Origin of the sequence: uncultured Tateyamaria sp. (assembly GCF_947503385.1) — a bacterium.
Classification (GTDB): domain Bacteria; phylum Pseudomonadota; class Alphaproteobacteria; order Rhodobacterales; family Rhodobacteraceae; genus Tateyamaria.
In genome coordinates this window covers 223,354-334,845 of sequence record NZ_CANNDO010000004.1, presented here as the reverse complement: position 1 = coordinate 334,845, position 111,492 = coordinate 223,354, and the positions used below count along the sequence as shown (strand labels likewise).

The following is a 111,492-nucleotide window of genomic DNA, read 5'->3' as shown; positions in this document are numbered from 1 at the left end:
CAAATCCATTACGTCCAGCAGAGCATTAAATGCGCGGTTTAAGCTTGCAATGTTGGCTACGTCGCCAAGCCGCGTCGTAAACACAAACTCGTCGCTGCGTGCTGCGATCAACTCGTCAAATGTCCCGTCTTGTAGCTTTGGGTTCAACTTGCGCTGCCGATCCAAATACCCTTCAACAGTGTCCCTCGCCACAGCGCTGCGTTTGCGCGTTTTGCCATCAACGTTCACCACCAAGTAGCGTTCGTCGCCTTTGTCCTGCCACTCAACGTTACGCCATCGCAGCCCAAGCGCTTCCGTGCCGTGCCGCACGCCCGTGTTCGCCAAAAACAAGACGTAGTTGCGCAGCACTTCCCGTGTCGCCGCCGCCTTGGTGTTCTTTGACTTTTTGTGCCAGGTGCGCAGTGCGGTGTAGATCTTCTTGTATTCTGCGTCTGTAAAGCTGCCCCTGCTTTCGCTTTTGACGCCCTTGTTTAGCAGAGTGGGGCGCATTGCTTTAACGAGCCAGCTTTGTAGCTCAGCTTCATCTAGCACCCTGTTCAGCGCAGCATTGTGGTTGTTGATGCCGCTTTGTGAAAATGGCTTTTTGTTCTGCTGCGTGCGCCAAGCGTCAAATTCGACCAAGCCCTTGTAGTCAATTTTGTCTACGTCCGTGTCACCAAAAAACGGTATCAGCCAGAGACGCAGCGCTGAGATGTAGTCCTTGTACGCCTGCTTACCTGTGCCGCTCTCCAAAGCGTCCTGCATCCGCTTGATCGCGTATTCTGCAACATGCTTGAACTTGCGTGTTTGGGCGGGGAGGTTATTTTTGATGCGGGCTTGTGTGTCGTAGTAAAGCTCAAGCGCACGTTCTCGCGCTTCTTCCAAGTCGACCGTCTTTGTGCTTTTCACGATGCGCTTGCCGTTATCCAACGTCAGCCGCGCATACCAGTTTTCGCTGTTCGCTCGCTTATCCAGCTTCAGTTTCTTGTGCACATTTATCGTCGTTGTGCCGTAGCTCATTTTGCCGTTCTGCTCGTATCTGTCTGTTAAACATACAGTATATGAAAACGAGCGGAATTTGTAGCAGAAAACTGGGCGCGGACTGTGTACGATTTGTGTACAGACGTGAAAAGCAAAAAAACCGGCTTAATATGCCGGTTATTATATGCTTAACCACTAAATGTTGTGGAAAATTTGGAGGCGAGTACCGGAATCGAACCGGTGTACACGGATTTGCAATCCGCTGCGTCACCACTCCGCCAACTCGCCCCGCGTGGTGTGGGCTAGGCGATAGCTGATCCATCTGGCGCGCGCAAGGCCATGCCGTATCCGTTTTGCCGCGTTGCCCCCATTCGCAATGTATGGCACACCTGCCCCAGAAGAGTCTGAACGGATAAGTTTAGTTGAGATGACCGACTTCACCGCCCGACGTACCATGATGGTCGACACGCAGGTGCGACCCTCTGACGTTACCAAATTTCCTATCATCGACGCGATGTTGACCGTGCAACGCGAGGACTTCGTTCCGACCGCGCTGCGCGAGGCCGCCTATATGGGCGAAAACCTTGATCTGGGGGCAGGGCGTGTCATGCTGGAGCCGCGCACGCTGGCCAAGATGCTGGATGCGCTCGACATCAACACAGATGAGCTCGTTCTGGATGTGGGGGCGGGCTATGGCTATTCGTCGGCAGTGATCGCGCGGATGGCAGAGGCCGTTGTGGCGCTTGAGGAAGACGAGAGCATGGCCACGGATGCTCAGGACGCGCTGATGCAGGCGGGGGCGGACAATGTGGTGACACATACCGGACCGCTGGCCCAAGGCGCGCCGGATCACGGCCCCTATGACGTGATTGTCGTGCAGGGCGGTGTCAGCGAGGTGCCGCAGGCGCTGCTCGACCAGCTCAAGGATGGCGGACGCATTGCGGCCCTGTTCGTGGAGGGCGCGTTGGGTGAGGTCTGTATCGGGTACAAGTCGGACAACCATGTCACATGGCGGCGCGCGTTCAACGCAGGCGCGCCGGTGATGAACGGATTTGAACGTCACAGCACATTCCAGCTGTAGACCATGAAACGGGGATAGGGCACATGCGGCTGAAACAGGATTGGCATGAGGCGCGTCATTGGGTGTCTGGTCTGGCCGTTGCGGCGGCGCTGGTCGCCAACAGCGCGCAGGCGACGTCATTGGCGGACGCGTTGATCGGTGCATATGGCCACAGTGGTCTGATCGATCAGAACCGCGCCCTGCTGCGCGCCGCAGACGAAGATGTTGCGATCGCGGCGGCCCGCCTCAAGACCATCGTCAACTGGAGCGGTGATATCACCCGCCAGCTGGGGTCCAGCGCGTCCTCATCGACCAATGGATTGTCGACCAGCATTGCGCAAACCACGGTATCGCTGGGTATCACGGCGTCCTTGCAGTTGTTTGACGGCGGCGCAGACCGGTCGCGGATCGAAGCGACCAAGGAAACCGTGCTGGCCACCCGCGCCGCTCTTCAGAATGTGGAACAGTTGGTGCTGCTGCGGGCAGCCAGCGCCTATTTCAACGTGATCCGGCAGCAGGAGTTCGTGTCGCTCAGCCAGAACAACCTGCGCCTGCTGCAACAGGAATTCCGGGCCGCACAGGACCGGTTCGATGTGGGCGAAGTGACGCGCACGGATGTGTCCCTGGCCGAGGCTGCGGTGGCACAGGCCCGCAGCAACCTTGCCGGAGCCGAGCGGAACCTGATCCAAGCGCAGGCCGAATTTACCAATGTCGTGGGTCGCGCGCCGGGTCGGCTGGCCCGTCTGCCACGCTTGCCGCAGGTCGAAACATCTGTGCCACGTGCGCAATCAGTTGCGGTGCGCACCCATCCGGAAATGGCGCAAGCGCAACATCAGGTGGCGGCTGCGGATTTGCTTGCCATTGCCGCAGGGCAGGACATGAACCCGACAGTCTCGCTGGAGGGGCGCGCGGCGGTCACCGAAGAATTCAGCAGCTCCGATTCTCAGACTGTCGGCACGGTTGGGCTGAACGTTACCGGCCCGATCTATCGCGGCGGCGCTCTTTTTGCCACGGAACGCCGGGCCTTTGCGAACCGGGATGCGGCACGGGGCAGCCTGCACACCGTGCGGCACGATGTGCAGCAGGATGTGGTGGATGCGATTTCGAACTTGCAGGCGGCGCGTGCCAGCCTTGCGGCCTCGGAACGGCAGATTCGTGCCGCTCGCGTCGCCTTCCAAGGGGTCCGCGAAGAAGCGACACTGGGCGCGCGGACAACGCTTGACGTGCTGGATGCGGAACAGGACCTGCTGGATGCGGAGACAAACCGCATCTCTGCGCAGGCCGATCAGTACATCGCTGCTTATTCCGTGCTGGAATCGATGGGTCTGCTGACGGCGTCGCGCTTGCGTTTGCCGGTGCAACAATATGATCCGACGGAATATTACAATCTGGTCAAGGACAGCCCGGCCAAACTGTCGCGTCAGGGCAGGCAGCTGGATCAGATCATCCGAAATTTGACACCAGACGATTAAGCTTTTCAGCACCCTGTTGTGCGACTCTCATCCACCATGTAGACTTTGACCCGAGGTGAGAGTGGTAGTTACATGTCCGACCCCATGACAAATGCGGAGGTGGAAGACGTTCTGTCGTCAATCCGCCGTTTGGTATCCGATGACAAACCGGCAGAAGAAACCCGGGACGCAAATGCAACGCCAGACCGATTGGTTCTGACGCCGTCGCTGCGCGTAACCGAGCCGGTCGAACCCGAGGAAGAGACCGATCAGGCCGAGGATTTGCCTGATCCGGACCCCACGGCGCTGACAGAGTTCATAACCGAGCGCCATGGCGTGCAGGACGAGGCTGCGCCGTTGGAAGAAGACGTGCAGCGCGACAAGGCGGCCGGGTTGTGGGTCGATCCGGACACATTGCCCACATATGTGATGCGCGGCGACAGCTTTGGGGTCGGCGACGAGATTGACGAAGGCTTTGCCGACGAAGTTGTCTTTGCCGAAGCCGAAGCCGAAGCCGAAGCCGAAGCCGAAGCCGAAGCCGAAGCCGAAGCCGAAGCCGAAGCCGAAGCCGAAGCGGACGTTTGGGAACAATCCCATGATAATGTCGAGGCCGAAGACGCGCCTGCCGCAGAAACGTCCCAAGAGATGTCTGATGAGCCTGACGTGCACGCGGAAACGATGCCCGAAGACCTCGCGCCCGAAGCAGCGCGCGGTGCCGATGCCGCATCATCCGACCGGTCGCTGAGCGAAAAGATTGCCGCGCTGGAAACGCTGGTGGCTGACCGTGTGGATGAATGGGAGCCGGACGATCCCGGCGCGGACGCCTATGCGGGGACCGAAGCGCCCACAATGGCATGGGAAGACGCCGAAACCGGTGCCGCGCCGACCTTTTCGCATCACGCGACCCGCGCGATGGCCGACGAGGATGCGGATGATGACGTCGATGCGCAGGTCTTTTCCAGTGACGAAGATGTGCTGGACGAGGAAGCGCTGCGCGATCTTGTTGCGGATATCGTCCGCGAAGAGTTGCAGGGCGCGCTGGGCGAACGGATCACGCGCAATGTGCGCAAGCTGGTGCGGCGGGAAATTCACCGCGCTTTGGCCGCGCAAGAGCTGGAATAGCGATGCCTTCTGCGTCTGACGGTCCGGACGCTTGAACACACCTGCACATCTGTTGCTGGGCGCCGCCGTGTTCGGACGCCCCGGAACATCAAGGATCGTCGGCGCCGCATTGTTGGGCGGATTGGCCCCCGATCTGTCGCTTTATGTACTGGCGGGCGGTGCGCTGTTCCTGCTGGGCATTCCGGCGCAGCGCGTCTTTGACGAGTTGTACTTTTCCGATGTTTGGCAAACCGTGTTTGCCATCGACAACTCGTTTCTGGTGTGGGGCGCGTTTTGCGCTGTGGCACTGTGGCGGCAGGCCCCGTGGGCCGTGGCGCTGACCGGCGCGGCGCTGTTGCATTTGGCGCTGGACATGCCGCTACACCATGACGATGGACGCCCACACTTTTGGCCGGTCACGGGGTGGGTGTTCGAAAGCCCGGTCAGCTATTGGGACCGCCGCCACGGTGCGATGTGGATTGCCCCGGCAGAGGCCGCTGCCGCCTTGACCGCGACAGCGGTTCTGTGGTGGCGTGCCGTGCCGATCTGGGCTTGCCTGATCAGCCTGATCCTGATCGCGATGGAGATTTGGGTGGTGCGCCAATGGCTGTTTTTCTTTGTGGACGGCTGAGCAGCGGTGTCGCCACGGTCCTGAAACGAAAAACGCGCCCGGCGGGGCGCGCTTTCCAAATCATCGAAGCGGCAGGGTTTATGCAGCTTCGGCTTGCTGTGCGGCGTTGCGACGCTCGGATTCTTCGCGGCTCAGCGCCACGGATGTCCGGACGCCCTTGCCCACGAATTCCATCAGACCTTCGACAACCCGTTCGTTGGGGTCGATGCCTGCGCAGCTCAGCACCTCGCGCCCGTCGCGCGAACGGGCCCAGCGGGCGATCTGCTCGGGACCATTGCCGTATTTCTTGTCATCAGCAATGGCATCATCGAGCGCAGCCAACACAACGGCTGCAAAAAGTTTACGTGCACGGTTGCCTTGTTCGTTGTTAAAGGCTGTGCCGTCAACGAAGTCTTTCATTCGTCGTCCTTCCTTTATTCTTGCTCTTGTGATTTCGGCGTGGCGTTCCTTATGGCGCATCCACACCGATTCGGATACCCCGAAATTGCATGGCTCCCTTGCGCTGCCTGCATAGCTTGCTGCAGGTGCAACACAGTATATCGTTGTCTTGCCGGGCCTTCATCCCCGAGATATAGGGGGCGTCAACTTATGATCAACCTTTTGCCATGGTTTTGCCACATGCCTAAAATCAACGGAAACGAGATCCGCCCCGGTAACGTGCTGGAGCATAATGACGGTCTGTGGGCCGCTGTGAAGGTCGACCACGTAAAGCCCGGAAAAGGCGGGGCATTTGCCCAGGTCGAGCTGCGCAACCTGCGCAACGGGTCCAAACTGAACGAACGATTCCGCAGCGCGGACAAGGTCGAGCGGGTGCGTCTGGAACAGAAAGATCAGCAATTCCTTTACGAAGATGACGGGATGCTGATGTTTATGGATGCCGAGACCTACGAACAGATCAGCCTGCCTGCGGAGCTCTTGGGTGACCGGCGTCCGTTTTTGCAGGACGGCATGACAATTGTTGTCGAATTTTACGAAGACGAAGCGCTGAACGCGACGGTCCCGCAAAAGGTCGTCTGCAAGATCGTTGAGACCGAGCCGGTGGTCAAAGGTCAGACGGCGGCGAATTCGTTCAAACCGGCGATCCTCGACAATGGCGTCAAGGTGATGGTGCCGCCCTTTGTAGGCCCGGACGAAGACATCGTGGTGAACACCGAGACGATGGAATATTCCGAACGGGCGTAATCAGCCCGTGGCCGCATCCCATGTCACGCGCGCCGTGCCCGCCTGCATATTCGGCGTTGCCCGGTCAAACCGCAGGTGCGCAATCGCATGGCTGCCCGATTGGGAATAGAGCGTTCCGACGGTTTTGCCGTTCGCGGTGATATCCGTGCCCGGTGCCGCCACGCCATCGACGCGCACCTGTGTCAGCCCTTTGCGCAACGTGGTCTTGTGCTTCATGCGCGCCGTGACCTCTTGGCCGACATAGCAACCTTTGCGGAAATCCACGCCGTCCAAGGCCTCGAACCCCGCTTCGAGGATGTAGCTGTCCGGGGTCAGTTCGATCCCGGTTTCCGGCACCACATGCGCAACCCGCAGGGCGGTCCAGTCGACATCGGTGTCGGGCGCGGGGTCCGCGCGATATGCGCGCCACCCCAGCGCGGTGTGGCGCGGATCGGCATAGCCGTCCTGCGGGACATCGCCCAGCCCGCGATGCACGTGCAGCCCGCTGTCGGCGATTGCCACGTCCGCGCGCAATTTGTACATGCCCAGCCGCTGCGCCAGACCCGGTGCCAGCGGCGCGGCCACATCCAGCAGCACATCCGCCCCATCCGCAGCCAGAAAGAAGTCAGCAAGGTATTTGCCCTGCGGCGTCAGCAGCGCCGCATACACCAATCCGGCGTCAACTTTGTCCACATCATTGGTGACAAGCCCTTGCAAAAACGGGCGGATATCGGCACCCGAGAGGCGAAACACATGGCGGTCTGACATCGCGGAATTCCTTTTTCGGCCCTGTTGGTGATATAGCAGGCCCCGCCCAAAGCAAAAGAGGCTGACTGTGCCTGCACCGATTTCGGTTGTGATCCCCACCCTGAATGCTGCGACAACGCTGTCCGACACGCTTGAGGCGCTGGTCGAAGGCCTTGATGCGGGCCTTGTGACCGAGCTGATCGTGAGTGACGGCGGGTCGGAGGACGCGACCAAAGCGCTGGCGGATGCGTGGGGGGGGACGGTGATCGACGGGGCACCGTCACGCGGGGGGCAACTGCGCCGGGGCTGTGCGGCGGCCCGCGCGCCGTGGATTTTGGTGCTGCACGCCGACACGGTGCTGGAGCCGGGATGGACCGATGCGGTGCGCGCGCATCTGACCGGCGGGCAGGCGGGGTATTTTCAGTTGCGCTTTGACCGGGGCGGGCGCTGGGTTGCCGGTTGGGCCAACCGGCGCGCCCGGTGGTTTGGCCTGCCTTACGGTGATCAGGGGCTGTTGCTGCCGCGGACGCTTTATGATCGGGTTGGGGGCTACCGGGACATTCCGTTGATGGAAGATGTTGCCATGGCGCGCGCGCTCAAAGGACAGATGCAGCCTTTGGAAGCGGTGGCGCGGACCAGTGCGGCGCGCTACCGGGCGCAGGGCTGGGTGCGCCGAGGGGCGCGCAATCTGTGGCTGCTGGCGCAATTCCTGATGGGGGCCGACGCGGACCGGTTGGCCGCGCGCTATCGTCGCTAGACGTTGCCAAACAGGCGTGCGCGGATGCGGGCGATCAGCCCCGGCGTCATTTCGCGGCCAAAATCGCCACTGGATCCCAGCGCCTGCGCCACTTTGCTGTCGACAACGGTTTTGCCATCGCGGAACTGCAACCGATAGAGGTCGGCATAGATGCCGCCGCGTTCCAGCAAATCTTCGTGCGTGCCTGCATCCGTGACTTCGCCCCGGTCCATGACCACGATCTTGTCGGCCTCGCGGATGGTGGACAGCCGGTGCGCGATCACAAGCGTTGTGCGCCCGGCTGACAGGCGGTCAAGGGCGTTTTGCACCACCTTCTCGGACTGGGCATCAAGCGCGGATGTCGCCTCGTCCAGCAGCAGGATGGGCGTGTCGCGCAACAGTGCGCGGGCGATCACAACGCGCTGGCGCTGACCTCCGGACAGGGCAGAACCGCGCGGTCCCACGCGCGTGTCCAACCCGTCGGGCAAGCCGTCGACAAAATCGGACACATGGGCGGCATCCATCACTTCGCGCAGGCGGTCATCAGAGACGTCCTTGCGGCCCAGCAGGATGTTTTCGCGCAATGTTTCGTCGAAAAGCAGCGCCTCCTGCGTCACCACGGAATACAGGCTGCGCAGATCGGCCAGATCCATGTCCGTCGTTTCGACCCCGCCCACGCGCACCGACCCCTGCTGCGGGTCCACCAGCCGGGTGAGCAGGTTAAAGATGGTCGATTTGCCCGCCCCTGACGCGCCGACAAGTGCGGTGGTCTTGCCCGCCTCGGCCACGACGCTGAGGCCACGCAGCACCTGAGTTTCGCCATAGGTCAGCGATACGTCCTCAAGCACGATGTCGAGGTCGTCCCGTGGCGGCGTGGCGGGTGCGTCGGGCGATGTGAGCATCAAAGGCGCATCCAGCAGCTCTTTGACCCGCTCGATGGCCGCTGCCGCCGTTTGCCACAGTCCCACGATGCCACCCAAGCGGCGCAGCGGGTCAAAGGCAAAGCCCATGGCGGTGAAAAAGGTCATGAACTCGCCAATGGTCTTTTCACCGGAGATGATCTCGGACCCGCCATACAGAATAACGGCCATGAACCCGACACCCGAAATGATGTCGATCATCGCAGGGATCGCAGCCCCGCCAAAGGCGGCGCGGGTTTCGGTGCGGATGAATCGGCGGGTAAGGGTGCGGTACTGGTCGGATTGGTAGTCTTCCAGCGCGTTCAGCTTGATCTGCACGATGCCGTGGAACACTTCGTCCAGACGGGTGGACAGGTAGGCCCCAAGGTCCCGCGCCGTGCGCGCATAGCGACGCACATAGCGTTGCGCGGCAGAGGCGGGCAGAACCAGCACAGGGATGCCCACGCAGGCCAGCAAAGCCCACACAGGGTCCACGCTGATGGCCACGCCAAAAAGGACAAAAAGGCCAATCAGGTCGCGCCCGGCCCCGGTGATGATCGCGCGCCAGACCTCGCCCACAGCCCCAACATCGGCCTGCACCCGCTGGATCAGAAAGCCGGGCGGGTGTTGCTGGTGAAACGCGCCGTCCTGCAACATCATCCGGTCCAACAGGTCAAAGCGCAGCGCGGCAGAGGTGCGCAGGGCGACTTGGGTCAGGATGACCTTTTGCACCACCGATGAAAATGCGCGGACGATAAAGATCGTGATGACCATCAGGCCAACCCAGATCAGCATCTGCCCGTCGCCCGCAACAAACACGTCGTCGAACATGGGCTGCATCAGATAGCTGAGCGCGCCCAGCATCGACCCTTCGAGCACCATGAAACACATGGCAAGGCCCATCAGGCCTGTGTGCTTTTTGAGATAGCCGTTCCACAGCCAGCGCAGCAACGGGCCGGAGGCCGCCATGGGGGTATCAGGGGTGTTGGGAGTGCTCACGTTTTGGGACAAGGGCGCAGGGGCCATGCTCCGATAAATGATATGAGCACCACCACTACCTGTTGTGATCGGCTGGGGCAAGCAGCCGCCGCACTGATTGACCCTGCGCCGCGGCGCGCTAGGGTGCCGCACATCAAATCAAACCGGATTCTCCCGCATGTCCCAATCTTCCATTGCCCGGCACGGCCGTGACTACCTCGCAATTCCCGGCCCGTCGGTGATGCCCGACGCGGTGCTGCGTGCGATGCACCGGGCGGCACCCAACATCTACGAAGGCGCGCTGGTCGAGATGGCCGCGGGCATCGTGCCGGATTTGCGCGCCGTGGCGCGCACGGACGGGCATGTGGCGATGTATATCGGCAACGGGCACGCCGCGTGGGAGGCTGCGCTTGCCAACACGGTGGCCCCCGGTGATCTGGTTCTGGTGCCCGCGACGGGCCGGTTTGGACATGGCTGGGCGGAAATGGCCGAAGGTCTTGGCGCCGACACGCAGGTCATAGATTTTGGCAAATCCGCCCCGGTTGATCCTGCACGTGTGGCCGACGCGTTGCGCGCCGATACCGGGCATCGGATCAAGGCCGTGCTTGCGGTTCATGTGGACACGTCAACGTCGATCCGGAACGATATCAAGGCATTGCGCGACGTTTTGGATGAAGCAGATCACCCCGCGCTGCTGATGGCCGACTGCATCGCCTCGCTTGGCTGTGACCGGTTCGAGATGGACGGCTGGGGTGTCGATGTGATGGTGACGGGCAGCCAGAAGGGGCTGATGGTGCCGCCGGGCATGGCGTTTGTGTTCTTTAACGACAAGGCCGCTCGGGTGCGTGCCGCGATGCCGCGGGTGAGTCGCTATTGGGACTGGACGCCCCGGGCCAATCCGCAAGAGTTCTACCAGTATTGGAACGGCACCGCGCCGACGCACCATCTGTATGGCTTGCGCGTGGCGTTGGACATGATCCACGCCGAAGGGATCGAGGCGGTGTGGCAACGTCATGACGTGCTGGCGCGCGCCATCTGGGCCGCGTGCGACAGGTGGGCGGAAGGCGGCGCGCTGGCAATGAATGTCGCGGACCCGGCTTGCCGCAGCACGGCGGTGACCGCATTGCGCTTGCCCAGCCCGCAGGGCACGGCCCTGCGCCGCTGGGTGGAAACGCATCTCGGGCTCACTTTGGGCATTGGTCTCGGCATGGCAGAACCGGGTGACCCGGCGGCGGGTGCCTTTTTCCGGCTGGGGCATATGGGGCACGTCAATGGCCAGATGGTGCTGGGCCTGCTGGGCGGGATCGAGGCTGGCCTGACTGCGCTTGAGGTGCCCAAGGGCGCAGGCGCGGTCGAGGCCGCCGCCGCAGTGATCGCAGCGGGTTAGGCTAGACCTCTTTGCCGCGCCGGATCGAGGCGGCCTGCCGCGCGGCGGCCCAGTGGCGCAGGCGGTCCATCAGGTGGTTGAGGCCAAGGGCCAGCAGCACTGCGGCGATCAGCCCCCAAATCGCCCATATGGCGACAAGAATCCATGTGATGTTGACGCCAAACATGACGATGCAGGCGTTGGTGTAATTGGGCGCAGTGCCTTGTGTCCGGTCGTCCATGGTGACCTCACGCGATGGTCCTGACACCAGACTATAATGTGACGGAATGCCCTGTCATCACGATTTCGCGTGATCAGATGCGTCCGAGAGGGCGCCGGGCAGTGCCTCTGCGAGACGGGCAAGATCGGCGCTTGTCCCGCAACTGATGCGGATGCATCGGTTTTGCGGCGCAACAAAGGGCATCCGCACAAAAATGTCGCGGGACATCAGTCCGTCGAGCACGGCCTTGGCAAAGGCACCGTCCCGGCCACAATCGACGGCAATGAAATTGGCGGCAGAGGGCAGTGCGGTCAGGCCGTTATCCGCTGCGATCTGGCCGATACGTGTGCGGGCTGACGCAATCTTGTGCAGGACGTCGGCGAGATAGGCCTGATCTTCGAGCGCGGCCAGCGCGCCGGCCTGCGACGCGCGGTTCATGCCGAAGTGATTGCGCACCTTGTTGAAGGCGTCGATCAACGCCGCTGCGCCCATTGCGTAGCCGACCCGCGCCCCGGCCAGCCCGTACGCCTTGGAGAAGGTGCGCAGCCGGATCACGCGGGGGTCATCGATTGCGATGTCCGGGATGGCGTCGGTTGGGCCGCATTGGGCGTATGCCTCGTCGAGGACCAGAACCGTCCCATTGGGCACAGTGTCGAGCGCCGCCACTATGTCCGCGCCGCTGTGCCAGCTGCCCATCGGATTGTCGGGATTGGCAAGGTAGATCAGCTTGGCATCGACCTGCGCTGCCTTGGCGCACAGGGCGGCCATATCCTCGTGATCGTTGGCATAGGGGACTTTGTGCAATTGCCCGCCAAAGCCCGCGACGTGGTAGTTGAATGTCGGGTAGGCACCATCGGACGTGACAACTGCATCGCCGGGACCCACAAACAGGCGCACGAGATGGCCCAGCAGGCCGTCGATCCCTTCGCCCACCATAATGTTTTCGGGGTGTATGCCGTGATGCGCGGCAAGGGCCGCACGCAGGTCGTGATTTTCCGGGTCGCCGTAGTATTGATGATCTGCCGCGGCCATTGCGGCGATGGCCTTGGGCGACGGGCCAAAGACGCTTTCATTGGCACCGATCCGCGCCTGAAAGGGGCGACCGCGCGCGCGTTCCTGTGCTTCGGGGCCGACAAAGGGCACGGTTGAGGGCAGGCGGGCGGCAAGCGGGGTCAGGCGGAATGTCGTCATGTGCGCAGGGGTAACGCGGGTGGCGCGCCACAGCAAGAACGCCTGCCGTCACGTTTTGCTGGCGCGTCTTCGCGCTTTGGGTTTGTCTGGACCCAAAGAGGAGTGACCCATGACCGAAGCGCGCGTTGCGATCACCTATAACAACCACATCGCCCATGTGCAGTTGACCCGTCCTGACAAGATGAATGCCGTGGATCAGGCAATGATCGACGCGGTGATTGCGGCGGGGCAGGAGGTCGCCGCGTCGGATGCGCGGGTCTGCGTGCTGTCGGGGGCGGGCAAGGGTTTTTGCGCGGGCATCGACATCGGCGGGCTGGGGGCAATGATCGGCAAGGATCCCGAAACTCTGTTGATGCCACGGACCCATGGCGACGGAACCACGAACCAGTGGCAGGAGGTCGCGATGGTGTGGGCCCGGCTGCCGCAGCCGGTGATCGCCGCGGTGCATGGGGTGTGTTATGGCGCGGGGATGCAACTGGCGCTGGGTGCGGACATCAGGATCGCGGCGCCGGAGGCCCGCTTTGCAGTGATGGAGATGAAATGGGGCATCGTGCCGGACATGGGGGGCATGGTGTTGTTGCCGCGGCTGGTGCGGTCGGATGTGCTGCGCCGGTTGACCTATACGGCGGAACCGGTATCGGCCGAGACGGCGGCCGCGTGGGGGTTGGTGACGGAACTGGCGGACAACCCGTTGGCCGCAGCAATGACGCTGGCAGAAGAGTTGACGTTGAAGTCGCCAGCCGCGCTGCGCGCGGCGAAGGCGTTGATTGGCTATGCGGAGACGCAGGACGCGGATGCGGTTTTGCTGGAAGAGAGCCAGGTGCAGGCCGGGTTGATGGGCACGCCAGAGCAGATGGAGGTCGTGGCCGCCACATTTGCCAAGCGTGCGCCTGTGTTCAAGTGATCCAAAGGACGCTTTGCGACGCGATTCATTTTTGTGAATGAGGGGCTCTGCCCCTCAAACTCCCCGTGGTATTTCCGGTCAGAAGAAGGGGTTATAATTCCTTGAGGCGGGTGAGGGCCTCTTGGAGTTTGCCTTGTTCTTCTTCGCGCGCGGCGAGGTTTGCCTTGGTTTCCTCGACCACTTCGGCGGGCGCGCTTTGTGCGAATTTGGGGTTTTTGAGCCGTCCGCGCAGCCCGCCCAGTTCCTTGGCCAGTTTGCCGAGGGTTTTTTCGAGCCGGGCGATTTCTTCGGCGACGTCAATGACATCTGCGAGGGGCAGACCGAATGTGCCGCCGGAGACGGCGAGGGCCACCGTGCCTTTGGGGAAGTCGGTGGTTTCGCTCAGGCTTTCGAGGCGGGCGAAGCGGTTGATCAGCGCTTCGTTGCGTTGGTAGGCGGCCTTGGCCTGCGGTTCGAAATTCCTGACGACGCACGGAATGTAGGCCCCGGCGGGGACGTGCATTTGAGCACGGGCGGAGCGGATGGCTTCGATCAGTTTGATCACCCAGCCTGTTTCTGCATCGGCCTCGGCGTCCACCAGATCGGTTGTGTAGCTGGGCCAATCGGCGTGGATCAGGCGCTTGGGGCGGGGTTTCTGCTGCCATAGCTCTTCGGTGATGAAGGGCATGATCGGATGCAGCAGGATCAGGCATTGGTCGAGCGCCCAGGCGTAGGTGGCCTTGGTTTCTGCGATGTCTTCCGGCGTGCCTTCGTCGAAGATGGGTTTGGTGAATTCGAGATACCAATCGCAGAACGTGTTCCAGGTGAAGGCATAGAGCGCGCTGGCCGCGTCGTTGAAACGGTAGTCTGTGAGGGCTTGGTCCACCGTTTGCCGCGTCTTGGCGATCTCGCCTTTGATCCAGCGGTTGAGCGGGTGTTTGGTGTCGGGTACGGCGTCTGTGTGGGGCACGTCGAAGGTGCCGCGCATTTCGCCATAGCTGGCGGCGTTCCAGAGCTTGGTGCCGAAGTTGCGGTAGCCTGCGATGCGCTGGGTGTCGAGTTTGAGAGTCCCGCCGAGTGAGGCCATGGCGGCGGAGGAAAAGCGCAGGGCGTCGGCCCCGTATTCCTCGATCAGGTCGAGCGGGTCCATGACGTTGCCGGTGGATTTCGACATCTTCTTGCCCTTGGCGTCGCGGACGAGGCCGTGGAGATAGACGGTGTCGAAGGGCACTTTGTTCGTGACGGCCAGTTGCATCATCATCATGCGGGCGACCCAGAAGAACAGAATGTCCTGGCCGGTGATGAGGTCGGAGGTGGGGAAGTATTTTTTCAGTTCTGGCGTGTCCTCGGGCCAGCCGAGGGTGCCGATGGGCCAGAGGCCGGAGGAGAACCATGTGTCGAGGACGTCTTCGTCCCGTTTGATTACAATGTCTGTAATTCGCCCGTCATCGAGAAAACCCCATTGTGCGTCTGCTGTTGCGACGTGTTTTCCGGCAGCTTTAATGCTGTCCGCCCAGTCGCCGTCGATCATTCTGAAATCGTCTATTTCGACTTCATAGCCGAGCAAACTTGTGTATTTGGTCTTGGCGACGGCAACGGCAGCGTCAAAGTTGGGTGCGCAAAACTCAAGTTGGTTTTGAGCTGACAAAGTACCGTCTGCGTTTACTGAAGGTCCAAACCAAACCGGGATCTGGTGGCCCCACCACAGCTGGCGCGAGATGCACCAGGGTTCGATGTTTTCGAGCCAGTGGTAATAGACCTTTTCCCCGCTCTCGGGCAGGATTTTGACGTCGCCGTTTTTGACCGCATCCAGCGCTGGGCCGACGATTTTGGCGGTGTCGACGAACCATTGGTCGGTGAGCAGGGGTTCGATGACCACGCGTGAACGGTCACCAAAGGGCTGCATGATGGGTTTGTTTTCGACGTAGGCGACCTCTTCGGTGCCCTCATCGGTTTCAATGGTGTGCGTGACCGCGTTGCCTTCGGCGGTGATGTCGGCCACCACCTGTGCGCGCGCCTCTTCGCGGGTCAGGCCGCGATATGCGTCCGGGACGAGGTTCATGGCGGCGACCATGGCTTCGTCGAACTCCTGTTCGCCGTTGGCGATGGCTTGGGCCACGGCGGCCTCTTCGGCGTAGGGTTTGCCGTCGGCGCGCATGTTCGCCTTGGTGTCCATCAGGTTATACATCGGGATGCCGCCGCGTTTGGCCACCTGATAGTCGTTGAAATCGTGCGCGCCTGTGATCTTAACCGCGCCTGAGCCGAAGTCAGGGTCCGGGTATTCGTCGGTGATGATCGGTATCAGACGGCGGTGTTCTTTTGGCCCCACCGGGATTTCGCAGAGTTTTCCAATGATTGGCGCGTAACGCTCGTCCGATGGATGCACCGCAACGGCCCCATCGCCCAGCATGGTTTCGGGCCGTGTGGTGGCGATGGAGATGTAGTTGCGATCTTCGGTCAGCGTGACGTTTCCGTCGGCGTCCTTTTCGACATAGGTGTAGGTCTCGCCCCCTGCGAGCGGATACTTGAAATGCCACATGTGGCCCGGCACTTCGATGTTTTCGACCTCAAGATCGGAAATGGCGGTTTCGAAATGCGGGTCCCAATTGACCAGCCGCTTGCCGCGGTAGATCAGGCCTTGCCGATACATCTCCACAAAAACCTTGATGACGGCATCGTGGAAGTTGCCTTCTTCGCCATCGGGCGCTCCGGGCGCGCCGGACATGGTGAAGGCCTCGCGGCTCCAGTCGCAGGACGCGCCAAGCCGTTTCAGTTGATCGCGGATGGTGCCGCCGCTTTCCGCCTTCCACTCCCAGACTTTTTTGGTGAACGCCTCGCGCCCAAGCTCCGTCCGCGACGGCTGCTGCGTTTCGGCCAGACGGCGTTCGACAACCATCTGGGTCGCAATGCCCGCATGGTCTGTGCCGGGCTGCCAGAGCGTGTCAAAGCCGCGCATCCGGTGCCAGCGGACCAAAATATCCTGAAGCGTGTTGTTGAACGCATGGCCCATGTGCAGCACGCCCGTGACATTGGGCGGCGGGATCATCACGCAATAGCTGTCGTCGCGCGACGCGTTTGCACCCGCCTCGAAACAACCCGCCGCTTCCCAGTCCGCGTAAATCCGCGCCTCGGCCTCTTTTGCGTTGAATTTTCCCAGAGCCATCGGCCTGATCCCTTTCGTTTGTTGAGCCGTGAGATAGCGAAGGGGCGGGGGCGGGGCAATAAGGCGTTTGCGCGCCCTCAGGAGTGGATAAGCGGTCTGGACACGCAAGGCACAGCCGCTAGGTTCGCAGCAAGCACAAGCGCCCGCCGCGCCCAAGGAGCCCCCCATGGAAAAATTCGGAAAAAGCCAGCCCGTCACCCGCCGCGAAGACATCCGCTTTCTGACCGGAGAGGGACGGTATGTGGACGATATCGCACCGGCCAATGCCTACCAGACCTTTGTGTTCCGGTCGCCGGTGGCCCATGCGGTGATCACGACGCTGGACGTCAGTGATGCGCGCGACGCCGATGGGGTGCGGGCGGTCTACACGCTGGCCGACCTTGAGGCCGCAGGGGTGAACTCGATGATCTCTGCGACGCTGGTCAAGAATCAGGACGGCAGTGACGGGGCCAAAACGGATCGTCACGTGCTGGCGAAGGACCGGGTGCGATTTGTGGGCGAGCCTGTGGCGCTGGTGGTGGCGGACACGCTGGCGCAGGCGCGGGATGCGGCCGAGTTGATCGAATTCGACTATGACGAGTTGCCCGCCAAGATGGATCTGGCCGCAGGCGGTGAAACGCTGCATGGCACGGCACCTGACAATGTGGCCTATGACTGGGGGCTGGGCGATGCGGATGCGACAGATGCGGCCTTTGATGCGGCCGCGCATGTGGTCCGCCTTGAGGTTGGGGACAACCGCGTGATCGTGAACGCGATGGAGCCGCGCGGGTGCTATGCCCAGATGGAAGGCGACCGGCTGCATGTGGCTGTGAACGGGCAGGGCGTCTGGGGTCCCAAGGGCATCATCTCGGCCGCGTTGGGCATGGATGCGGGCGATGTGCGTGTGACCAACCCAGACACCGGTGGCGGGTTTGGGATGAAGGCGTTTATCTACCCGGAAAACATCCTTGTGCCCTTTGCTGCCCGCGCGCTGCGGCATCCGGTGCGTTGGATGTCGGAACGCACAGAGGCGATGCTGTCGGACAATGCCGGGCGCGATCTGACGACGCTCGCCGAACTCGCCTTTGACGCCGACGGGCGCATCACCGCCTATCGCAGCCACATCAAGGCGAATATGGGGGCCTATAACTCGCAATTTGCGCAGGCGATCCAGACGCAGCTATATTCCCGCGTGCTGACAGGGGTCTATGACATCCAGACGATCTTCATGCGCTCCGAAGGGTTCTTTACCAACACCACACAGGTCGATGCCTATCGGGGGGCCGGGCGGCCCGAGGCGATTTACGTGCTGGAGCGGGTGATGGACCGGGCCGCGCGCGAATTGGACATGGATCCGTTGGCGCTGCGTCGGCGCAATTTCATCAGGCCGGACCAGTTCCCTTATGACACGCCCGTGGGCGAGACTTATGACGTTGGTGATTTCGACAAGGTGCTGCGGCGCGCGGAAAGTGAAGCGGACCTCGCAGGATTTGCGGCGCGCAAGGCGGCGGACGCTGAAGCGGGGCGGATGCGGGGCCTTGGCCTGTGCTACTACATCGAAAGCATCTTGGGCGACCCGGCGGAGACGACCAAGGTCGAGTTTGCCGACGACGGGCGCGTGCTGATCTACGTGGGCACGCAGTCGAACGGGCAGGGGCACGAGACGGTCTATGCCCAGTTCCTGAGCGATCAGACCGGTGTGCCTGTGGATATGATCGACGTCATCCAAGGCGACAGCGACAAGATCAAACAGGGTGGCGGTACGGGCGGGTCCCGGTCCGTGACGGTGCAGAACAATGCCACGCTGGCCACGGTCGGCGCGATGATCGAAGGGTTTGCCGCATTTCTGAGCGATGAGACGGGTGTGCCGGCCTCCGAGATCAGCTTTGACGACGAGCGGTTCCGGGTCGAAGGGACAAACCTGACCCCCACGATGATCGAGGTGGCCGAGATGGCGCGTGAGGCGGGACGTGATGATCTGATGGTGCATGAACGCCGCGTCACACTGGAGGCGCGCAGCTTTCCCAATGGGTGCCACGTTGCCGAGGTCGTGATCGACCCGGACACGGGCGTGGTAACAACGGACCGGTACACGGTCGTTGACGATTTTGGGAACCTTATCAACCCGATGCTGGCCGAAGGTCAGGTGCATGGCGGCGTAGTGCAGGGCATTGGTCAGGCACTGACCGAACATGTACAATTTGACGAAGACGGGCAGTTGCTCACGGCAACGTTCATGGATTACGCCTTGCCGCGTGCGGGCGACGTTCCCATGATTGGGTTCACGTCCGAACCGGTTCCGTCCACAGCCAACATCATGGGGATGAAAGGCTGCGGCGAAGCGGGTACGGTGGGCGCGTTGGCCGCGGTGTCCAACGCGGTGCAGGACGCGCTTTGGGAGCGTGGCGTGCGTCAGGCGGATATGCCGTTCACACCGCGACGTGTTTGGGAATTGCTGCAGCATGGTGCTATCGCGGCTGAATAAACGCATTGCCCACTGGTTACAGGGGCGCTTTGGCAAGGGACTGCCGGAGGTGGACCCGCCTGTGCGGGGCCAGACCACCCATGTGATCATCATTGACGGTACCATGTCGACGCTGGAGCCGGGCGAAGAGACCAATGCCGGGTTGGCGGCCAAGCTGCTGCACGAGACCGACAATTCGGTGTCTGTGTATTACGAACCGGGTCTGCAATGGTCGCATTGGCGGCGGGCGGGCGACGTTGTTTTTGGCCGCGGGATCAATCGTCAGATCAGGCGAGCCTACGGATATCTCGCCTCGCGCTACCGGCCCGGCGACCAGATTTACCTGCTGGGGTATTCGCGCGGGGCCTATGCAATCCGGTCGCTTGCCGGAGTGATTGATCGCGTGGGGCTTCTCAAGGCGCAACATGCGACCGAGCGCAACATCCGGACGATCTACCGGCATTATGAATGCACGCCGGACAGTGCTGCGGCGCAGACATTTGCGCGCAATACATGCCACGAGACGGTCGAGATCGAGATGATCGGCGTCTGGGATACGGTCAAATCGCTGGGGCTGAACATGCCGGTGCTCTGGCGGATGAGCGCGCCACGCCATGCGTTCCACAACCATCATCTGGGCAAGTCGGTCAAGCGCGGGTTCCACGCCCTTGCGCGCAACGAGACACGGGTGGCCTATGCGCCGGTGATGTGGGACACGACCGATGATTGGGACGGGCATCTGGTGCAGATGTGGTTTCGCGGCACCCATGGTGACGTTGGCGGCCAGCTTGCCCATCGCAACTGGGCGCGCCCCTTGTCGAATATTCCGCTGGTCTGGATGATGGAGCAGGCCGAAACCTGTGGGCTGCCGCTGCCCGAAGGGTGGGCCGGGCGGTATGCGCAAGACCCCATGGCCGCCTCGATCGGAACCTTTGCCGGCTATGGCCGGTGGTTCATCACCCGCCGCGCGCGCAGGATCGGTCTCGACCCGTCCGAGCGGGTGCACCCGTCCGTTGCGCAGGGTCCGCCGCCGCCCACTTGGGCAGACAGGCTGGCCAGTTGGCGAGGCGGCGCGGACGTCGCCTGAGCCTAGTAGATGTAGCGTATCTGATCAGTCCAGTAGCGTTCGACCCGCTTCAGCGATCCGGTGATGTCGGTGATCCCTTCGGGACCCAGCACACCGCGGGCTTGCAGACCCTCTGCGTGACGTTCGAACAGTTCCGAGACCACGACACGGATATGCCGGCCCTTTTCCGTCAGGCGCACACGGACCGACCGGCGGTCAATCTCGCAGCGTTGATGGTGCATATAGCCCATCTCAACCAGTTTCTTGAGGTTGTAGCTGACGTTGGAGCCCTGATAGTAACCGCGGCTTTTCAATTCGCCTGCGGTCACTTCGTTGTCGCCGATGTTGAACAACAGCAGCGCCTGCACGGCATTGATCTCAAGAACGCCAACGCGTTCGAACTCATCTTTGATGACGTCCAGCAACAGGCGGTGCAGCCGTTCTACAAGCGAAAGCGCTTCCAGATAGGCCACCATGAAACCACGGTCAGTGCCAGCATCATTGGTGCCAGGAATAGTCTGTATCGGGTCTTGAACGCTCATCCGACGTCTCCGAGTAAATCTGCTCGGAAGTCAAAATGGGGGGGATTCGGAAATTTTCGGTTAAAGACGTAAGGCTTTGAATCTATTTCTGAAACACCATCGAGATTTCAGATATCATCTCGGCGAACTGGTCCGGTGCGGCGGACTGACCGGTGACCCACTGGTACAAATCCTGGTCATTCTCGCTCAGCAGCGAATCATAAAGCGCCATGCGCGCATCCGACATCTGCGCCAGTTCGGCCTGTGCATAGGCTGACAGGATCAGGTCCATCTCCTTGATCCCGCGCCGCATTGACCGCATGTGCAGCCGCTTGATCTTATGGTCGCGCGGTTCCTCAGCCATCTGGCGTCTCGTTCATGGCCGCGCGCAGGCGTTTTTCCAGCCGTCCAACCTGTTCGGCACGTTTGAGAAGATCGGCGCGCAGGTCACGCATCTCGATCATCAGATCGCGCACGGTGTCGTTGACCGGGGTTACATCCGTTGGGGCATCGACGCCTTCGCCCTCGCCAGTGATCAGCCACATCATCGAGACATTCAGAATGCCCGCCATGATCGACAGGCGGTTGGCGCGCGGCTCGCTCAGATCGTCTTCCCATGCGCGGACGGTGGACAGACGCACGCCCAGCCGCTTGGCCAGCTGTTTCTGGGTCATGCCCGCCTGTTCGCGCGCGCCTGCAACCCGGTCACCAAAGGTTGCTGCGTCGTCGCTGTACCAATCTTGCTGATCTTCCATGGGCCGTCTCCTTGGCGGATTGTGCGGTTGATCGGCTGCCGCAGGGTGCGTATCACGCAACCACCTACACCCGTAATCCTCCGAGGCCCAGCATGACATTCCTTTCCGCGACACTCGACCGCGTCAAACCGTCTCCGACCGTTGCCCTGACGGGCAAGGTGGCCGCGCTGAAGGCCGAAGGGCGCGACATCATCGGCCTTGGTGCCGGCGAGCCCGACTTTGATACGCCGCAAAACATCAAGGACGCCGCCGTGGCGGCCATTGCGGCGGGCAAAACGAAATACACCGCCGTCGACGGCATCGCCGAACTGAAAGCGGCCATCGTGGCCAAGTTCAAGCGGGACAACGGGCTGGACTACACGCCAGCGCAGGTGACCGTGGGCACGGGCGGCAAGCAGATTCTGTACAACGCGCTGATGGCGACCCTGAACGAAGGGGACGAAGTGGTTATTCCCGCACCCTACTGGGTCAGCTACCCCGACATGGTGCTGCTGGCGGGCGGCACGCCGGTGATTGCCGAGGCGTCGTTGCAGACCGGGTTCAAGCTGACGGCGGACCAGCTTGAAAGCTGCATCACCGACAAGACCAAGTGGCTGATTTTCAACTCGCCCTCGAACCCCACCGGCGCGGGCTACACCCGCGATGAACTCAAGCAGATCACCGACGTGCTGATGCGCCACCCGCATGTGTGGGTGATGACCGACGACATGTACGAACACCTCGTCTACGGGGATTTCGAATTCTGCACCCCCGTCGAGGTCGAGCCGCGTCTCTACGACCGGACGCTGACGGTCAACGGGGTCAGCAAAGCCTATGCCATGACCGGCTGGCGGATTGGCTACGCTGCGGGGCCTGAGCCGTTGATCAAGGCCATGCGCAAGGTGCAGTCGCAGTCCACATCGAACCCCTGTTCGATCAGCCAGTGGGCCGCAGTCGAAGCGTTGAACGGCACGCAGGATTTCATCACACCCAACAACGCCATTTTCAAACGGCGCCGTGACATGGTGGTTGAGATGCTGAATGCCGCCGAGGGTGTCCGCTGCCCCGTTCCGGATGGTGCGTTCTATGTTTATCCGTCGATTGCGGGCTGCATCGGCAAGACGTCCAAAGGTGGCACCAAGATCGTCGACGATGCCGCGTTCTCTTCTGCGCTGCTGGAGGAAACCGGCGTGGCGGTCGTTTTCGGGGCTGCATTCGGGGTATCGCCGAACTTTCGCGTCAGCTACGCTACGTCGGACGAAGCCCTGAAAGAGGCTTGCACCCGCATCCAGACCTTTTGTGCGGGACTGACGTAACGAGGAACGAGATGGGCGCCGAGCTGCCAGATTACTATTTCCGGGTCCGCGAGAACGGCGCGGCGGTTTTTCGTGTGGACACGGAAAACCGCCAGCGCCGGATCGAGATGGATCAGATTGCGGTGATCAATATCCGCAATGGTGAGGTCAAACCTCATGGCGACCGTGCCCTGACCGAAGAAGACATGGCCCGGATCGAGACGTGGATGGCAGAGCGCGCGCAGGTGCTGGCCCATCGCGATATCGACGACATCCACCGGGCGGTCGACTACCTGAACCTCACGACCCACTGGGCACAGTCACGCGCAACCGACGAACAGCTTGAGGACGTCACCGACGCGCTGTTGCTGGCCATGCACGATCTGCGATCTGTGCTGGTGCGCAAAAAGGCGGACAGGTTGATCAAATCCGACTGAGGCCGTTTGCGTCCCGGTCGGTGCCGTATCGGCGGACCTGTACCGAGATTATGTCAACGGTGACTGTCCATTGTGAGGCTTTCCGCCCAAGGCTCGGCGAAGCGTTGCCAGCGCTTGGTCGCGTGTCCCTGACCTGTCAACGGGATGGCGCATTGCCAGCCAGGAGACAGTTCCATGCCAGAGCCAACAGCCAACATCAGCCTTGAGACCATCGCAACCCTGACCGAGATGGATCCCGGTCTGCGCGCCAACATCTCTGACGCGGATATTCAGGGCGGTGCAGATGCTGCACGCCAGATGAACGAGGTGATCGAGGCGGCGATGGCCGCCACGGGCGTAAACGCGGATGGCAAGCTGTCTGTGGCGGATCTGCGGACGCTGTCGGCTTACATCCGTGGGAACGCGGACCTTTTTGAGACGTTCCTGATTGGGCACGGTGACGACGAAGGCAACGCGGAAACCGGCTTTCACCTTGTGCAGGGCGATGGCGGCACGTTTCAGTTTCAGGGCCGCGGTTTCATCAACACGGTGGCAGATGCGATCTACCATGTGGGGTTCCGCATTGTGGACGGGCGGTTCCAGAACGAGGACGGCAATCAGAACGAAACCGTCGCGGATGTCGCGGGTTGGATGAATTACTTTGTGAACGGTGAGAACCGCGTTTACGGCACCAACGCGGGCGAGACGCTGTTTTCCGGCACCTACAGTGATGCTGTGATTGATGCCGCTGACGAGATTTTCGAGGCCGAAGGCGGCAATGACAAGATCTGGGCCGGGATCGGTGACGACATTGTCTATGGCGGGACGGGCCACGACGTGACGGGCGGAGGTGACGGTGACGACCACCTCATGGGCGAAGGCGGCCACGACAAGTTGTGGGGCGAAGCGGGCGATGACACGCTTGAGGGCGGACGCGGCGACGACACGCTGGGCGGTGGGGACGGTGATGACAGCGCGTCCGGTGGAGCGGGACGCGATCAGGTGTGGGGGCAGGGCGGCGACGACATGCTCTGGGGCGGCACTCACGCGGACACGCTGGGTGGCGGGACGGGCGACGACAGCCTGTGGGGCGGCGGTGGCCGTGACAAGATCTGGGGCGAAGAGGGTGATGACGTGATCGACGCGGGCGCTGGCCGGGACACGGTTGGCGGTGGCAACGGTGATGACCGCATCACCTTGGGCGATGGCAACGACGTCGGTTACGGCGAAGGGGGCGACGATGATATCGCCGCCGGGGCTGGGCGGGACACGGTCTGGGCCCATACGGGCGACGACACGGTGACGGGTGGTGCGGGCAACGACAAGATCGGCGGTGGTGACGGTGCGGACGCTCTGTCCGGGGACGCGGGCGACGACACGCTTTTTGGTGAAAACGATGCCGATACGCTCGACGGTGGCGACGGGCGCGACGATCTGGTCGGCGGCAATGGGGCCGATGTGTTTATCGGCGGCGCGGGCGGCGATATCCTCAAGGATTGGGAAGCAGGCGACAGCCGCGATGTCTTTGTCTTTGCCCAAGGTGACAGCGGTCTGGATCGAAAGTCGACGGATGTGATCCTTGGCTTTGATTCCGGGGTCGACCGTATCGACCTGAGCGCATTTGGCGGCTTGGATTATGTCGGAGAGGCCGATTTCAGCGGCTCAGGTGCCGAGGTCCGGTTTGACGGCGACTATGTCCAGATCGACCATGACGGCGACGGGCAGGCAGACGAGCGGATCGAACTGCGCTGGGTCCAAGAGGTGGTCGCAGGCGACTTTATCCTCTGACCGGGCGCGGCGCGGGCCGGGCGGATCACCCGGCGCGCGCGGCTTCGGTCTGGACAAGGCGGGGGATCGATGTGCCCCAAAACCGCAGCATCAGGGCGACGCCTGCGGCAGCAAGGCCCACCACCAATCCCATCCAGACGCCGACACCGCCCCATTCCAGCACAAAGCCAAAGATGTAAGAGAACGGCATTCCGATCGCCCAATAGGACACAGCGGCGAGGATCATAGGCACCTTGGTGTCCTGCACGCCCCGCAGTAGCCCAAGCGCAATGACCTGCGCCCCGTCCACCAACTGGAACACCGCCGCCATGGCCAGCAGCACGATGCCAATGGCCATGATCTCGTCCCGGCCCGCCACGTCGCGCCCCAGAAACAGGCTGACCAGCGGTTCGGGCATTGCCACGAACAGCACGATGGTGGCCAGCGCTGTCGCCACGCTGAGCGCAAAGACGGTATGCGCCCCGCGCACCATATGCGGAATGTCGTGCCGACCCAGCGCGTTGCCCGCGCGGATCGTCGCCACATTGCTCAGCCCCAGATGAACCATAAAAGTGATCGAGGCCAATTGCAGTGCGATGCCATGTGCCGCCTGCGGCACCTCGCCCAGCCATCCCATCATAAAGGCCGACGCGGCAAACAGGCCGACCTCGCTGAGGCTGGTCAGGCCAATCGGCCAGCCCAGTCGAAACACCTGTCCGAACATGTCCCAATCGGGGCGCCACAAGCGGGCAAAGATCGTATGTTCTGGCATTCGGAACAGGACATAGATGACCACCCCCACCAGCATCGCGATCTGCGTAAAAAGCGAGGCGAGCGCTGCACCGGTGATGCCCAGTTCGGGCGCACCCCAGTTTCCAAAGATGAACGCGTAGTTTGCAAGCCCGTTGACGAGCGCGGCCAGTGCAGTGATCCAGAACACGATCTGGGTACGTTCAAGCGCGGCCAGATAGCTTTTGAGGGTCATCACGATCAGCGCGGGGAAAATGCCCCAACCGGCGACCATCAGGTACTCCGCCCCCAGCCGGGCCACATCGTCGGTCTGGCCCAAGGCCAGCAGAATGGGCTCTGACCATATCATCAGCGGCATCGACAGCGCGGCAAAGGCAAGGCTCAGCCACAGGCCCATGCGGGTTGCGCGGCGGATGGCTGTGTCGTCATCCTCGGCATGGGACGCGGCAACCATCGGCATCACGGCCCAGGCAAAGCCCGATCCCATCAAGAACAGCACAAAAAACCATGACCCTGCGGCGGTCAGCGCGGCAAGCTCGGTCACGCCATACCAGCCCAGCATCATGGTGTCCGTCACCCCAATGGCGACCTGACCCAGATGCCCGCCAATCAGGGGCAGCCCCAGCACCATAATGGCGCGCGCGTGGGTGGGATACGACATGCGTTGCATGTCTCGGCCTTACGCCTGTTGCTGCGACAAGAAAAGAGGGTCTTCGGGAAGATGGGCACGGGGCCGCTGAAAACTCCAACGGGAAAGGGTGGTGTTTGTGGACAGGCGGGTGGGCGTCTCATCGCGAGGATTTTGCGCGGGCATATTGGCCTACAAGACAGGCTGGCACAGGGCGCGCCGCGCATAGGTGCGGCGCGTTGGCCAAAGCAGGGTGCGCAGAGCTGTGTGTCCGCCGCTGGCATCCCGGCGCAACTGTGCCGCAGCCGTCCTTGGGGAGGCGCAAATCACATCTGCTGACTGTTCGAGCGCCGCAATGTGCCCCAACCCTATGGCGACGGATCGGTCATCTTCATAATGATGCAGGTGGTGGATCCGGTGGCATAGAGTTTGCCATCCTCGACGCCGCGGATTTCACCGGTGGCCACACCGGTGGACCGGCCCGCGTGATCGGTCGTTCCAATGCAGTCGATTGTCATGCCCAGTGGGATTGGGCGGATGATGTTGATCTTGTATTCCAGCGTTGTGTACACGCTGCCGCGCGGAACGCGGGTCATCACTGCGCAGGCCATGGCACTGTCCAGAAGGGTGCCGTACCAGCCGCCATGCACTGTGCTCATTGGATTGGTGACGTTGAATTCGGGCGTGCCGCGAAAGGTCACCGTGCCCGCGCTGACGCTGTGCAACGTATAGCCCAGCGTGTTGCCGATGGGCGGGCCGGGTACGGTTCCGTCAAGAATCCCCTGCATGAATTCGAGGCCCGACATCGACAATAGTTCCTGCGGGGTGGGCAGGTCTGCGGGAGAGGTGGCGATACGGGGCATGAGGGGCCTCGGGCTGTTGCGTCTTTGCAGACGCTAGGCGCATTGGACCGATCAGTCTAGTGCCTATGCTCAGGCGACATGCAGCGCACTGGTTTGCGGGACAAGGCCAAGCGCACGGCAGACTTTAAGCGTCAGGTCAGGGCGGTTGAGCGTGTAAAAGTGCAGCGCGTCGACGCCTTCGGCCAGCAATGTGTCGCAGAGTTCGGCACATTGGGTGAGCGCAAAGAGTTCCGCCCGGTCTTCGCGTTCGGCCCGGTCAAAGGCGGTGGCGATATGTGCAGCGATGGGTGTGCCGCAGGTCTGGGCAAATTTTTTGGTGCGGGACCAATTGGCGACGGGCAGGATGCCGGGCGTGACAGGTGCGGTGATGCCCGCATCTGCACAGGCGTCGCGGAACCGCAGAAAACTGTCGGCCTCAAAGAAGAACTGAGTGATCGCCTCGCAGGCGCCCGCGTCGATCTTGGCTTTGAGCCAGTCGATGTTTTGCGCTGCGGAGGCCGCATCGGGGTGTCCGTCCGGATAGGCACCAACGCGGATTTTGAACGGACCGCTGCGCGACAGCGCCGTAACCAGTTCGATGGAGTTCGCAAAGCCTCCTGACACGGGGGCAAAGTGACCACCGTCGGTGCCGTCGCCGCGCAGCGCAACCAGATCGGTGATGCCTGCGGCCAGATACCGCTTGGCGGTGCGCAGCACCTCGTCCCGCGTCTGGCCGGTGCAGGTCAGGTGTGCTGCCACCGGCAGGCCAGAGGTCTTGCACAGGGTCTGTGCCGCCTCTTGCGTCAGCTTCTGGGTAGAGCCGCCCGCGCCATAGGTCACAGACACAAATCGCGGCCCCAACGGTGTCAGCGCGCGCACGGTGTCCCAGAGGTGAAAGGAGGCATCAAGTGACTTGGGCGGGAAGGTTTCGAATGACAGGGCGGGCATGGGTGTCTCCTCGTGGGTTGCATCGGTTATGGCGCGCCGTCTATCATGAAGCAAATTCATAACTCTCAAGATGAACATGAGGCGCGTATGCATATCGAGTTTCGCCACCTGCGGTCGATCAAGGCCATCCACGATGCTGGCGGGCTGGCGCGGGCGGCAGATCAGTTGCACATCACCCAGTCCGCACTGAGCCATCAGATCAAGGGGCTGGAGGATCAGGCGGGGGTCGAACTTTTTGTGCGCCGCTCGAAACCGCTGCGGCTGTCGGCGGCGGGGTTCCGGTTGCTGCGGCTGGCCGAACAGGTGCTGCCGCAGATCGAGGCGTTGCAGTCCGAATTCAGCGCGTTGCGGGATGGATCGTCGGGGCGTCTGCATATCGCGATCGAATGCCACGCCTGTTTCGAGTGGCTGTTCCCGGTGCTGGAGGTGTTTCGGCGCACGTGGCCGGATGTGGACGTGGACATACGCCCGGGCCTCGCCTTTGACGCGCTGCCTGCGTTGATGAAAGAGGATGTTGATTTGGTCGTGTCCTCGGATCCGGAGGACCTGCCGGGGATTGAGTTCATCGAACTCTTTGATTACGCGCCGGTCTTTGTGGCCGCCAGCACGCATCCGCTGGCGCAGAAACCATTTGTGGAGGCTGCGGATTTCCGGGACCAGACCCTGATCACCTACCCGGTGGAGCGCACGCGTCTGGATGTGTTCAGCCAGTTGTTGATCCCGGCCAAGGTCGAGCCTGCATCCGTGCGGCAGGCAGAGTTGACGGCCGTGATCCTGTTGCTGGTCGCGTCGAACCGGGGGGTATCGGTGCTGCCCGATTGGGTGGTGCGTGAGGTCAAGTATTCAAGTGACTACGTGACCCGCCCGCTGACGCGGGACGGACTGACTCGGCGGCTTTATGCGGCGGTGCGCAGTGGTGATCGGGATAAACCGTATATGCAGAAACTGATCGAACTGGCGCGGATCGAAGCGCGGAAACTGCAGGCGGCGTGAGGGTCGGCGGGCGGGACTGTTTGCCCGCTGGCGCGGACAAATGCGCCCACCCACCGACCCACGCACCGCTGTGCCTTTGCGGGATGTCTGTGCTGGTCGGTCATGCGGCGCTTGCGGAGGTCGGCGCGGGGGCGTATAGCGCGCCTCTGATCCCCAACCCGCACGGAGCCTGAGCCATGCAAGGCAGCGCCAATCTCAACATCATGCTCAAGGCGGCGCGCAAGGCGGGCCGGTCGTTGTCCAAGGATTTTCGCGAGGTCGAAAACCTTCAGGTGTCAATGAAAGGCGCGGGTGATTTCGTATCCAAGGCGGATCTTGCAGCGGAAGAGATCCTGCGCGAAGAGCTGCGCACGGCGCGGCCGACCTATGGGTGGCTGGCCGAAGAAAGCGATGCGGAAGACGGCGAAGATCCCACGCGGCGCTGGATTGTCGACCCGCTCGATGGGACCACCAATTTCCTGCACGGGTTGCCGCATTGGGCCGTATCCATTGCCCTTGAACACAAGGGGCAGATCGTGGCTGGCGTGATCTACGACCCCACCAAGGACGAAATGTTCTTTGCCGAAAAAGGCGCGGGCGCATGGATGAACGACAGCCGCTTGCGGGTGTCCGGGCGCAGCAAGATGATCGAGGCGTTGTTTGCAACTGGCTTACCCTTTGGCGGTCGCGCTGACCTGCCGGACACGTTGCAAGAATTGGCGCGAGTTTTGCCAGCCTGTGCCGGTGTGCGGCGGTTTGGGGCGGCGGCGCTTGATCTCGCTTACGTGGCCGCGGGCCGGTATGATGGATATTGGGAACGGCGCGTGAACGCTTGGGATGTTGCTGCGGGTCTTTTGATCGTCCGCGAGGCCGGCGGTTTGGTTGAACCGATCACCGGCGGGGCAAACCCGCTCGAAGATGGTGAGATGATCTGCGCCAACGAAGGATTGTTTGCACCACTGGCCAAAGCGGTCCGCGGCTGACGCCTGCATTGCTCAAGACGCAGAACGCGAAACGCGTCCCCGTCTCTGTCCCCCAAAAATCCCCCCCGGAGGGTCGGTTAGCAACGCAGTCGGCCGTCCGGCTCAGCGCCGCACCCGTGGGATACGTGATCTGGTGTACACCGCTTCGGGGTGCGGGGGATGGCCGTCGGTGCGCTGCCAGAAGGCGGGCCCGCCCCGTTTCAGCCAAAGCGGCAGGGTCAGCACGACACCTGCGATAAACCCGCCCGCATGGGCCCAGTACGCCACACCGCCTTCATCCGGGTTCGCGCCAATCCCACCAAAGAACTGCATGGCAAACCAGACGCCCAGCATGATCCATGCCGGGATCGGGAAGATGCGGAAGATGACGATCAGGATCAGCAGGATGTCCACGCGCGCCTTTGGATACAGCAGCAGATAGCCGCCCATGACGCCCGCGATCGCACCGGATGCGCCCACCGTGGGCACGGTCGAGTAGGGCGCCGAGGCGACATGGATCAATCCCGCAACCACGCCAGCGCCGAGGTAAAAGCCCAGATAATTCACATGCCCCATCTCATCCTCAACATTGTCGCCAAAGATAAACAGAAACAGCATGTTACCGATCAGGTGCATCCAGCCGCCATGCAGGAACATCGACGTCAGCAACGTCTCCAGCCCGTCACCATATGAGATGCGGGCCGGGATCGCGGCATATTCAAAGAAAAAGCCATTGAGCGCACGCGGATCGCTGAACAGGCCCACATAGCTCAGAAAGACAGCGATGTTGATCGCCATGAGCGTCCAGGTGACATAGGGGGTTCTGCCGGACGGATTGTGGTCGCGTATTGGAAACATGTCCGCACAGTTGAAGCTCTGCCGCGCTCAGGTCAAGGGCGGGCGGGAAAACGAGGCAGGTTCTGGATCACCCTCCCACCGCGCAAAGCGCCGCGTTCAGCCGAATTGGCCCAAGAGGGCGGCATTGCCGCCCGCTGCGGTCGTATCCACGCACAGATGCCATTCTACAAGCACATCCGCGTGGGTCGGAGCCCCGGTGATCAACGGCACAATGGGCCCTGTGCGCGCGGCGAGGGCACGGTCGATTTTTTGCGCTGTTGGTGCGTCGCCCCACCACAAAACACCGCCCAGGTCCGGGCCGCTGCGCAATGTATCCGGGTCGAAGCTGTCTTTGGCCCGGATCGCGGCCCCGCCCAAGCCGTGCACGCTGGCCATCTGTTCCGCAATCGCGTCCGAGCCCGGTCCCGCACAGAGGAGGGCGGGTTTGGGTCGATGGTGCAGCGTGTTTGCCTCACCTGTCGGGCCGGGCAGGTGCACCGGTCCCGGTGCGTTGCGGGATGCTCCGCGCGCATAGAAACGCGGCACGTAATCTGGCCCGCCCGCCTTTGGTCCCGTTCCCGACAGCCCCATGCCGCCAAAGGGCTGGCTGCCGACCACAGCGCCGATCTGGTTGCGGTTGACATAGATGTTGCCGGCCCGGATGCGCTGGGTCACCGCCTCGACCCGGTCATCAATGCGGGTGTGCAGGCCAAAGGTCAGGCCATAGCCCGTGGCGTTGATGGCGTCGACCACGGCGTCGATCTCGGCGGCGGCAAAACGGGCAATGTGCAGGACCGGGCCAAAGATTTCCGTCTCCAAGTCGGCAATTCCGCGCACGCGGATCAGTGTCGGCGGCACGAACGTGCCCTGCGCCGGACTAGGCAACTGGTGCAGCACGCGCGCTTCGGCGCGGGCGGTGGCGATATGCGCCATGATCCGATCCTGCGCGGCTGCGTCGATCACGGGGCCCACATCGGTGGACAGCGCCCATGGGGCATCGACGACAAGCGCATCCATCGCGCCGGTCAGCATTTCGATAAAAGCAGGTTCTATATCCTGCTGAACATAGAGACAGCGCAGCGCAGAGCAGCGCTGGCCCGCAGATTGAAAAGCGCTTTCGATGACGCTGCGCACGGCCTGTTCGGGCAGGGCGGTGCTGTCAACGATCATGGCGTTAATACCGCCGGTTTCTGCAATGAGCGGTGTACCGGGCGTGCCGTGCAGCGCAAGGCTGGTGCGAATGCGCAAGGCGGTGGCGGTCGAGCCGGTAAAGGCCACGCCAGCGGGTGCGGCGGCTGTCAGCGCCGCCCCCAGCGTGCCGCCGCCGGGCAGCAATTGCAGGGCAGCAACTGGCACGCCCGCCTTGTGCAACAGACCTACGGCTAGGGATGCGATCAGAGGTGTCTGTTCCGCAGGTTTTGCAACCACCGCATTGCCCGCAGCGAGGGCCGCAGCAATCTGGCCGGTAAAGATGGCAAGCGGGAAGTTCCACGGCGAAATACAAAGCACTGTGCCCAAAGCAGGGCGATCTTCGGCGGCGCGGGCGTAGTATCGCAGGAAATCCACCGCTTCGCGCAACTCGGCCACGGCGTCGGGCAGTGATTTGCCCGCCTCGCGCGCCAACAGGGCAAAGATTTCGCCAAATCCCGCCTCGTATAGATCGGCGGCTGCGTTGAGGATGTGTGTTCGATGCGCAGCGGAGGGCGTCCAGGGGCTGGCTTCGGCATAGGCGCGTGCGGCGGCCTCTGGTGATGCTTCTGTCACTGTGCCGACGTGATCGGCGTGGTCGGCGGGGTTGTGGATGTCGCGGGCGGTGCCGCGCTCCGGCTGAACGGTCAACGGCGCCGCACTCCAACGATGATGTGCATAGGGCGCGCGCGCCGCCTCGATACGTTCCAGCGTTGGTGTGTGGCTCAGGTCGAAACCGGTGGCGTTGCGCCGGTCGGGCAGGAACAGGGCCGGGCCATCAGGCAGGTGCGGTTGTGGGTCATCAAGGGCGTCAAACGGGTCGGCGACAACTTCGGCGGCGGGCACGTCCGTGTCCACGATCTGGTTCACAAAGCTGGAATTGGCACCGTTTTCCAGCAAGCGCCGGACGAGGTAGGCCAGCAAGTCCTTGTGCGCGCCGACGGGCGCATAAATGCGGCAGCGCGCGTTATGGCCCTCGCGGACGATGTCATGCAGCGCCTCACCCATACCGTGCAGGCGCTGAAATTCGAACCGTTCATCTTTGGCCATATGAAGAATGGCTGCGACCGTGTGGGCATTGTGCGTGGCGAATTGCGGGTAGATGCGGTCGGAACAGGCCAGCAATTTGCGCGCGTTGGCGATATAGGACACGTCTGTCGCCGCTTTTTGCGTGAACACCGGGAATCCGGCGACGCCGGTGACTTGCGCCTGCTTAATCTCGGTGTCCCAATAGGCGCCTTTGACCAGCCGGACCATCAGACGCCGATCATAACGTCTGGCCATGTCGTAAAGCGCGTCGATCACATGCGGCGCGCGCTGGCCATAGGCTTGCACAACCACGCCAAACCCATCCCATCCCGCCAGTGCCGGATTGGCCAGCACTTCCTCGATCACTTGCAGCGACAGGGACAACCGATCCGCCTCTTCGGCATCCACGTTCAGGCCCATGCCTGCCGATTTTGCGAGCAATGCCAGCGCGGTCAGGCGTGGCACCAGTTGATCCATGACCTGCGCCTCTTGCGCCCGTTCGTAGCGTGCAAACAGCGCGGACAGCTTGACCGAGATGCCGGGGTTCTCGCGGATATCGTCATGGGTGCAGGCGCTGGCAATGGCCGAAATCGCCTGACTGTAGCTGAGGTGGTAGGCGCGGGCGTCCGCTTCGGTCAGGGCGGCTTCGCCCAGCATGTCGTAGGAGTAGGTGTAGCCTTTGCGTTCCATACCGGCCGCACGGGTCATGGCCTTGCCGATATCCTCGCCCAGCACAAACTGGCGGCCCATCTCTTTCATTGCGCGTGACACGGCGGTGCGGATCACCGGCTCGCCCAGTCGTTTGATCGCGCCGCGCAGGTGGCTGACCGGGCCTGTTGGCCCTTCGTCCAGCACGCGCCCCGTCAGCATGAGCGCCCATGTCGATGCGTTCACAAGGCTTGAGGTGGACCGACCCAGATGACGCCCCCAATCGGATGGCGCGATCTTGTCCTCGATCAGCGCGTCGATCGTGTCCGCATCGGGCACGCGCAACAGCGCCTCGGCCAGACACATCAGGGCTACACCCTCATCGGTGGACAGACCATATTCGGCCAGAAACACCTCCATCACGCCGGGGGCCGCAACACCGCGCACGGCCTCGACCATCTGTGTCGCAGCCGTGTGGATGGCGCGCCTGTCCTCCGCCGTCAGATCGGCCATTTCGATCAGGGCCGGCAGGCAGTCTTTGGGGGCGGCATAGCTGTGCTGGTCGATTGCAATCATCATCTGCTCTTTTCAAGTCGGTTCGCGCAGCGTAGCAGAGATTTCGAAGTGCAATTCACTGAAAGTGGAGCAAATGGCCAGCGAATCCTCTGAAATTGTCAGAATGCGCGGTGACAATGGCAAGCCCCGCCTTGACCGGCTCGATAACGCGATTCTCGTAGCACTCGCGCAGGATGCGCGGATCAGCATCACGGACCTCGCCGTGCGCATTGGGCTGTCGAAATCGCCAACGCAGGCACGGCTCAAACGGCTGGAGACCCAAGGGGTCATCAAAGGATACCGGGCGCTCTTGGACCCGATCCGGCTGGGGTTGGATCACGTCGCCTTTGTCGAGGTGCGGCTGAGCGAAACGCGCGAGGCAGCGCTGGAGGCATTTAACGCGGCGGTGCGTGGTGTGCCGCAGGTGGAACAGGCGCACATGATCGCGGGCCGCTACGATTATCTCCTCAAGGTGCGCACCCGCAATATGGCTGACTATCGGCATGTATTGGGTGAGGTGATTTCGAACCTGCCTTATGTCGATGCGACCTCGACCTTTGTCGCGATGGAGGCGGTCAAAGAGGTGATGTTGCCCGACATCGGCACGGATGACTTGACCTGAGAGGCGAAGGCTTCACTATTTGCACATGCGTTACCTACTGCTGCTTCCGTTTCTTGCCTCGCCTCTATGGGCCGAGACGTGCCCCGCACCGCCAGACCATTCCGTCGAATTGTCCACATTATTTGATCAGGCGCGCGCCGCCCCGGATGAGGCCACAGGCCGGACCCTGTCCGGCGAAATGTGGGCCCTGTGGCTCGACGCGCCGGATGCCGCGGCGCAAGAGGTTCTGGACCGCGGAATGCGGCAACGTGGTGAGTTTGATTTTGTCGGCGCGTTGCGCAGTTTCGACACGCTGGTCGACTATTGCCCGACCTATGCCGAAGGGTACAATCAGCGCGCCTTTGTGCATTTTCTCAACGCGGATTATCCGGCGGCACTGGTCGATCTGGACGCCGCGCTTGCGCTTGTGCCGGATCATGTGGGCGCGCAGTCGGGGCGGGCTTTGACCCTGATGAACATGGGAAAAACCGATGCCGCGCGCACGCAGATGCTCGCAGCGCTTGAGAACAACCCGTGGCTGTCGGAACGTGCTTTGGTGGCGGATGGCGCGCCGCTGGGACCGCAGGGGCAGGATCTGTAGAAAGTCCGCTTGTGAGGGCGCGTCGCTTTGCCTAACAAGGGGGCGGCGCGGGCGTGATGGAATGGTAGACATATCGGACTTAAAATCCGAAGGGCTGACGCCCGTGTGGGTTCGAGTCCCACCGCCCGCACCATTTTATATTGGCCTGTCGCCCGCGGTTGTTTGAGGCCGTGCAGGTTCTGGTTTTTCCCCTCACCTGCGCGACGGCATGGCGCGATGGAATTTGCCACTTTGCGATGGTGCGTCAGCAAACGCCACGCCGATTAATCCAGAAGTAAGACACCCGGCCTATGACATGACGCGCGGTTTCCGTCGGTCACGATGCGATGCGCAGTGTCGCTTTCAAGGGTGTAAACATGAACGTATTTTTGAATGTGCGTCGTATGGCGAACAAGCTGAACAGTCTGCTGGTCAAGACCACGTTGATTGCCGGGCTGGCAGCAATTGCGGTGGTCGCCGCGGTTGTCACGATCAACAATGCGCACAGCCGGAACCTTGTGCGTGACGCCCTGTCGGCGCGGGCGGTGGACGTGACCGATCTGCTGGCGCTCCAGATGGGGGGATCGATCAAGTTCGGAAACGAACGCGCTATCACCGATATTACCGGCGGGACCATCGACACCGCAGGCGAAGACGTGCGCGGTGCTTACGTGATCAGCGAAACGGGCACCGTTCTATACACCACCGAAGGGTTGGAAGAGGTTGGCGATAGCGTGCTTGCACTGGCCGCCCGCGTGTTCGAAACGGGCGCGCGCGCCATGTCCGAAGATGGATTGATTGTCGTATCTCCGTCTCTGTTCGGGGATGGTGACGCGGTTGCAGGCGTGGTCGCAACCGTCTGGACAGACGCAATAAGACTGGCAGAGCTGAAGGCGAGCGAAGGCGATCAGCTTTTGGCGGGCATGACGATCCTGATCGGCGCGCTGGTCTTAATGTCGCTGTTTTTATGGTATGCGATGTCACGCCCTCTGGGGGCTCTGGGCGATGCGATGCGGCGGGTCGCGGCCAAGGATTATCAGGCCGAGATCCCTCATGCGCATCGCGTGGACGAGATCGGCCAAATGGCGGACCAACTGGAGGCCTTTCGCGCAGCATTGGCCAAGGCAAAAGGGGCGCAACGTGAAAGTGCATTCAAGAGCGCGGCCTACGAAGGATCGAGCGCGCCGATGATGATGGTGGATGAGGCTTTGGTGGTTCAGTACATCAATCCGGCTTGTCAGACATTTCTCGAAACCGTGCGCGACGAACTTGTCGCGACGTGGCCCGGTCTCGATCCTGCTCAGGTAAGGGGCGCGTTTCTTGGCGCACAAACTGATGTCGCTCAGGCCATTGCCGGTTGCGAATGCGCGGATGAGTTGCCCGACCCCTGCACAGTGACGGCCCGCCTTGGTGCGCAGCACATTCGGATCAAGATCAACAAGGCTTGCGACCCCGAGGGCCGCACAATCGGTGCGGTGGTCGAATGGAGCGATCGGACAGTATCGCAACGCAATGCCGCCCTGATGGACGGCATCGACGTCAATCAGCTGCGTATCGAATTTGACAACACGGGTGAGGTCACGGCTGTGAATGCGCTGGCGGCCGCGAGGCTTGGGCTGGACGCGCAAGCGCTGAGCGGTGTGTGTATCGAAACGCTTTTCGATGCGCAGCAATCGGGCAATGTCACCCGCGATGACATTGCCGCCCAAACGCGCGCGGGGGCACAATTGCACGGCAAATTTGACATGATCGGGCGTGATGGGACGCCCGTGGTCGTCGATGGCGGATTTATCTACGTGCGCGGTGAGGATGGTCATCTGGAACGTGTGATCCTGCTAGCTTCCGACGTCACCGAAACAGAAGTGAAAATTCGCAAGGCACAAGACCTGCACGCGCAGACCGCGACGGATCAGAAACAGGTGGTCGACGCGCTGGGGGCGGGGTTGCAGAACCTGTCATCCGGGGATTTGACGGTGACCATCAGCGATGAATTCCCAACGGAGTACGAGGCCTTGCGGCTTGATTTTAACTCTGCCGTTGCCGGATTGAGGGACGCGGTTGGTGCGGTCACGCAAAATGTCATCTCCATCCGCAGTGAAACGGGCGAAATCACCAGCGCTGCCGACGATCTTTCGCGCCGCACGGAAAAACAGGCGGCCACGCTGGAGCAAACGGCAGCGGCTCTGGATGAGCTGACGACATCGGTCAAGTCTGCGGCAGAAGGTGCAGATGCGGCCAGCCAAATGTCCGAAAATGCGCAGACCAACGCCGAAGACGGCGGGGAGATCGCGCGCAAAGCCGTGACGGCCATGGACAGTATCAAGAACTCATCCAATGAAATTTCAAAAATCACATCGGTGATCGACGATATTGCGTTCCAGACCAACCTATTGGCGCTGAACGCCGGCGTTGAGGCGGCGCGCGCGGGCGAAGCGGGCCGCGGCTTTGCCGTCGTGGCGACCGAAGTGCGCGCCCTTGCGCAACGGTCATCCGAAGCGGCGCGGGAGATCAACACGTTGATTTCCACATCCAGCGAGCATGTGCAGCAGGGGGTCGACCTTGTCGACCAGACCGGCGCGGCGCTTGCCTCCATCGTGACGTCGGTGTCGGACATCTCTTCGCGGGTGGCAGAGATTGCAACTTCGGCACGCCAGCAGTCTACCGGTCTCAATGAGATAAACGTGGCGATGAACGAACTGGATCAGGTGACCCAACAGAACGCCGCGATGTTCGAAGAAACGACAGCCGCCAGCCATGCCTTGATGTCCGAAGCGGACGCGTTGAGCGCGGCCGTTGCACGTTTTTCACTGGGTCACGGTCATGTGGTCGACATGCCGAAGCCAAAGGTGGTGGCGCCACCTGCGCCGGTTGCGGCGTCGGTTGCAGGGTCAGCGGCGATTGCGTTGGATGATGCAGCGCAAATCGACACGACCGGGTGGGAGGAATTCTGACACTCCGACACGCGATGCAAGACATGCGATCCCGGTTCAGCGCACGGAACCAGTATCAGGCTCACCCCTGAGGGTGCCAAGGGAACTGGCCCACGTACAAGAATGCGGTCGATTTAACAGGGACGTAGAGCGCACGAAGGCGCGAATGGGCGGGCAGAACCGTGTGCGCAGCGCTCTTGCGAGAACACAGTCCCATGCCAGGACTTGCCGTTTTGCGCGTGACGGCAACGCCCGCCTATCGTGTTACGCAGCGCCGGAAAACTGCGCTTCCCACGTGGCGCGTGCCGCGTCGTCGATTTTGGCAAACAGGTTGTCCGGAACTTGAAAGGTGTGTCCCGGTGCCAGTGCGTTCAGCGCCTTTGCGATGCTCTCAGGCCATTTTGACACCTCAACGCCCATCGTCGCCGCAAGCGTGTCCGCGGTGTCGGGCAGGAAGGGCGCCGACAGAGCCGCGTAAAGACCAATGAGGTTCAGGCCCAAACGGATCTGCATCGCCGCTTGCGCTTCGTCTTCCTTGATGGTGGCCCACGGCGCGGCTGCTTGCAGGTATTCGTTGCCTGCAACCCAGATCGCCCGCAATTCCTGCGCCGATTTGCGTACCTCCATATTTTCCATATGTGTGGTGTAGGCCGCGAGCCGCTTGTCCAGCTCGGCGATCAGGTCTTGTTCCAGCGGGCCAAAGACACCGCCGTCCGGCACCACCTCACCAAATTTGGAACGGCAGAACTTGGTCACCCGGCTGACAAAATTGCCCAGCACATCCGCCAAATCCTTGTTCACCCCTTGTTGAAACAGCTCCCAAGTGAATTCGCTGTCCGATGTTTCGGGGCAATTCGACAACAGCCACCAGCGCCAGTAGTCGGCGGGCAGGATGTTCAACGCTTGGTTCATGAACACGCCACGGCCTTGGCTGGTGGAGAATTGACCACCATCATAATTCAGATAATTGAAGGACTTGAGGTGATCGACCATCTTCCAAGGCTCACCTGATCCCAACAAAGTCGCCGGAAAACTGAGCGTGTGGAAGGGCACGTTGTCCTTGCCCATGAATTGCGTGTAGCGGACATCGTCGGCACCTTTGTCGGTGCGCCACCAGCGTTCCCAGTCAGCGCCACCCTGCGCGTCGGCCCACTCGCCGGCGCAGGCGATGTATTCGATAGGGGCGTCGAACCAGACATAGAATACCTTGCCCTCCATACCGGGCCACTCGGCGTCGCCGCGGCGCACGGGAATGCCCCAGTCAAGGTCGCGGGTGATTCCGCGATCCTGCAACCCGTCGCCGTCATGCAGCCATTTTTTGGCAATCGACGTTGTCAGGATGGGCCAATCCGCCTTGCTGTCGATCCACGCGTCCAGATCGTCCTTGAGTTCGGATTGGCGCAGGTAAAGATGCTTGGTCTCGCGCACTTCGAGGTCGGTGGAGCCAGAGATCGCGCTGCGCGCATCAATCAGGTCGGTCGGGTCCAGTTGCTTGGTGCAGTTTTCGCACTGGTCGCCGCGCGCACGGTCGTAGCCGCAATTCGGGCAGGTGCCCTCGATGTAACGATCGGGCAGAAACCGCCCGTCTGCATTGGAATAGACCTGCCGTTCCGACACTTCGCGGATCAGGCCTGCATCGGCCAGGCGGCCCGCGAAATGCTGGGTCAGCGCGTGGTTCTGGGGCGAAGAGGAACGACCGAAATGGTCGAAAGACAAACGGAAGCCGCGCGCCAGTTCGGACTGAACCGCGTGCATCTCGGCGCAGTATTCAGCCACAGGCTGGCCTGCCTTGGCCGCAGCCAGTTCGGCCGGCGTGCCGTGTTCGTCGGTCGCGCACAAAAACAGCACCTCGTTGCCGCGCGCGCGCTGGAACCGCGCATAGAGGTCGGCGGGCAACTGACTGCCCACGAGGTTTCCAAGGTGCTTGATGCCATTGATGTAGGGAATGGCGGAGGTGATGAGGTGGCGCTGCATGGTCTCGTCCGGCTGGGATTTGCGCCGGTCTAGCAGCGCGGGCAGGGCGGGGGAAGGCCCCTCTAGTCGCGCTCGCGCGTGCGACCGGTGAGCCTGCCGATCAGGAACGACGTGCGCGGCGCATAGACATAGCGGGTGCGCTTGTCCGGAGTGGCGCGGGCGCGCATCCGGGCGAGGCCAAAGACGATGAGGCCCGCATGGCCCACGGCGATCATCGCAAACAGCGCCGGCGGCCCAAAGGCGTCGATCAGGGCAGAGGCGGTGAAGGGCGCCGCAATGGCACCCAGAGCGAAATAGAACATCAGGGCCGCAGACAGTTCGACCCGTTCCGAACTGTCGGCAAAATCGTGGGCATGGGCGGCGGCCACCGAATAAATCGGAAAGGTCGTGAGGCCAAAGAACCCGGCGGCCAGCATGATGCCCGCCGTCCCCAGACCTGCGGCGACAACCGTGACGCCACAGCTGAGCATTGCGGCACCTGACAGCCAGATCAGGACCCAGCGGCGATCATGTTTGTCCGCCAGCCAGCCGATTGGGTATTGCGCAAGCGCGCCCCCCAGCACGAAGGCCGCCAGAAACCACGCGATCTGCCCCGTGGTCAGTCCGACCTCCTGTCCGTAGACGGGGCCGACCATCCGGAAGGATGCGCTGGACAGGGCTGCAACCACCACTCCTGCCGCCGCAAGAGGAGACCGGCGCGCGGCAAGGCCGGGACGCAGGCGGGGCGCGTCGGGCGTTTCGGGTTGGCGCACGGTGGTGAGGGTCAATGGCAGAAGTGCGGCGCAGCAGATGATGGCCAGCAGGTTGTAGCTGACATAGCTGGCCGGTTCGAGCACGCCAATGAATAGCTGCGCAGCGAGCGACGCGCCCATATCCACGACCCGGTAAACCCCCATCGTCCGTCCGCGTGTTTCGTTGCTGACCTTGGCCTGCAACCATGCCTCCACCACGGTGTAACAGCCCGCCACGCACAGGCCGGAAGCCACACGCATCACCGCCCATGCATAGGCATCGACGATCAGCATATGGGCAAGCAGGCCAATCGCGCCCGTCGCCGTAAAGGCCGCAAAGGCGCGCGAATGCCCGACGCTGCCCATCAGGCGCGGTGCCCACCAGCACCCGATAAAGAAGCCGAGGAAGTGGGCAGAACCGAGAATACCGATCTCTTGCCGGGAAAAGTCGAGCGCCAGCCCGGACAGCGCGTCCAGAGGCCCGAGCGCGCCGGAGCTGAGCTGCATCAGGATGACGGAAAGGAACAGGGCGGCAAAGGAAATGAGGAGGCGCATATTGTGCGCATCCATGCGCCTTTTTCGGTCGGGTGCCTAGCGGATAGTCGACGGGGCCACGTCGTTTTTGACCCCTTGCATGGTGCGTGCCCCCCGGTGCGGGTCAACCCGCCACGATATCGGCGCGGATGTCGATGCCAACGCTGTCGTCGACAAGGTCGGCATAGCCCGTTGCGCCAAAGTCGCTGCGGTTGATCCGACCTTGCAGGCGCACGTCAAGCGCGCTGAGGTCACCGGCTGCGCTGCCGCGTTTGCGGTAAAGTTCGGCGGCAAAGCGGACAGGCCGTGTGACCCCGCGCAGGGTCAGGTCGCCGTCGATCGTGGCACCGTCCGAGATACGCCCGCCTGCACCAAGCGTCACGCGGGTCGAGGTAAAGCGGGCTTGCGGGAACCGGGCGGCGTTCAGCACGGATTCGGATTTGAGCGCCTCGGTGGCAAAGATCAGCCCGGTGCGCGCGCGCCGGATGTCGGCGGTCACGTCTGCGGTCGAAGCGGCAAGGTTGTCCGGATCAATTCTCAGATCGGCGCGGCCCACGGGTACGGTGCCTTTTACCTGCCCGCCGTTCAGCGTGAATAGGTAGGTGATGGTGGCGCCGTTTGGACCCAGACGGTAGGGTGTGGGGGCGGCAAATGTGGGTCGGGCCAGTGCGGCGAGGCCGATGGCAAGAAGGTGGCGGCGGTGCATGGGGCGGCTCCTTTGGCGCGTGTGTAAAGAGGTAACACGGCAGGAACGGTTTTAGTCGGTCCACACGTATGCGTGATGTCACGCGGCCTTGATGGATTGGGTGATCCGCGGCAGGGGCTGATCCGGGACGCGGGCCACCTGCCAGCTTTGCTCTGGTGCCATGCGGGCGCGCAGCCGGGTCAGCAGCCATGCGCCGGGGCGGGCGCGATGATCGGGGCTGAGGTGCCAGCGGCTTTCCACCCCTTGCGCGCCGCCCATGCCGGGGGTCAGGAGCAGGCCCAGAGGTGCGGGGCCGCCCTTTTTCCCACCCGCTTCGGCGGCCAGGTGCATCCGCCGGACGGGCGTCAGGGCAGGCAGGCCGGGCAGGTCGGCCACAACGAGGGTGACCGTGCCCGCGCGCAGCACTTCCTCCATGCTCCACAATGCATCCTCGGCCCGTTTGGGCTGTACGAGGATCAGGCGCGCAGGGTCGATAAACGGCATGATCCCGCAAGGGTTCAGCACATCCACGCCCCAGTCGGGGGCGATCCACAGCACCGCGCCGGTGGTCTGGGCCGCAAGCCAGAGGGCCATGCGATGCCGGGCCGGTCCACACAGTTCGTGCACGCGCCCCCGGGCCAGCCCGTGGCCCACACCGTGCCGGTCCGCCTCTGGCAGAAGCGGCAGGCAGGCGGTGGCCTGCGGGCTGCGTGCGGCGTGAAGGGCGGCAGGAATGGACATAGAGGCAGGGTAGTATGTTCTGTATTTGCTCTCAAGATGACGAAGGCGAAAAAATGCGGGCATTCACTTGCAGGTCACGTTTGCTTCGCTAGGGTCCGCGGAACGGTCAGACAAAGAGGGATCACCATGGAGCGACGCCAACTTGGACGCACAGGCATCGAGGTCTCGGCCTTGTGTCTGGGCACGATGACGTGGGGCACCCAGAACACCGCCGAAGAGGCACATGCCCAGATCGAGCGGGCGCTGGATGCGGGTGTCGATTTCATGGACACGGCAGAGATGTATCCGGTGAACCCGGTCAGTGCCGAAACCATTGGCCGGACCGAGCGTATCATCGGCCTGTGGTTCGAGCGGGTGGGGCGGCGTGACAACGTAATCCTTGCCACCAAACATTCAGGCGAGGGGTTGGGATATGTCCGCGACGGCGCACCGATCACCGCAGAGACGATTCCCGAAGCTGTCGAAGGATCGCTGCGGCGGCTGAAGACCGACTATATCGACCTCTATCAATTTCATTGGCCCAATCGCGGCAGCTATATGTTCCGGCAGAACTGGGGCTATGACCCGACGACCAAGGGCACCGATGCGGCTGCGGTCATCCAGAACATGGAAGACTGTCTGGGCGCGCTACAGGATCAGGTGGATCGGGGTACGATCCGCGCCTTTGGCCTGTCCAACGAAAGCGCGTGGGGCACGGCGCAGTGGTTGGCAGCGGCAGCGCGGACGGGTGGGCCGCGCGTGGCCAGTGTGCAGAACGAATATTCGCTGCTGTGCCGGCTTTATGACACCGATATGGCTGAGTTGAGCGTGTATGAGGACGTGGGTTTGCTGGCGTTCTCGCCACTGGGCGCCGGGTTTCTGAGCGGAAAATATCAGGGCGGCGCTGTGCCGGACGGATCGCGCATGTCGCTGAGCCCGGAGATGGGCGGGCGCAAGACGGACAGCGTTTTTGGCGCGGTGGACGCCTATCTGGACATTGCGGGGCGTCACGGGCTGGACCCGTCGCAGATGGCGCTGGCGTGGTGTCTGACGCGGCCATTCATGTGTTCGGTCATTTTTGGGGCGACGCAGGAGGGCCAGCTGGAGCTGGCGCTGGGCGCGGCTGATATCGCCCTGTCGGATGAGGTTCTGGCCGAGATCGACACCGCCCACCGCGCGCACCCCATGCCGTATTGAGCAGCTGCCGCTGCGCATGATCTGCCGGTGACCCCCAACCTGACCTTCCCCTCGGGGGAAGGGACCGGGAGGGCAGGCCGACCCCGTCAGTCTGGCGGGGTGGTTTATGGTGTGCGGCAGGGCGCGTTTGCGTCATCGGGTTTCGTTTTCCGGCTGGCAGGGGGGTCATTGATTTGCGAGGGTCCCGGAAAAGAAGGGGAGATCACGATGCCGCTGACCATGAATCGCGAGGTCTTTATCACCTGTGCCGTAACCGGGTCCGGCGGCACGCAGGACCGCAGCCCGCATGTGCCACGCGCGCCCCGGCAGATTGCAGACAGCGCCATTGCGGCGGCCAAGGCCGGCGCGGCAATAGTGCATTGCCACGTGCGCGACCCCGAGACCGGAGCGCCAAGCCGGGATTTGTCCTATTACCGAGAGGTCACAGAGCGCATCCGGGATGCGGATGTCGATGTGGTGCTGAACCTGACCGCTGGTATGGGGGGAGACATCGTGTTTGGCGGTGCGGATGCGCCGCTGCCGCTTGCAGAGGGGACAGACATGGTGGGTGCCGCTGAACGCGTTGCGCATATCGCCGATTGCCTGCCGGAGATTTGCACGCTGGATTGCGGCACGATGAACTTTGCCGAAGCCGATTACGTGATGACCAACACGCCCGGCATGTTGCAGGCGATGGGGCGCAAGATGACCGATCTGGGCGTGAAGCCGGAGATCGAGGCCTTTGACACCGGGCATTTGTGGTATGCAAAGCAATTGGTTCAGGACGGTGTTCTGGACAGTCCCGCGTTGGTGCAACTGTGTATGGGTGTTCCGTGGGGCGCACCGGATGACCTCAATACATTCATGGCGATGGTGAACAATGTCCCGGATGACTGGACGTTTTCGGCCTTTGCGTTGGGGCGTCACCAGATGGCCTATGCGGCGGCTGCCGTACTTGCAGGGGGCAATGTGCGGGTCGGGCTTGAGGACAATCTGTGGCTCGACAAAGGCGTGTTGGCGGAGAACTGGCAATTGGTCGAGAGGGCGGGCACAATCGTCGAAAATATGGGCGCGCGGGTGATCGGACCGGCGGAAGTGCGCGAGAAGCTGGACTTGGTCAAGCGGGCACCAAAAGGGTGACTGTCCCGATGCACCGGGCGTGCTTTGGCCGCGCGTGGGCTGCGTCCGGGTTTGGTGCATGGGCTGTGCTGGTGTGGGGGCTGACGGCCTGTGCTCCGCTTGGCCCGACGACCGGTAGTGTCGCGATACCCTACCGCAATCCAACCGCTGCTATCGGCGTGACGAGCCGCTATGACGATGCGCGGTTTGCGGGTCTGTGGTACGTGCGCGGGGCCTATCCGGTGGATGCAGATCTGAGGTTGGTGGAGCGGCGCGCGGATGCTCCGGAGGGCCCGCTCTGGACGCTGACGTCGCGCAGGTGTGTGTCGGCGGGCGCGTGCGTCGAAGGTGTAGCGCATTGGCCGGCAGAGACAGATGTGCCCGGGGCAGATGTGCTGAGCGACCCGCAAGGCGGGCCGGCCCGACGGGCGGTTGTCGTCTGGGTCGATGACGGGTTTCGCACAGCGGCTGTGGGCGGTGCCGATGGACGCTTTGCCTGGGTGCTGGACCGGGCGCCGCGGGGTGGCGCAGACCGGATCGCGGCGGGGCGGCAAGTGCTGGCGTTTTCGGGCTTTGATCTCAAGGACATGAGGATGTCGCCGTGATTATGCGCCCTGTCCCGGGGGGAGGCCGGGCACTTGCGCCGGTGCTGGGGCGCCGGCGGTCTGAGTTTTGGGCGGTGGTGCGGGTGTTCCTTGCGTTGCTCCCTGCCCAAAGCGCGCAATGGAAATTCTTGATACGTAAGGAGGTGCTGCATGGCGCAGGTGGCGGCAATCATTGGCGGCGGGGTGATCGGCGGAGGCTGGGCCGCACGGTTCCTGTTGAACGGATGGGACGTGCGGGTGTTCGACCCCAGTCCCACGGCAGAGGCGACGCTGGCGCCGGTGCTGGAACAGGCGCGGCGTGCATTGCCGGGTTTGACCGACGTGGCACTGCCGTCGGAAGGACGGTTGAGCTTTCACGCTGATCTGGCCGAAGCGGTGACCGGGGCCGCGTGGATACAGGAGAGCGTGCCCGAGCGGCTGGAGATCAAGCACAATGTGCTGGCCCAGATGCAGGCCGCCTGTGCCGCAGATGCAATCATCGGGTCTTCGACATCTGGTTTCAAACCGAGCGAGTTGCAGCAGGGTGCCGCGCGGCCGGAGCAGATCATGGTGTGCCACCCGTTTAATCCCGTTTACCTGATGCCACTGGTCGAGGTGGTGCCATCGCCCGACACTGACCCTGCGCTGGTCGACCGCGCACAGGCGGTGTTGCGCGGTCTGGGCATGTTCCCGCTGCATGTGCGCAAGGAGATCGACGCGCATATCGCCGACCGCTTTCTCGAAGCGGTGTGGCGCGAAGCGCTGTGGCTGGTCAAAGACGGGGTCGCCACCACAGAGGAAATTGACGAAGCGATCCGCATGGGCTTTGGGATTCGCTGGGCGCAGATGGGGCTGTTTGATACCTATCGTACGGCAGGGGGAGCTGCGGGGATGCGCCATTTCATGGCGCAGTTTGGCCCCGCCTTGCAGTGGCCGTGGACCAAGCTGATGGACGTGCCCGAATTCACCGACGCACTGGTGGACCTGATTGCGGGGCAGTCGGATGCGCAATCCGGGCATATGACCATCCCCGAGATGTTGCAGGCGCGCGACAACAACCTTGTGGGCCTGTTGCGGGCACTAAAGCAGACCAACTGGGGCGCGGGTGCCGTGCTGAACGCGCATGATGCGGCGTTGGCGCAGGGCACTGTGCTGGCGGCCCGTGCGGACATGCTTGAGGATGTGGGCGGACCTATCCCGACCGTGCAGCGGACCGTGCCGCTCGATTGGACTGACTATAACGGGCACATGAACGAGGCGCGGTATCTGCAAGCCTTTGGCGATGCCACGGACCGGTTTATGGCGCTGATCGGCTGTGATGCGGATTACGTCGCGACCGGTGGCAGCTATTTCACTGCCGAGACGCATCTACGCCATATCGATGAGGTCCGTGCGGGTGCGCGGATCGAGGTCGTGACACAGGTGCTGAGCGGGGCAGGCAAAAAGCTGCACCTGTGGCACGAAATGCGACAGGGCGACCGGCTTTTGGCCACGGCGGAGCATTTCCTGCTGCATGTGAGCCTTGAGACGCGCAAACCCAGTGACCCCGCGCCACAGATTTTGGCGGCTCTGACCCGGATAGCAGAGGCGCACGCGCACCTTGCCACACCCGAAGGGGTGGGGCGGTCGGTGGGCCAGCGGCCCTAGATCACACCACGCAGACCGGCGAAATGGGTGGACATGTCCCGTGCAGTATAGCTGGCCTCGCGCACCAGTTGGTCAAAATGTGCGGTCAGTGTTTCGATCCGTTCGCGGTCGCGAAAGGCGAGGTAATGGCCGCCCGAGTACAGCACGGCCAGCAATGGCCCGAACACGGTGACCGGGGCGGAGTATAGCCGCCGCGCGTCATACAGATAGAGCCGCAGGCGCGGATAAAGCTGCTCGGTGAGTTCCTGCAGATGGTCAAGCTGTGCGGCGCGCACGTGGCTGGGCAGATCGCCATAGTAGCCTGTGCCGCGGGCAAAACTGTCAATCTCGTAGATTGGCATGGCAATCTCGTAATCCGACGGTGAGGCGCGCATCCAGTTGAGCCGGTCGCGCGAGGCGTTGATGGCTTGCGTCGTGGTGCGGCCCAGATGGGGGCCATATTCCCACGCCAACATGTCCTCGGTCTTGAGCATGTCGGGCAGGCCTGCGGGGACGTGGCGGATTTTGTACCCCATCGCCTCTTGGTGCCAGGCAAAGATACGTTCGTCGATCAGAGCGCGGGGCGCTTCGGTCAGCGTGAGGGCCATGGCCGTGAGGGCAGACGCGCTTTCGGGGCGGTCGGACAGGCCCATCAGCCAGTCGGCAGATACGCCAAGCGCCTGCGCACAGGCGCCAACCACATGTGCGCCGGGCAGCCGGGTGCCGGTATCGGTGAGCGCTTGGCTGATGGTGGAGCGATCAGAGCCGATGAGGCGGGCCAGCCCGCTTTGCGTCATGTTCTGTTCGGCCATCGCCATGGACAGCCGCGCGCGGAAGAGAGCGGCGCGCGCCCGCTTGTCGAGAATATCTGACATAACGTGATATTTATCACCATTTGTAGAGATTGTTAACAATATTCGGAATTCTCGGGTGTCGCGCGGAGCGCTAGACCAGACGGGTCCCTTGTATCGTTGAAAGGCCCGATATGTCGCCCCGCGCAGCCACGCGCCATGTGCCCGCCGCTTTGCCATACCGTATCGAATGGATTACGGCCGCGCTGTTTGTCCTGTGTCTGCTGGCGCTGTGGCTGGGGGTCTGGGTTCTGGCGGCGATACCGCTTGTGGCAACCTTTGTGGTGGTGCTGGCGCTGGTGCTGCACGCGTCGCTCAGCCATGAGGTGCTGCATGGCCACCCGTTCCCGTCACGCAAGGTGAACGAGGCGTTGGTGATTGTGAACCCCGGCCTGTTCATCCCCTACATCCGGTTCCGCGACACGCATCTGGCCCATCATCAGGATGCAAACCTGACCGATCCTTATGACGACCCAGAAACCAACTACCTGGACCCGGTGGTCTGGGCCGCGCTGCCGCGCTGGCGGCGGCGGCTGCTGGCGTGGAACAACACGCTGCTGGGGCGCATGGCCATTGGCCCGCTGGTCGCACAGGCGGCGTTCATGGCAGCGGATTGGCGCGCGATCCGGGGCGGAGACCGGCAGGTCCTGCTGGGCTGGGCCGTGCATGTGCCCGGTGTGGCCATCGTGCTGACCGTCATTGCGGCCGCACCCATGGCGCTGTGGCACTATGTGTTATGCAGCTATGTGGCGGTGTCGATCCTGAAGATACGCACCTTTCTCGAACATCAGGCGCATGACAAGGCGCGCGGCCGGACCGTGATCGTCGAAGACCGTGGTCTGCTGGCGTTTCTGTTTCTGAACAACAACTTCCACGTGGTGCATCATATGCACCCGCGGGTGCCGTGGTATCGCCTGCCAGCGCTTTATGCCGCGCACAAGGCGCGCTATCTGGGCTGCAATGACGGGTATCGCTATGGCTCTTATGCCGAAGTGTTCGCGCGCTACGCGCTCACCGCAAAGGATCCGGTGGCGCATCCGCTCTGGCCCTCGCCCAAGGGATGATCGATAGAGGGGCATGACCCTCTGGATTTCGATCACGGTGGCGGCGGCGTTTTTCCAAACGCTGCGCTTTATGCTGCAACGGCAATTGTCGTTGGGCACGCTGAGTGCGTCCGGAGCAACACTGGCACGGTTTCTGTATTCTGCGCCGCTCGCGGCGGTGGGCATCACACTGTACCTCGTGGCGTCAGAACAGGCGCTGCCAGCGGTGCCGCTGTCGTTCTGGCTGTTTGCCGCGGCAGGCGGGGTGGCGCAGATTTTGGCCACCGTGGCCGTTGTGATGCTGTTCAAGGCGCGCAACTTTGCCGTGGGTGTGACATTCCAGAAAACCGCCGTGATGCAGGCGGTGCTGACCGGGTGGCTTCTGTTGGGCGACACGGTATCGGTCTGGGGATTTGTCGCCATCGCGCTGGGATTGGTTGGGGTCCTGCTGTTGTCGGTGCCGCCGGAACTGGCCCGGTTTGGCTGGCGTGACCTGATGAACCGGGCGGCGGGGCTTGGCCTTGGGGCGGGATTTTTGTTCTCGATCTCCGGCGTGTCCTATCGCGGCGCGTCGCTGAGCCTTGCGCTGGACGATCCGTTTGCGCGGGCGGGACTGACGCTTGCCGCGGTCACGGCGATGCAGACCTTGGCCATGGTTTTCTGGTTGCGCTGGCGCGACCCGGGACAGGTGCGAGCCGTGTGGGAAGCGCGGCGAGTGGCCGTTTGGGTTGGTCTTTTGTCTATGGCCGGGTCGTTTTGCTGGTTTACGGCGTTCACCTTGCAAAACGCGGCTTACGTGAATGCGGTCGGCCAGATCGAACTTGTGTTCAGCGGGCTTGCCAGTGTCTTGATTTTCCGCGAGGCGGTTACGCGGCGCGAATGGGTCGGCATGGGTATCCTAATGGCGTCGATCCTGACACTGGTGCTGCTGATCTAGTCCCGCACCCAGTCGCCGCGCAGGCGCAGGAACAGGCTTTCTTCATCGTCGTTCTTAAAAAACGGCACGGATTGCGGCTCTGGCGCGCCGTTTAGTTGCGATTGCACCTCGCTCAACACCACTTCCGTGATGAAGGGCATGTCAAAGCGGCGCGCTTGGGCCAGTTCAACCCATTGCAGATGAGACAGCTCGTCCGAGGCGGCAGAGAAATCGTCCGGGTCCGAGGCAAGCGCATCCGCCGACACCACAAAAAATCGTGCATCAAACCGGCGGGGCCGTCCCGGCGGGGTCAACGCGCGAAAGACAAAGCGCAGGGCGGCGGCGTGGGGCAGGTGACCGCTGGCGGCAAAGGCCCGCCAGTCGGCAGGCGGGTCCTGCCACGCGCCCGGCGTTCCCAGAATTTGACCGGTCTCCTCAAAGAGTTCGCGCACCGCAGCGGCCGCGATGGCGGGGCCCAGACCCGGCGCGCTGTCATCGTCGAGCCGGGTGGCACACGGCGCGGGCAGTGCTGTGCCCAGCGGCACCTGCGCGTCGCCTGCATCCACGGCGCCACCGGGAAAGACAAACTTGTTGGGCATGAATGCGGCCTTTGCGCCACGCTGGCCCATAAGAATACGTGGATTGGTGTCGGTGTCCCGCAGGACAATGACGGTAGCGGCGTCGCGGATCTGGCTTTTGTCGATGCTCATCTGGCCCCTTGCTGGGGGTCGGGTCATCCGTGCTGGCCGAACCCGCCCATGGCGCGCGCCCATTGGAACCCGACAATCGCCCCCTTCAGTCTTGGCAGAAGGTAAAGCGACAGGCCGACACATCCAACCGCAAAGATCGTGAACAGGATCAACGGTTCGGGCCGCCACGTGACAAACACCACATGCAAAAGCGGGGCCATCAGATGACCGACCAGTAGGATGGTCAGGTACGCAGGGCCATCATCGGCACGGTGATGCGAGTAGTCGAGCTTGCAGACTGCACAGCTGCTGGCGACCTTGAGATACCCTTTGAGAAGGGCACCGCGGCCACAGCGCGGGCACCTGCGGCGCCAGCCGCGCAGCAGGGCGGGCCGCATCCGGCGGGTGCCTTTGTCCACGGGGTCGTGGGTGTGCCGTGTGATCTGCTCGTGTCGCATGGGGTGCTCGTTTGTCCGATCTCCCTACACTGGGCGTGCGCGGCGCAAATCGGAATGGCGCAATCTGTCCTTGCGTCCCGATGTCGCGCCGCGCTGCCATGTAAAAATTAATTTCGACGGAAATGCGGGCGGGTTCCGTTTGATGGGTATTCGGCACGCAATGAGCAGGTGCCGGTCTGAACAAACGGAGTAAGCCAAATGAAACGTACCGCCTTTATTCTTGTTGTCGCGATGGCGGCCACTGCCGTGACCAGCACAAGCGCGTTGGCGCGTGGGCAAGGGCCCGACCTTGCCACCTTGGACACGGATGGCAATGGCGAATTGACCCGCGAAGAGTTGCAGGCGCGGGGTGCCATCCGCTTCCAAGAGGCAGACACAAACGGTGATGGCCAACTGAGCCAGGCCGAGCTTGAGGCGCAGGCCTCTGCGCGCGCCAGCGACCGTGCTGCGCGGATCATCGAGCGGATGGACGCCAATGGCGACGGGCAATTGTCGCAGGATGAGATCACTGAGCGGCGCAATGCGGGCCGGTTCTTTGACCGGATTGACAGCGACAACAGCGGGACGATTACGCAAGCAGAGTTTGACGCGGCACGCGACAAGATGCGCGAACGTCGCGGCAAGCGACACGGCGCGGATTGATGCGTGCGTGCCCTTGCCCCTTGTGAACGGGGGCGGGGGCACGTTAGCCCGTCAGAAGATGACGATGCCACTGGATGCCCAAGACACGGATGGCCCGGAGGAGGCTGCATTGCTGGCGCGCTATGCGCGCGGCGATGCGGCTGCGGCGCGTGCGCTGACCACACGGCTGACACCGCGCGCTTACGGACACGCCATGCGCCTGCTGGGCGACCGGGCCGAAGCCGAGGATGTCGCGCAAGAGGCGATGATGCGCTTGTGGAAAATCGCGCCGGACTGGCGCACGGGCGAGGCGAAGGTCACCACGTGGCTCTACCGTGTAGTGGCAAATCTGTGTACCGACCGGTTGCGGCGCAGGCCACGGGGGCCGGTGGCGCTGGATGACGTGGCAGAGCCGCTTGATCCGGCACCGGGGGCCGAGGATCGTTTGCTGGCGCAGGCTCGCCGCGACGCTTTGGCACGCGCATTGGCGTCGTTGCCGGAACGGCAGCGCCTTGCAGTGATGTTGCGCCATTTCGAGGGTGCGACGAACCCGGAGATCGCAGAACGGCTGGACGTCAGCGTCGAGGCTGTGGAAAGCCTCACGGCACGCGGCAAACGCGCCTTGGCGGCGGCACTCAAGGGGCAGGCCACTGCCCTTGGATACGAAGGATGAGCAAGATGACAGACCCTGCTGACAAGACCGATTGGGTGGATGCGCTGCTGGACGATGTGGGGCAAGCCGAAGTGCCCGACGCTTCCGGCGACCTGATGGCGCGTGTGCTGGCCGATGCCGAGGCGGCGATGCCAGCGCCGGGCGGTGCGCCTGCGCGAGACGGGCTGTTGCGCCAAATCCTTGCGGGTTTGGGTGGCTGGCCATCTGTGGGCGGGTTGGTGGCGGCGACCGCCGTGGGTTTTGCGGTGGGGCTGGGCGCGCTGGACGCCACCGGCCTCAACGCGCTGTGGCTGGGGGACTACGCCACGTATTACGATGACACTCTGGGGTTCAGCGTAAATGGCTGGGACTTCGAGGAGGGGTAGGATGACCGAAGAGATCACACGCAAACGCTGCCCCCTCTGGGTCAGGATCCTGCTGGCCCTGTCGCTGGCGCTGAACCTTGCCATCGTGGGGTTGGTGGCGGGGTTGCTGACGCGCGGGCCGGGGCCGCTGCGCGGGGGCGGGCCGGGGTTGAGCTATGCGCTGCCCTATATCGTGGCGCTGGACCGTACGGATCGCCGTGCCGTGATGGGTGCGGTGCGCAATGACCCCAGCCTGCCGGACAGGCGCAGCCGAAAGGCGCAGTTCGACGATATGCTGGCCGCGCTGCGCGCTGAACCGATGGACCGCGCCGCTGTACGTGCGGTGCTGGCCAGTCAGGCCGATGGCGTGGCGCGGGTGCAGGCGGTGGCGCAGGAGGCGTGGCTGGACACGATCGAGGCGATGTCCCCGCAAGAGCGGCGCAACTATGCCGACACGGTCGAAGCGGTGTTGCAAAAGGGACCGCGCGGGAAACGCGGCAAGCCGCCCAAGCCGGACTAAACCCGGATCAGGCGGCGGGGCGGCACAGCGTGACGCGGTTACGCCCTTCTGCCTTGGCGTCATAAAGCGCCTGATCGGCCCGGTCGAGCAGCGCCTCGGCTGTCATCAACGTGCCTTTGGGCAGACCGTTTTCCATGTCACAGACGATCATGCCGATGGAAATGGTTGCGTTGATCGGAGTCGGGTGGCCGGGAATGGCTATGGACGTGGTGCCGATCTTGCGACACAGGCGCGTGGCAGCGCTGCGCGCATTCTCCAGCCCGACGCCGGGGAGCGCCATCAGAAACTCTTCGCCGCCGATGCGGGCCACCATGTCGACGGCGCGCAGATTGCTGCGCAAACGTCGCGCAACCTCGATCAGAACAGCGTCGCCTGCGGCGTGGCCATACCGGTCGTTGATCTGTTTGAAATGGTCCATATCCGCGATCATGAGGGCAAAGGATTTGCCGGTGCGCTGCGCACGTTCTGCAATCCGGGTGACATGCGGCATCGCGTACCGGCGGTTGTGCAGCCCGGTAAGCGGGTCGATCACCGCGGCTTCGATCCCGGTGCGGACCGTTGCGCGCAGGGCGTCCGTCATCATCTTGCGGGCCAGAAGCGTACGCAGACGTACGGCAATCTCTTCGAGCGTCGCCCCGTGCGGGGCGAGGTCATTTGCACCCATGTCCAGCATCTGTGCCCCAAGCTGTGCGGGCGCCTCTTCTTGTGCGACCATGATCACGCTGTGTCGGGTCGAAGCGTGGCTGCGCAGCGAGGCCAGAAGGCTCAGCGTTTCGTGGTCGCGTCCGGGCGTGGTGATCAGCAGAAAGGCATCGGGGATCGATCCGTCCAGTTCGGCCTGCACGGCCTCGGCTGGCAGGCACACGCTCGTTTTTGCGGGCAGGAGCGGTGCCAACGCCTGTTTCCATTCGGTGTGCAGATGCGGCGTGCGGGTGACAACACGGATGCAGGCCGCAGGCCCGAATTGCGCGCTGTGTTCGGCAAAACCCAAGGCCCGCGATGTGCCTTCGCGCAGCTGCCATTCGCTGGTCGAAGCATAGCTGCGCAGCAGGCTGCGCGCGCGCGCCAGCAGCAGCGGGTGATCCACTGGCCGGATCAACACGTCGTCATAGCCCGCCTCCAGCAAACGAAGCCGCCTTTTTGGATCTGTCGGGCCGCCCAGTGCGATCACCGGCACTTTGCCAAACAGACCCACCTTGCGCAGGCGGGCCAGCACCTTTTCCGGGCGCCCATCCGGCAGACTGGTGGAACACAGGATCAGATCGGGCTGTCTTTGGCCTACAACACGCATCCCTTCGGCGATGCTGGTGGCCTGCAACACTTCGTATTGGCTGGCGGCCAGCTTGACGCGCAGAACGATGCGGTGGGTCGCGATGGGATCAATGACCAGAACCTTGCCGTGCATAGATCATTCCAATTTTCCAAAAAGGCTGTGTAATGGGTATCGGGCGAATTAGGTTAACAAAGGGTTTCGAAACCCGGTCGAAGGAGCATTGCCGTGCCAATGTCGCAAGAATCCGCCGAAGTTGTGGGGTTGAAGGCCCTGGAATGGCTCACCAGCCAAGAAGATGTACTGCCGGTGTTCATGGGCTCGACAGGCGCAAGTGCGGATGACGTGCGCGCAGGTGCGGCGGATCCGGCGTTTTTGGGGGCGGTTCTGGACTTTATCCTGATGGACGACAGCTGGGTCCAGTCGATGTGCGATTTCGCGGCAATTCCCTATGATCGGCCGATGATGGCACGGGCGATGCTGCCCGGTGGCGCTGCGGTGCATTGGACATGACGGACCCCGTACGCGGCGTCATCTTTGACAAGGACGGCACGCTTTTTGATTTCCGCACCACGTGGGAGGCTTGGGCCGCGGCGTTTCTGCGCCGTGCTGCGGGCGGAAACGAGGATCATGCCACGCGGGCAGGTCAGGCCGTCGGTTTTGATCTGGCGCAGTCCAGCTTTTCGCGCGACAGCGTCGTGATTGCGGGCACCGCACAGGAAATTGTCGAGGCGTTGGCGCCGGTGTTTCCGGACATGTCGGCGGAGGCGCTTCTTGTTCTCATCAACACCGAAGCGGCGCGCGCGCCGCAGGCCGAGGCGGTGCCGCTTGCGCCCTTGCTTGATGAGTTGCGCGATCGTGGCCTGAAGCTTGGCGTGGCGACCAACGATTCCGAAGCGCCCGCGCGGGCGCATCTGGACGGGGCAGGGGTGACGGCGCGGTTTGACTTTGTCGCGGGCTTCGACAGCGGCCATGGTGGTAAACCGGGTCCGGGGCAGTTGCTGGCCTTTTGCACACAGGTGGATCTGGACCCGTGTGAGGTGCTGATGGTGGGCGACAGCTTGCATGATCTGCTTGCCGGGCGTGCCGCCGGAATGCGCTGCGTGGCGGTGCTGACCGGCATGGCCACCGCGCAGGATCTTGCCCCCCATGCGGTGGCTGTGCTGGACGACATTGGCGCGCTGCCGGGTTGGCTGGACCATCACGCGACGCGCTAGCCGGAAAAAACGACACGCGCCGTCGCAATTGGGCGGGTTGTCCGGGCGGGCATGGCCAACTCTGGGCGAGCCATGTGACGGAGGACAGCATGACCGACACACAGACCCGACGCCGCAGCCGTGGCGGAGGCCGCGCCGGCGCCGCCGCACGCCGTGGCAGTGCCGTGATCGAGCAGATGCCGTGGAACCCGCCACGGATGATCGACCCGCCGGTGGAGCCTGTCAGCGCCGAAGGCGTTGCCGCAATCCATGATGGTGCCATGCGTATTCTCGAGGAAATCGGGATCGAATTCCTGAACGAAGAAGCGCTGGAGATCCTGCGCGGGGCTGGGTGCACCATCGACGGTGCCAATGTCCGTATGGGACGCGATTTCGTAATGGAGATGGTCGCCAAGGCACCGTCGTCCTTTACGCTCACCCCGCGCAATCCCGCACGGCAGATCACCATTGGTGACGGACATATCAACTTTGGAAACGTGTCGTCGCCGCCGAACTACTGGGACATGGAGATCGGCACCAAGGTGCCCGGCACGCGCGACATGTGTGCCAACCTGCTCAAGCTCACACAGTATTTCAACTGCATCCATTTCGCGGGCGGCTACCCGGTCGAGCCGGTGGACATCCACGCCAGTGTGCGACATCTCGACGTTCTCTATGACAAGCTCACGCTGACCGACAAGGTCATGCACGCCTATTCCTTGGGCAAGGAACGGGTCGAGGATGTGATGGAGATGGTGCGCATTGCGGGTGGTCTCAGCCACGACGCGTTCGAGGCGCGCCCGCATATGTACACCAACATAAATTCAACCTCACCGCTCAAGCACGATCACCCGATGATCGACGGCTGCCTGCGCATGATCCGGCGGGGGCAGGCGGTGGTGGTCACCCCCTTTACGTTGGCCGGTGCCATGGCGCCTGTGACCATGGCGGGTGCTGTGGCGCAGTCTATTGCCGAGGCGCTTTGCGCCATCGCGCTGTTCCAATACGTGGCGCCGGGGGTTCCGTGCGTGATCGGCACGTTTACGTCCAATGTCGATATGAAATCGGGCGCACCGGCGTTCGGTACGCCGGAATACATGCGTGCGACGCAGATCACCGGGCAATTGGCGCGGTTCTATGGGTTGCCTGTTCGGTCCTCAGGCGTTTGCGCGGCCAACGTGCCAGACGGGCAGGCAATGTGGGAGACGTCGAACAGCCTTTGGGCCGCCGTACAGTCGGGCACGAACATGGTCTACCATGCGGCGGGCTGGCTTGAGGGCGGGCTGATCGCGAGTCCTGAGAAATTCATAATGGATTGCGAAATTATCCAGCAAATTCAGCGATATCTTGACCCTGTGATTGTTGACACCAGCCCCGATGCCATCGCACTGGACGCGATCAAATCTGTGGGCAGCGATGGGCATTTCTTTGGCATCCAGCACACGCAGGACCGCTATTCTTCGGCCTTCTACCAACCGTTCCTGAGCGACTGGAAGAACTTTGAAGGCTGGCAGGCGGCAGGTGCTGTATGGACGCCGGAACGGGCGCATATGATGTTCAAGGAGATCATAGGCGGGTTTGAGGCGCCCCCAATGGACGCAGCCATCCGCGATGAGCTGGCAGACTTTGTCGCCCGAAGAAAATCCGAAGGCGGTGCGCCGACGGATTTCTGACCCATAATTTCGGACAATTGTCGATGTTAGCCGAATGTTAGGGGTGTTCGGTCCAGTCTCCCGGGGGAGGCAACGGGACAACGCGACGATGCACGGTTTGATCAACAGGGCGATCCAATGTTTTGTGACGGACGCCTATGGATCGGAAAAATGGCTTGAGGCCACGCGCGTGGCAGAGCTCGACTTTGTCGAGTTCGAGGCGATGATGGTTTATGATGAGGCTCTGACCCCACGGGTTCTGGATGCCATTGCGCAGGTGCTGGACCGGCCGCGGAACGAAATGATGGAGGATCTGGGCACCTACCTCGTGTCGCATCCGACGGTCGAGGCGTTGCGACGATTGCTGCGATTTGGTGGCGTCAACTTTGTCGAATTCCTGCAATCTCTGGACGATCTGCCGGACCGCGCGCGCCTTGCCGTGTCGGACCTGCACCTGCCACGGATCGAGTTGCGCGAACACGCACCCAATCGGTTCAGCCTCGTATGCGATTGCCCGGTGGAGGGGTATGGCCATGTGATGATGGGTATTTTGCGTGCCATGGCAGATGATTATGGTGCTTTGGCCCTGCTGGAGCATCAGGGTGGTGGCAATGGCACCGAAATCATTTCTATTTCGCTGATCGAAACGGAATTTGCCGAAGGCCGCGTATTTGACCTTGGGGCGCGCGCGGGATGACGGGGTCAATCAACACGGCGCTGGATGTGTTGTGCCCAATGCATCTGTTGCTGTCGCAGACGGGCCATATCCTTCATGCAGGCCCAACAGCACAAAAGCTGCGCCCGGATGTGGATTTGCTGGGGCTGCGCTTTCTCGAAGTGTTCGACCTGAAACGCCCCCGCGCCATTTCCACAATGGACGATCTGCGCGCCGCTGCGGGGATGAAATTGCATTTGCGGCTGCGGGACGCGCCCAGCACCGAGGTTAAGGGCGTGCTTGTGCCGGGTCCGGACGCGGACCAGTGTATTGTGAACCTGTCCTTTGGCATCTCAATTGTGGATGCGGTGAGTGATTATGCGTTGACCAGCGCTGATTTTGCAGCGACGGACCTCGCCGTCGAGATGCTCTATCTGGTAGAGGCAAAGTCTGCCGCGATGGAGGCGTCGCGCAAACTGAACCTGCGCCTGCAAGGCGCCAAAATCGCGGCCGAGGAACAGGCTTACACCGACACGCTGACCGGTCTCAAGAATCGTCGCGCGATGGATCATGTCACGGCGCGCTATGCCACGTGGGGCACCCAATTCGGATTGATGCAGATCGACCTCGACTGGTTCAAGGCGGTGAACGACACGATGGGTCATGCGGCAGGCGATCACGTATTGCAGACCGTGGCGCGGATCATGGTCGAAGAAACGCGCGACAATGACACAGTTGTGCGGATCGGAGGCGACGAGTTTGTCGTCCTGCTGCCATCCGCCGAAGAGATGAACGATTTGGCTGCCATCGGTGCGCGGATCATTGACCGACTGACCCGCCCCATTCCGTTTCAGGGCAAGGAATGCCACATCTCCGCCAGCATCGGTGTGGCGATTTACGAACCGTCCGGACCGTATTCCGTGGCCGAAGTTCTGGATAACGCGGATGTGGCACTATACGCGTCCAAGAAATCGGGGCGTGCCCAACTGAGTTTTTATGATCCGTCGTTGCGCGCAGAAGACCAAGATGAAACAGCCGACGCCCGTCGTGCCTGAACCGCGCTCTAGGATTTCACCAACGCGTGGACCTTACAGACCTTAACCATTGCCGTCAGATCTAAGTGTGCGTGTCGGAATTTGATGATCGGAACACTCCGGGCTGCACCCGCGCACGGCGCCGAAGATTAATTGACGAAACCATCCCGCAGAAACAGAGCATTCCCTGTTTGAGACGCCGTTCATTCACCGCTGTAATGAAAGCGATAGTGGCATCCCGTAGGGGAATCGAACCCCTCTTTCCAGGTTGAAAACCTGGCGTCCTAACCGATAGACGAACGGGACGCAGCTATCGTGAACGGTGAGATAGGGAATTCCGCCGGGGCGCGCAAGGGAAAAAACGCAGCAATTTTGGATGGATTTGCGTTCAGGCGGGGGCGGCGTCTTCGAGTTGCAGTTGGACCGATTGGCGACCCCGAAAGGTGTTGATCTCGAGCCGTCCAGCCAGATGAAATGGCGCGCCGCCGTGGTTTTCGAGAGCGGGACCAAGGGGCGTGTCATAGGCCCCAAAGGAGATCGCATCGAGCCGTGCGCCACCGGTTTCGCCAAACGTGATCTTGAGGTGGTTTTCGCCAACCCGCCGGGCATGGAGGATTCGCATCGACGCAAAGGCAAAGCGCGGCCCCGGCGCACCTGCGCCAAACGGCCCTGCGGCATCAATCTGCTCCACCAGTTCCAGCGTCGCGGCGGCGGGCATCAGCGCTCCGTCAAGGCGCAGGTCGCGCGGGCCAAGCGCATCCGCGCCCTGTTTGGCAAGCAACGCGCCCAGCCGCGCCATGGCGGCGTCAATCTTGTCGGCGGCAACGGTCAAGCCTGCCGCCATCTTGTGCCCGCCCCCTTTGATCAACAGCCCTTCGGCGGCGAGCCGCTGGATCGGCGCACCGAGGTCGATGCCCGCAACGGACCGGCCTGATCCCTTGCCGATACCGTCTTCGATGCCGATCACGATCGCGGGGCGGTTGGTTGCCTCTTTGAGCCGCGCGGCGACAATGCCCACAACACCGGGATGCCAGCCGTCGCCCACGGCCCATGCCAGCGGCCCGTCCGCGCCGCGTTCCTCGCATTGGGCCAGTGCCTCGGCCCGCACGCGGGCTTCGATGTCACGCCGTTCCGCGTTCAGCGTGTCGAGCCGCTCGGCAAGGGCTGCGGCCTCGTGCGGGTCGGATGTGGACAAAAGGCGTGCGCCCAGATCGGCCTGTCCGATGCGACCGCCTGCATTGATGCGGGGGCCGAGCATGTAGCCAAGGTGATATGGCGAGGGTGCAGAGTCGAGCCCGGCCACATCCGCAAGCGCAACCAGACCGGGCCGCGCCCGCCGGGCCATAATGGTCAGCCCCTGACGCACGAATGCACGGTTCACGCCAATCAGCGGGGCGACATCGGCAACGGTCGCAAGACCCACCAGATCAAGGAGCGTCATCAGGTCCGGCCCGCTCTGACCGTCCGCGCGCAACTGCCTGCCTGCCTCTACCAGCATCAAAAAGACGACCGCAGCTGCGCACAGATGTGCCAGTGCACCGTCTTCATCCTGACGGTTCGGATTCACGATTGCATAGGCGTCGGGCAAGGTCTCTGCACCGAGGTGGTGATCCAGTACAACCACATCCGCGCCTGCAGCCGCAGCGATTGGCCCGTGCGAAAGCGTGCCGCAATCAACGCAGATAATCAGGTCGTGGCGCGCAGCCAGCTGCGCCATCGCCGCGTCGTTCGGCCCATACCCCTCGTCGATCCGGTCCGGAACATACAGCGTGGCATCCCGACCCAACGCGCGCAGCCACGTAAGCAAAAGGGCGGCAGATGCCCCGCCATCGACGTCGTAATCGGCAAAGACCGCGACCTTCTGGCGGGCGGAGACCGCGTGCAGGACACGCTTGGCGGCCCGTTCCATGTCCCGCAGGGACCGTGGGTCCGGCAGCAGATCACGCAAAGTGGGGGCCAGGTAAGCGGCGGCATCCTCTGCCAACACACCCAAACGGGCAAGCACGTGGCACAAGGGGCGGGGCAGGGCAGTTTGCTGTGCCATGGCCTCGGCGGCACGAGCCCGGTCCGGGTCAGGCCCGATCCATGCCCGACCCGTCAGCGAAGGTGCGACGTCGAGGAAAGCCAATCGCGCCTCAGACCGTTTCGACCGGGGTGCGGTAGTTGATGCGCCGCACCGAACCGGTCTTGGACCGCATCAGCAGCGTTTCGCATGTCAGCCAGCCGGGTTCGCGCTGTACGGCGGTCAGAATCGAGCCGTCGGTGACGCCGGTCGCAGCGAAAATGACATCCTGTGTGACCATGTCATCCCGCGCGTAGATGCGGTCAAGGTCGGTGATCCCGGCCTTGGCCGCGCGCCCGCGTTCGTCATCGTTGCGGAACAGGAGCCGGCCATAGATTTGGCCGCCCATGCATTTGAGAGCGGCGGCGGCCAGCACGCCTTCGGGTGCGCCGCCTTCGCCCATATACATGTCGATGCCAGTGTTGGGCTCGGCGCAGTGCATCACGCCCGCAACGTCACCATCTGTGATCAGGCGAATTGCAGCGCCTGTGCTGCGGACAGAGGCGATGACGGCTTCGTGCCGGGGCCGTTCGAGGATGCAAACGGTGATGTCGGACGGGTCGCACCCCTTGGCGGCGGCCAGTGCGAGCACACGTTCGTCCGGGCTCATTTCAAGTGTCACGACGCCGGGGGCGTAGCCGGGACCAATAGCCAGCTTGTCCATATAGACATCCGGCGCGTGCAGCATCGATCCGCGCGGACCCATGGCAATGACGGTCAGGGCGTTGGGCATGTCTTTGGCGGTCAGCGTCGTCCCTTCGAGCGGGTCGAGCGCGATGTCCACGCCGGGGCCGTTGCCGGTGCCCACTTCTTCGCCGATATACAGCATCGGGGCTTCGTCCCGTTCGCCTTCGCCGATGACGACGACACCGGCGATGTCCAGCATGTTGAGCTGCTCGCGCATGGCGTTGACGGCGGCCTGATCGGCGGCTTTTTCGTCGCCGTTGCCAACAAGCCGGGCCGAGGCGAGGGCCGCAGCCTCCGAGACGCGGGCAAGGCCCAGGGACAGCATACGGTCCTGGAAGATTTCGGTGGTCGACATGCTGAATTCCTTTTGGTGGGTCTAAATGTCTTCGATGCGTAACACGACGGGATCGGACGCAAGCACGCCGGTCTGCCCCATTGCCGCAATGGCGGTGTCGAGCGCGCTGCGGGTGCATTTGTGCGTGACGATCAGCACCGGAGCGGTGGCGTCGTCGTGCCCGTACTGGCGCATCCGGTCGATGCTGACACCGGCCTCGCCCAGAACGGTGGCGATTTTGGCCAATGCGCCGGGCTTGTCGTGCAGCGCCATGCGCAGATAGTGCGGCGCTGGCAGAACCGAGCGGGCAGGCGTCGCCGCCTCAAGCGATGTGGCGGGCTGACCAAAGACGGGCAGGCGTTGGCCGCGGGCGATGTCACAGATGTCGCCCATCACAGCAGAGGCGGTGGGTCCTTCTCCGGCACCGGGGCCGCGCAGGACAATCTGTTCAACCGCATCACCTTCGAGAGCCACCATGTTCGTGCCGCCCTGCAACTGGCCAAAGGGGGACGTGTCAGGGACAAGGCAGGGCATCATGCGCTGCTCCAGCCCGCGGCCGGTTTTCTGGGCCACGCCCAGCAGCTTGATCTTGTACCCCATGTCGCCGGCATGGCGGATGTCGTCGATGCTGACCCGTTCGATCCCCTCAAGGTCGATCCCGTCGAAATTCACCTGCGTGCCAAATGCAATGGAGGACAGAATCGCCAGCTTGTGGGCTGCATCGATGCCGCCAACGTCAAGCTGGGGATCGGCTTCGAGGTAGCCCAACCCGTCGGCTTCGGCGAAAATGTCCGCGTAGCTGAGGCCGGAGCTTTCCATGCGGGTGAGGATGTAATTGCACGAGCCATTCATCACGCCAACGATCCGGGTGATCTGATTACCGGCGAGGCCTTCTGTCAGGGCCTTGATCACGGGAATGCCGCCTGCCACTGCGGCCTCGTAGCGCAGGGAAATGCCAGCGGCTTCGGCGGTTTCGGCCAGCGCCTGTCCGTGAACGGCAAGCATTGCCTTGTTGGCGGTGACCACATGTTTACCGGCTGCAATAGCTGCTTCGGTCGAGGCTTTGGCAGGGCCATCGGTCCCACCCATCAATTCGACATAGACATCCACATCGTCGCGCGTGGCGAGGGCCACGGGATCGTCTTCCCATGCGTAGCTGTTCAGCGGTACGCCGCGGTCCTTGTCACGGCTGCGCGCGCTGACGGCAACAAGCTGGAGCGGGCGGCCTGTGCGCGCCTCCAGCAAGGCGGCCTGGCTGCGCAGGATGCGCACAACCCCGATGCCCACGGTGCCAAGTCCTGCAATGCCGAGGCGCAAGGGGGAGGTCATGGCAGGTCCTTTCGAGCAGTGTTCCGTGTGGCGATGTAGCGGGTTCGCGCCTGCGCTGCAACGCGTTGCAGATCAGCCGGGCGCGCGGGCCAGTGCGCGGCGCAGCCGGGCACGGGTGCCGGTGTCAATGACGGGCCGGACTTGCAGCAAGCGGGCGCGGTTGCGCAGGGCGGCAACGCGCGCTTGGAGGCTTTGTGTTGTGGCCTCCGGATCGGACACGACGGCGGCATTGGCGGCAAGCAGCGGCTCGAGCGGGACGAGTGTCGGGAAGGGCGCATTTACAGCAGCGGGCGGGACGGTCGCGTCCAGATCGGGGAACTGCGTGCAGCCTGCGACAATCAGGGTCAATGGCAGTATCAGACGGCGACAGAGGGGGTGCATCGCGGCTCCGGTTCAGGCATGTTGCCAATGTGATGCACCAGCGCGCCGGAGGGCGCAAGCGCCGCTTGGATATGAACACGCGTTCAGTTAGCGTTATCATATGGCACGTACACAAGGCTCACACGCGCAGATCACCGGCCCACGGATCAGGGCGGCCGCGCTGCGCCTATTTGCGCAACAGGGCTATGCGGCGGTGTCGATGCGGGTGATTGCGCGGGAGGTGGGCGTGCAAGCGGGCGCACTTTACAATTATATCCCTGACAAGCAGACCCTGTTGCACGAGCTGATGCGCGATCATTTGCTGGAATTGCACGAGGCGGTGGGACCTTGTCTGGTGGGCGCTGCTCCTGCGCGGCTGGAGGCCTTTGTGCGCTTTCACATCGCCTTTCACCACGCACGCCCCGACGCGGTGTTCATTGCCTATATGGAGTTGCGCAACCTCACGCCGGAAAATTTTGCGGAGATCGAGGGGTTGCGGCGGCGCTATGAGCAGTTGCTGGCCGAGATGCTGCACGCGGGTGTCGAGGAGGGGGCGTTCAGTGTGCCGGATGAAAAGGTCGCATCAATGGCGATCATCGCGATGTTGACGGGTGTGAACACGTGGTTTCGGGAGGATGGACGCCTGAGCCTTGGCGATGTGCAGAACATGTATTGGCAGATGGTGGCGCGGATGGTGTCGGTGAGCGGGACTGTTTCGTCCTGACGGACGAAAGGCGCCCACCCACCGACCCATTTTGTCGTGCGCCTTGATTTTGAGCTTGGCTGACACGCTTTGTGGGCAAAGCATGTCCTTGCCACCGGGCGCGTCTGCATACGCAGCCGCGCCCTTAATGCGCAGGTTTGATGAAAGTGCCGTTGCGCAGTTCTTTCATGGCCTGCATCAATTCTTCCTGCGTGTTCATCACAATGGGGCCGTGCCACGCGACCGGTTCGTTGATCGGGGCCCCGGAGATCAGCAGGAAGCGGATGCCGTCCGGCCCTGCTTGCACAGTCACTTCGTCGCCTGTGCCGAAACGGACCAGCGTGCGGTCCCCGGACAGGTCGCGAATGTTGACTTCTTCGCCTGCGATTTCCTTTTCAAGGAGCACGCCGGCCGGGTTTGAGGCGTCAGCGAAAGCACCGGCGCCTTGAAATAAATAGGCAAACGCGCGGCGGTAGGTGTCGATCCGGAAGGTTTTCTTGACGCCAGCAGGCACCGAGATGTCGAGATATTGCGGATCGGCGGCGATACCGTCGACCGGGCCGGTTTTGCCCCAGAACGCACCGGTGATCACGCGCACGACCGTGCCGTCGTCATCGGTTACTTCGGGGATGTCCGTGCCCTGAATGTCCTGATACCGGGGTGCTGTCATCTTTTGGTCCGACGGCAGATTGCCCCAAAGCTGGAAGCCGTGCATCTGCCCGGCCGCATTGCCGCTGGGCATCTCCTGATGGAGAATGCCCGACCCTGCGGTCATCCACTGCACCGATCCGGCACCAAGCGTGCCGGAATTGCCCAAGCTGTCGCTGTGCGCCACCGTGCCTTCGAGCACGTAGGTGATGGTTTCTATGCCGCGATGGGGATGCCATGGAAAGCCCTTGGCGTAGTGTTCCGGCACATCGTTGCGGAAATCGTCAAACAGCAGGAAGGGGTCAAGCTCGCTTGGGTCCTGAAAGCCGAAGGCGCGGTGCAGGTGAACGCCCGCCCCTTCCATTGTGGGGACAGCCTTGCGGGTTTCGAGTGTCGGTCTGAGGGACATAGAAGCCTCCTTGTGACATGGGGTTGCCAACAAGATAGGCCCTGTCGGCCTGCGCACAATTTCACACGCCCGAACGGCATCTGTGCGCAGGTGCAGGGAAGCGGCGGGACCACCCGGACCGTGCGGTTCTCTCATTCCCGAGGACCTGTATATACAGGTGGGCGCCAGGTAACCGGGCCAAGACCCGGACAGAGCCAGCTCCCTCGGAATTGCTTAAGGCCACCGGAATGCAACCGTCCACATGAGGGGCAGAACCCGCCGCCTCGTTACATAGGCGGTCGGGCCGGGCACGGCAAGGAAGGGCCGGTGCGGCGCATTGGCCACCCGGCCCTTCGGGGAGGATTTTTTTGGGGACAGAGACGGGGCGAGCACCCGTATCAGGCCGCGGCCCCGCTGGTTTCGGGCTGGGCAGCATCGCCGTTCAGGTGATTGCGCAGACTGGATTCGAAAAAGTGTTCCCAGCCGCGGCGGCACACGTCGAAACAGGCAATCTGGGGTGTCAGCCCTTTGTGGGTGAGGGTGATGGCGCTGCCTGTGCCGGACGGTCGTATCTCCCAGATCAGACGCGTGCCTGTCCATTCATCGCTATCGGGCACGTCCGCGATGATCATGTTGGCGGCTGTGCAGGTCCAGCTGAACCGGCCATCGGTGGCACCCGGGTCAAAGGCGAAATCCACATGGCTGGCATTGAAGTGGATGGTGAACCCCGTGTCGCGTCGGTCGATCCGGGTGGACCACCAATGTTCGAGGTCGTCCACGATCTTGCGGGCTGCCATGTCGGGTGGGGTTTTGGTCTGGATGGTGGCGGAATAGTCCATTATGCGGCCTCCGGCAGGTCGGCGCGCAACCGGGCGAGGTGTTTGTCCCAGCCGTCGTCGAAAGCGAGCATGAGATCAAACGCCTCCGCTCCCTGTGGCAGGCCGGTATGTTCCAGCGCCAGATGCGTCCCGCCCGGCACGTCTGTCAGGGTCCAGCGCACATGGGTCACGGCATCCCCCATCGGCCCGGCTGAAAATGTGTATTCCAGCAATGCGGGTGGCGTCGCCTTTTGCACCGTGCCCCAGATCACGGGCTTGCCGCTTTCTGCGCCGTAGCAAGTATAGTCCTCGCCTTCGGTCAGGGGCGTTTTGGGCGCGTGGAACCATTTGGCGAGGTGTTCGGGCTGGGTCAGATAGTCCCAGACCATCTGGCGGGGCGCTTTGAGGTAGAGGGATTTTTGCAGGATGTTGTCGGTCATTGGAGGTCCCTTTCAATGGCGGTTTTGAGGTCGGAGAGGCGGTCATCCCAGAAGCGGTCGTAGATTTCGAACCACGACAGGACAGGGGCGAGACCAGCGGGGTTGAGCCGGTTGATGCGTTCGCGTCCGCGCGCCTCGACCGTGATGAGGCCGCCGTCACTGAGCACAGTCAGGTGCTTTTTGACTGCGGCGCGGGTCATATCGAACCGGTCGGACACTTGCGCGATTGTCATGTCCTGCCGGGTCAGAAGCGCGAGGATGTTGCGCCGCGTGGGATCGGCGAGGGCGCGAAAGGCGGATTGGGTGGCGTCCATCATTGTGCCACCGGCACAAAGTCGAATGCACCGTCCTGATAGAGCAAGGCGACACAAGGTGTTGTCGAGACACAGGCCGAAATGTGCGGCAACCCTGCGGGCACCTCGTAATACGCGCCTGGCCCGATGGGCGCGGTGTCTGCACCGGGGATGGCGTGGGTCATCTCGCCCTTAAGGATCATGCCGTACATGTTTGCCGATTTGGTGTGAACCGGGCTGACGGTGCCTGCAGGCAGGCGGACCATGGCAAAATACGCTTCGGACCAACGGTCGCCCGAAAGCGCGGCAAAGGCGACACCTTCGGGTGTGGATTCCCATGCAAGGTCGGTATCGGGGGTCAGTGTGATGGTGGGATCGGCGGTGGCGGGTGCGGCGATCAGGGCGGCAATGCAGGCGAGAGGTTTCATGCGGGTCCTCCAATATGATTCCATTTGGTATCATATTAATGAGATACCGAAAGGTATCATGTCAACCCGTGCATTGCGCGCATTGCAGCCTCGCGTGCAACCTATTCAGATGTTTGGGTAAATCCGTAGCGTTCCAGCTCGTCGGGCAGCAGAACGTAAATTTGGTCCGGCGGAGTAGAGAGCGCATGTGTCATCACAAGCGGGTCGATTCCCATCTCGTCAAGATAGGTCATCACTTCGGCCTGACCGCGCTGGATGTCTTCGACCGCGAAGGCTGCGGGCAGGAATGTGTTTTCGCCGAAATAGTGCTGATGCACGCCGACAGAGGCGTCATCTGCAATGTCACGGGTCGGACCTGCGGCCAGCAGGTAGGGGCAGGCGGAATAGCAGAACTCGCCCGCCAGCATCCGTGTCGCAATGCCCTTGTTGCGCAAGTGACGGCCAAGGGCGAGCGCGTCCTGCACCGATCCGCCGGGGGATTGCAGGATCACCGTTTCGGGCGCGGGCTGCACCGTGTCCAACTGGTCTGCTATGCGCGCGGCATCGCCCGCTTCGATCCCGCCTTCGAGACGGTAGGTGCTGCCGTTGCTTTGGGTGAGAACCAGCCGTTCGGGCAATTGGCCGGGATCGCGGGCTGGCTGGACGACGGGGCGGTCACGGTCGGGGCGAAAGGTGCGGCGTTGGTCGCCGGGCCGGACCGGTTCGGTCAGGCGCGGGGCGTCGGGGCCAAAGCTGGGCAGGCGCAGGCCGCGCATGTCACCAATGACCAGCAGACCGCCGAGACCGATCTGAAAGATCAGCACGCCCATCAGGGTGCGGGCGACGGGGTTCTTGGGCATCGTGCTCATTCGGCGGCGGGGCGCGGTTTGGGATGCGGTGCGGGCGGTGTAACGGCCTCGGGCATGTCCTGCATTGCCTGTTCTACGTCGCGAATGGCGACCATAGCCGCGCGCAATTCCGCAAGTGTCATGGTATCCTCCACGCCTGCCCCTTCGCGGCCGCCGCGGATCGCGCCTTGGGTGATGGCAAGGATAAAGACCAGCACGGCAGGCAGCAGGTCAATGGCGATGGCTCCGGCCCAAGAGGGCACAAAGTTGCGGGCATAGAGGATCACCGCGTCCGCCGATGAGATCGGGGTATAGGTCACGTCCGGTGCCGGTTGCAGGGCAATCACATTTTGCGCGGCGCGTTCCAACGTCTGCGCACGCTGCGCCAACACTTCGAGCACGGAGGTGATGGTGGCGGCCTGATCGCTGCGCCCCTCTTCGGTGCTGCCGTCAAGCTCGGGCAGAACAACGGAGGCGGCGAGGTCCTGTGCCGCCCGCTCCACCAGCGGGGCGACGGACAGTTGCCGCATCTGGGTGATCAGGCCCGCAAGGCGCACAGCTTGTTCGGAAAACTCGACGCTGCGCGCCTCCACCGGGCCAGGTTCGACGGTCAGGGCACGCATCCGGCTGAGAATGGCATTGCCTTCGGCAAATGCTGCCTCGACCAGCGGGGTCTGGGTGCTGATCTGCCCTTCGAGCCCCGACAACTCACCAGCCTTTTGGCGCAGAACCCGAAACACTGCGCCGCGCCCCGCCAGACCGGACAGCGAGCCTGCGGCTTCCTGTTCGCTGAGATCTTCGAAGGATTGGCGCACACGCGCCACGTCGCGTTCCAGCGACTGTGCGGTAATTGCAACCTCGTGTGCGCGTTCAAGGCTGGACTGATAGTCCTGCACTGTCTTGGCCAGATGCTGTTCGACCGCTGCCGATCCGGCCAATGCCGCGGCGTTCAACCAAGACGACATGGCGACAATGGCGAGCGATCCCAGACCCATCGCGGCCAGCAACCCGGTGCGGGCGCGCGTCGAACGGACGGCAGGGAACAGGCGCAGCATGTAGGACCAGAACACGAAAATCCCCACGGACACCGCAACCGAATAGGCAATCGCGGCCAGCACCGACATGGCACCGTTTTCATCCAGCAGGGATGACACGCCGAGATAGGTATAGATGCCTGAGGCGGTGGCGAGCACTCCCAGTGCCGTGCCCGAAAACGTGTCGAGCCAGCCCAGGTGCCCCTCCAACTCGCGGGCGTAGCGCACGCCGCGTGCCTCTGCCGCGGTCAGCGTCCTGTCTTCGGTCATGTTGCGCCCCCATGGCTTTTGATCGTGTCAAGCTATGCGCTGGGTCCGGCAACGCCAAGGGGCCGATTTGTGCAGATGCGCCCCCTTGCGTTTGTTCATCCTTTGTTCATATTCTTGGCCATGACTGATCTGACCGATCCTCCGACCCTGATGCCAGGGCAATTGCTGGCGCGTGGCGTGGCGCGGCATTTGGCCTCGCTGGGGTGGGCCACGGTCGAGGAACTGGTGCCCACGCGCGGGCTGCGCGTCGACGTTATGGCGCTGGGTCCCAAGGGCGAGATTTGGGTGGTCGAGTGCAAATCGTCCCGTTCGGACTTTATGTCGGACCACAAATGGCAGGGTTATCTGGACTGGTGCGATCGGTTTTTCTGGGCCGTTGACAGTGAATTTCCCGTGGAGCTGTTGCCGGATGACAGCGGTCTGATCCTCGCCGATGCCTACGACGCCGAGATTGTGCGGATGGCCCCCGAAGACAAGCTGGCACCCGCACGGCGCAAATCGGTGATCCAGGGTTTTGCCAGCCACGCCGCGCGCCGCCTGCACATTTTGCGCGATCCGGGCGCGCATTTGGGCTGGTGAGACGGCACCACGGCGGCACCGAAAAAAGTTTCGCATAAAACGGCGACCTCGCGCCTTGTTCCTGTGACTCTGGCAAGCGCGGTTGCGGCGTCTGGTGAACGGTGATCCGGGATTCTCGTGTCACAGCCCACCGGAGAACGCGGTCGCGGTCTGGCAGAGCCTATGAGGCGGCCTTGTACAACCCCCATCCAGATTAGGTGCAAGATCGCGTCCTGCAGGTCGCCCCGCATATGTGGGGCGGCCTGACATTTTCTGTCTGGCCTGACGCCTGTCGCGCCGCATAACATTTCGGGCAGGGAGGATGGGCTAATGAAAGACCTTTTGATTGCGGCACGCGGCTACTTTGATCCGCGGGCGTGCAGCATCGACGATTTCAGAGCATTGATCGCACGCAAGACGGTGCCGGACATGTGCCCGCAAGCGGCCGACATTCAGTCCAACGTGCCGATCTACGATATGGACGCGCTGCGCCCCGCGCTGGAGGTTGACAATAGCCGCCTTGCGCTGATGAGCGAGTGGGCCGAGGTGATGCTGACGGGTCCGGGGGCTGTCGTGCTGAAACGGGCCTATGCGGACACAGGCGTGCTGGATGAAGCGACCGAGATTTTCAATACGATCATCGCTGAGGAGAAGGCGGACAAGGGCGGCGGGGCTGACCACTTTGCCGCCGCCGGGGCCAACGACCGTATCTGGAACGTGCAGGAAAAGCTGTGCCTGCGCGCCCCGGACGTTTTTGTCCGTTACTTTGCCAACACCACATTGGACGCGATCAGCGAGGCGTGGTTGGGCCGGGGGTATCAGACCACCAGCTAGGTGAACCTCGTGCATCCGGGCGGTACCGCACAAGAGGCGCATCGCGACTACCATCTGGGCTTTATGACGGCAGAACAGGCGGCGGGCTTTCCGGTGCATATGCACCTTTTGTCGCCTTTGTTGACGCTGCAAGGCGCTGTGGCGCATTGCGATATGCCGGTTGCATCGGGACCGACGCAATTGCTGCCGTTTTCGCAGGCCTACCCGGCGGGTTATATCACCTTTCGCCAACCGGAATTCCGCGCGGCCTTCGCGGCGTCAGCGGTGCAGGTGCCCTTGGACAAGGGAGATGCGCTCTATTTCAATCCGGCGCTGTTTCACGCAGCCGGAGAGAACCGGACGCAGGATGTCGAACGGATGGCCAATCTGATGCAGGTGTCGTCGCCCATGGGCCGTTCGCTGGAAAAGCTGGACCAGCTGGCCATGGCCAAGGCGATCTATCCGCATTTGGGGCAAGTGTCGGGTCTGGAACAGGTTGCGGCCATTGCAGCGGCTGCCGAAGGCTACCCGTTTCCCACCAACCTCGACACCGATCCGCCCGTGGGCGGGCTTGCACCGGAGAGCGATCAGGCGCTGTTGCAGCGCGCTGTGGCCACCGATCTGTCTGTGGATGCGGTCAATGACGCGCTGGATGCGGCAGCAGCCAAACGGGGTTAGGGCAGGGGCAAGGCGTTCCGCTCTGCCTTTGACACCAGATGGACCTCTGCGACCGGTCTGCCATCCGGGTCAAAGAATGGCGTGTCCTTCCACCGTCCGCTGACCCGTGCGCCAATGGCGCGGGCGGCAAAGCCTGCAATAAACCCTGCCAACCCTTCGTGCCCGCGTTTGCCGTTGGGTTTGCGGACAAAGGCGCGGGCCCGCACCGGGCCAAGTGCGTCGCTGTCCGCCAATCGGTCTGTGCGAAACGAGGTAAAGCTGAGCTTGGGGGAACGCGCCGTCAGAAACATGGTCGCGCCGCAGCAGCGCGCCTGCCAGCGCAGCGGGCCTTTTTCGCTGAAGGCGAACGGGGCCAGTTGGTCGGCACCTGCATCGATCCGCACGCGAAACGGTGTCGTCTGGTAGAGTTGCACCGCACCCGGTGCGGGGTCAGGTTGTCCGGCATAAACCTCGGCGGCCCGGCAGTCGTGGCAAAAGCACTCAACGCGGGTGCCAGTTCCGGGTCCGGCCCCGACAAGTGTCCCACGCAGAGTGTTGCAATTGCACGCGAATTTGAGATCCGCGCCCGCCATGACTTAGGCGGCCGCGTTCTTGTTGGCGGCCTTCTTTGCCGCACCTTTGGGGGAGTTGGCGTCGATGAAATCCAGCACCAGCGGGCGGATGTTGTTGCGCCAGCTTTTGCCTGCAAAGATGCCGTAGTGGCCTGCACCCGGCTCCACATGGCTGGCCTTTTTCTCGTCCGGCAGTCCGGTGCACAGCGCCAGCGCCGCAATGCACTGACCGGGGGCGGAGATGTCGTCATTCGCCCCTTCAACAGTTTTGACGGCCACGGTGGTGATTTTGCCAATATCCACGCGCTTGCCACCCACCGTAAAGGCGTTCTGGGCAATCTCGGCGCGCTTGAAGATGCGTTCCACCGTCGACAAATAGAATTCGGCGGTCATGTCCATCACAGCGAGATATTCGTCGTAGAATTTGTTGTGCTTGTCGTGATCGCCTGCCGCGCCCTTGGCGACGCGGGCAATCTGGTCGGTGAAGGCTTTGGAGTGCTTTTCGGCATTCATCGACATGAACGATTGCAGTTGCAACAGACCCGGATAAACCATGCGGCCCACGCCCGGATATTTGAAACCAACACGCTGGATCATCAACTCTTCAAGCTGGCCCATGGTGACGCGGCGACCAAAGTCTGTGACGTCAGTGGCGTTGGCGTCAGGGTCGATCGGCCCGCCGATCAGGGTCAGTGACCGGGGCTGCGCTTTGGGGTCTTCTTCGGCCAGATAGGCCGTGGCGGCGAGCGTCAGCGGCGCAGGTTGGCAAACGGCGATGACATGTGTGTCCGGGCCCAGTTCGCGCATATAGTCGACGAGGTAGAGCGTGTAATCTTCCACATCGAACTTGCCCGCACTGACGGGGATGTCGCGGGCATTGTGCCAATCGGTCACATACACCTCGCAATCGGGCATCAGCGACATCACGGTCGAACGCAGCAGCGTGGCATAGTGGCCGGACATGGGGGCAACCAGCAGGACCTTGCGCTTGCGTTCTTTCCGGCCAGTGACGTTAAAATGGATCAGATCGCCAAAGTCGCCGGGTACAACCACATCAATGCTGACGAGGTGGTCCTTGCCATCTTCGGCGGTGAAAGAGGGGATGCCCCAGTCGGGTTTGACGACCATGCGTTGAAAGGTGCGTTCTGTCACCTCGCCCCAGGCGCGCATCCATTCCATCGCCGGATTGGGCAGCATCGCCATTGCCGGGTACGCACCCACGGCTGCGGCGGTCGCGCCCAGCCACTGGTTCGTGTTGCGCATCGTTTCCATAAGGTCGTAGCTCATCATGTAGCGCATGACCAAAACTCCTGTACAAAGGGGCGAAACGTGACAGTTCCGCATCGGACGGTTTGTCGCTTTGCCCCCTGAAACATGCGACCATACACAGACACCAGGCACGGAAGTGCGCGAATGCTGCATGTGCGAGACTAGGACGAAGAGGTTAATATGACAACCAGTGACACCACCTCTGGTGCAGTGACGGGTGAAAACCTCGACAAATTGAACACAAATCTCCGCAAGGTTGAGGAACTGACACAGCGACTCACCCAGGTCATGACGCACCGCAGCACGCACAATGCCGCGCTCGACGGCCCGAATCAGGAGCTGTTTGGCAAGGCGGCCACCGCCTATTGGCAGGAGGCGCTGCGCGACCCCGCCAAAGTGCTGGAGCATCAGTTGCAGTTCTGGTCCAAGTCCGTCACACACTTCGTCGAGGCGCAGCAGGCGCTGGCCAGTGGCAAGCTGAAGGCGCCGGATGATCCGGGGCCCAAGGACCGCCGCTTTGCCAACCCGCTGTGGGACACGCATCCCTACTTCAATTTCGTCAAGCAACAGTACCTGATCAACGCCGACGCGGTGATGCAGGCGGTCGACTCTGTTACCGATCTGGACCCCAAGGAAAAGCAGCGCCTTGGGTATTTCTCGCGGCAAATCCTCGACATGATGTCGCCCACCAATTTTCTGGCCACGAACCCCGATGCGCTGGAAAAGGCGGTCGAGACCGAAGGCCAGAGCCTGATTGACGGTTTGGAAAACCTGATTGCCGATCTTGAGGCCAATAACGGCGAACTGGTGGTGCGGCTGGCGGATGAAACCGCGTTCGAACTGGGGCACAACATCGCCACGACACCGGGCAAGGTTGTCTATCGCAACCGTATGATGGAACTGATCCAGTACACACCGGCCACCGAAAAGGTTCACAAGACGCCCATCGTCCTGTTCCCGCCATGGATCAACAAATTTTACATCCTCGACCTGAAACAGCAGAACTCTCTGGTCAAATGGATCGTCGATCAGGGCTATACCCTGTTTGTGGTGTCGTGGGTGAACCCCGATGCGGCCTATGCCAGTGTCGGCCTCGAGGACTACGTCGAGGACGGCTATTTGACAGCGATCCGTGAGGCCAAGGCGATCACCGGCGAAAAGCATGTCAACGCCATTGGCTACTGCATCGCGGGCACAACCCTGTCGCTGACACTCAGCCTGCTGAAACAGCGCAAGGACAAGTCGATCAAGTCGGCGACCTTTTTTACCGCGCTTACGGATTTCGGGGATCAGGGCGAGTTTTCTCCCTTCCTGACGGACGATTTTATTGATGGGATCGAGGCGGAATGCGCAGACAAGGGCATTTTGCCATCTGTCATCATGGCGCGGACGTTCACGTTTTTGCGGGCCAATGACCTCGTCTATACCCCCGCCATCAAGAGCTACATGATGGGACAGACGCCGCCTGCATTCGATCTGCTCTATTGGAATGGCGATGGGGCGAACCTGCCCGAGAAGATGGCAATGCAATATCTACGCGGCCTCTGTCAGCGCAATGAACTGGCGGAAGGCGGGTTTGAACTGCTGGGGCACAGGCTAACACTCGACGATATAGACGTCCCCGTCTGTGCCATCGCCTGCGAGACGGACCATATCGCGCCATGGGCCAACTGCTACCGCGGAGTGCAGCAGTTCGGCTCCAAGGACCGTACGTTTATCAAGACGCAGTCGGGCCATATCGCGGGCATCGTGAATCCGCCGTCCAAGAACAAGTACGGGCATTACACAAATGACGATCTAAGCCTTGATCCCGAAGCCTGGAGCGCAAGTGCTGCCTTTCACGAAGGGTCGTGGTGGCCCCGCTGGGAGGCGTGGTTGAACAAGCGCAGCGGGGCCATGGTTCCGGCACGCGAACCGGGTGATTCCACGCACCCTGTGCTGTGCGATGCGCCCGGAACATACGTTACCGTCAAGGCCAAGCCCTAGGCGAGCAGGCGACCAAAGCTCTGATTTTCCTTACGCTTTCCCCCGGGTCATGCCATTTTGCCGCACTGCAGCAAAAGGGTTGATTTTCTGCACTGCAGCATTCATATTGTTTGCAGATGCAGAAAGCGGGAATGATCCTGCTACAATCGAAAGCAAGGACTGAGTACCATGGCCAAAGCCACACAAGATATGACCGCGATGTTCAAAGACGTTATGGGTTCGTTCCCCGTCGACACCGCAGCAATGGAAGACGCTTTCAAAACAGCGACCACGCTGAACGAAAAGCTGAGCCACGTCGCCATCGACGCCGCCGAGAAATCCACCGAGATCTCCTCCAAGTGGACCAAAGAAACCCTGGCAAAACTGGGCGACATGTCCAAAGCCAAGGCAGAGCCTGCCGACTACGCCAAAGCGATGACCGACTTCGCGTCGTCCTACGCTGAAGTGACAGCCGAGCACATGGCCGCCTTTGCCGAAGTTGCCAAGAAAGTGCAAATGGACACCGTCGAACTGATGATGGCCGCAGGCAAAGACATGAGCGAAGACACAGCCGCAGCAGTGAAAAAAGCAACCGGTGAAATGACTGCCGCTGCGAAAAAAGCTGCCGCTGCCAAGTAAGCGCAACGCTTCAACAGAATATCGCGCTAACTTCCTCCCTGATACAGCGCGGTGACTGTGGCGGGCTCCTCTGGAGCCCGCCTTTTTCTTGTCCGGGTCAAAGTCGTGACAGCGCCTCCGCCAGCGCATCATAGACCGTGCGCACCCTTGGCACCCGGCGCAGATCAGGATGAGCGGTCAGCCAAATGGGCAGCGTACCCACAGCGTCCGGCCCAAAAAGGCGCTGAACACGCGTGTCGTTGTCGCCGATCACACATTGGGTAAACCCCACGCCGCATCCCGCCAGCACCAGTTCCCAACAAGCCACTTGATCGTCGCAGCGCACGCCAAACGCGTGCCGGTCCAGCGTCAGGCCCCGTGCGCGAAACCCGTCAATGATCTGCGTGCTGCGGTCATATCCGATCAGGTCATGCCGCGACACATCCTCGATCCGGCTGGGCAGGCCTTTGCGCGCTATATAGCTGTGGGCGGCGTAGGCACCAAGCGCCACATCTGCCACGTGCCGGGTGATCACATCGTCCTGCGTGGGCCGGTACATGCGCAGCGCAATGTCCGCCTCGCGGCGCAGCAGGTTTTCGGTGCTGTCGGAGGCGGCAAGCTCAATCTCGATTTCGGGATGTGTGACGCGCAATTCCGCGATTATGGCGGGCAAGGTGAAATGCGCAACCACCCGGCTGGCCGTGATGCGAACAGTGCCGCTGAGGCCCGGCGTGGCGTCCAGCGTGTCGAACCGTGCCGCCGCCTTCTCCATCGCTTCGGCGTGGTGCAACAACTCTGCCCCTTGCGTGGTGAGGGCCATACCCTCGCGGCCACGGTCAAACAGGCGGATGCCGAGATCCGTTTCCAACTGTGCGATGTGACGGCTGAGCGTGGGCTGGCTGCTTTGCATGGCGCGCGCGGCTGCTGACAGGGACCCGTGCTGCGCCACGGCGGCAAAGGATTGAATTTGGGACCAGTCTGGCATGTGCCTATGTATCCAAAAATGGATGGTAATATCCGAATTAGGGCAAGTGATATTCGAACAATGACTAGATAGATAGGGGCATGTTCAAGCAAAAGGAATGTGTTTCATGGAAAAGGTTTTGATCCTCGGCGCGTCGGGCCGGTTCGGGCGTGCCGCTGTGACGGCATTTGCGGACCCAGGCTGGGCGGTCACGCAAACCGCGCGGCGCTGGCCGCAATCCGGGGCAGGGCGCGTGGCGGTTGATCCGTCGGATGCCGATGCGCTTGCGACAATCGCGCAGGGCCATGAGGTTATCGTGAACGCACTCAACCCGCCATATCCCGACTGGGCCACTGAGGTGCCGCGCATGACCCGCGCGGTGATTGCCGCCGCACAGGCGAGCGGTGCAACCGTGATGATCCCCGGCAATGTATACAATTACGGTGCCGGGATGCCCGAGGTGCTGCGCGAGGACACCGCTTGGAACGCCACCACGCGCAAGGGAAACATCCGCGTTCGTATGGAGCGCGCTTATCTCGAGGCTGACGTCCGCACCATCGTGCTGCGCGGCGGCGATTTCCTTGAGGCCGCGCAAAGTGGCAATTGGTTCGACGATCAAATCGCCGCCAAAGCGTGGCAGGGCAAGGTGATGTATCCCGGCCCGCGCGACGTGGTGCACGCATGGGCGTGGTTGCCGGATATGGCGCGCGCGATGGCAGGGCTTGCCGCCAAACGCGGGCAATTCGACCGGTTCGAGGAGTTTGGGTTTGCAGGCTATGCGCTGACCGGCGATGCGCTCATCTCTCTGGTAGAGCAGGCGATGGGCAGGCCATTGCGGGTCTCTGGTATGCCTTGGACGCTGGTACGGGCGATGGGCCTCGTGTCACCGCTGCTGCGCGAAGTGGCCGAGATGCGGTATCTGTGGTCTGTGCCGCACCGCATCGACGGGACCAAGCTGGCGCAGGCGCTGCCCGACCTGACGCTGACCCCGCCAGCAGAGGCCATTGCCACTGCACTTGCAGCATGGGCGCCCGTCGCGCGGGCCGCGTGACGCACGTGGCGCTTTCTTTTTCGCATTTGCGCGCCTAAGCTGCGATGCAGCACGTTTGCGGGGAGAAAACACGTGACAGACAAACCAGCGCCCTTGCTGATCAAGCGATACGCCAGCCGGCGTCTCTACAACACAGAGACGAGCGATTACGTAACGCTTGAAGACATCGCAGGCTTTATCCGCGACGGGCGCGAGGTGCAGATCGTGGACCTCAAGACCGGTGACGACCTCACCCGTCAGTACCTGTTGCAGATCATCGCCGAACACGAAAGCCGTGGTGAAAGCGTTTTGCCCGTGGATGTGCTGAACGATCTGGTGCGCAGCTACATGACCGGCGGCGTGTCGGTGGTCCCGCAATTCCTGCAAGCCTCGTTCGAGATGCTGCGCGACGGGCAAAGCCGCATGGTCGAAAACATGTCTGCGATGAACCCGATGGCCAAGATGCCCGGTTTCGACGCGATGCAGGCGCAGCAAGAGGCGTTTCTGAAGGCGATGACGGGCGGCCTTGGCACGGCAGGCTGGACCGGTGGCAGCGGACCGGCACCCGACGCCAATCAAGAGGGCGAAGACCTCGACGCCATCAAAAAGCAGCTCGCCGAGTTGCAGGACAAGCTGTCAAAGCTGTCCTGACACCGGCGTGCGGTGCGCGTCGCGCATGATCCAATCGAAATAGCGGTGCCGGAGTGCAGTGGCCTTTGGCCCCGCTGCCCCGTTCGAGAAATGCCGGTCGTCCACCTGCGCCACAGGGATCACGCCGCCACCGGACGAGGACAAGAACACCTCATCTGCCGTCCAGAACTCCTCCAGTGGCAGAGGCCGTGTTTCGGTCTGTAGTCCCACCTCGGCACACATCTCAAGCACCGTGCGGCGCGTGATGCCATGCAGCACACCGTGCTCTGAGGTGACAACCCGATTGCCAAAGACGGCAAAGACATTGAACCCTGGCCCTTCGGTGACGTTGCCAGCGTGGTCCAGCAGCAATGTCGTTTCGAAGCCGCGGTCCTTGGCCTCGAACAGGCCGGAGGTGAAGTCGCCCCAGTGATAGTTTTTGACCGTCGGGTCCACGCTGTCTTGCGGAATGCGCCGGACGGTTTTGGCAATCCAGACGCGTGTGCCCTTGGCCGCAGCGTCGGGTTTGACGATATGTACGTAGGGCACGCACCATGCGTAGAAGTGGTTGGAACAATCACGGGGATCGCGGCTGCCCGGCACCGGGTTGCGTCCCCGGGCGGCGACCATGGCCACATAGGCGTCCCGCAAGGCGGAGGCGGCCACCATCTGATGCAGCGCGGCACGCACGCCGTCTGCGTCCATGCCAATGTCAAAGCGCAGCGCCGTCAGCGAGGCCATGAACCGCGCCACGTAATCGTCAAGCCGAAAGAACGCGCCCTGCCAGACCGGCACCACGTCATAGGCGATGTCCGAATGGGTGACGCCCCAGTCGGTGACCGGGATTGCAGCCTCGGCGATGGGGATGATCCGGCCGCCCATCCAGGCGGCCCCGTTGGTAAGATCTGTCATGGCCACGGACCCTAGGGTGCGGTTGCGCCCGAGGAAAGAGCGGGCTCAGGCCGCCTTGGCCCCCTCTGACGTGGCGATCGCTGCCAGCAGGGCGCTGGCCACAGCGTCCAGCGTGTCGACCGGCAGATGCACCGGCAGGCGTACGTCACAGGCGCGCATCAGCATGGCGCGCGTTTGGGGAAGATCCGGCAAGTTGGGAATGAACTGCCAATTCCAGAAAGCGCGCGCATTGTCGGCACTGGCACCGAACACCTGAACCTTGACCCCAAGCGCTGCGGCTTCCGCCACAAAGGCCGCAACCTGTGCATCGTCCATATCCACCAGATTGAACTGGATCGAATCTGGTGCGCGCACCTCGCCGGGCAGGGGAGCAGGCACGTGGATATGCGGGCTCTGACCCAGCAACTCTGCCACGTGATCATGGTTGCGCCGCCCGTCCACGACCCGCCGCGCCAGATGCGGCAGTTGCGGACGGATAACCGCAGCGCTCAGATTGGACAGGCGCAGGTTGTAGAGCGGCAGTTGGTTTTGATGTGCGGCAAAGGCGTCCTGCAAGACGGGGTGTTTCTTCCAATTGTGCTCATAGGCGCCCGACATGATGATGGCCTGCGCCACGAGGTCGGCATCGTCGGTGATCATGATCCCGCCTTCGCCCGCGTTGATCATCTTGTAGGATTGGAAGGAAAAGCAGCCGATTGTGCCGATGGTCCCGATCTTGGTCCCGTTCCACGTGGTGCCGAGGCTATGGGCCGCGTCCTCGATCACCGGAACACCGGCGGCATCGCACAGCGTCATAATCGCATCCATGTCGGACGTGTGTCCGCGCATGTGGCTGACGATCACCGCCCGGCAACCCGGCAACTTAGCGGCAAAATCCACCATGTCGATGCGGTAATCCTCGCCCACCTCGCACAGAACCGGCAGACAGTCGGCATGTATGACCGACGATGGCACTGCGGCAAAGGTAAATCCGGGTATCAGAACGCGCGCATCCCGCGGCAGGTCCAGCGCCTTGAGCGACAAAAACAGCGCGGCAGAACAGGATGACACCGCCAGCGCAAAGCGGGTGCCCATCATCTCGGCAAATTCCGCTTCCAGCAGGGACACGGGCGCGTCGGTGGCTGCGGTATAGCGAAAGAGATCACCAGAGGTCAGCAAACGGTCAATTTCGGCGCGAGCCTCGGGCGGGATGGCTTCGGCGCTGTGCATATCGGGGAGGTTCATTTTCGAATCCCTTATGTTAATCTGTTGGTTTTCTAAATTCACTACGCGCAAAATGAAACGGTTTTGTGTGCCGCGGACGGCAACACACGCAAATTCACGCTGATCGCGGGATTACAGACCGAGCCGGTCGCGCATCGAATACCATGTCATGGCAAGAGCCAGCAGCGGTGTGCGCATCGCGGTCCCGCCGGGGAAGGGTATCGTGGGCAGGGCGGCCATGGTGTCAAAGCCGTCGCCATCGCCCTGAATGGCCCGCGCCATCAATTGCCCGGCTTGCGTGGCGGTGCCGACCCCATGCCCGGAATATCCCGAAGCGCTCAGCACGTTTGGCGCCAGCCGCACGAGATAGGGCAAGCGTTTCATCGTGATGGCCAGCGTCCCACCCCACGCATAATCGATGGGCACGTCGGCGAGATGGGGAAAAATCTCTGTCATCGGCTTGCGCACCTTGGCCGCGATATCGCGGGGAAAGCGGTAGCCATAGCTTTCGCCGCCGCCAAACAGCAGGCGTTTGTCATGGCTGAGCCTGAAATAGTTCACCACGAACCGACCGTCGGATACGGCAATGTCCTGCGCCAGCACTTGATCGGGATCATCAAGCGGTGCTGTGGCGACGACAAAATTGTTGATCGGCATCACGCGCGCTGCAACCTGTCCCGACAGCCCGCCCAGATAGCCGTTGCAAGCAAGGATGAGGTGATCCGCCTCAACCACACCGCCATCGGTGCGCACCGTCACCTTTGCCCCTTCAGAGATGTCGTGGACCGCACTGCCTTCATAAATCACCGCACCCGCCGCCTCAGCCGCACGCGCCAGTCCCAGCGCATAACGCAGCGGGTGCAGGTGCCCCGGCTCCCAATCCAGAATGCCCCCTTTGTATGCAGGTGAGGGGCAAAACCGGGCAAAACCTGCGGCGTCCAAAACCTCAAGCGGGTAGTCATAATGCCGTGCCATATGTTCGGCATAACGGTGCAGGTCGTCCACGTCGCTGCTATGCTCCGCCGTCCACGCGAGCCCCGGTTTCAGGTGGCAATCAATTGCGTGTTCAGCCACCAGTGCCTTGACCAGGGCCACTGCAGCGCGTCCCATATCCCACAGGACGCGTGCCCGGTCGTGCCCGACCATCTGTTCCAGATCGGGCTGTTCCACGCGCTGTCCGGCACCCAACTGCCCGCCATTGCGCCCCGAAGCACCAAAACCCACCCGCTGCGCCTCGACCACGACCACGCGCCGTCCGGCCTGTGCCAGATGCAGTGCTGCCGACATCCCGGTATAGCCCGCACCCACCACACAAACATCCGCCTGCACCGTGCCCGGCAAGGGTGCCCGAACCGGCCCGATGTCGGACGTGGCGGCGTACCAACTGTCCGGATAGGTTCCGGGCCGGTCATTTGCGTAAAGCAGGTTCACCGTCTCTGTCCCAATAAAATCCCCCCCCGGAGGGCCGGTCTGCTGACCTCAGACGTTCAGCAGCAGATGCTCGCGTTCCCACGGGGATATGACTTGCAGGAACTCGTCATATTCGGCCCGTTTCACGATGGAATAGACGCGGGCAAAGTCCGGTCCCAAAACGTCGTGCAGCGCCGTGGCATTGTCAAAGAGATCTAACGCCTGACCCAGAACACGGGGAATGTCCCCATCGCCTTCGTAAGCGTCCCCCCGGAATTGCGGCGACGGGCGGCGTTCTTCCATCAGACCGATATAGCCGCAGGCCAGTGACGCCGCGATGCCAAGGTACGGGTTGCAATCCATGCCCGCGATCCGGTTTTCGACCCGCCGCGCCGCCGGGTCCGACAGCGGAATGCGGATGCCTGTGGTGCGGTTGTCCCGCCCCCATGCAAGGTTGATCGGGGCGGCGTGGTCTTTGACGTATCGGCGGTAGGAATTGACGAAAGGCGCCATCACCGCCAGTGCCGCAGGCATGTGGTTCTGCAACCCGGCAATAAAATAGAAAAATGCGTCCGTGTCCCCGTCCTGCGGGCCGACAAACAGGTTCTGGCCGGTCTCGATATCGAGGATGGAATGATGGATATGCATGGCCGATCCGGGTTCGTCCTCGATCGGTTTGGCCATAAACGTCGCAAAACAGTCGTGCCGCAGCGCCGCCTCACGAATGAGCCGTTTGAAATAGAACACCTCGTCCGCCAGTTTGACCGGGTCCCCGTGGCGCAGGTTGATCTCAAGCTGGCCTGCGCCGCCTTCCTGCGTGATCCCGTCGATCTCAAAGCCCTGCGCTTCGGCGAAATCATAGATGTCGTCGATCACCGGGCCAAACTCATCCACCGCCGTCATCGAATAGGCCTGCCGCGCTGCCGCAGGCCGTCCCGACCTGCCTGTCATGGGTTGGATTTCCTGCGCCGGGTCCAGATTGCGGGCGATCAGGAAAAACTCCATTTCCGGGGCCACCACGGGTTTCCACCCTTGTGCCTCGTACAGGCTTACGACCCGCTTGAGCACGTTGCGCGGGCTGAACGGGACGGGTGCCCCCTTGCGATCGTAGGCATCGTGGATCACCTGCAACGTCCAGTCCCCGGTCCATGGCGCGGCGGTGGCCGTCTCCATGTCTGGGCGCAGGATCATATCCTTTTCGATGAACCCTTCTTCCCCTGCGGCCTCGCCCCAACCGCCGGTGATGGTCTGGTAAAAGATGCTGTCGGGCAGATGGAAAAAGTCCTGCCGCGCGAATTTGGACGCCGGCACAGCTTTGCCGCGCGCGATGCCCGGCAGATCGGCGACGATACACTCGACCTCGTCCAGCCGCCGCCCGTCGAGATAGGTTTGTGCCGCCTCGGGCAATTTGCTTGTCCAGTCGCTCATCCGGGCATTCCCTGTTTGAAAAAGGCGGCCATGTCGTCAGCGACCCTGTGACGGTCGGTGGGCGCGTCCAGTGTGGCGCGCGCCGCCTCCAGTTGCGGATCGGGCACGACGCCGACACCGCGGTGGGTCGCCAACGCCTCGATCATGTCGGACCCGAATTCCGGGTGCGCCTGCACCGTCCAGATCCGATTGCCATAGACCAGTGCCGCGTTCTCGCAGAACCTGTTGCTGGCAATGACCTCGGCCCCGTCCGGGCGTGCAATCACCTGATCCTGATGCCACGCATTCATGGCAACCGGCGCACCCTTGTACGTGTAGTCCTGCCGCCCCACAGCCCACCCGCCGTCGAATTTGACCACGGTGCCCCCCATCGCCTGTGCGATGATCTGATGGCCAAAGCAAACGCCGATCATGGGCCGTTCTGCGCGATGAATGGCGCGGATCAAATCCTCCAGCGGCGGAATCCAGGCGTGATCCTCATAGGCGCCGTGTTTGGACCCCGTGACCAGCCAGCCGTCGCACAGGGTGGGCCCGGCAGGAAATTCCATGTCGACCACGTTGAACGTCTCAAAGGTGAACCCATGCCCATCCAGCAGCCGCTGAAACATGGTGTCGTAATCGCCCAGGCTGCCCAGCACTTCTTCTGGGGCGTGGCCGGTTTGCAGAATGCCGATTTTCATGGGTCTCTCTTGGGCTTACGGGGCAAGGATATGGCGGCGCTCAAACTGTGTCGAGGTAGATTTCAACCCGTTCGTCCGGGTCAAGCGAAGCCATCAGCCGCGCCTCCTGCCGCTTGGTCATCAGAAGGTTGTCGCGCAGCATGTCGGGAAAGATGCGCGCCATCTCCGCTGCACCGTCAAATGCGTCTATGGCGGCGTCCCATGTGGCGGGGACCTGTGGCAGGTCCTGTTCATAGGCGTTGCCCGTGATCGGCGCGGGCGGCATCACGCCGTCCTCGATTCCGTTTGCCATGGCTCCCAGCACTGCGGCCAGCATCAGATACGGGTTGATGTCTCCGCCCGCCATCCGGTGTTCGATTCGCCGTGCGGCAGGCGGGCCACCGGGGACCCGGATCGCGGCGGTCCGGTTTTCATAGGCCCATGCCATGCCGGTGGGCGCATGTGCGCCTGGCACCATCCGGTCGTAGGAATTGGCGTGCGGCGCAAAGATCAGGGTGCTGCCGGGCATTGCAGACAGACATCCCGCAATCGCGTGCCGCAGCATCACGGCCCCTTCCGGGCCGCCGTCATCAAACACGTTGCGCCCCACGTCGTCGAGCAGCGAAGCGTGCATATGCATACCGGTCCCCGCATAATCCGCATATGGCTTGGCCATAAAGGTGGCACAGAAGCCGTGCTTGCGGGCCAGCCCCTTGGCCAACATTTTGAACAGCCACGCATCATCGGCCACTTTCAGCGCGCCGTCCTGATGGGCGAGCGTGACCTCGAACTGGCCCAAACCGCTTTCCGATATTGTTGCATCCGCCGGGATGCCCATGGCAGCGCAACCATCGTAAAGCTCGGTAAAAAACGCATCGAACTGGTCAAGCAGGCGCAGGCTGAGAATCTCACCGGCGATGCGGCGCTTGCCGGACCGTGGCGACGCGGGCACGCGCAGCGCGTCGCCACGATCGTCGATCAGAAAAAATTCTAGTTCCACCGCTGCGACGGGCCGCAACCCGAGCCCCGCCAATCGCGCGTCGACCGCCGCAAGCGCATGGCGCGGATCACCGGCAAAGGGCGCGCCGGCCTCGTCATACATCCACACCGGCAGCAGCGCCGTGGGTGTCTCAAGCCATGGCAGCGGTACAAATCCACGCTCCGTGGGGCGCAGCACGCCATCCTGATCTCCCGAAGCCAGCACCAGCGGGCTGTCCTCGATATCCTCGCCCTGAATGTCGAGGTTCAGCACCGATTTGGGAAACCGCATCGACCCGGCAAGCGCCTTGGCTCCGGACGACACCGGCACGCGCTTGCCACGCGCCACACCGTTCAGATCGGACGCGGCCACACGCAGGGCGCGGATGTCGGGGTGTTCAGTTAACCAATCCTGCATCTCGTTTTCTTCTGACCAAAAATACCACCGCCGGAGGCATAAAAGTAAAATCCTACCGGATCAAATTCGGCTTTACCCTCAGCCGCGTACGCGCACCCTGTGGCAAGTGCCGGTTCAGCCGCCGGTTCACAAGCCCAAAGAGCCCGATCACCAGAAGTGTCAGTAGGATGAAATAGAAGGCCAGAATGGGATAGGGGATGAACGGATTGAACGTCTTGTCGGCAAAGTAGTTCGCGTAATACAGCGCATCGCCCCGTTGTCCCCGCACTGGAAAGGCCGAAAAGAACACCAGCGTCGTGGCGTGAAACAGAAAGATTGCCTCGTTCGTGTAGCCAGGCCACGCCAGCCGCAACATCGTGGGCCAGATCACCCGCCGAAACCGTGACCATCCGCTCAGACCGTAGGCATCTGCTGCCTCCACCTCCCCCTTGGGGATAGATTGCAACGCACCGTAAAAGATTTCTCCGGTATAAGCGGAGGTGTTGAAAAACAGCACCACCAGCGCGCCCGCCCACGCGGCGGTGAAAACGTCAAAAACGGGCAACGGGGCCTTGAGCTGTAGGAAAAAGAAATACGCAAAGAAGAACTGAATGAAGAGCGGCGAGCCGCGAAACACAAAAATGAACCATTCCGACGGTTTGCGCAGCCACCGGTTGGACGAGGTTTTGCCAAGGGCCACAGCGGTGGCGAGGAAAAAGCCCGCACACAGCGCCAGCAAACCAAAGTAGATGTTCCAGATCATGCCCGACCCGATCAGCGTGAACTGCTCGCACAGGGTGAAATCTTCGCGCGGGAGGCGGCGTTCGCCGACGCCGATGGCGCGCAGCCCGTAGGCCTGAATGGTGTCAAAGCACGTCATGCGGCGGCCTTTCGCTGGGCTTCGCCGGCGGTGGTGGCCTGACCATGGCTCAGCCGCGTCATCAGGCGGTCCAGCGCCACCTCGGAGGCGCGGGTGAACAGCAGGTAGAACACCAAGAGCGCGAGGAAATACCACATGCGCCAGTCGCCATGCGGGTACTCAGTAAAGCGCGGCGTTTTGATCCCGCCCAACTCGCGCGCCCAATAAACGAGGTCCTCGACCCCCAGCAGGAAAAGCAGCGGCGTCGCCTTGATCAGCACCATCCACAGGTTCGACAGTCCGGGCAGGGCATAGACCCACATCTGCGGCACCAGCACCCGCCAGAATGTCTGGCGCGGCGACATGCCGTAGGCTTCGGCTGTTTCCAGTTGTGCGTGCGGCACCGCACGCATTGCACCAAAAAGGACGTTCGCGGCAAAAGCCCCAAAGACGATGGCAAACGTCACAACAGCCAGCGTGAAGCCGTAGCTTTCGTGAACCCATTGTGGCGCGTTGCCCAGCGGCATCTTTGCCGCTTGGCAGACCACGAAATCATTGCCCTGACGCACCGGTTCGGACCAATCGGGGCACAGCGCACGATGGCGCAGATATTCGATCGCCTGATCCAGCGCGATCACGAAAAACAGAAAAAACGCGATATCGGGGACGCCGCGGACAATCGCGATATACCCCTTGCCCAGCCACGACACCGGCATGATTTTGGACCGCGCGGCAGACGCACCGGCAAAGCCAAAGGCAAGCGCAGCAGGTGCAGTCACGGCAAGCAGAAACAGCACCGTAAACACCGACCAATACAGCGACATGTGCTTGGTCGTGGTCAGGTAACAGGCCATCCACTGCCAGTCAGGCAGGGTGCTGGGATCGGTGCAGAATGAAAACATCAGTGTGGTTCACAGGTTCCTCAGGCTTCATCCTCGTCAAAGAAGATGCGACCGGACACGCGCACCGTGTCCGCATTCGGGGGCAAAGGCACGCGCCCGGGCCCCGACAACTCCACATGGACCAGTTCCGCGCCATGCGTGTCCAGATAGGCGCGCACCTGCGCTTCGGCTTTTGCCGGGTCGCCGGACCGTGTCTGGTATTCGCAATAAAACGGCCCCTCGGCGCTGCGTGCTTCGACCATCAGGGAAAGACGGGCGGGGGACCACCCCCGCAGCCGTCCAAATTGTGTTCGTGACAAAGTGGTCACGTCGGAACATCAGAACGTGTCGCCGATTTCCCATTTGGTGATCAGCGCGTTCAGCGAGCCGTCTTCCTTCATCGAGGTGATGGCCGCGTCGAACTTGGCTTTCAGTTCGGCGTCGCTCTCGCGCACGCCCATGCCGACGCCGCCACCCAAAAGCTCTTCACGCTCAAGGAACACGAGGTCGTCGTCCTGTGCCACCACGTCTGACAGATAGGATTTGTCAGCCAGAACCACGTCCGCTTCGCCGTTTTTCACGGCAGCGATGGTTTCTTCGGGTGTCGAGAACTCAAGCAGGTCCCAGCCCTGTTCCGCCACAAACGACGCGTGGATGGTGCTGGTTTGCGCAGCAATTGTCGCGCTGGCCACGTCGAGGTCGGCGGATGTCGCCGCATAGGCCGACGGATCGGGCAGGGTGTAGCCTTGGGTAAAGTCGATGACTTCGTCCCGCTCGGCCGTGATGCTCATGCCCGCGATGATCGTGTCGTAGTTGCCGGAGACGAGGTTGGGGATAATGCTGTCCCACTCGTTCGTGACCCATTCGCAGGTCAGTTCGGCCCGCGCGCACAGCTCGTCGCCCAGTTCCCGCTCGAACCCGTCGACTTCGCCCGCATCGTTGATGAAGTTCCACGGAGGGTAGGCCCCTTCGGTGCCCATGCGGACAACAGCGTGGCCATCGGCCATGGCAAGTGTCGCGGTGAGGGTCACGGCGACAGTGGTCAAAAGGATGTTTTTCATCTCTTACTCCCTTGGTTTTGTTTACGTTTACGCGGCACGGGTCGCGGATAAGAACCCGCGCAGTCGTTCAGATTTCGGCGCACCAAAGAGGGCGTCCGGCGGACCTTCCTCTTCGATCAGCCCTTGGTGCAGGAACACCACGTGATCGCTCACGTCGGCGGCCAGTTTCATATCGTGTGTGACGATCAGCATGGTGCGCCCTTCGGCGGCGAGGTCCTTGATAACCTTGACCACCTCTTGCTCCAGTTCCGGGTCGAGCGCAGAGGTTGGTTCGTCAAAAAGCAGCGCCTCGGGTTCCATGCACAAGGCGCGCGCGATGGCGGCGCGTTGTTGCTGCCCCCCCGAAAGCTGTGCAGGGTAAGCGTCGCATTTGTCGCCAATGCCGACCTTGTCGAGATAGGCGCGCGCGGCGGCTTCGACCTCTTTCGGGTCACGGCGCAGAACTGTGACAGGCGCTTCCATCACGTTTTGCAGGATGCTCATATGCGCCCACAGGTTAAACTGCTGAAACACCATGGACAGGTTGGTGCGAATGCGCAGCACCTGCTTGGCGTTTGCAGGACGACGGTTGTGGTTGCTGCCCTTCCACGCCACGTCCTCGCCCTTGAACCGGATTGTGCCTTGCTGGCTGTCCTCAAGAAGATTGCAGCACCTCAGCAGCGTGGATTTGCCGGAGCCGGAAGAGCCGATGAGCGAAATCACCTGTCCGCCCTGTGCCGTGATATCGACGCCCTTGAGCACCTCAAGCGCACCATAGGCTTTGTGCAGGTCACGGATTTCAATAACGGGTGTGTCGGACACGGCGCACGTCGGTCAGCTTCAGGTCAGCCGGTATAAGGGGGCAAAACCGGGTGCTTGTCTACGGGCAAAAGGCGCGGAATCGCGGGCAAATGCCCTAATTTCCGTCACGTGATGCGGAATTCATCGGGTGGCGTCGGCACCGGCAACCCAAAGTAGTCCGCCTCGTCCAGCACGACAAAGCCTTGCAATCCGCCAAGGTCGGGGTGCCCGATCCACGCCGACAGGCCGCACACGTGCGCCAATGCCGCGCGCAGCGGGGCGGCGTCGCGTCCCTTGGCGCAGATGAGGGGCAGACCGGGGGTTGGGTCCGTGTGGCCCACAACCGTTACCTGCGCCGCCTGCGGTGCGTAACGTTGCAGAAGCCGCCAGGTCACCGCATCCAGCGCCGCCTGATCCGCACGCCCTTCGGCAACCGCCGCCATGGATGCCGCGTGTGATCCGGTGCGGATGAAGGTGACATCCCCGCTGCTGTCTGCGCTGGCCAGCGACGTGCCCGCCCAACCCGACTGGCTGTCAAAGCCGTTGAGCGCAAAGCGCAGCGCACCCTCTGGCGGGTCTGGGTTCTGTTGCACATAGACCGACCGGTAGTGACCGGGCGGGCACGGCATATCCGCTGTGCCGAGGCCGAAATCGAAAGTACCGACATAAGTGACCTGATCGCGCAAGGCGGTGCGCAATGGAAAGGAACAGGTCTGCGACACAGCCAGATCGGGCGCGCGCCAATGTTCGGTCCACGGTGCAGGCAAGTCGTCCGGCGCGGTGAGGTCGGGGAGCGGCACGTCAGACGCGGCCTGCACATCCGCCCAGAATCCACGCCACGCCCCAGCCGTTTCGGGCCGCCAGTACATGGGCAGGCTGGCGATCAACCTGTGACCTGTTGGCGAACGCGGGCGCTGTCCTGATCGGTCACGCCCAGCAGGTTGGACACCAGCCGAAGCAGGGCGTCTTCCTCTTGGGCGCGTTGTCCATCGGCCAGAACGACTTTCCACAAAGCGGCGATGACACCCAGACGGTCCTCGTAAGGCACGGCGTCCTTGATGGCGCGGGTAAAGCGGACGGTGTCGGGCGCTTCGGCCTCCATCGCTTCGGCTTCGGTGCGCAACGCCTTGGCATCACTCGGAGAAAGCCCATAGCGATCTTGTGCGATTTCGTCGATCAGGGCGCGTTCATCCCCGGAATAGTCGTTGTCCGATCGGGCCACGCGGACCAGCAACGCGGTGAGGGCAAGGCGCGCGTCGGCGTCGGCGATGGGGGCGGGTTCGGGCTGAATCAGCCGCTTGAGAAGGTCTTGAAACATGTCACCTCATGTATGCCGCACGGGCCTATTCGCCAAGCGCACGTGTTTTGATGTCGGCGCTGTCGGCTTGGGTGATACCCAGTGCCGCTTCGATCTGGTGCAGCGACGCTTCTTCGATGGCGGCATGTTCGCCGTCCGCCAGCAGCACCTGCCACATGGCCATGGCAAGGCCCAAGCGGTCGGCATAAGGTATTGTATCGCGGAGAATTTCCGCGAATTCTGGCGTGCCCGGTGCGTGCCGTTCCAATGCCTCGCAAGTGGCGCGCAACCGGGCCGCTTCGAGCGGTTTGAGGTCGAACGTACCGCTCAGGATTTTGTCTATCGCGGCCAGTTCGGCGGCTTGATATTCACTGTCGGCCATGGCCACGCGCACCAGCAGCGCGCCGAGCGCAAGCTGTGGGGTAGGTTCGGGCAGCGGCGGTGTTTCCTTGGGGCGTTTCGGGAACAGGCGTTCAAACATGGATGTCACTTCAGTTGGTCGAAGCGAGTTTTCAGATTTGCGGCGCGTTCGGCAAGCCCAAAGGGCGGCCTGATCACAAAGAGACCTGAGCCGACCATGCCATGGCCGGTGCGCGCGGGGGGAAACCGGACCTCGCTGCGCAGCGCGTCTGGATGGTTATTTGCAAGGGTTTTCAACATGCTGGCGTGCGCATTGGATGTCAGAATTGGATACCACAGCGCGATAATCCCAACATTCCACGCGCGGGCGTATTTGCGGATGTGACGGGGGATGTCGTCGTAATCCGACTTAACCTCATAGCTGGGGTCAATCAGCATGAGACCCCGGCGGGGTGTCGGCGGCAGTTTCGCATGGGCAAGGGCAAATCCGTCGGTCTGATGCACCTGAGCGGTGGGCAACGTGTGCTGCAAGGCGGCGCGTTCCTGTGGATGGAGTTCCGCCAAGGTGATGCGATCCCCGTCACGCAGCAGCAGGTCAGCAACAAGCGGTGAGCCTGGATAAGCATTTATGCCATGTGTTTCAGATGTTTGGTGCATGACCTGCATGTATGGATCATCGGCGGCGAACCAGTCTGCAACCCGGGCAATACCTTGCGCCGCCTCTCCGGTCTTGGTCGCTTCCGCTGCGGCAAGGTCGTACAGCGCGCGGCCTGCATGGGTTTCCAAATAGCTAAGCGGTTTGTCCTTACGGGTAAGATAGGACAGCATCCACGCCAGCAGCGCGTGCTTGTGGACATCGGCAAGGTTCCCGGCATGGTAAATGTGCTGGTAGCTGAGCATCTGCCGGTTATGAGCGTGGGCGACGATGGGCGCAACATTTTAGGCGCCACGCTGGTCTCGGGGACCACACCCTTGCGGTTCCCGGAGCAATACGTGGCATGTCCCCTGCGCAGACCCGTGCACAGATGGCGATCGGTCTTCTAAGGGCGACGTACGGGCACAAGACCGACCACCCACGCAACCCGAACCGCTGCCAGCGCAACCAGCAGGCTGAGGCCAAATTTGGTTAGCGTTTCCATCGTGCCGTCGATCAGCAGCACGTGGATTACGGTGCCCCCGGCCACGATCACCGCCAGTGCTGCGTGCGCGCGCCGCCACGTCATCGGACGCAGAGGCAACCGTTTGCGCAAAGCGGCGAGCAGGGCGGCGGCAAACACGGCCCACATCGCGATCACCCCCCACGCGGAAAAGGGCGTGGGCGAGGTAAAGGTGAGCGCATCCACCACATCCGGCGGGCTGGCAATCCAGAGACCCGCCACGTGGCCCGTAACGCACAGCACCAGCAGCGCGCCAGAGGCGCGGTGCACGCGCCGGGCGCGGGCTTGGGCAAGGGGCAAATCACCAACGGCAAGCAGGGGTTGCACCAGCAAAAGCGCCATTCCGGCGATGCCCGCAAACCCGGCGGCGATGTAGACGCCACTGCGCCACTGCAAAAGCGGGCTGCCCGCCGCGGCGATGAGCGGCGCAAGCAAAGCGGCGGCCAGCGCGGTCCAGATCAGGGCGGCGCGCATCGGCAATCCGTGTCAGGCCGGAACAAGCACAAAATTGACGTCGAGTATTGTGTCGGAGGCGCGCGACATGATCGGGCGCAGGAACACGGTCTCAAACCCGTTGTCGTCAAAGTCAGCATCATAGGCGAGGTGGCCATGGGCCTGACCAAAGGCCGGTACAATCTGCGGCATGTCCATGGCAAAGCGCCCTTGGGCATCGGTGAGGGTCGCACCGTGGATGCGCTGGTCGCGCTCGTGACCTTCGGTGGTGTGCGCCCACATCTGGATACGCGCGCCGGGTATGGCTGCGCCGTCGCCCGCGCGGCGCACGGTACCGGTCATCAAAAAGCCGCCGCCGCCGATCCGTTCGACGATAGGCGCGCCGGGGCGATAATTGTTCGATCCGCCGCGCATGGTGGGCGTGGGCGCAAGCCCAGCGGCGCGCGCGGGCACGCGCAGCCCAGCGGCGGTGGTGATCAGTGCAGCGCCGCCCGTGGCCAGCACGGCGCGGCGGGGGAGTGACGTAGGCATGACAGTCTCCTCTCAAAAGCGATGCACCTTGAGGTAAGGTCATAACACAGCCGGTAAACCGGCGTCACGCGGTCGTGATCCGGTGCGGGCGGGCCGACGCCGGTCGGCCCGCCCGCGTTGGGTCATGCGCCGTGCAATCCGGTCAGTTGCACCGCAGCTATATCGTCCTTTGGTCCCCTTTCAGCGTTGGTTGAGTTGCGCGCGTACGGCCTCAATCCCTTTGCGCGACACGCGGTAGGGGCGGCCGTTTTGCGACCGGATGAAGCGCCGCCTTTTCAGGCGCAGGAATACGTCGAGGGTACAATCTGTGAGGACGTGCCCTTCGCGCGTAAAGCAGGTGATGCTGCGTATTTTGCCATTGTCGTGCCGTTCGTGGTGGATGGCCCCACCCAGCGCCAGTACATGCAAAACACGCTGTTCGTGTTTTGAGATATTCAACGGATGTCTCGATTTTGTCAGAGTATGCGTCCGGGATCACTCAGCGTCGCGCGTGAGTGTCCTTGGGTCTCGGGTCCCGGTCGTGAAACGATCAGGCGCGGACGGCTGTCCGGGTCTCTTGCATAAAATCTCCGTCGCGCGAGGGCGGGTGCCTCGGGCTGGGAAAGACTTAGGGGCCGTGACGCACGCGGGCAAGGGGGCGTCGGTGGGAACGCCGCATTGTGTCGCGCGGGGCACAGGACCTCACCTGTGGTTGCATTGCGCGCGCAAACCACGGTTTTGCGCCTTGCAGTGCAGGCAATCGGCGGAAACCCACTGTTCAGATTTTTCCAAACCCGGTAGGAACAAGGCGGATCCGAAGCTCCGGGTTTGCCAATTTTGGGCACCATTGCGCGATTGGATATTGGGTGGAAATTTCAGGCGTCACACATTACGGCGATACGGCTGTTCTGGTCGCGGATATTTACGGCTATTCCAAATTGATGAGCCGCAACGAGGCGGAAACCTCGCAGCGGGTGTCGAATGCGATCAACCTGATCCGCCAGTTGGCTGCGGATTACGGAGGGACAATCAAGAACATCGCGGGTGACGGGGTGCTGGCGTTGTTCGACAGCACGGCGAACTGTGTGAATTTTGCAGTGGCGATGCAGCGCGAATTTTCCAACGACGTGGTGTGGAATTCCGGGGCAGACCCGATTTCTTTCCGCATCGGTATCAACATGGGCGAAGTGCGCGAAGGGCATTTCGGCCTGCACGGTCATGCGATCAACGTGGCCGCGCGGGTTCAGACGCTGGCCAAACCGGGTGGGATATGCGTGACGCAGGCGGTGTCACATGTAGCGCGTGACGTGGTGGATGTGCCGCTGACCTCGCTGGGCACGCCGGAGCTGAAGAACATTGACGAGGTGATCGAAGTGTTCGAGATCGAGCCCATTGGCACGGCGCGACACGTCACCGCCCCACCGATCATCGAACGACACGTGACGGTGCAGGACATCCCCGATAATTCGGTGGCGGTTCTGCCATTGGACAACATGTCCGGTCAGCCGCAAAACGCGCATCTTTGCAACGGCTTGACGGGCGACATTATTTCTAACTTGACGCGGTTCAACAATCTGCACGTGATTGCGCAGCAGTCATCAAGCCTGTTCGAAAGCCGCCATATGCCCGTCCGCGAAATCGGTGCCAAGCTGGGCGTGCGCTATCTGACGACAGGGGGATTTCAGCGCGCGGGCGATCAGTTGCGCGTACAGGTACAATTGCTGGAAGCGGAATCGGGCCGGTCGGTCTGGGCTGAGACATTCAACGGCAGCATCGAGGACGTGTTTGCCTTTCAGGATGAGATCACGGCTGTCATCGCTTCGTGTTTGTCGGTCAAGATCGACAAGGCCGAGCGGCAGCGCCAGCAACGCACGGCGCCGTCGGACTTGCAGGCCTATGGTCTGATCCTGCGGGGTCGTGAAGTCTACAAGCAGCCGCGGCGCGAGTTGAACCTGCACGCGCGCCGCCTGTTCGAACAGGCGTCCATCATCGACCCGGCCTATGCGGTGCCGTATGCGAGCATCTCGCGCACGTCGAACGACGCATGGCGGTTCAACTGGGCCGAACACCCCGAAGAAGCACTGGATGACGCGATCACCAAGGCGGAGATTGCGCTGCGGCTGGACCCGGATGACGCGCGGGGGCACGCGGCCCTGGGCAATGCCTGCCTCTACAAGCGCCGCCACGACGAATCGCTGGCCGCCTATGAACGGGCGATCCAGTTCAACCCGAATGACGCCGACATTCTGGCCGAGATGGGCCATTCGGCCAGTGTCTATGGCGAACCAAAGCGGGCGGTGGAGTTGATCGGGCGGGCCATGCGGCTGAACCCGTTCTACCCTGACTGGTATTTATGGCACCTGGGCGAGGCATTCTTTGATATGAATGACTACGAACAGGCCATACGGACATTGACCCAGATGCGCGACAAGACAGAAGCCTACCGGATGCTGACCGCTAGCAACGCATTGCTGGGCCGGATGGATGAAGCGCGGCGGCACGCAGCGCAGATCCTTGAGACGCATCCGGAGTTCACCCTGAAACACTGGGAAAACGTGCCTCCGGACCGCAATCCCGGCCCACGGGATCGGCTGATCGAGGGGTTGAAGAAGGCGGGCCTGCAGTGACCGCGTGGGACTGTCCGGCGTCGCCTGCCTATGATTTGCGGCCCGCGACCGACGCGGATTTTGACTTTGCCCGGGACCTATATCTGAGTTCGATGAAGCCATTGTTGATTGCGCTGGATGCGTGGGACGCAGATCAGATTGACGCCGCGTTTCGCGGCTATTTCATCGCAGCGGAAATTCGCGTCGTCACCGTGGCAGGTGTTGACGCGGGGTGGATTCAGGTGTCGCAGACCCACAAGGAGCTGTGCCTTGATCAGTTGCACCTGATCGAAGAGGTGCGCGGGCAGGGGATCGGCACCGCGCTGATCAAGGCGGTGATTGCCGATGCGACCGGCCAGAACAAGAATGTCAGCCTGTCGCTGGTACGGGGCAATCCGGCAATCACCCTGTACCGCAGGCTTGGATTCGAGCGAACGTCCGAGGATGACACCAAAATCCACAAGCGCCTGACAACGGGACGCGCTGCATAACGGTCAGTCGCTGCCGCCGAACGCTTTGCCCCCGCTATAGGCTTTGCCACCGCTATAAGCCTTGCCGCCACTGTAGGCTTTGCCACCGCTATAGGCCTTGCCGCCGCTGTAGCCGCCGCCGTCCTGACCCAATTCGGCGTCCAGCAGAATTTGATCCAGCGGTCCGATCTCGGGGTCGAGCCGGATCGAGAAATCGGATTTCTCATAGGCCCAGACCATCACGTCATCGGCAAATTTTACGTTGCGACGCGAAAGCCCGGCCTGATCGACACTGCCGCGTCCGCGTTTGGACACGGCCTGCTGATCCTCGGCGGGCGCGCCTGCGCCATGCACCAGAAAAATCTGCGGCCGCGCAAGGTCGTAGTAGTGCCCTTCGAAGCTGAAGCCGAAGATGCGCGCAAAGCGTGCGCCCGAAGCGGCCAGTTGCGCGTCGACGAAATCATTTTTGTCCGACTGTTCGGGCCGCTTGGTCTGCGGCACCACGTTGCCTGCGTTGGATGTCTGCGTTTCGTTTGGTCCTGCGGCCTCTTCGTATTTCAAATCATCCAGTTCGCGGCCAAAAAGCAAAATTGTCGAAAAATTTACAAGTCTATCACCCAAATCCGTGTCCTCCCCCGACACTGACGGCGCGCGATGCGCCGGTCCCCAATGTGCAATCTATGACATATCGGATGCGACGGTGTCAGTTTTTTCCTGAACTGCGCGCGCAGCGCCTAGCGGTGTTGCGCAATTTCACGGCGGATCGCATAGGGCAGGTGGCGGCTGCATCTGTGCTGTTGGTCGTCCGGCGTGGCGGTCCGATCCGAGAAGGCGTGGCTGGTTTCATCCGGGGGGGCAAGGCGCGGTCCCGCGCTGATCACACCGATACCACGACGTTCCATGTTCAGGCGGATGATCCGGTGATACTGCCCGCCCGTCATGGCATGGTCGACCTCGAGAAAGGTCTTGTAGACGTCCGCGTAATCCAGCGTCTCGATCGACAGGTGGTCCCAGATTCCGGCCATGGCAAAGCCCATGTAATCGCGCGAGGCGATCAGCGCATCAGCGAAGGCACCGGGATTTTGCGCATAAGCCGCGTCAAACAGCGGCTGGACTATCGCCTGATAATTCGGGTCCCCTTCGAGCCGGTCGGACAAATCCTCAAGCTCGGACGAGATCAACCCGCCAGCCAGCAAATTTTCGTGAAAGATATCGACCCAGATGTCGAACAGCGCGCCTGTCAGGACCTGACTGAGGTCATGTTCATGCACCCAGCCTCCGGCAAACTGGTACAACGTCACCTCGTTGGATGCGGACCGCAGCTGACCGTTGTTTGACACCTCGCCAAAGCGGTTGAGCCGGTTGAACGAATAGAGGTTGCCGCTGCTTGCCTCGAGCAGACCCACCAAAGCGCTGTCGAAATGCAGCAGGGAAATCAGCGCCACCATGTCCGCCGCGGATTCGTGAAAGCCGAAATATTCCCCGTTCACGTCGGTTTTGCCCGGCAGGCCAATCTCGTTGTAGATGATAAGGTGCCCGAATTCGTGAGACAGGATGTCAAAGCTCAGGCCAAATTCCACCAGTTCCCCGGTCTTGAGCGTGTAGGATCCAATCTCGATCGAACCGAAGCCCGCAAATGCATTGTCGAGCCCGCGCAGGAACAGAATTTCAAGCCGGTCGTAGTGGTCACGAAAGTGAAATTCGAGGCGGCGTTCAAAATACCGTTCCCAGATGTCCATGGTAAAGCGGATCGCGCCAAAGGCGTGGGCCTGTTCGAATTCGTACGTGCCAGTGTCGAGGTGGTCGAAATGGCCGTCGTCATCGGGATGGGCGAACGGCAACAGCGGGCCCTGCCACGGGGGACGGTAGTGAAAGGTCGATCCGCCGGGACCGGGGTAATAGCCATAGGCGCGTTCCTTGCCCACCGGGTCGATGACGTACATGCGGTGATCGGACGGGCCGGGCATGACCGTGCCGGCGGGGGACGAAACCCATATCGTCTCAGGCTCTTGCTGCTGATCAAGCGTGGGCAATTGCGGAAACAGCCTGAACCGTGTGCCGCCGGAATGTTCGGTTTCAACGTAGCTCACGCGTTGTGCCCCCCGTCTTTGTGATGCCACAGCAAATAGGTGCGCGCCATCATTTGTTCGAATGCGTCCCGGTCGGCGAAGTCGCTTGTCTTGATATAGGCGTCGAGATCATCGGGCACGGGGCGGTGCGTGACGGTCTCGAAATACCATTGCAAAAGCGCCCCGGGTTGCAGGTCGAGGCTGTCCGGTGCGGGGTTCGGGTGCCCGAGTGTATCCAGCGTGGCCGCCATGTGTCGCGCGCGCCTGCGCAGCCCCGCAAGCGTGCCGTCGCTCTGTAAGAGGTCGACCAGTGCCACGTCAAATGCGTCGCGGTGCTGTGCGATAACGTCGGTCAGTCCGATGTCTTCGGCGCAGCGATAGTGCAGCGCGTTGAGGTCCGTCTTGTGCGCTTCCAGCCAGTCATTGAGCGCTTGCGCGGTGTATAGTTGTCGTTCGGCCCGAAACCGTGTCACGGCGCGGTGCACCTCGGCCTGTGACACCTCCCAAGACGTGTCAGCGGCAAGCGTCGCCACCGCGCGGCGGCGCAGATCGACATAGGCCTCCGGGTCATGGCGCAACTGGTCCAAGATCAATGTGGTGTGGCGGTCCGGGCCCGCCGCGCGCACCAAGCCTTCCCACATGACGGTATGTTGGAAGGTGAACGTGGCCATAGGCTTGGGGATGTCCGAGGCCATATCGGTCAGCATCTGGAGCGCGTCGCGTTGTTTCTGGTCGACGGCGTGCTCGCGCACCCAGACGCGCAGGTCACCCGTGCCCAGCAAAGTGTCCCATGTGCGGTCAGGGAAATGCAGGGCCTTGGCTCGCATGATCAGTTGGGCCGCCGCATTGCCGTCGATCTGGCCCCGCTCGGTGGCCAGCGCCAGTGTGGCGCGGATGTTCACCATCGGCTCGGACAGCGCGACATAGCCCAGTTCCGCCGGACCGTGGCGCAAAGCCACCTCATCATCATCCTCAAAGGTGCCGTCACGATAGGCCTCGAATATCGCGCCGACGCCGACCATGCCAAAGCTGTGCAATTCGGCGGCGCGCAGAGCGCCCATGCTGGCCGCGCCAAACACCGCGATGCCTTGATCCAGCGCCCACAGGATTTCCTTGTGCCAGACCGATGGCACCCCGTCGAAATACCCGTCGATGAGACCGATGGCAGACGCGCCGTGCTGGCAGGCGGCATGGATGTCGCCGGTGCGGGCCGGCGGATGGAGCCGCGCCTGCGGCAGTATGTCGGTCACAGCGGCAGAGGCGATGGTGGGGCCCGCAAAGACGTGGATCATCGCGGCACCCGCAGTGCCCGGTCGCCGGGGCAATAGTCGTCGTGATCGTGCGGTCCTTCGAGGCCGGGAATGACGATGCGCTGCACAGCGATGCCAAAGGCGGGTTTGGCGAGGTCGACGGCGACGACCTCGGTTACACCCACGGCTTGCAGCCGTGTCAGGAGGATGTCCAGATCTTCTTCCAATGTCTCGCATCTGTGTGTGGGGATGTCCCCAAACGGAACCGCATGGGCGATGGGCCCCTCCATCAGTTCCTGAGCGTAGCGGTTTTTGCGTGCGATGCCTGCGGGCGTGTATTCTGTCGGGTGCAGGTCGTCGCGGGCACCGGTGATGTAGTTGGTGCGCACTTGCACGGCCTCGGTCAGCGCGCGCATCAGGGCGACCTCGCGGCACAGATGCGTGCCCGCGCCGCCACCCGAATGCCCATCGGCATCGCGCGTGTCGGTGATCAGACAGTGGAAGGTGGCTACGCCCACATCGCCGGACATGTCCCAGACCCCAACCGCCATGCCTGCGGCGGTCAGCGCGTCGATCACGCGTCGGCATTGCGGTTCCGTCACCGTGCCCAGATCAAGCTGCGTTGCGGCCTTGTGCCGGAATGGCAGGTGGTCCCACATGGTGTGGGCGTCTCGCTCGATCACCTCGCAGATGCCGTGCACCTGCGCCTCAAACGCGTGATTGCCCGAGGCCAGACCGTTGGTGCTGGCCACGAAGCAACCCGCATTGGGCTGGCGGGGCAGGGTATAGTCGGTGTGGACCAGTTCGGCGGGCAACCATACCGATTGACCGGAGACAAGGTCGCGCCCCTCGATCCAGTGCAGGACACGATCACGGTTGAAGGTGGTGCCGTGCAGGTATGGCAGCCTGTCCGTGTCGATCAGGCGACCCGTCTTGGCCTGTTGGTCCGCGCTGGCGGTCAGATAGGGCAGGTCGATCTCTTCGGCGTGGAACCCTTCGACGGCTTCCATCACCGCCGACGCTTTGGCGGCATCAAGGGTCAGCCCTTTGCCCTGCGACACCGACAGAGCGCGCGCATTCGGGCGGTAGGCGTTGACAACCGGGATGCCGATCCGGTCCAAACCGGTCACATTGGCCACCCGCGTGATGCCCATCGCCGCCAGATGCGGGTGCACGCTGGCCAGCGTGACAGCAGGGTCCACAATGCGATGGGTGCCGTCGGTAAAGGATTTGTGGGTGGTGGTCATCTTGTCTGCTATGCAAACACCAATCCCACGCGGCGCGAAATGGAAAATGCGCGCGGGCTGCGGGTCAGACCAGCCGTGACATTTCCTTGGCCGCGCGGACGAAATCCTGAAACAGCGGATGTGGCTCAAACGGTTTCGACTTCAGTTCCGGGTGAAACTGCACGCCGATGAACCACGGATGATCCGGCCATTCCACGATCTCGGGCAGGCGCCCGTCCGGCGACATGCCCGAGAACCGCAGGCCCGCCTCTTCGAGGCGTTCGCGGTACTTGATGTCGACCTCGTAGCGGTGGCGGTGGCGTTCGTCGATGGCAAGCGACCCGTAGGCCTTTGCCACTTTGGAGCCCTCAGACAGTACGGCATCGTATGCACCGAGGCGCATGGTGCCGCCCTTGTCGTCAGACACCTTGCGTTCCACCTTGTGATTGCCCTGTACCCATTCCTTGAGGTGGTAAACCACCGGGGTAAAACGTTTTTTCCCAGCTTCATGGTCAAATTCTTCGGAGCCGGCATCGGTGAGGTCAGCAGTGTTACGCGCCGCTTCGATCACCGCCATCTGCATCCCCAGACAAATGCCCAGATAGGGTACCTTGCGGGTGCGGGCGAATTCGGCAGCCTTGATCTTGCCTTCGGTGCCGCGTTCGCCAAAGCCGCCGGGCACGAGAATCGCATTGAACCCTTCGAGATGCGGGGCGGGGTCCTCGCGGTCAAAAAGTTCGGCATCCACCCACTCGACCTTGACCCGGACCCGGTTCGCCATGCCGCCGTGGGTCAGCGCTTCGGCGATGGATTTATAGGCGTCCTCAAGCTGGGTGTATTTGCCGACAATGGCGACCTTGACCTCGCCTTCGGCGTTGTGGATGCGGTCACTGACATCTTCCCATTTGCTCAGGTCGGGCTTGGGCGCGGGGCTGATCTGGAAGGCGTCCAATACCGCCTGGTCCAAACCCTCGCGGTGATAGGCCAGCGGAGCGTCATAGATGGTGCTGAGGTCCTGCGCGGCAATCACGCTTTCGGGGCGCACATTGCAGAACAGCGCGAGTTTTTCGCGTTCCTTGACCGGAATGGGGCCTTCGGAGCGACAGACAAGGATGTCGGGGGCAATGCCGATGGAGCGCAATTCCTTGACCGAGTGCTGAGTGGGCTTGGTTTTTAACTCGCCGCTGGCCTTGATGTAAGGCAGCAGGGTTAGGTGCATAAAGATGCACTGGCCGCGCGGTTTATCTTGGGAAAACTGGCGGATGGCCTCGAAAAAGGGCAGCCCTTCGATGTCGCCCACAGTGCCACCGATCTCGCACAGCATGAAATCAACCTCGTCATCGCCGATGTTGATGAAATCCTTGATCTCGTTTGTGACGTGCGGGATCACTTGAATCGTCTTGCCGAGGTAGTCGCCACGGCGTTCCTTTTCGAGCACGGTAGAGTAGACGCGGCCCGACGACACGGAATCGGTCTTGCGCGCGGCCACGCCGGTGAACCGTTCATAGTGGCCCAGGTCGAGGTCCGTTTCCGCACCATCATCAGTCACGAACACTTCGCCATGTTCAAAGGGCGACATGGTGCCGGGATCGACGTTCAGGTAAGGGTCCAGTTTGCGCAGGCGGACGGAAAAACCGCGCGCCTGCAACAGCGCACCAAGTGCGGCGGAGGCGAGGCCCTTGCCCAACGATGAAACAACCCCACCCGTGATGAAGATATAGCGCGCCATTTTCAGTGCTCTCCCGTGGTCGATGCGTGGCAAGAAGCCCGCAGTGGCGGTGCAAATGTTGCGCACCCCACGGGACCTCAGTGTAACAGGATTCGGTTCAGAGGGGCAAGGTTGCCGCAACATGATGTTGCAGCAATTTGGCCAACCTCAAGATTTTGGACGTGTGACGTGGGGTCAGTCGGCGGAGGGCACCAGAGGGCCGCTGTCGTCGGAAGCGGGCGGCAGCAGGTCTTCGCCGGGAGGGACCAGATCGTCCGCCGGTGTGTTTTGCGCAGGTGGCGTGATGCCCAACTGGTCAATGACCGACGTGCCCGAAGCATTGCGTGCCGCTAGGATCGTCAGCGTGATCGACGTGATGATAAACGCGATGGCGAGGATCCACGTCACCTTGCCCATGGCTGTGGCCGCCGCGCGACCGGTCGTGGCGCCGCCGCCGCCACCCATGCCCAAGCCGCCCCCTTCGGAACGTTGCATCAGAACCACGGCGACAAGGCCGAGGGCGAGGATCAGATGGATGATCAGAACGACGTTTTCCATGGAGGCTTTTGGGCACCTTTGCTGCGCGATGCGCGGTATCTATGCAAGTTTGCCAGAGGGGGCAAGGGTGCTGCGTGCTGGACATTGCCGCCCGCTATGATCAGGTTGACACCATGCCACATGATCACGACCACCCGCACAGTGTTTTGCCGCCCGAACCCGCCTTGCGCGTCAAGGCGTTGGAGACGTTGTTGACCCAAAAGGGGCTGATCGATCCGGCGGCGCTGGACGAGATCATCGACACCTACGAAAACCGCATCGGACCGAAGAACGGGGCGCATGTCGTGGCGCGGGCATGGAGCGATCCGGCCTTTAAGGCGGCATTGCTGGACGATGCGGACCCTGTGCTGGCCGAATTGGGCTATTATGGGCGGCAGGGCGAACACATGGTTGTGGTCGAGAATACGGATGCGGTGCACAACATGGTCGTGTGCACATTGTGCTCGTGCTACCCGTGGCCGCTGCTTGGGATTCCGCCGGGCTGGTACAAATCCGACGCCTACCGGGCGCGGGCCGTGCGGGAGCCGCGCAAGGTGCTGGCAGAGTTCGGGGTGAGTTTGCCGGATGAAACGGCAGTGCGGGTGTGGGATTCCACGGCGGAAGTGCGGTATCTTGTGTTGCCGGCGCGGCCTGCGGGCACCGAGGCTCTGAACGCAGTGGCATTGCAGGCGCTGGTTACCCGCGATTCGATGATCGGCTGCGGTCTGGCGGTTGCACCATGAGCCGGGTGCACGACATGGGGGGGCGGTTCGGTGACGGGCCGGTGACGCCTGAGCCGGAAGGGGTGAAATTCCATGCCGATTGGCATCCCCGCGCGCTGGCGGTGACGCTTGCCTGTGGTGCGTTGGGATTGTGGAGCATCGACCTGTCGCGGCATCGGCGCGAAGGGCTCGCGCCCACGGATTACGCGCGGTTCAGTTACTATGAGAAATGGCTTGCTGCACTGGCTGATCTGCTGGTGGAAACCGGTGCCGTGACACGGGCCGAGCTGGTAAGCGGCGTTGCTGATGGTGTGTCACCTTTGGCGGACAAACGGCTGGAGGCCGCGGATGTGGCCGGTGTTCTGGCACGCGGCGGACCCGCGACGCGGGTCGGTGGGCCGGTGGCCACATTTGCGCCCGGCGATGCGGTTGTGGCGCGCAAACCGGCAGAGAACGCGGCCGTCGCCGGGGGCCACACCCGGCTGCCCGGGTATCTGGCCGGGGCGACAGGAGTGGTGGTGCGATGCCACGGGGCACATGTGCTGCCGGACAGCAACGCACATGGCTTTGGCGAGGACCCGGAGCCGCTTTATGCGGTGGCGTTCAAGGCAGAGAGCCTTTGGGCGCATCCCGAACATCCCGGCGACGAGGTCGTGGCCGACCTCTGGCAGAGCTATCTGAGCCGCGCATGACGCCGGACCCGGTATTCGAGGCACCGTGGCACGCGCAGCTTTTTGCGTTGACCGTCCATTTGAACGAAGCGGGGCATTTCGCGTGGCCCGACTGGGCGGAGCGGTTTGGGGCCACGTTGCGCAGGCACGGTGCGGATACCGCGCTGAACGGTGGGGACGATTATTTTGCCGCGTGGCTGGAGACGCTGGAGGCGATTCTGGTCGAGCTTGGCACCGCAGACGCGGCGGAGACGGCGCGGCTGACGGAGGCGTGGCGGGCCGCTTATCTGCACACGCCCCACGGAGCGCCTGTGACGCTGGAGTGACGATGGTCGGACGCTCTTTGGCCTTGCCAAAGACGCCCCGCCCACCGTCCCTTATTCGTCGATATCATCCACGTCCGCCTGACCGGAGAGGCGACGGCGCACAAGGCTCCAGCTGAGGCCAATGCCGAGGACAAGCGACAGCGCAACAAGGCCGATCCACGTGTTGAGGTTGCGGTTTTCCAGCGACAGCAGGCCCACATCGTAGAGCACCCAGAGGATTGCGCCGACCAGAGCCAGTACCAGCGCCATGCCGAACGCTCCGATGGAGCGCAGCGTGGCGCGCAGATAGATGATGTAGCCCACGATCAGCAGCAGCCCGATCAGCACGGCGATAGACAGGTTCGCGCCGCCATATTCGGAGACCCAGACCACATAGTTGTATTGGGTTGGATTGTAGGTTGCGGCCAGAAGGCCAAGGGCGCACACCCAGCGCAGGAAAAAGCCCATATGTCGTGGCTCCGTTTGGATCGTTTGGGGCGTGTCATGGCGGAGCGCGGCGCATGGTTCAAGCGCCGGACCCTCCGGGGGTGGTATTTTTGGTCAGAAGAAACGAAGTATCGGTTTGCGTCCCAGCACCGTGCCGCTATACCGGCGCGGGTTTGCATCGAAAGGGCTCAAGCATGGCCAACGTAGTGGTTGTCGGCGCGCAGTGGGGCGACGAAGGCAAGGGCAAGATTGTCGATTGGCTGAGCGAGCGGGCCGATGTGATCGCCCGGTTTCAGGGCGGCCACAACGCGGGTCACACGCTGGTCATCGATGGCGAGGTCTACAAGCTGCACGCGCTGCCTTCGGGTGTGGTGCGGGGCGGCAAGCTGAGCGTGATCGGCAATGGTGTCGTGCTGGACCCGTGGCATCTGGTGTCGGAGATCGAGACATTGCGCGCGCAAGGTGTGGAGATCACACCCGAAACGTTGATGGTTGCCGAGAACACCCCGCTCATCCTGCCCATCCATGGCGAGTTGGACCGGGCGCGCGAGGCGCAAAATTCTGTCGCCAAGATCGGGACGACAGGCCGGGGCATCGGGCCGTGCTACGAGGACAAGGTCGGGCGGCGCGTCGTGCGCGTGGCGGACCTTGCCGATCAGGCGACGCTGGAGTTGCGGGTGGACCGGGCGTTGGTGCATCACGATGCGTTGCGGCGGGGTCTTGGGCTGGAGCCGGTTGACCGTGATGCGCTGATCGCCAAGCTGGCGGAGGTTGCTCCTGCCATTCTGGACTATGCCGCGCCGGTCTGGAAGGTGATGAATGAGGCGCGCAAGGCGGGCAAGCGCATCCTGTTCGAAGGGGCGCAAGGGGCGCTGCTGGACATTGATTTTGGCACCTATCCGTTTGTCACCTCGTCGAATGTGATTGCGGGGCAGGCCGCGACCGGGGTTGGCATGGGCCCCGGCAGCATCGATTTTGTGCTGGGCATCGTAAAGGCGTATACCACCCGTGTGGGCGAGGGGCCGTTTCCGACCGAGCTTGAGGATGCGGACGGGCAGCGGCTGGGGGAGCGTGGGCATGAATTTGGCACCACAACCGGGCGCAAGCGGCGCTGTGGGTGGTTTGATGCCTGCCTTGTGCGGCAGACCTGTGCGACCTCTGGCGTGAACGGCATTTCGCTGACCAAGCTGGATGTGCTTGACGGGTTCGAGACGCTGAAGATTTGTGTGGGCTACATGCTGGACGGGGTGCGGATGGATTACCTACCCACCGCGGCCGATCAGCAGGCGCGTTGCACACCGATCTACGAAGAGATGCCGGGGTGGAGCGAATCCACCGAAGGGGCGCGCAGCTGGGCCGACTTGCCGGCCAATGCGATCAAATATGTACGGCGGGTTGAGGAGTTGATCGACTGTCCGGTCGCGCTACTTTCCACCTCGCCGGAGCGGGAAGACACAATCCTGGTCCGCGATCCCTTTGCTGACTGAGGAGCGCGCCAATGGCGTTGCGTTACAAGACCCGCAAGCGGCTAGCACTGCTCATCCTGATTGTTGGGCTGCCGCTCTACATCATGGCGGCAGTGAGCCTTGTTGCGCTGTTCGAGCGTCCGTCGATCCTGCTGGAACTCGCCATATACGTGGGTCTTGGCGTGATCTGGGCGATCCCGCTCAAGTTCATTTTCAAGGGAATTGGGCAGCCTGATCCGGATGCGTGACCGGGGCTGGTCCGGAACGCAAAAGGGCGGCGCACCGGAATGCACCGCCCTGTTCCATGTGCGGATCGTGGTTCAGCCTGCGGCGCGTTCGTCCGGGCGGTAACCGATGTCGCTGGTGACGGTGAACCGACCACCCTTGCGCTTTTCGATCTTGCCCGCGCGCAGAAGCTGGCCAAAAGAGCGCAGCCCGTCTTCGCGGCTGAAGTCCTCTTTCTCTACCTGACGCACCTTGGTCATCAGCTGCGGGCGCGAGAACTGGTCGTGCCCTTCGACAAAGCTGAGATAGCTTGCCGCAGCTTCGAGCAGATCGGGCAGGCTGTGCGCGCCCATGTCGGCGGCATAGTCGGCAAAGCTGCCATCGGCAGTGTCGATCGCGGCGGGTTCTTCGGCTTGGGCGATGCGGCGCGGGCGCACCGGGCCGCTTGGGGCCGCACCTTCTAGGTCGACGCGCTGCTCGGCCACGAGCTTCAGAGGGGCAGGCCGCTCTGCTGCGGGGCGGGCGTCGCGTGTGCCGGAGGCCGCGGGACGGCGCGGCACCACGACGGAGGCCAGATCGGAACGGAACGCGCCTTCGTCCTTGATGGTGTCGTCGCCGATCCCAGCATCCGCCTTTTTCGCCATGACAGCGGCCTTGAGGTGCTGGAACGCGTTGCGGCGACGCGAGCCTTCGGGCTCTTCCATTTGGCTGTCGGCTTCGGCCATCAGGCGAGAGACATCCGCGTCGGCCACGGGCATCTCCTGTGCGTCCTCTGCCATGGAACCGACCGCCGAGGCATCGTCCATCTGTTGCAGATCGCTCAGATCATCGGCGTCTGTTTCAGGCAGTTCGGCGGCAACCGCAGCCAGTTCGGCCTGCAACTCGGCTTCTTCCTCTTCGGACAGGGACGAGACGGCGGTGGCCTCTTCTTCGTCCTCAATCTCTTCGATATGACCTTGGGCGAGGGCGGCGTCGATATCGGCGCGCTTGACCTTGATGATGCGGGCGCGCCGCGGTGACGGTGTGTCGGTTGCATCCGTCTCGGCGACCTCATCCTCGATCTCGTCGTCGATGTCATCGTCCATGTCAGCGCCAAAGAGGTTTTCGGCGGCGCCGCTGTCCGCTGTGTCGATGTCGAGATCGGCGGCAAGGCTGTCGATGCCTGCGTCATCTTCTTCGATCACGTCCTGCGGAGCCTCGGCCAACGCGTCGGCTGCGTCCGATGTGTCGGCATCATACCGTGCGAGGATGTCGGAAATTTCGTCATCCGCGTCTTCGTCCGTCACGGCCTCGACCGAATCATCCGCGTCCGCAGCAGCCTCAAAGGTTGCGCGGGCATCGGCAAGGGTCTCCCCGACCTCTGCTTCGGCTGGGTAATCTTCGGGGATGTCGATGTCGGTTTCGTCAGTCGCGGCAAAGGCTTCGGCATGTTCGTCTTCGAACATGTCATCATCTAGCCCGTCTTCCTTGCTTTGGCTGACGACGGCGCGAATGCGTTGCAGCTTGGCCGCGATGCTATCGGGGGCGGGCGCTTCTGGCGTGTCCACCACCTCTTCGGCTTCGATCATGGCGGGCGCGGCATCCTCGTTTTCACCTTCGGCCACATCGGCAGTGGTGTCGGCAAAGAAGGCTTCGGCGCTGTCATCGGGTGTTTCGTCCGCGTCCGTATCCACATCGGCCATCAGCGCATCGAGGTCGTCCGTGTCGCCGGTGGCATCCGCGGTCACTGCGTCTTTGGGCAGGTCGTCGTTGGTGGCATCGTCAGAGAGCGCGGCAGTGGGCTCGTCTTCTGCGGTGGCGTCCGCCTCGTCCGAAGCATCCAGCGCTGCGGAGAGCGAATCCATGTCAAAGGCGGCGTCAGTGTCCGCATCTTCGACCGTCTCTTCGGTATCCGTGACCGGTGCGTCGACAATGACGTCTTCAACCTCCGGCGCGGTCTGAGCCTGCACGGCAGGTTCAGGCTGATCGGTTTTTGCCTCTTGCGGTTCGGGCGCGACGACCTCGGGCGCGTCAGCAACCACATCGGCCACGGTGATCGCCGCGGGGGCGGCGGCCTCTGGCTCCGCGCTCAGGACAATGCGGCCTTCCTGCTCGCGCGCTTCCACGCGGCGGGAAATCTCACGTTCGGCAATACGGGCCAACATCTCGGCATCGGGTTGCGGGGGTTCGGCACCGAAATACCTGTCATCGGCAGCCAGATCGCGAAAATACTCCGCAATCGCCTTCATCGTGCCAAAACTGTCGTCAAATCCCTCCAACGTGCACGAGAATGTGCCGTAGGATACTGTCAAAATTTTATTATTACTCATCATCGGATGCTCATCCTCTGCCGATTTTCGACAATTTCTATAGAGCTGAACTGCGGACCAAAGCGGCCCGAATCTGTGCCGGGTACGGTATCATTTCGAGGCGACATTGTGATTTGTTTCTCAAAAATGCATTAAAGCCGGATGATCACAAGCATTGTTCACAAAAATGAACCCGTTACGCTCGTAGGCGGCGGCAATGCGTCGGCATCGATGGTATTGGACACCGTTGCGCGTGCGCCGACTTGCGTCGCGGCAGACGGGGGCGCGGCGCTTGCGCTGCAAGCGGGCATTGATCTGGCCGCTGTGATCGGTGATTTCGACAGTCTGCCGGGCAAATTGCGCCATGCGTTGCCGCCCGACCGGCTGCATCACATCGCGGAACAGAACAGCACGGATTTCGACAAGGCTTTGCGCAACATCAGCGCGCCCTTGGTTTTGGCGGTGGGGTTCACCGGCGCGCGGCTCGATCACCAACTCGCCGTGCTCTACGTCTTGACCAAGTACCCCGATCGGCCTTGCATCCTGATCGGCGAGACTGAGTTGACCTTTCTCTGCCCCCGCACGCTGAACTTACCGACCCAAGCGGAGGACGTGGTGTCGCTGTTCCCACTGGGACCGGTGCAGGGCACATCCCAAGGATTGAAGTGGCCCATTGATGGTCTGCAATTCGGTCCGCTGACGCAAATCGGCACGTCCAATGCGGCGCTTGGCCCGATCCGGATCGAGGTGGACGCGCCGCATATGCTGGTGATGGTGCCACGGGCGCAGCTGGATGCCGTTATACAGGCGCTGGTGTCCGCGCCTCTATCCGGGCGATGGCCCGCTCGCGCAGGACAATATACAAACCCGCCGCAATCGTGATGAGAATACCGGCCAACGCCAAGCCATTGGGAAAGTCGGAAAAAACGATCAACCCAATGATCGTCGCCACCGGGATTTCGAGGTACTGCATCGGTGCGAGCGTGGCCGAGGGCGCATAGCGCAGCGACCACGTCATCAGCAGATGCGCCAGCGTGCCCAGCAACCCAATGGCGAGCAGCAGGCTCCATTCCAGACCGGTCGGCGTCTTGAGCGTCAGGGCAAAGATGCCGCTCGACTGCGTGAGCAGCAGGAGCGGTCCCATGATCACCACCGCCATGACACCGCTGACCGCCTGTAGACCGACGGGGTCCGTTTCCTTGGCAATCTGGCGCGTGACAAGCATGAAAACCGAGAAGTTGACGGCCACAACCAGCGGCAGAAGAGCGGGCCAGCCCACCTCAACAAAGCTGGGCTGAACGACCATGAGCGTGCCGACAAACCCCACAACACAGGCCCAAAGGCGGCGCGCGCCGACCTCTTCGCCCAGCACGAATTTGCCCAGCAGCAGCATCAGGAACGGCATGACAAAGGCGATGGCCACCGCATCCGCAAGCGGCAGGTATTGCAGGGCCGAGAACATCGCCCCGATGCCAAAGATATGCAGAACGGTGCGCAGCACGGTCAGGCGCAGCACGCGGCCCTGCATCCGCCACATGCGCCGCGTGGCCCAGACAAGCGGGATCAGCACCAGCGCCTGTACCGCAAAGCGGATGAACAAAAGCTGTCCCAGCGGCACCGATTGCCCCAGCAGTTTCGCCACCGCGTCCCCCATCGGAGCCACGATGCAAAAGCCGAGCATGAGTATAACGCCCAACAGGGGCCGGTCTTGGGACATGGGGCGCACGCTACCCGATATCGCGGGTTTGACAACAGGCCATTGCGAGCGAACTGACGCTATCTGACGTCATCGGGTTGTGCTTGACAAACATCTGGCGTCCATTCCACCGTAGGTAGTGACCGGGATTATTTCCCCGGCACCTCTGGTGTGTGGATTGTTTTGCATACCGGCTTTTTCAAAAGGGAACATTTGATGCCGCATCCCGGTCGGCCCGACAGCGATCCCTATGCCTACTACAACACGGCCTATGAACTGGGTGCCGACCTTGCCCGAAGGCGCCTGACCGAATTCGCGAACGATCCTGACAGTGTGTTTGACAACCCCGGCACTGAAAAGAACAAGGCCAAGCCGGTTGCTGACAGGCACATTGGACTGTTGGGTGGTCCGCGTGGCAAAAAGGGGTTTGAAGG

Annotated in this window: 114 protein-coding genes and 3 tRNA genes (2 of these 117 cut by a window edge); 51 read left to right on the top strand and 66 right to left on the bottom strand. The window is 62.4% G+C overall.

Features of this window, described 5'->3' with window-relative positions; genetic code table 11:
- On the bottom strand, window positions 1-999 hold the 5' portion of the coding sequence (locus tag Q1A85_RS15490) for a tyrosine-type recombinase/integrase (RefSeq protein WP_299691249.1). The gene continues 417 nt to the left of window position 1, outside the view; 999 of the gene's 1,416 nt are visible here — the first part of the coding sequence; the start codon lies at window positions 997-999; the stop codon falls past the left edge of the window.
- 175 nt (window positions 1,000-1,174) lie between these two features.
- Window positions 1,175-1,248: transfer RNA gene (locus Q1A85_RS15485), tRNA-Cys, on the bottom strand.
- Between the two features lie 139 nt (window positions 1,249-1,387).
- Between Q1A85_RS15485 and Q1A85_RS15480 the strand changes: the two genes are divergently transcribed.
- The 4 genes from Q1A85_RS15480 (at window position 1,388) to Q1A85_RS15465 (ending at window position 5,203) form a co-directional block, all read left to right on the top strand.
- Window positions 1,388-2,041, top strand: a complete 654-nt coding sequence (locus tag Q1A85_RS15480) for a protein-L-isoaspartate O-methyltransferase (protein WP_299691246.1) — start codon at window positions 1,388-1,390, stop codon at window positions 2,039-2,041.
- 23 nt (window positions 2,042-2,064) lie between these two features.
- Window positions 2,065-3,492, top strand: a complete 1,428-nt coding sequence (locus tag Q1A85_RS15475) for a TolC family outer membrane protein (RefSeq protein WP_299691243.1) — start codon at window positions 2,065-2,067, stop codon at window positions 3,490-3,492.
- Between the two features lie 72 nt (window positions 3,493-3,564).
- Window positions 3,565-4,593, top strand: a complete 1,029-nt coding sequence (locus Q1A85_RS15470; protein WP_299691240.1) for a hypothetical protein — start codon at window positions 3,565-3,567, stop codon at window positions 4,591-4,593.
- 31 nt (window positions 4,594-4,624) lie between these two features.
- Entirely contained in the window at window positions 4,625-5,203 is a 579-nt protein-coding gene (locus Q1A85_RS15465) for a cobalamin biosynthesis protein CobQ (RefSeq protein ID WP_299691237.1), read from the top strand.
- A gap of 78 nt (window positions 5,204-5,281) precedes the next feature.
- Here the strand turns inward: Q1A85_RS15465 and Q1A85_RS15460 are convergent, their stop codons facing one another.
- A complete protein-coding gene (locus tag Q1A85_RS15460; protein WP_039684470.1) occupies window positions 5,282-5,602 on the bottom strand; it encodes a DUF6280 family protein in 321 nt (106 codons plus the stop codon).
- Between the two features lie 219 nt (window positions 5,603-5,821).
- On the opposite strand from Q1A85_RS15460, the gene efp reads away from it, so the two are divergent.
- A complete protein-coding gene (gene efp, locus Q1A85_RS15455; RefSeq protein ID WP_299691234.1) occupies window positions 5,822-6,385 on the top strand; it encodes an elongation factor P in 564 nt (187 codons plus the stop codon).
- On the opposite strand, the gene Q1A85_RS15450 is transcribed toward efp, so the two are convergent.
- Window positions 6,386-7,132 carry a folate-binding protein gene (locus tag Q1A85_RS15450; protein WP_299691231.1) on the bottom strand — a complete coding sequence of 249 codons (747 nt, stop codon included), beginning with the start codon at window positions 7,130-7,132 and terminating at the stop codon, window positions 6,386-6,388.
- Window positions 7,133-7,199: 67 nt separating this feature from the next.
- On the opposite strand from Q1A85_RS15450, the gene Q1A85_RS15445 reads away from it, so the two are divergent.
- On the top strand, window positions 7,200-7,868 hold the full coding sequence (locus tag Q1A85_RS15445) for a TIGR04283 family arsenosugar biosynthesis glycosyltransferase (RefSeq protein WP_299691228.1): 669 nt from the start codon (window positions 7,200-7,202) through the stop codon (window positions 7,866-7,868).
- Here Q1A85_RS15445 and Q1A85_RS15440 read toward each other — a convergent pair.
- Entirely contained in the window at window positions 7,865-9,715 is a 1,851-nt protein-coding gene (locus Q1A85_RS15440) for an ABC transporter ATP-binding protein (protein WP_299691472.1), read from the bottom strand. The two genes, Q1A85_RS15445 and Q1A85_RS15440, sit on opposite strands and share 4 nt — an antisense overlap.
- Window positions 9,716-9,902: 187 nt before the next feature.
- On the opposite strand from Q1A85_RS15440, the gene Q1A85_RS15435 reads away from it, so the two are divergent.
- Window positions 9,903-11,111 carry an aminotransferase class V-fold PLP-dependent enzyme gene (locus Q1A85_RS15435; RefSeq protein WP_299691225.1) on the top strand — a complete coding sequence of 403 codons (1,209 nt, stop codon included), beginning with the start codon at window positions 9,903-9,905 and terminating at the stop codon, window positions 11,109-11,111.
- A 1-nt stretch (window position 11,112) separates the two neighbouring features.
- Here Q1A85_RS15435 and Q1A85_RS15430 read toward each other — a convergent pair whose 3' ends face one another.
- Complete coding sequence (locus tag Q1A85_RS15430; RefSeq protein WP_299691222.1) at window positions 11,113-11,331, bottom strand: hypothetical protein; 219 nt, start codon at window positions 11,329-11,331, stop codon at window positions 11,113-11,115.
- Between the two features lie 57 nt (window positions 11,332-11,388).
- Window positions 11,389-12,501, bottom strand: a complete 1,113-nt coding sequence (locus Q1A85_RS15425) for a pyridoxal phosphate-dependent aminotransferase (RefSeq protein WP_299691219.1) — start codon at window positions 12,499-12,501, stop codon at window positions 11,389-11,391.
- Between the two features lie 109 nt (window positions 12,502-12,610).
- Between Q1A85_RS15425 and Q1A85_RS15420 the strand changes: the two genes are divergently transcribed.
- Window positions 12,611-13,405: a crotonase/enoyl-CoA hydratase family protein gene (locus tag Q1A85_RS15420; protein ID WP_299691216.1), complete on the top strand. Its 795-nt coding sequence runs from the start codon at window positions 12,611-12,613 to the stop codon at window positions 13,403-13,405.
- Between the two features lie 91 nt (window positions 13,406-13,496).
- Here Q1A85_RS15420 and Q1A85_RS15415 read toward each other — a convergent pair whose 3' ends face one another.
- The gene (locus tag Q1A85_RS15415) at window positions 13,497-16,547 is read right to left on the bottom strand and encodes a valine--tRNA ligase (RefSeq protein ID WP_299691213.1); all 3,051 of its coding nucleotides are present in this window, start codon (window positions 16,545-16,547) and stop codon (window positions 13,497-13,499) included.
- A 166-nt stretch (window positions 16,548-16,713) separates the two neighbouring features.
- Between Q1A85_RS15415 and Q1A85_RS15410 the strand changes: the two genes are divergently transcribed.
- Window positions 16,714-19,011, top strand: a complete 2,298-nt coding sequence (locus tag Q1A85_RS15410; protein WP_299691209.1) for a xanthine dehydrogenase family protein molybdopterin-binding subunit — start codon at window positions 16,714-16,716, stop codon at window positions 19,009-19,011.
- On the top strand, window positions 18,989-20,077 hold the full coding sequence (locus Q1A85_RS15405) for a DUF2235 domain-containing protein (RefSeq protein WP_299691206.1): 1,089 nt from the start codon (window positions 18,989-18,991) through the stop codon (window positions 20,075-20,077). The genes Q1A85_RS15410 and Q1A85_RS15405 overlap by 23 nt, the downstream gene beginning before the upstream one ends.
- A 2-nt stretch (window positions 20,078-20,079) precedes the next feature.
- On the opposite strand, the gene Q1A85_RS15400 is transcribed toward Q1A85_RS15405, so the two are convergent.
- From Q1A85_RS15400 to Q1A85_RS15390, 3 genes are all read right to left on the bottom strand, one after another.
- Window positions 20,080-20,598, bottom strand: coding sequence for a winged helix DNA-binding protein (locus Q1A85_RS15400; RefSeq protein WP_299691203.1), 519 nt, complete (start codon window positions 20,596-20,598; stop codon window positions 20,080-20,082).
- Between the two features lie 82 nt (window positions 20,599-20,680).
- Complete coding sequence (locus Q1A85_RS15395) at window positions 20,681-20,941, bottom strand: succinate dehydrogenase assembly factor 2 (RefSeq protein ID WP_299691200.1); 261 nt, start codon at window positions 20,939-20,941, stop codon at window positions 20,681-20,683.
- Window positions 20,934-21,332, bottom strand: a complete 399-nt coding sequence (locus Q1A85_RS15390) for a helix-turn-helix domain-containing protein (protein WP_299691197.1) — start codon at window positions 21,330-21,332, stop codon at window positions 20,934-20,936. The genes Q1A85_RS15395 and Q1A85_RS15390 overlap by 8 nt, the downstream gene beginning before the upstream one ends.
- Window positions 21,333-21,424: 92 nt before the next feature.
- Between Q1A85_RS15390 and Q1A85_RS15385 the strand changes: the two genes are divergently transcribed.
- From Q1A85_RS15385 to Q1A85_RS15375, 3 genes are all read left to right on the top strand, one after another.
- The gene (locus tag Q1A85_RS15385) at window positions 21,425-22,627 is read left to right on the top strand and encodes a pyridoxal phosphate-dependent aminotransferase (RefSeq protein ID WP_299691194.1); all 1,203 of its coding nucleotides are present in this window, start codon (window positions 21,425-21,427) and stop codon (window positions 22,625-22,627) included.
- An 11-nt stretch (window positions 22,628-22,638) separates the two neighbouring features.
- A complete protein-coding gene (locus tag Q1A85_RS15380) occupies window positions 22,639-23,043 on the top strand; it encodes a hypothetical protein (protein WP_299691191.1) in 405 nt (134 codons plus the stop codon).
- Between the two features lie 174 nt (window positions 23,044-23,217).
- Window positions 23,218-24,810, top strand: a complete 1,593-nt coding sequence (locus Q1A85_RS15375) for a calcium-binding protein (protein ID WP_299691188.1) — start codon at window positions 23,218-23,220, stop codon at window positions 24,808-24,810.
- A gap of 25 nt (window positions 24,811-24,835) precedes the next feature.
- Here the strand turns inward: Q1A85_RS15375 and Q1A85_RS15370 are convergent, their stop codons facing one another.
- From Q1A85_RS15370 to Q1A85_RS15360, 3 genes are all read right to left on the bottom strand, one after another.
- Window positions 24,836-26,209 (bottom strand): MATE family efflux transporter, encoded by a 1,374-nt coding sequence (locus Q1A85_RS15370; RefSeq protein ID WP_299691185.1) that lies wholly within the window; start codon window positions 26,207-26,209, stop codon window positions 24,836-24,838.
- 326 nt (window positions 26,210-26,535) lie between these two features.
- The gene (locus Q1A85_RS15365) at window positions 26,536-27,030 is read right to left on the bottom strand and encodes a PaaI family thioesterase (RefSeq protein WP_299691182.1); all 495 of its coding nucleotides are present in this window, start codon (window positions 27,028-27,030) and stop codon (window positions 26,536-26,538) included.
- A gap of 69 nt (window positions 27,031-27,099) precedes the next feature.
- Window positions 27,100-27,957 carry a methylenetetrahydrofolate reductase gene (locus Q1A85_RS15360; RefSeq protein WP_299691179.1) on the bottom strand — a complete coding sequence of 286 codons (858 nt, stop codon included), beginning with the start codon at window positions 27,955-27,957 and terminating at the stop codon, window positions 27,100-27,102.
- Window positions 27,958-28,044: 87 nt separating this feature from the next.
- On the opposite strand from Q1A85_RS15360, the gene Q1A85_RS15355 reads away from it, so the two are divergent.
- Both Q1A85_RS15355 and Q1A85_RS15350 read left to right on the top strand, forming a co-directional pair.
- Window positions 28,045-28,950 carry a LysR family transcriptional regulator gene (locus Q1A85_RS15355; protein ID WP_299691469.1) on the top strand — a complete coding sequence of 302 codons (906 nt, stop codon included), beginning with the start codon at window positions 28,045-28,047 and terminating at the stop codon, window positions 28,948-28,950.
- Between the two features lie 176 nt (window positions 28,951-29,126).
- A complete protein-coding gene (locus tag Q1A85_RS15350) occupies window positions 29,127-29,912 on the top strand; it encodes an inositol monophosphatase family protein (RefSeq protein WP_299691176.1) in 786 nt (261 codons plus the stop codon).
- A 102-nt stretch (window positions 29,913-30,014) separates the two neighbouring features.
- Here the strand turns inward: Q1A85_RS15350 and Q1A85_RS15345 are convergent, their stop codons facing one another.
- Both Q1A85_RS15345 and putA read right to left on the bottom strand, forming a co-directional pair.
- Window positions 30,015-30,749: a rhomboid family intramembrane serine protease gene (locus Q1A85_RS15345; protein WP_299691173.1), complete on the bottom strand. Its 735-nt coding sequence runs from the start codon at window positions 30,747-30,749 to the stop codon at window positions 30,015-30,017.
- Window positions 30,750-30,845: 96 nt separating this feature from the next.
- On the bottom strand, window positions 30,846-34,172 hold the full coding sequence (gene putA / locus Q1A85_RS15340; RefSeq protein ID WP_299691170.1) for a bifunctional proline dehydrogenase/L-glutamate gamma-semialdehyde dehydrogenase PutA: 3,327 nt from the start codon (window positions 34,170-34,172) through the stop codon (window positions 30,846-30,848).
- A gap of 100 nt (window positions 34,173-34,272) precedes the next feature.
- Between putA and Q1A85_RS15335 the strand changes: the two genes are divergently transcribed.
- The 4 genes from Q1A85_RS15335 to Q1A85_RS15320 all read left to right on the top strand — a co-directional run bounded on the left by Q1A85_RS15335 (window position 34,273) and on the right by Q1A85_RS15320 (window position 38,280).
- Window positions 34,273-34,770, top strand: a complete 498-nt coding sequence (locus tag Q1A85_RS15335) for an Lrp/AsnC ligand binding domain-containing protein (RefSeq protein WP_299691167.1) — start codon at window positions 34,273-34,275, stop codon at window positions 34,768-34,770.
- A 25-nt stretch (window positions 34,771-34,795) separates the two neighbouring features.
- Window positions 34,796-35,350, top strand: a complete 555-nt coding sequence (locus Q1A85_RS15330; RefSeq protein ID WP_299691164.1) for a hypothetical protein — start codon at window positions 34,796-34,798, stop codon at window positions 35,348-35,350.
- Between the two features lie 47 nt (window positions 35,351-35,397).
- Window positions 35,398-35,483, top strand: a tRNA-Leu gene (locus tag Q1A85_RS15325).
- A 223-nt stretch (window positions 35,484-35,706) separates the two neighbouring features.
- Entirely contained in the window at window positions 35,707-38,280 is a 2,574-nt protein-coding gene (locus tag Q1A85_RS15320) for a methyl-accepting chemotaxis protein (protein WP_299691161.1), read from the top strand.
- Window positions 38,281-38,523: 243 nt separating this feature from the next.
- On the opposite strand, the gene metG is transcribed toward Q1A85_RS15320, so the two are convergent.
- From metG to Q1A85_RS15300, 4 genes are all read right to left on the bottom strand, one after another.
- On the bottom strand, window positions 38,524-40,233 hold the full coding sequence (gene metG / locus Q1A85_RS15315; protein ID WP_299691159.1) for a methionine--tRNA ligase: 1,710 nt from the start codon (window positions 40,231-40,233) through the stop codon (window positions 38,524-38,526).
- A gap of 62 nt (window positions 40,234-40,295) precedes the next feature.
- Window positions 40,296-41,519, bottom strand: a complete 1,224-nt coding sequence (locus Q1A85_RS15310) for an MFS transporter (protein WP_299691157.1) — start codon at window positions 41,517-41,519, stop codon at window positions 40,296-40,298.
- A gap of 103 nt (window positions 41,520-41,622) precedes the next feature.
- The gene (locus Q1A85_RS15305; RefSeq protein ID WP_299691154.1) at window positions 41,623-42,204 is read right to left on the bottom strand and encodes a YceI family protein; all 582 of its coding nucleotides are present in this window, start codon (window positions 42,202-42,204) and stop codon (window positions 41,623-41,625) included.
- Window positions 42,205-42,282: 78 nt separating this feature from the next.
- The gene (locus Q1A85_RS15300; RefSeq protein WP_299691151.1) at window positions 42,283-42,924 is read right to left on the bottom strand and encodes a hypothetical protein; all 642 of its coding nucleotides are present in this window, start codon (window positions 42,922-42,924) and stop codon (window positions 42,283-42,285) included.
- A gap of 126 nt (window positions 42,925-43,050) precedes the next feature.
- On the opposite strand from Q1A85_RS15300, the gene Q1A85_RS15295 reads away from it, so the two are divergent.
- The 4 genes from Q1A85_RS15295 (at window position 43,051) to Q1A85_RS15280 (ending at window position 47,429) form a co-directional block, all read left to right on the top strand.
- Complete coding sequence (locus tag Q1A85_RS15295; protein WP_299691148.1) at window positions 43,051-44,100, top strand: aldo/keto reductase; 1,050 nt, start codon at window positions 43,051-43,053, stop codon at window positions 44,098-44,100.
- Between the two features lie 207 nt (window positions 44,101-44,307).
- Entirely contained in the window at window positions 44,308-45,219 is a 912-nt protein-coding gene (locus tag Q1A85_RS15290) for a 3-keto-5-aminohexanoate cleavage protein (protein WP_299691145.1), read from the top strand.
- Between the two features lie 8 nt (window positions 45,220-45,227).
- Complete coding sequence (locus Q1A85_RS15285) at window positions 45,228-45,803, top strand: lipocalin (protein ID WP_299691142.1); 576 nt, start codon at window positions 45,228-45,230, stop codon at window positions 45,801-45,803.
- 150 nt (window positions 45,804-45,953) lie between these two features.
- Window positions 45,954-47,429, top strand: a complete 1,476-nt coding sequence (locus Q1A85_RS15280; RefSeq protein WP_299691139.1) for a carnitine 3-dehydrogenase — start codon at window positions 45,954-45,956, stop codon at window positions 47,427-47,429.
- Here the strand turns inward: Q1A85_RS15280 and Q1A85_RS15275 are convergent.
- Window positions 47,426-48,283, bottom strand: coding sequence for a helix-turn-helix transcriptional regulator (locus tag Q1A85_RS15275; protein WP_299691136.1), 858 nt, complete (start codon window positions 48,281-48,283; stop codon window positions 47,426-47,428). The genes Q1A85_RS15280 and Q1A85_RS15275 overlap by 4 nt on opposite strands.
- Before the next feature lie 110 nt (window positions 48,284-48,393).
- On the opposite strand from Q1A85_RS15275, the gene Q1A85_RS15270 reads away from it, so the two are divergent.
- Together Q1A85_RS15270 and Q1A85_RS15265 are read left to right on the top strand one after the other, a co-directional pair.
- Window positions 48,394-49,323, top strand: a complete 930-nt coding sequence (locus Q1A85_RS15270) for a fatty acid desaturase (protein WP_299691133.1) — start codon at window positions 48,394-48,396, stop codon at window positions 49,321-49,323.
- 13 nt (window positions 49,324-49,336) lie between these two features.
- Window positions 49,337-50,239 carry a DMT family transporter gene (locus tag Q1A85_RS15265; RefSeq protein ID WP_299691130.1) on the top strand — a complete coding sequence of 301 codons (903 nt, stop codon included), beginning with the start codon at window positions 49,337-49,339 and terminating at the stop codon, window positions 50,237-50,239.
- Here Q1A85_RS15265 and Q1A85_RS15260 read toward each other — a convergent pair.
- Together Q1A85_RS15260 and Q1A85_RS15255 are read right to left on the bottom strand one after the other, a co-directional pair.
- Window positions 50,236-50,928, bottom strand: coding sequence for an NUDIX hydrolase (locus Q1A85_RS15260; RefSeq protein ID WP_299691127.1), 693 nt, complete (start codon window positions 50,926-50,928; stop codon window positions 50,236-50,238). The two genes, Q1A85_RS15265 and Q1A85_RS15260, sit on opposite strands and share 4 nt — an antisense overlap.
- A gap of 23 nt (window positions 50,929-50,951) precedes the next feature.
- Window positions 50,952-51,305, bottom strand: a complete 354-nt coding sequence (locus Q1A85_RS15255; RefSeq protein ID WP_299691466.1) for a DUF983 domain-containing protein — start codon at window positions 51,303-51,305, stop codon at window positions 50,952-50,954.
- Window positions 51,306-51,563: 258 nt separating this feature from the next.
- Here Q1A85_RS15255 and Q1A85_RS15250 point away from each other — a divergent pair, with 258 nt between their 5' ends.
- The 4 genes from Q1A85_RS15250 to Q1A85_RS15235 are packed head-to-tail and all read left to right on the top strand — an operon-like array spanning window position 51,564 to window position 53,523.
- The gene (locus tag Q1A85_RS15250) at window positions 51,564-52,007 is read left to right on the top strand and encodes an EF-hand domain-containing protein (protein WP_299691124.1); all 444 of its coding nucleotides are present in this window, start codon (window positions 51,564-51,566) and stop codon (window positions 52,005-52,007) included.
- A 58-nt stretch (window positions 52,008-52,065) separates the two neighbouring features.
- Complete coding sequence (locus Q1A85_RS15245; RefSeq protein ID WP_299691121.1) at window positions 52,066-52,659, top strand: RNA polymerase sigma factor; 594 nt, start codon at window positions 52,066-52,068, stop codon at window positions 52,657-52,659.
- Window positions 52,660-52,664: 5 nt separating this feature from the next.
- Window positions 52,665-53,024 carry a hypothetical protein gene (locus Q1A85_RS15240; protein ID WP_299691118.1) on the top strand — a complete coding sequence of 120 codons (360 nt, stop codon included), beginning with the start codon at window positions 52,665-52,667 and terminating at the stop codon, window positions 53,022-53,024.
- Window position 53,025: 1 nt separating this feature from the next.
- On the top strand, window positions 53,026-53,523 hold the full coding sequence (locus tag Q1A85_RS15235; RefSeq protein ID WP_299691116.1) for a periplasmic heavy metal sensor: 498 nt from the start codon (window positions 53,026-53,028) through the stop codon (window positions 53,521-53,523).
- A 7-nt stretch (window positions 53,524-53,530) separates the two neighbouring features.
- On the opposite strand, the gene Q1A85_RS15230 is transcribed toward Q1A85_RS15235, so the two are convergent.
- Window positions 53,531-54,928: a diguanylate cyclase gene (locus Q1A85_RS15230; RefSeq protein WP_299691113.1), complete on the bottom strand. Its 1,398-nt coding sequence runs from the start codon at window positions 54,926-54,928 to the stop codon at window positions 53,531-53,533.
- Window positions 54,929-55,021: 93 nt separating this feature from the next.
- Here Q1A85_RS15230 and Q1A85_RS15225 point away from each other — a divergent pair, with 93 nt between their 5' ends.
- The 5 genes from Q1A85_RS15225 (at window position 55,022) to Q1A85_RS15205 (ending at window position 59,351) form a co-directional block, all read left to right on the top strand.
- The gene (locus Q1A85_RS15225) at window positions 55,022-55,306 is read left to right on the top strand and encodes a DUF3572 domain-containing protein (protein ID WP_299691110.1); all 285 of its coding nucleotides are present in this window, start codon (window positions 55,022-55,024) and stop codon (window positions 55,304-55,306) included.
- The gene (locus tag Q1A85_RS15220; protein WP_299691107.1) at window positions 55,303-56,010 is read left to right on the top strand and encodes an HAD family hydrolase; all 708 of its coding nucleotides are present in this window, start codon (window positions 55,303-55,305) and stop codon (window positions 56,008-56,010) included. Before Q1A85_RS15225 ends, Q1A85_RS15220 begins: the two co-directional genes overlap by 4 nt.
- 89 nt (window positions 56,011-56,099) lie before the next feature.
- Window positions 56,100-57,662, top strand: a complete 1,563-nt coding sequence (locus Q1A85_RS15215; protein ID WP_299691105.1) for a trimethylamine methyltransferase family protein — start codon at window positions 56,100-56,102, stop codon at window positions 57,660-57,662.
- 88 nt (window positions 57,663-57,750) lie between these two features.
- The gene (locus Q1A85_RS15210) at window positions 57,751-58,338 is read left to right on the top strand and encodes a heme NO-binding domain-containing protein (RefSeq protein WP_299691102.1); all 588 of its coding nucleotides are present in this window, start codon (window positions 57,751-57,753) and stop codon (window positions 58,336-58,338) included.
- The gene (locus tag Q1A85_RS15205) at window positions 58,335-59,351 is read left to right on the top strand and encodes a GGDEF domain-containing protein (RefSeq protein ID WP_299691099.1); all 1,017 of its coding nucleotides are present in this window, start codon (window positions 58,335-58,337) and stop codon (window positions 59,349-59,351) included. Before Q1A85_RS15210 ends, Q1A85_RS15205 begins: the two co-directional genes overlap by 4 nt.
- Window positions 59,352-59,561: 210 nt before the next feature.
- Here the strand turns inward: Q1A85_RS15205 and Q1A85_RS15200 are convergent.
- The 5 genes from Q1A85_RS15200 to Q1A85_RS15180 all read right to left on the bottom strand — a co-directional run bounded on the left by Q1A85_RS15200 (window position 59,562) and on the right by Q1A85_RS15180 (window position 64,123).
- A tRNA-Glu gene (locus Q1A85_RS15200) sits at window positions 59,562-59,636 on the bottom strand.
- 82 nt (window positions 59,637-59,718) lie between these two features.
- Window positions 59,719-61,458: a single-stranded-DNA-specific exonuclease RecJ gene (gene recJ, locus Q1A85_RS15195; protein ID WP_299691096.1), complete on the bottom strand. Its 1,740-nt coding sequence runs from the start codon at window positions 61,456-61,458 to the stop codon at window positions 59,719-59,721.
- Between the two features lie 7 nt (window positions 61,459-61,465).
- Window positions 61,466-62,434 (bottom strand): class II fructose-bisphosphatase, encoded by a 969-nt coding sequence (gene glpX / locus Q1A85_RS15190; RefSeq protein WP_299691094.1) that lies wholly within the window; start codon window positions 62,432-62,434, stop codon window positions 61,466-61,468.
- Window positions 62,435-62,455: 21 nt separating this feature from the next.
- Entirely contained in the window at window positions 62,456-63,742 is a 1,287-nt protein-coding gene (locus Q1A85_RS15185; RefSeq protein WP_299691092.1) for a homoserine dehydrogenase, read from the bottom strand.
- Window positions 63,743-63,814: 72 nt separating this feature from the next.
- Window positions 63,815-64,123: a hypothetical protein gene (locus tag Q1A85_RS15180; RefSeq protein WP_299691089.1), complete on the bottom strand. Its 309-nt coding sequence runs from the start codon at window positions 64,121-64,123 to the stop codon at window positions 63,815-63,817.
- A gap of 100 nt (window positions 64,124-64,223) precedes the next feature.
- Between Q1A85_RS15180 and Q1A85_RS15175 the strand changes: the two genes are divergently transcribed.
- Window positions 64,224-64,826: a TetR/AcrR family transcriptional regulator gene (locus tag Q1A85_RS15175; protein ID WP_299691086.1), complete on the top strand. Its 603-nt coding sequence runs from the start codon at window positions 64,224-64,226 to the stop codon at window positions 64,824-64,826.
- A gap of 124 nt (window positions 64,827-64,950) precedes the next feature.
- Here Q1A85_RS15175 and Q1A85_RS15170 read toward each other — a convergent pair whose 3' ends face one another.
- From Q1A85_RS15170 to Q1A85_RS15140, 7 genes are all read right to left on the bottom strand, one after another.
- Complete coding sequence (locus Q1A85_RS15170; protein WP_299691084.1) at window positions 64,951-65,862, bottom strand: pirin family protein; 912 nt, start codon at window positions 65,860-65,862, stop codon at window positions 64,951-64,953.
- A gap of 377 nt (window positions 65,863-66,239) precedes the next feature.
- Complete coding sequence (locus Q1A85_RS15165; protein ID WP_299691081.1) at window positions 66,240-66,680, bottom strand: hypothetical protein; 441 nt, start codon at window positions 66,678-66,680, stop codon at window positions 66,240-66,242.
- Window positions 66,680-67,099 carry an SRPBCC domain-containing protein gene (locus Q1A85_RS15160; protein ID WP_299691078.1) on the bottom strand — a complete coding sequence of 140 codons (420 nt, stop codon included), beginning with the start codon at window positions 67,097-67,099 and terminating at the stop codon, window positions 66,680-66,682. The genes Q1A85_RS15165 and Q1A85_RS15160 overlap by 1 nt, the downstream gene beginning before the upstream one ends.
- The gene (locus Q1A85_RS15155; RefSeq protein ID WP_299691075.1) at window positions 67,096-67,416 is read right to left on the bottom strand and encodes a metalloregulator ArsR/SmtB family transcription factor; all 321 of its coding nucleotides are present in this window, start codon (window positions 67,414-67,416) and stop codon (window positions 67,096-67,098) included. The genes Q1A85_RS15160 and Q1A85_RS15155 overlap by 4 nt, the downstream gene beginning before the upstream one ends.
- Window positions 67,413-67,820: a cupin domain-containing protein gene (locus Q1A85_RS15150; protein WP_299691072.1), complete on the bottom strand. Its 408-nt coding sequence runs from the start codon at window positions 67,818-67,820 to the stop codon at window positions 67,413-67,415. Before Q1A85_RS15150 ends, Q1A85_RS15155 begins: the two co-directional genes overlap by 4 nt.
- Window positions 67,821-67,921: 101 nt before the next feature.
- Window positions 67,922-68,668 (bottom strand): hypothetical protein, encoded by a 747-nt coding sequence (locus Q1A85_RS15145; protein ID WP_299691070.1) that lies wholly within the window; start codon window positions 68,666-68,668, stop codon window positions 67,922-67,924.
- On the bottom strand, window positions 68,665-69,951 hold the full coding sequence (locus Q1A85_RS15140; protein WP_299691068.1) for a hypothetical protein: 1,287 nt from the start codon (window positions 69,949-69,951) through the stop codon (window positions 68,665-68,667). Before Q1A85_RS15140 ends, Q1A85_RS15145 begins: the two co-directional genes overlap by 4 nt.
- A 120-nt stretch (window positions 69,952-70,071) precedes the next feature.
- Between Q1A85_RS15140 and Q1A85_RS15135 the strand changes: the two genes are divergently transcribed.
- From Q1A85_RS15135 to Q1A85_RS22980, 3 genes are all read left to right on the top strand, one after another.
- Window positions 70,072-70,530 carry an MmcB family DNA repair protein gene (locus tag Q1A85_RS15135; RefSeq protein WP_299691065.1) on the top strand — a complete coding sequence of 153 codons (459 nt, stop codon included), beginning with the start codon at window positions 70,072-70,074 and terminating at the stop codon, window positions 70,528-70,530.
- A 309-nt stretch (window positions 70,531-70,839) separates the two neighbouring features.
- A complete protein-coding gene (locus Q1A85_RS22985) occupies window positions 70,840-71,343 on the top strand; it encodes a hypothetical protein (RefSeq protein WP_366140597.1) in 504 nt (167 codons plus the stop codon).
- Complete coding sequence (locus tag Q1A85_RS22980; RefSeq protein ID WP_366140596.1) at window positions 71,344-72,000, top strand: phytanoyl-CoA dioxygenase family protein; 657 nt, start codon at window positions 71,344-71,346, stop codon at window positions 71,998-72,000. It abuts the gene before it with no gap.
- Here the strand turns inward: Q1A85_RS22980 and Q1A85_RS15125 are convergent.
- Window positions 71,997-72,572, bottom strand: coding sequence for a DUF6151 family protein (locus tag Q1A85_RS15125; protein WP_299691062.1), 576 nt, complete (start codon window positions 72,570-72,572; stop codon window positions 71,997-71,999). The two genes, Q1A85_RS22980 and Q1A85_RS15125, sit on opposite strands and share 4 nt — an antisense overlap.
- 3 nt (window positions 72,573-72,575) lie before the next feature.
- Window positions 72,576-73,850 carry a polyhydroxyalkanoate depolymerase gene (gene phaZ, locus Q1A85_RS15120; RefSeq protein ID WP_299691059.1) on the bottom strand — a complete coding sequence of 425 codons (1,275 nt, stop codon included), beginning with the start codon at window positions 73,848-73,850 and terminating at the stop codon, window positions 72,576-72,578.
- A gap of 150 nt (window positions 73,851-74,000) precedes the next feature.
- On the opposite strand from phaZ, the gene phaC reads away from it, so the two are divergent.
- Window positions 74,001-75,806 carry a class I poly(R)-hydroxyalkanoic acid synthase gene (phaC, locus tag Q1A85_RS15115; RefSeq protein WP_299691056.1) on the top strand — a complete coding sequence of 602 codons (1,806 nt, stop codon included), beginning with the start codon at window positions 74,001-74,003 and terminating at the stop codon, window positions 75,804-75,806.
- 168 nt (window positions 75,807-75,974) lie between these two features.
- Window positions 75,975-76,424 (top strand): phasin family protein, encoded by a 450-nt coding sequence (locus tag Q1A85_RS15110; RefSeq protein ID WP_299691053.1) that lies wholly within the window; start codon window positions 75,975-75,977, stop codon window positions 76,422-76,424.
- A 97-nt stretch (window positions 76,425-76,521) separates the two neighbouring features.
- Here Q1A85_RS15110 and Q1A85_RS15105 read toward each other — a convergent pair whose 3' ends face one another.
- Window positions 76,522-77,388, bottom strand: a complete 867-nt coding sequence (locus tag Q1A85_RS15105; RefSeq protein WP_299691050.1) for a LysR family transcriptional regulator — start codon at window positions 77,386-77,388, stop codon at window positions 76,522-76,524.
- 106 nt (window positions 77,389-77,494) lie between these two features.
- Here Q1A85_RS15105 and Q1A85_RS15100 point away from each other — a divergent pair, with 106 nt between their 5' ends.
- Both Q1A85_RS15100 and phaR read left to right on the top strand, forming a co-directional pair.
- Window positions 77,495-78,418, top strand: coding sequence for an epimerase (locus Q1A85_RS15100; protein WP_299691047.1), 924 nt, complete (start codon window positions 77,495-77,497; stop codon window positions 78,416-78,418).
- Window positions 78,419-78,490: 72 nt separating this feature from the next.
- Window positions 78,491-79,048, top strand: a complete 558-nt coding sequence (gene phaR, locus Q1A85_RS15095; RefSeq protein WP_299691044.1) for a polyhydroxyalkanoate synthesis repressor PhaR — start codon at window positions 78,491-78,493, stop codon at window positions 79,046-79,048.
- Here phaR and Q1A85_RS15090 read toward each other — a convergent pair.
- From Q1A85_RS15090 to Q1A85_RS15005, 18 genes are all read right to left on the bottom strand, one after another.
- Window positions 79,034-79,939 carry an aminotransferase class IV gene (locus Q1A85_RS15090; protein WP_299691041.1) on the bottom strand — a complete coding sequence of 302 codons (906 nt, stop codon included), beginning with the start codon at window positions 79,937-79,939 and terminating at the stop codon, window positions 79,034-79,036. The two genes, phaR and Q1A85_RS15090, sit on opposite strands and share 15 nt — an antisense overlap.
- 45 nt (window positions 79,940-79,984) lie before the next feature.
- Window positions 79,985-81,163: a DegT/DnrJ/EryC1/StrS family aminotransferase gene (locus Q1A85_RS15085; protein WP_299691038.1), complete on the bottom strand. Its 1,179-nt coding sequence runs from the start codon at window positions 81,161-81,163 to the stop codon at window positions 79,985-79,987.
- 111 nt (window positions 81,164-81,274) lie between these two features.
- Window positions 81,275-82,573 (bottom strand): FAD-binding oxidoreductase, encoded by a 1,299-nt coding sequence (locus Q1A85_RS15080; RefSeq protein WP_299691036.1) that lies wholly within the window; start codon window positions 82,571-82,573, stop codon window positions 81,275-81,277.
- Window positions 82,574-82,621: 48 nt separating this feature from the next.
- Window positions 82,622-83,980, bottom strand: a complete 1,359-nt coding sequence (locus tag Q1A85_RS15075; RefSeq protein ID WP_299691034.1) for a glutamine synthetase family protein — start codon at window positions 83,978-83,980, stop codon at window positions 82,622-82,624.
- A complete protein-coding gene (locus Q1A85_RS15070; protein ID WP_299691032.1) occupies window positions 83,977-84,660 on the bottom strand; it encodes a type 1 glutamine amidotransferase in 684 nt (227 codons plus the stop codon). Before Q1A85_RS15070 ends, Q1A85_RS15075 begins: the two co-directional genes overlap by 4 nt.
- 40 nt (window positions 84,661-84,700) lie before the next feature.
- Window positions 84,701-86,035, bottom strand: coding sequence for a glutamine synthetase family protein (locus tag Q1A85_RS15065; protein ID WP_299691030.1), 1,335 nt, complete (start codon window positions 86,033-86,035; stop codon window positions 84,701-84,703).
- A 52-nt stretch (window positions 86,036-86,087) separates the two neighbouring features.
- Entirely contained in the window at window positions 86,088-86,894 is an 807-nt protein-coding gene (locus Q1A85_RS15060) for an ABC transporter permease subunit (RefSeq protein WP_299691028.1), read from the bottom strand.
- Complete coding sequence (locus Q1A85_RS15055) at window positions 86,891-87,775, bottom strand: ABC transporter permease subunit (protein WP_299691026.1); 885 nt, start codon at window positions 87,773-87,775, stop codon at window positions 86,891-86,893. The genes Q1A85_RS15060 and Q1A85_RS15055 overlap by 4 nt, the downstream gene beginning before the upstream one ends.
- Window positions 87,776-87,795: 20 nt before the next feature.
- Entirely contained in the window at window positions 87,796-88,017 is a 222-nt protein-coding gene (locus Q1A85_RS15050) for a hypothetical protein (RefSeq protein ID WP_299691024.1), read from the bottom strand.
- Between the two features lie 75 nt (window positions 88,018-88,092).
- Window positions 88,093-88,815, bottom strand: coding sequence for a transporter substrate-binding domain-containing protein (locus Q1A85_RS15045; protein ID WP_299691021.1), 723 nt, complete (start codon window positions 88,813-88,815; stop codon window positions 88,093-88,095).
- A 27-nt stretch (window positions 88,816-88,842) separates the two neighbouring features.
- Window positions 88,843-89,616, bottom strand: a complete 774-nt coding sequence (locus Q1A85_RS15040; RefSeq protein ID WP_299691018.1) for an ATP-binding cassette domain-containing protein — start codon at window positions 89,614-89,616, stop codon at window positions 88,843-88,845.
- A 104-nt stretch (window positions 89,617-89,720) separates the two neighbouring features.
- Complete coding sequence (locus tag Q1A85_RS15035; protein ID WP_299691016.1) at window positions 89,721-90,482, bottom strand: PhnD/SsuA/transferrin family substrate-binding protein; 762 nt, start codon at window positions 90,480-90,482, stop codon at window positions 89,721-89,723.
- Entirely contained in the window at window positions 90,479-90,913 is a 435-nt protein-coding gene (locus Q1A85_RS15030) for a TerB family tellurite resistance protein (protein WP_299691013.1), read from the bottom strand. The genes Q1A85_RS15035 and Q1A85_RS15030 overlap by 4 nt, the downstream gene beginning before the upstream one ends.
- Window positions 90,914-90,938: 25 nt before the next feature.
- Window positions 90,939-91,373: a TerB family tellurite resistance protein gene (locus tag Q1A85_RS15025; protein ID WP_299691010.1), complete on the bottom strand. Its 435-nt coding sequence runs from the start codon at window positions 91,371-91,373 to the stop codon at window positions 90,939-90,941.
- 5 nt (window positions 91,374-91,378) lie between these two features.
- A complete protein-coding gene (gene rlmJ / locus Q1A85_RS15020; RefSeq protein ID WP_299691007.1) occupies window positions 91,379-92,152 on the bottom strand; it encodes a 23S rRNA (adenine(2030)-N(6))-methyltransferase RlmJ in 774 nt (257 codons plus the stop codon).
- A gap of 140 nt (window positions 92,153-92,292) precedes the next feature.
- The gene (locus Q1A85_RS15015) at window positions 92,293-92,883 is read right to left on the bottom strand and encodes a ferric reductase-like transmembrane domain-containing protein (RefSeq protein WP_299691005.1); all 591 of its coding nucleotides are present in this window, start codon (window positions 92,881-92,883) and stop codon (window positions 92,293-92,295) included.
- 12 nt (window positions 92,884-92,895) lie between these two features.
- Window positions 92,896-93,393 (bottom strand): twin-arginine translocation pathway signal, encoded by a 498-nt coding sequence (locus tag Q1A85_RS15010; protein ID WP_299691002.1) that lies wholly within the window; start codon window positions 93,391-93,393, stop codon window positions 92,896-92,898.
- Window positions 93,394-93,573: 180 nt separating this feature from the next.
- Entirely contained in the window at window positions 93,574-93,801 is a 228-nt protein-coding gene (locus tag Q1A85_RS15005) for a YjhX family toxin (RefSeq protein ID WP_366140598.1), read from the bottom strand.
- 437 nt (window positions 93,802-94,238) lie between these two features.
- Here Q1A85_RS15005 and Q1A85_RS15000 point away from each other — a divergent pair, with 437 nt between their 5' ends.
- Together Q1A85_RS15000 and Q1A85_RS14995 are read left to right on the top strand one after the other, a co-directional pair.
- Window positions 94,239-95,999 carry a tetratricopeptide repeat protein gene (locus tag Q1A85_RS15000; protein WP_299690996.1) on the top strand — a complete coding sequence of 587 codons (1,761 nt, stop codon included), beginning with the start codon at window positions 94,239-94,241 and terminating at the stop codon, window positions 95,997-95,999.
- A complete protein-coding gene (locus Q1A85_RS14995; RefSeq protein ID WP_299690993.1) occupies window positions 95,996-96,469 on the top strand; it encodes a GNAT family N-acetyltransferase in 474 nt (157 codons plus the stop codon). The genes Q1A85_RS15000 and Q1A85_RS14995 overlap by 4 nt, the downstream gene beginning before the upstream one ends.
- Before the next feature lie 3 nt (window positions 96,470-96,472).
- Here Q1A85_RS14995 and Q1A85_RS14990 read toward each other — a convergent pair whose 3' ends face one another.
- The 6 genes from Q1A85_RS14990 to secG form a co-directional block, all read right to left on the bottom strand.
- Complete coding sequence (locus Q1A85_RS14990; protein ID WP_299690990.1) at window positions 96,473-97,069, bottom strand: hypothetical protein; 597 nt, start codon at window positions 97,067-97,069, stop codon at window positions 96,473-96,475.
- 113 nt (window positions 97,070-97,182) lie between these two features.
- Window positions 97,183-98,538, bottom strand: a complete 1,356-nt coding sequence (locus Q1A85_RS14985) for a hypothetical protein (RefSeq protein ID WP_299690987.1) — start codon at window positions 98,536-98,538, stop codon at window positions 97,183-97,185.
- Window positions 98,535-99,809 carry a TfuA-like protein gene (locus Q1A85_RS14980; RefSeq protein WP_299690984.1) on the bottom strand — a complete coding sequence of 425 codons (1,275 nt, stop codon included), beginning with the start codon at window positions 99,807-99,809 and terminating at the stop codon, window positions 98,535-98,537. The genes Q1A85_RS14985 and Q1A85_RS14980 overlap by 4 nt, the downstream gene beginning before the upstream one ends.
- Window positions 99,806-101,014, bottom strand: coding sequence for a YcaO-like family protein (locus tag Q1A85_RS14975; RefSeq protein WP_299690980.1), 1,209 nt, complete (start codon window positions 101,012-101,014; stop codon window positions 99,806-99,808). Before Q1A85_RS14975 ends, Q1A85_RS14980 begins: the two co-directional genes overlap by 4 nt.
- 64 nt (window positions 101,015-101,078) lie before the next feature.
- Window positions 101,079-102,722 carry a CTP synthase gene (locus Q1A85_RS14970; RefSeq protein ID WP_299690977.1) on the bottom strand — a complete coding sequence of 548 codons (1,644 nt, stop codon included), beginning with the start codon at window positions 102,720-102,722 and terminating at the stop codon, window positions 101,079-101,081.
- A 174-nt stretch (window positions 102,723-102,896) separates the two neighbouring features.
- Window positions 102,897-103,259: a preprotein translocase subunit SecG gene (gene secG, locus Q1A85_RS14965; RefSeq protein WP_299690974.1), complete on the bottom strand. Its 363-nt coding sequence runs from the start codon at window positions 103,257-103,259 to the stop codon at window positions 102,897-102,899.
- 113 nt (window positions 103,260-103,372) lie between these two features.
- On the opposite strand from secG, the gene nthA reads away from it, so the two are divergent.
- From nthA to Q1A85_RS14950, 3 genes are read left to right on the top strand one after another with little or no spacing between them, the layout of a single operon-like run.
- Window positions 103,373-103,981 carry a nitrile hydratase subunit alpha gene (nthA, locus tag Q1A85_RS14960; RefSeq protein WP_299691463.1) on the top strand — a complete coding sequence of 203 codons (609 nt, stop codon included), beginning with the start codon at window positions 103,373-103,375 and terminating at the stop codon, window positions 103,979-103,981.
- Window positions 103,978-104,652 carry a nitrile hydratase subunit beta gene (nthB, locus tag Q1A85_RS14955; RefSeq protein ID WP_299690971.1) on the top strand — a complete coding sequence of 225 codons (675 nt, stop codon included), beginning with the start codon at window positions 103,978-103,980 and terminating at the stop codon, window positions 104,650-104,652. Before nthA ends, nthB begins: the two co-directional genes overlap by 4 nt.
- A complete protein-coding gene (locus Q1A85_RS14950; RefSeq protein ID WP_299690969.1) occupies window positions 104,649-104,957 on the top strand; it encodes a nitrile hydratase accessory protein in 309 nt (102 codons plus the stop codon). The genes nthB and Q1A85_RS14950 overlap by 4 nt, the downstream gene beginning before the upstream one ends.
- Before the next feature lie 51 nt (window positions 104,958-105,008).
- Here the strand turns inward: Q1A85_RS14950 and Q1A85_RS14945 are convergent, their stop codons facing one another.
- Window positions 105,009-105,404 carry a DUF6524 family protein gene (locus Q1A85_RS14945; RefSeq protein ID WP_299690968.1) on the bottom strand — a complete coding sequence of 132 codons (396 nt, stop codon included), beginning with the start codon at window positions 105,402-105,404 and terminating at the stop codon, window positions 105,009-105,011.
- A 173-nt stretch (window positions 105,405-105,577) separates the two neighbouring features.
- Here Q1A85_RS14945 and Q1A85_RS14940 point away from each other — a divergent pair, with 173 nt between their 5' ends.
- Together Q1A85_RS14940 and Q1A85_RS14935 are read left to right on the top strand one after the other, a co-directional pair.
- Window positions 105,578-106,870 (top strand): adenylosuccinate synthase, encoded by a 1,293-nt coding sequence (locus Q1A85_RS14940; RefSeq protein WP_299690966.1) that lies wholly within the window; start codon window positions 105,578-105,580, stop codon window positions 106,868-106,870.
- Window positions 106,871-106,881: 11 nt separating this feature from the next.
- Window positions 106,882-107,097: a DUF2842 domain-containing protein gene (locus Q1A85_RS14935; RefSeq protein ID WP_299690963.1), complete on the top strand. Its 216-nt coding sequence runs from the start codon at window positions 106,882-106,884 to the stop codon at window positions 107,095-107,097.
- 72 nt (window positions 107,098-107,169) lie between these two features.
- Here the strand turns inward: Q1A85_RS14935 and Q1A85_RS14930 are convergent, their stop codons facing one another.
- Window positions 107,170-109,383, bottom strand: coding sequence for a hypothetical protein (locus Q1A85_RS14930; protein ID WP_299690960.1), 2,214 nt, complete (start codon window positions 109,381-109,383; stop codon window positions 107,170-107,172).
- Window positions 109,384-109,593: 210 nt separating this feature from the next.
- Here Q1A85_RS14930 and Q1A85_RS14925 point away from each other — a divergent pair, with 210 nt between their 5' ends.
- Complete coding sequence (locus Q1A85_RS14925) at window positions 109,594-110,244, top strand: thiamine diphosphokinase (protein WP_366140595.1); 651 nt, start codon at window positions 109,594-109,596, stop codon at window positions 110,242-110,244.
- Here Q1A85_RS14925 and Q1A85_RS14920 read toward each other — a convergent pair.
- Window positions 110,162-111,079, bottom strand: coding sequence for a DMT family transporter (locus Q1A85_RS14920; protein ID WP_299690955.1), 918 nt, complete (start codon window positions 111,077-111,079; stop codon window positions 110,162-110,164). The genes Q1A85_RS14925 and Q1A85_RS14920 overlap by 83 nt on opposite strands.
- A gap of 195 nt (window positions 111,080-111,274) precedes the next feature.
- Between Q1A85_RS14920 and Q1A85_RS14915 the strand changes: the two genes are divergently transcribed.
- Window positions 111,275-111,492, top strand: partial view of a hypothetical protein gene (locus Q1A85_RS14915; protein ID WP_299690953.1) — the beginning only. It continues 793 nt past the right edge of the window; 218 of the gene's 1,011 nt are visible here — the first part of the coding sequence; its start codon is at window positions 111,275-111,277; its stop codon lies off the right edge, out of view.

Coding starts and splice junctions, on each gene's coding strand:
- Q1A85_RS15480 (WP_299691246.1), top strand. CDS start 1,388: ATGACCGACTTCACCGCCCGACGTACCATGATGGTCGACACGCAGGTG.
- Q1A85_RS15475 (WP_299691243.1), top strand. CDS start 2,065: ATGCGGCTGAAACAGGATTGGCATGAGGCGCGTCATTGGGTGTCTGGT.
- Q1A85_RS15470 (WP_299691240.1), top strand. CDS start 3,565: ATGTCCGACCCCATGACAAATGCGGAGGTGGAAGACGTTCTGTCGTCA.
- Q1A85_RS15460 (WP_039684470.1), bottom strand. CDS start 5,602: ATGAAAGACTTCGTTGACGGCACAGCCTTTAACAACGAACAAGGCAAC.
- efp (WP_299691234.1), top strand. CDS start 5,822: ATGCCTAAAATCAACGGAAACGAGATCCGCCCCGGTAACGTGCTGGAG.
- Q1A85_RS15450 (WP_299691231.1), bottom strand. CDS start 7,132: ATGTCAGACCGCCATGTGTTTCGCCTCTCGGGTGCCGATATCCGCCCG.
- Q1A85_RS15440 (WP_299691472.1), bottom strand. CDS start 9,715: ATGGCGGCCTCCGGCCCGTTGCTGCGCTGGCTGTGGAACGGCTATCTC.
- Q1A85_RS15435 (WP_299691225.1), top strand. CDS start 9,903: ATGTCCCAATCTTCCATTGCCCGGCACGGCCGTGACTACCTCGCAATT.
- Q1A85_RS15430 (WP_299691222.1), bottom strand. CDS start 11,331: ATGGACGACCGGACACAAGGCACTGCGCCCAATTACACCAACGCCTGC.
- Q1A85_RS15425 (WP_299691219.1), bottom strand. CDS start 12,501: ATGACGACATTCCGCCTGACCCCGCTTGCCGCCCGCCTGCCCTCAACC.
- Q1A85_RS15420 (WP_299691216.1), top strand. CDS start 12,611: ATGACCGAAGCGCGCGTTGCGATCACCTATAACAACCACATCGCCCAT.
- Q1A85_RS15415 (WP_299691213.1), bottom strand. CDS start 16,547: ATGGCTCTGGGAAAATTCAACGCAAAAGAGGCCGAGGCGCGGATTTAC.
- Q1A85_RS15410 (WP_299691209.1), top strand. CDS start 16,714: ATGGAAAAATTCGGAAAAAGCCAGCCCGTCACCCGCCGCGAAGACATC.
- Q1A85_RS15405 (WP_299691206.1), top strand. CDS start 18,989: ATGGTGCTATCGCGGCTGAATAAACGCATTGCCCACTGGTTACAGGGG.
- Q1A85_RS15400 (WP_299691203.1), bottom strand. CDS start 20,598: ATGAGCGTTCAAGACCCGATACAGACTATTCCTGGCACCAATGATGCT.
- Q1A85_RS15395 (WP_299691200.1), bottom strand. CDS start 20,941: ATGGCTGAGGAACCGCGCGACCATAAGATCAAGCGGCTGCACATGCGG.
- Q1A85_RS15390 (WP_299691197.1), bottom strand. CDS start 21,332: ATGGAAGATCAGCAAGATTGGTACAGCGACGACGCAGCAACCTTTGGT.
- Q1A85_RS15385 (WP_299691194.1), top strand. CDS start 21,425: ATGACATTCCTTTCCGCGACACTCGACCGCGTCAAACCGTCTCCGACC.
- Q1A85_RS15380 (WP_299691191.1), top strand. CDS start 22,639: ATGGGCGCCGAGCTGCCAGATTACTATTTCCGGGTCCGCGAGAACGGC.
- Q1A85_RS15375 (WP_299691188.1), top strand. CDS start 23,218: ATGCCAGAGCCAACAGCCAACATCAGCCTTGAGACCATCGCAACCCTG.
- Q1A85_RS15370 (WP_299691185.1), bottom strand. CDS start 26,209: ATGCAACGCATGTCGTATCCCACCCACGCGCGCGCCATTATGGTGCTG.
- Q1A85_RS15365 (WP_299691182.1), bottom strand. CDS start 27,030: ATGCCCCGTATCGCCACCTCTCCCGCAGACCTGCCCACCCCGCAGGAA.
- Q1A85_RS15360 (WP_299691179.1), bottom strand. CDS start 27,957: ATGCCCGCCCTGTCATTCGAAACCTTCCCGCCCAAGTCACTTGATGCC.
- Q1A85_RS15355 (WP_299691469.1), top strand. CDS start 28,045: ATGCATATCGAGTTTCGCCACCTGCGGTCGATCAAGGCCATCCACGAT.
- Q1A85_RS15350 (WP_299691176.1), top strand. CDS start 29,127: ATGCAAGGCAGCGCCAATCTCAACATCATGCTCAAGGCGGCGCGCAAG.
- Q1A85_RS15345 (WP_299691173.1), bottom strand. CDS start 30,749: ATGTTTCCAATACGCGACCACAATCCGTCCGGCAGAACCCCCTATGTC.
- putA (WP_299691170.1), bottom strand. CDS start 34,172: ATGATGATTGCAATCGACCAGCACAGCTATGCCGCCCCCAAAGACTGC.
- Q1A85_RS15335 (WP_299691167.1), top strand. CDS start 34,273: ATGCGCGGTGACAATGGCAAGCCCCGCCTTGACCGGCTCGATAACGCG.
- Q1A85_RS15330 (WP_299691164.1), top strand. CDS start 34,796: ATGCGTTACCTACTGCTGCTTCCGTTTCTTGCCTCGCCTCTATGGGCC.
- Q1A85_RS15320 (WP_299691161.1), top strand. CDS start 35,707: ATGAACGTATTTTTGAATGTGCGTCGTATGGCGAACAAGCTGAACAGT.
- metG (WP_299691159.1), bottom strand. CDS start 40,233: ATGCAGCGCCACCTCATCACCTCCGCCATTCCCTACATCAATGGCATC.
- Q1A85_RS15310 (WP_299691157.1), bottom strand. CDS start 41,519: ATGCGCCTCCTCATTTCCTTTGCCGCCCTGTTCCTTTCCGTCATCCTG.
- Q1A85_RS15305 (WP_299691154.1), bottom strand. CDS start 42,204: ATGCACCGCCGCCACCTTCTTGCCATCGGCCTCGCCGCACTGGCCCGA.
- Q1A85_RS15300 (WP_299691151.1), bottom strand. CDS start 42,924: ATGTCCATTCCTGCCGCCCTTCACGCCGCACGCAGCCCGCAGGCCACC.
- Q1A85_RS15295 (WP_299691148.1), top strand. CDS start 43,051: ATGGAGCGACGCCAACTTGGACGCACAGGCATCGAGGTCTCGGCCTTG.
- Q1A85_RS15290 (WP_299691145.1), top strand. CDS start 44,308: ATGCCGCTGACCATGAATCGCGAGGTCTTTATCACCTGTGCCGTAACC.
- Q1A85_RS15285 (WP_299691142.1), top strand. CDS start 45,228: ATGCACCGGGCGTGCTTTGGCCGCGCGTGGGCTGCGTCCGGGTTTGGT.
- Q1A85_RS15280 (WP_299691139.1), top strand. CDS start 45,954: ATGGCGCAGGTGGCGGCAATCATTGGCGGCGGGGTGATCGGCGGAGGC.
- Q1A85_RS15275 (WP_299691136.1), bottom strand. CDS start 48,283: ATGTCAGATATTCTCGACAAGCGGGCGCGCGCCGCTCTCTTCCGCGCG.
- Q1A85_RS15270 (WP_299691133.1), top strand. CDS start 48,394: ATGTCGCCCCGCGCAGCCACGCGCCATGTGCCCGCCGCTTTGCCATAC.
- Q1A85_RS15265 (WP_299691130.1), top strand. CDS start 49,337: ATGACCCTCTGGATTTCGATCACGGTGGCGGCGGCGTTTTTCCAAACG.
- Q1A85_RS15260 (WP_299691127.1), bottom strand. CDS start 50,928: ATGAGCATCGACAAAAGCCAGATCCGCGACGCCGCTACCGTCATTGTC.
- Q1A85_RS15255 (WP_299691466.1), bottom strand. CDS start 51,305: ATGCGGCCCGCCCTGCTGCGCGGCTGGCGCCGCAGGTGCCCGCGCTGT.
- Q1A85_RS15250 (WP_299691124.1), top strand. CDS start 51,564: ATGAAACGTACCGCCTTTATTCTTGTTGTCGCGATGGCGGCCACTGCC.
- Q1A85_RS15245 (WP_299691121.1), top strand. CDS start 52,066: ATGACGATGCCACTGGATGCCCAAGACACGGATGGCCCGGAGGAGGCT.
- Q1A85_RS15240 (WP_299691118.1), top strand. CDS start 52,665: ATGACAGACCCTGCTGACAAGACCGATTGGGTGGATGCGCTGCTGGAC.
- Q1A85_RS15235 (WP_299691116.1), top strand. CDS start 53,026: ATGACCGAAGAGATCACACGCAAACGCTGCCCCCTCTGGGTCAGGATC.
- Q1A85_RS15230 (WP_299691113.1), bottom strand. CDS start 54,928: ATGCACGGCAAGGTTCTGGTCATTGATCCCATCGCGACCCACCGCATC.
- Q1A85_RS15220 (WP_299691107.1), top strand. CDS start 55,303: ATGACGGACCCCGTACGCGGCGTCATCTTTGACAAGGACGGCACGCTT.
- Q1A85_RS15215 (WP_299691105.1), top strand. CDS start 56,100: ATGACCGACACACAGACCCGACGCCGCAGCCGTGGCGGAGGCCGCGCC.
- Q1A85_RS15210 (WP_299691102.1), top strand. CDS start 57,751: ATGCACGGTTTGATCAACAGGGCGATCCAATGTTTTGTGACGGACGCC.
- Q1A85_RS15205 (WP_299691099.1), top strand. CDS start 58,335: ATGACGGGGTCAATCAACACGGCGCTGGATGTGTTGTGCCCAATGCAT.
- glpX (WP_299691094.1), bottom strand. CDS start 62,434: ATGTCGACCACCGAAATCTTCCAGGACCGTATGCTGTCCCTGGGCCTT.
- Q1A85_RS15185 (WP_299691092.1), bottom strand. CDS start 63,742: ATGACCTCCCCCTTGCGCCTCGGCATTGCAGGACTTGGCACCGTGGGC.
- Q1A85_RS15180 (WP_299691089.1), bottom strand. CDS start 64,123: ATGCACCCCCTCTGTCGCCGTCTGATACTGCCATTGACCCTGATTGTC.
- Q1A85_RS15175 (WP_299691086.1), top strand. CDS start 64,224: ATGGCACGTACACAAGGCTCACACGCGCAGATCACCGGCCCACGGATC.
- Q1A85_RS15170 (WP_299691084.1), bottom strand. CDS start 65,862: ATGTCCCTCAGACCGACACTCGAAACCCGCAAGGCTGTCCCCACAATG.
- Q1A85_RS15165 (WP_299691081.1), bottom strand. CDS start 66,680: ATGGACTATTCCGCCACCATCCAGACCAAAACCCCACCCGACATGGCA.
- Q1A85_RS15160 (WP_299691078.1), bottom strand. CDS start 67,099: ATGACCGACAACATCCTGCAAAAATCCCTCTACCTCAAAGCGCCCCGC.
- Q1A85_RS15155 (WP_299691075.1), bottom strand. CDS start 67,416: ATGATGGACGCCACCCAATCCGCCTTTCGCGCCCTCGCCGATCCCACG.
- Q1A85_RS15150 (WP_299691072.1), bottom strand. CDS start 67,820: ATGAAACCTCTCGCCTGCATTGCCGCCCTGATCGCCGCACCCGCCACC.
- Q1A85_RS15145 (WP_299691070.1), bottom strand. CDS start 68,668: ATGAGCACGATGCCCAAGAACCCCGTCGCCCGCACCCTGATGGGCGTG.
- Q1A85_RS15140 (WP_299691068.1), bottom strand. CDS start 69,951: ATGACCGAAGACAGGACGCTGACCGCGGCAGAGGCACGCGGCGTGCGC.
- Q1A85_RS15135 (WP_299691065.1), top strand. CDS start 70,072: ATGACTGATCTGACCGATCCTCCGACCCTGATGCCAGGGCAATTGCTG.
- Q1A85_RS22985 (WP_366140597.1), top strand. CDS start 70,840: ATGAAAGACCTTTTGATTGCGGCACGCGGCTACTTTGATCCGCGGGCG.
- Q1A85_RS15125 (WP_299691062.1), bottom strand. CDS start 72,572: ATGGCGGGCGCGGATCTCAAATTCGCGTGCAATTGCAACACTCTGCGT.
- phaZ (WP_299691059.1), bottom strand. CDS start 73,850: ATGCGCTACATGATGAGCTACGACCTTATGGAAACGATGCGCAACACG.
- phaC (WP_299691056.1), top strand. CDS start 74,001: ATGACAACCAGTGACACCACCTCTGGTGCAGTGACGGGTGAAAACCTC.
- Q1A85_RS15110 (WP_299691053.1), top strand. CDS start 75,975: ATGGCCAAAGCCACACAAGATATGACCGCGATGTTCAAAGACGTTATG.
- Q1A85_RS15105 (WP_299691050.1), bottom strand. CDS start 77,388: ATGCCAGACTGGTCCCAAATTCAATCCTTTGCCGCCGTGGCGCAGCAC.
- Q1A85_RS15100 (WP_299691047.1), top strand. CDS start 77,495: ATGGAAAAGGTTTTGATCCTCGGCGCGTCGGGCCGGTTCGGGCGTGCC.
- Q1A85_RS15090 (WP_299691041.1), bottom strand. CDS start 79,939: ATGACAGATCTTACCAACGGGGCCGCCTGGATGGGCGGCCGGATCATC.
- Q1A85_RS15085 (WP_299691038.1), bottom strand. CDS start 81,163: ATGAACCTCCCCGATATGCACAGCGCCGAAGCCATCCCGCCCGAGGCT.
- Q1A85_RS15075 (WP_299691034.1), bottom strand. CDS start 83,980: ATGAGCGACTGGACAAGCAAATTGCCCGAGGCGGCACAAACCTATCTC.
- Q1A85_RS15070 (WP_299691032.1), bottom strand. CDS start 84,660: ATGAAAATCGGCATTCTGCAAACCGGCCACGCCCCAGAAGAAGTGCTG.
- Q1A85_RS15065 (WP_299691030.1), bottom strand. CDS start 86,035: ATGCAGGATTGGTTAACTGAACACCCCGACATCCGCGCCCTGCGTGTG.
- Q1A85_RS15060 (WP_299691028.1), bottom strand. CDS start 86,894: ATGACGTGCTTTGACACCATTCAGGCCTACGGGCTGCGCGCCATCGGC.
- Q1A85_RS15055 (WP_299691026.1), bottom strand. CDS start 87,775: ATGTTTTCATTCTGCACCGATCCCAGCACCCTGCCTGACTGGCAGTGG.
- Q1A85_RS15050 (WP_299691024.1), bottom strand. CDS start 88,017: ATGGTCGAAGCACGCAGCGCCGAGGGGCCGTTTTATTGCGAATACCAG.
- Q1A85_RS15045 (WP_299691021.1), bottom strand. CDS start 88,815: ATGAAAAACATCCTTTTGACCACTGTCGCCGTGACCCTCACCGCGACA.
- Q1A85_RS15030 (WP_299691013.1), bottom strand. CDS start 90,913: ATGTTTCAAGACCTTCTCAAGCGGCTGATTCAGCCCGAACCCGCCCCC.
- Q1A85_RS15025 (WP_299691010.1), bottom strand. CDS start 91,373: ATGTTTGAACGCCTGTTCCCGAAACGCCCCAAGGAAACACCGCCGCTG.
- rlmJ (WP_299691007.1), bottom strand. CDS start 92,152: ATGCTCAGCTACCAGCACATTTACCATGCCGGGAACCTTGCCGATGTC.
- Q1A85_RS15015 (WP_299691005.1), bottom strand. CDS start 92,883: ATGCGCGCCGCCCTGATCTGGACCGCGCTGGCCGCCGCTTTGCTTGCG.
- Q1A85_RS15010 (WP_299691002.1), bottom strand. CDS start 93,393: ATGCCTACGTCACTCCCCCGCCGCGCCGTGCTGGCCACGGGCGGCGCT.
- Q1A85_RS14980 (WP_299690984.1), bottom strand. CDS start 99,809: ATGATCCACGTCTTTGCGGGCCCCACCATCGCCTCTGCCGCTGTGACC.
- Q1A85_RS14975 (WP_299690980.1), bottom strand. CDS start 101,014: ATGACCACCACCCACAAATCCTTTACCGACGGCACCCATCGCATTGTG.
- Q1A85_RS14970 (WP_299690977.1), bottom strand. CDS start 102,722: ATGGCGCGCTATATCTTCATCACGGGTGGGGTTGTTTCATCGTTGGGC.
- secG (WP_299690974.1), bottom strand. CDS start 103,259: ATGGAAAACGTCGTTCTGATCATCCATCTGATCCTCGCCCTCGGCCTT.
- nthA (WP_299691463.1), top strand. CDS start 103,373: ATGCCACATGATCACGACCACCCGCACAGTGTTTTGCCGCCCGAACCC.
- nthB (WP_299690971.1), top strand. CDS start 103,978: ATGAGCCGGGTGCACGACATGGGGGGGCGGTTCGGTGACGGGCCGGTG.
- Q1A85_RS14950 (WP_299690969.1), top strand. CDS start 104,649: ATGACGCCGGACCCGGTATTCGAGGCACCGTGGCACGCGCAGCTTTTT.
- Q1A85_RS14945 (WP_299690968.1), bottom strand. CDS start 105,404: ATGGGCTTTTTCCTGCGCTGGGTGTGCGCCCTTGGCCTTCTGGCCGCA.
- Q1A85_RS14940 (WP_299690966.1), top strand. CDS start 105,578: ATGGCCAACGTAGTGGTTGTCGGCGCGCAGTGGGGCGACGAAGGCAAG.
- Q1A85_RS14935 (WP_299690963.1), top strand. CDS start 106,882: ATGGCGTTGCGTTACAAGACCCGCAAGCGGCTAGCACTGCTCATCCTG.
- Q1A85_RS14930 (WP_299690960.1), bottom strand. CDS start 109,383: ATGAGTAATAATAAAATTTTGACAGTATCCTACGGCACATTCTCGTGC.
- Q1A85_RS14925 (WP_366140595.1), top strand. CDS start 109,594: ATGGTATTGGACACCGTTGCGCGTGCGCCGACTTGCGTCGCGGCAGAC.
- Q1A85_RS14920 (WP_299690955.1), bottom strand. CDS start 111,079: ATGTCCCAAGACCGGCCCCTGTTGGGCGTTATACTCATGCTCGGCTTT.